This window comes from Planktothrix rubescens CCAP 1459/22 (genome assembly GCA_904830895.1).
In the GTDB taxonomy this organism is placed as follows: Bacteria; Cyanobacteriota; Cyanobacteriia; order Cyanobacteriales; family Microcoleaceae; genus Planktothrix; species Planktothrix agardhii.
Window position 1 is genome coordinate 3048843 of sequence record LR882958.1, and the last position, 115343, is coordinate 3164185.

Annotated in this window: 107 protein-coding genes, 1 tRNA gene and 5 pseudogenes (2 of these 113 cut by a window edge); 54 read left to right on the forward strand and 59 right to left on the reverse strand. The window is 38.9% G+C overall.

Features of this window, described 5'->3' with window-relative positions; translation table 11 throughout:
- Both crtB and NMG86_RS14295 read left to right on the forward strand, forming a co-directional pair.
- Positions 1–455: the end of a 15-cis-phytoene synthase CrtB gene (gene crtB, locus NMG86_RS14290; RefSeq protein WP_026797917.1), read on the forward strand. 472 nt of this gene lie to the left of the window's left edge; only the last 455 of its 927 coding nucleotides appear in the window; its start codon lies beyond the left edge, outside the window; it ends in the stop codon at positions 453–455.
- Positions 456–524: 69 nt separating this feature from the next.
- The gene (locus NMG86_RS14295) at positions 525–1700 is read left to right on the forward strand and encodes a homocysteine biosynthesis protein (RefSeq protein ID WP_026797918.1); all 1176 of its coding nucleotides are present in this window, start codon (positions 525–527) and stop codon (positions 1698–1700) included.
- A 156-nt stretch (positions 1701–1856) separates the two neighbouring features.
- On the opposite strand, the gene NMG86_RS14300 is transcribed toward NMG86_RS14295, so the two are convergent.
- Complete coding sequence (locus NMG86_RS14300) at positions 1857–4217, reverse strand: glycoside hydrolase family 31 protein (RefSeq protein ID WP_026797919.1); 2361 nt, start codon at positions 4215–4217, stop codon at positions 1857–1859.
- A gap of 370 nt (positions 4218–4587) precedes the next feature.
- Here NMG86_RS14300 and NMG86_RS14305 point away from each other — a divergent pair, with 370 nt between their 5' ends.
- Both NMG86_RS14305 and lnt read left to right on the forward strand, forming a co-directional pair.
- Positions 4588–5832, forward strand: a complete 1245-nt coding sequence (locus tag NMG86_RS14305; protein WP_026797920.1) for an MFS transporter — start codon at positions 4588–4590, stop codon at positions 5830–5832.
- Positions 5833–5853: 21 nt separating this feature from the next.
- Positions 5854–7476 (forward strand): apolipoprotein N-acyltransferase, encoded by a 1623-nt coding sequence (lnt, locus tag NMG86_RS14310; RefSeq protein WP_043936970.1) that lies wholly within the window; start codon positions 5854–5856, stop codon positions 7474–7476.
- A gap of 207 nt (positions 7477–7683) precedes the next feature.
- Here the strand turns inward: lnt and NMG86_RS14315 are convergent, their stop codons facing one another.
- Positions 7684–10425 (reverse strand): two-partner secretion domain-containing protein, encoded by a 2742-nt coding sequence (locus tag NMG86_RS14315; protein WP_158442157.1) that lies wholly within the window; start codon positions 10423–10425, stop codon positions 7684–7686.
- A gap of 251 nt (positions 10426–10676) precedes the next feature.
- Entirely contained in the window at positions 10677–12152 is a 1476-nt protein-coding gene (locus NMG86_RS14320) for an ATP-binding protein (protein ID WP_051319473.1), read from the reverse strand.
- Positions 12153–12414: 262 nt separating this feature from the next.
- Between NMG86_RS14320 and NMG86_RS14325 the strand changes: the two genes are divergently transcribed.
- Together NMG86_RS14325 and NMG86_RS14330 are read left to right on the forward strand one after the other, a co-directional pair.
- Positions 12415–13275, forward strand: coding sequence for a GUN4 domain-containing protein (locus tag NMG86_RS14325; protein WP_026797921.1), 861 nt, complete (start codon positions 12415–12417; stop codon positions 13273–13275).
- Between the two features lie 250 nt (positions 13276–13525).
- On the forward strand, positions 13526–14122 hold the full coding sequence (locus tag NMG86_RS14330; RefSeq protein ID WP_237747617.1) for an REP-associated tyrosine transposase: 597 nt from the start codon (positions 13526–13528) through the stop codon (positions 14120–14122).
- 31 nt (positions 14123–14153) lie between these two features.
- Here NMG86_RS14330 and NMG86_RS14335 read toward each other — a convergent pair whose 3' ends face one another.
- The 3 genes from NMG86_RS14335 to gcvH all read right to left on the reverse strand — a co-directional run bounded on the left by NMG86_RS14335 (position 14154) and on the right by gcvH (position 16306).
- Positions 14154–15227, reverse strand: a complete 1074-nt coding sequence (locus NMG86_RS14335; protein WP_026786397.1) for a class I SAM-dependent methyltransferase — start codon at positions 15225–15227, stop codon at positions 14154–14156.
- A 107-nt stretch (positions 15228–15334) separates the two neighbouring features.
- Complete coding sequence (locus NMG86_RS14340) at positions 15335–15868, reverse strand: sll1618 family protein (RefSeq protein ID WP_026786396.1); 534 nt, start codon at positions 15866–15868, stop codon at positions 15335–15337.
- A 60-nt stretch (positions 15869–15928) separates the two neighbouring features.
- Positions 15929–16306 carry a glycine cleavage system protein GcvH gene (gene gcvH / locus NMG86_RS14345; RefSeq protein WP_026786395.1) on the reverse strand — a complete coding sequence of 126 codons (378 nt, stop codon included), beginning with the start codon at positions 16304–16306 and terminating at the stop codon, positions 15929–15931.
- Positions 16307–16400: 94 nt separating this feature from the next.
- Here gcvH and NMG86_RS14350 point away from each other — a divergent pair, with 94 nt between their 5' ends.
- The 11 genes from NMG86_RS14350 to NMG86_RS14400 all read left to right on the forward strand — a co-directional run bounded on the left by NMG86_RS14350 (position 16401) and on the right by NMG86_RS14400 (position 27145).
- The gene (locus tag NMG86_RS14350) at positions 16401–16961 is read left to right on the forward strand and encodes an alpha/beta hydrolase (protein WP_052338734.1); all 561 of its coding nucleotides are present in this window, start codon (positions 16401–16403) and stop codon (positions 16959–16961) included.
- Between the two features lie 67 nt (positions 16962–17028).
- Positions 17029–18294, forward strand: coding sequence for an IS701 family transposase (locus NMG86_RS14355; protein WP_026796362.1), 1266 nt, complete (start codon positions 17029–17031; stop codon positions 18292–18294).
- A 31-nt stretch (positions 18295–18325) separates the two neighbouring features.
- The gene (locus NMG86_RS14360; RefSeq protein ID WP_158442159.1) at positions 18326–18589 is read left to right on the forward strand and encodes an alpha/beta hydrolase; all 264 of its coding nucleotides are present in this window, start codon (positions 18326–18328) and stop codon (positions 18587–18589) included.
- 215 nt (positions 18590–18804) lie between these two features.
- Positions 18805–19380 (forward strand): TerD family protein, encoded by a 576-nt coding sequence (locus NMG86_RS14365; RefSeq protein WP_026786393.1) that lies wholly within the window; start codon positions 18805–18807, stop codon positions 19378–19380.
- Positions 19381–19392: 12 nt separating this feature from the next.
- Positions 19393–19995, forward strand: coding sequence for a TerD family protein (locus tag NMG86_RS14370; protein ID WP_026786392.1), 603 nt, complete (start codon positions 19393–19395; stop codon positions 19993–19995).
- 478 nt (positions 19996–20473) lie between these two features.
- Complete coding sequence (locus NMG86_RS14375; protein ID WP_237747618.1) at positions 20474–20863, forward strand: matrixin family metalloprotease; 390 nt, start codon at positions 20474–20476, stop codon at positions 20861–20863.
- A 19-nt stretch (positions 20864–20882) separates the two neighbouring features.
- Entirely contained in the window at positions 20883–21134 is a 252-nt protein-coding gene (locus tag NMG86_RS14380; RefSeq protein WP_026797924.1) for an alpha/beta hydrolase, read from the forward strand.
- 383 nt (positions 21135–21517) lie between these two features.
- Entirely contained in the window at positions 21518–23353 is a 1836-nt protein-coding gene (locus NMG86_RS14385; protein ID WP_026797925.1) for an NAD(P)H-quinone oxidoreductase subunit F, read from the forward strand.
- Between the two features lie 70 nt (positions 23354–23423).
- Positions 23424–24128 (forward strand): carbonic anhydrase, encoded by a 705-nt coding sequence (locus tag NMG86_RS14390; RefSeq protein WP_026797926.1) that lies wholly within the window; start codon positions 23424–23426, stop codon positions 24126–24128.
- 117 nt (positions 24129–24245) lie between these two features.
- Positions 24246–25736 carry an NADH-quinone oxidoreductase subunit M gene (locus NMG86_RS14395; protein ID WP_026797927.1) on the forward strand — a complete coding sequence of 497 codons (1491 nt, stop codon included), beginning with the start codon at positions 24246–24248 and terminating at the stop codon, positions 25734–25736.
- Positions 25737–25852: 116 nt separating this feature from the next.
- Positions 25853–27145: a CO2 hydration protein gene (locus NMG86_RS14400; protein ID WP_026797928.1), complete on the forward strand. Its 1293-nt coding sequence runs from the start codon at positions 25853–25855 to the stop codon at positions 27143–27145.
- A 218-nt stretch (positions 27146–27363) separates the two neighbouring features.
- On the opposite strand, the gene NMG86_RS14405 is transcribed toward NMG86_RS14400, so the two are convergent.
- From NMG86_RS14405 to NMG86_RS14425, 5 genes are all read right to left on the reverse strand, one after another.
- Positions 27364–28542: a DNA cytosine methyltransferase gene (locus NMG86_RS14405; protein ID WP_026797929.1), complete on the reverse strand. Its 1179-nt coding sequence runs from the start codon at positions 28540–28542 to the stop codon at positions 27364–27366.
- Positions 28543–28656: 114 nt separating this feature from the next.
- Positions 28657–29058: a fasciclin domain-containing protein gene (locus tag NMG86_RS14410; protein WP_026786384.1), complete on the reverse strand. Its 402-nt coding sequence runs from the start codon at positions 29056–29058 to the stop codon at positions 28657–28659.
- Between the two features lie 64 nt (positions 29059–29122).
- On the reverse strand, positions 29123–30478 hold the full coding sequence (locus NMG86_RS14415; RefSeq protein ID WP_026797930.1) for an ELWxxDGT repeat protein: 1356 nt from the start codon (positions 30476–30478) through the stop codon (positions 29123–29125).
- A 24-nt stretch (positions 30479–30502) separates the two neighbouring features.
- The gene (locus tag NMG86_RS14420) at positions 30503–30784 is read right to left on the reverse strand and encodes a hypothetical protein (protein WP_026786382.1); all 282 of its coding nucleotides are present in this window, start codon (positions 30782–30784) and stop codon (positions 30503–30505) included.
- A gap of 287 nt (positions 30785–31071) precedes the next feature.
- Positions 31072–31434: a hypothetical protein gene (locus NMG86_RS14425; RefSeq protein WP_306439104.1), complete on the reverse strand. Its 363-nt coding sequence runs from the start codon at positions 31432–31434 to the stop codon at positions 31072–31074.
- A gap of 170 nt (positions 31435–31604) precedes the next feature.
- Between NMG86_RS14425 and NMG86_RS14430 the strand changes: the two genes are divergently transcribed.
- The 3 genes from NMG86_RS14430 to NMG86_RS14440 all read left to right on the forward strand — a co-directional run bounded on the left by NMG86_RS14430 (position 31605) and on the right by NMG86_RS14440 (position 33534).
- A complete protein-coding gene (locus tag NMG86_RS14430) occupies positions 31605–32396 on the forward strand; it encodes an MlaE family lipid ABC transporter permease subunit (protein ID WP_026786380.1) in 792 nt (263 codons plus the stop codon).
- A 101-nt stretch (positions 32397–32497) separates the two neighbouring features.
- Positions 32498–32893 carry a DUF3119 family protein gene (locus NMG86_RS14435; protein ID WP_026797931.1) on the forward strand — a complete coding sequence of 132 codons (396 nt, stop codon included), beginning with the start codon at positions 32498–32500 and terminating at the stop codon, positions 32891–32893.
- A 308-nt stretch (positions 32894–33201) separates the two neighbouring features.
- Positions 33202–33534 (forward strand): hypothetical protein, encoded by a 333-nt coding sequence (locus NMG86_RS14440; protein WP_141296350.1) that lies wholly within the window; start codon positions 33202–33204, stop codon positions 33532–33534.
- Positions 33535–33696: 162 nt separating this feature from the next.
- Here the strand turns inward: NMG86_RS14440 and NMG86_RS14445 are convergent, their stop codons facing one another.
- The 4 genes from NMG86_RS14445 to NMG86_RS14460 form a co-directional block, all read right to left on the reverse strand.
- Complete coding sequence (locus NMG86_RS14445) at positions 33697–34701, reverse strand: phosphoribulokinase (RefSeq protein WP_026794224.1); 1005 nt, start codon at positions 34699–34701, stop codon at positions 33697–33699.
- 409 nt (positions 34702–35110) lie between these two features.
- A complete protein-coding gene (locus NMG86_RS14450) occupies positions 35111–36883 on the reverse strand; it encodes an ABC transporter permease (RefSeq protein ID WP_026786373.1) in 1773 nt (590 codons plus the stop codon).
- A 40-nt stretch (positions 36884–36923) separates the two neighbouring features.
- Positions 36924–37874: an ABC transporter ATP-binding protein gene (locus NMG86_RS14455; RefSeq protein ID WP_026794225.1), complete on the reverse strand. Its 951-nt coding sequence runs from the start codon at positions 37872–37874 to the stop codon at positions 36924–36926.
- 142 nt (positions 37875–38016) lie between these two features.
- A complete protein-coding gene (locus NMG86_RS14460; protein WP_026797932.1) occupies positions 38017–38607 on the reverse strand; it encodes a thioredoxin family protein in 591 nt (196 codons plus the stop codon).
- 197 nt (positions 38608–38804) lie between these two features.
- Between NMG86_RS14460 and NMG86_RS14465 the strand changes: the two genes are divergently transcribed.
- Together NMG86_RS14465 and NMG86_RS14470 are read left to right on the forward strand one after the other, a co-directional pair.
- Positions 38805–39209: an NIL domain-containing protein gene (locus tag NMG86_RS14465; RefSeq protein WP_026786370.1), complete on the forward strand. Its 405-nt coding sequence runs from the start codon at positions 38805–38807 to the stop codon at positions 39207–39209.
- 44 nt (positions 39210–39253) lie between these two features.
- Positions 39254–39763 carry a hypothetical protein gene (locus NMG86_RS14470; RefSeq protein ID WP_052338735.1) on the forward strand — a complete coding sequence of 170 codons (510 nt, stop codon included), beginning with the start codon at positions 39254–39256 and terminating at the stop codon, positions 39761–39763.
- A 218-nt stretch (positions 39764–39981) separates the two neighbouring features.
- On the opposite strand, the gene NMG86_RS14475 is transcribed toward NMG86_RS14470, so the two are convergent.
- Positions 39982–40521, reverse strand: coding sequence for a GIY-YIG nuclease family protein (locus NMG86_RS14475; protein ID WP_026786369.1), 540 nt, complete (start codon positions 40519–40521; stop codon positions 39982–39984).
- Between the two features lie 186 nt (positions 40522–40707).
- Here NMG86_RS14475 and NMG86_RS14480 point away from each other — a divergent pair, with 186 nt between their 5' ends.
- Positions 40708–41370 carry a hypothetical protein gene (locus NMG86_RS14480; protein WP_026786368.1) on the forward strand — a complete coding sequence of 221 codons (663 nt, stop codon included), beginning with the start codon at positions 40708–40710 and terminating at the stop codon, positions 41368–41370.
- A gap of 67 nt (positions 41371–41437) precedes the next feature.
- Here the strand turns inward: NMG86_RS14480 and NMG86_RS14485 are convergent, their stop codons facing one another.
- From NMG86_RS14485 to NMG86_RS14505, 5 genes are all read right to left on the reverse strand, one after another.
- Positions 41438–42454: an aldo/keto reductase gene (locus NMG86_RS14485; RefSeq protein ID WP_026786367.1), complete on the reverse strand. Its 1017-nt coding sequence runs from the start codon at positions 42452–42454 to the stop codon at positions 41438–41440.
- A 251-nt stretch (positions 42455–42705) separates the two neighbouring features.
- Positions 42706–42778: transfer RNA gene (locus NMG86_RS14490), tRNA-Glu, on the reverse strand.
- 122 nt (positions 42779–42900) lie between these two features.
- Positions 42901–43947, reverse strand: coding sequence for a M42 family metallopeptidase (locus NMG86_RS14495; RefSeq protein ID WP_036831322.1), 1047 nt, complete (start codon positions 43945–43947; stop codon positions 42901–42903).
- Between the two features lie 28 nt (positions 43948–43975).
- A complete protein-coding gene (locus NMG86_RS14500; protein ID WP_026786365.1) occupies positions 43976–44170 on the reverse strand; it encodes a hypothetical protein in 195 nt (64 codons plus the stop codon).
- A gap of 135 nt (positions 44171–44305) precedes the next feature.
- A complete protein-coding gene (locus NMG86_RS14505) occupies positions 44306–44791 on the reverse strand; it encodes a hypothetical protein (protein ID WP_026786364.1) in 486 nt (161 codons plus the stop codon).
- 580 nt (positions 44792–45371) lie between these two features.
- Here NMG86_RS14505 and NMG86_RS14510 point away from each other — a divergent pair.
- Entirely contained in the window at positions 45372–46439 is a 1068-nt protein-coding gene (locus NMG86_RS14510; RefSeq protein ID WP_026786363.1) for a Gfo/Idh/MocA family protein, read from the forward strand.
- An 81-nt stretch (positions 46440–46520) separates the two neighbouring features.
- Here the strand turns inward: NMG86_RS14510 and speB are convergent, their stop codons facing one another.
- Entirely contained in the window at positions 46521–47423 is a 903-nt protein-coding gene (gene speB, locus NMG86_RS14515) for an agmatinase (RefSeq protein WP_043936961.1), read from the reverse strand.
- Between the two features lie 136 nt (positions 47424–47559).
- Here speB and NMG86_RS14520 point away from each other — a divergent pair, with 136 nt between their 5' ends.
- The 4 genes from NMG86_RS14520 to NMG86_RS14535 all read left to right on the forward strand — a co-directional run bounded on the left by NMG86_RS14520 (position 47560) and on the right by NMG86_RS14535 (position 51033).
- Positions 47560–48438, forward strand: coding sequence for an alpha/beta fold hydrolase (locus tag NMG86_RS14520; protein ID WP_026797933.1), 879 nt, complete (start codon positions 47560–47562; stop codon positions 48436–48438).
- A 75-nt stretch (positions 48439–48513) separates the two neighbouring features.
- Positions 48514–49416 carry a metallophosphoesterase family protein gene (locus NMG86_RS14525; protein WP_337587934.1) on the forward strand — a complete coding sequence of 301 codons (903 nt, stop codon included), beginning with the start codon at positions 48514–48516 and terminating at the stop codon, positions 49414–49416.
- 243 nt (positions 49417–49659) lie between these two features.
- Positions 49660–50526, forward strand: coding sequence for a DNA adenine methylase (locus tag NMG86_RS14530; RefSeq protein WP_026797935.1), 867 nt, complete (start codon positions 49660–49662; stop codon positions 50524–50526).
- 282 nt (positions 50527–50808) lie between these two features.
- Positions 50809–51033 carry a hypothetical protein gene (locus NMG86_RS14535; protein WP_026797936.1) on the forward strand — a complete coding sequence of 75 codons (225 nt, stop codon included), beginning with the start codon at positions 50809–50811 and terminating at the stop codon, positions 51031–51033.
- Here NMG86_RS14535 and nadB read toward each other — a convergent pair.
- The 7 genes and pseudogenes from nadB to NMG86_RS14570 all read right to left on the reverse strand — a co-directional run.
- Entirely contained in the window at positions 51030–52742 is a 1713-nt protein-coding gene (gene nadB / locus NMG86_RS14540; RefSeq protein WP_026797937.1) for an L-aspartate oxidase, read from the reverse strand. The two genes, NMG86_RS14535 and nadB, sit on opposite strands and share 4 nt — an antisense overlap.
- A 232-nt stretch (positions 52743–52974) precedes the next feature.
- A complete protein-coding gene (psbU, locus tag NMG86_RS14545; protein ID WP_373282717.1) occupies positions 52975–53430 on the reverse strand; it encodes a photosystem II complex extrinsic protein PsbU in 456 nt (151 codons plus the stop codon).
- Between the two features lie 584 nt (positions 53431–54014).
- Entirely contained in the window at positions 54015–56360 is a 2346-nt protein-coding gene (locus NMG86_RS14550; RefSeq protein WP_026786354.1) for a transglutaminase TgpA family protein, read from the reverse strand.
- A gap of 115 nt (positions 56361–56475) precedes the next feature.
- A complete protein-coding gene (locus NMG86_RS14555) occupies positions 56476–57510 on the reverse strand; it encodes a hypothetical protein (RefSeq protein WP_026797938.1) in 1035 nt (344 codons plus the stop codon).
- Positions 57503–58231: pseudogene (locus tag NMG86_RS14560) on the reverse strand (heterocyst differentiation protein HetZ); the annotation flags it as partial. The gene NMG86_RS14555 and the pseudogene NMG86_RS14560, both read right to left, overlap by 8 nt.
- A gap of 17 nt (positions 58232–58248) precedes the next feature.
- The gene (locus tag NMG86_RS14565) at positions 58249–59514 is read right to left on the reverse strand and encodes an IS701 family transposase (RefSeq protein ID WP_026796362.1); all 1266 of its coding nucleotides are present in this window, start codon (positions 59512–59514) and stop codon (positions 58249–58251) included.
- 78 nt (positions 59515–59592) lie between these two features.
- Positions 59593–60027, reverse strand: a pseudogene (locus tag NMG86_RS14570) (heterocyst differentiation protein HetZ); the annotation flags it as partial.
- 249 nt (positions 60028–60276) lie between these two features.
- On the opposite strand from NMG86_RS14570, the gene NMG86_RS14575 reads away from it, so the two are divergent.
- Positions 60277–60765, forward strand: coding sequence for a hypothetical protein (locus NMG86_RS14575; protein WP_026786351.1), 489 nt, complete (start codon positions 60277–60279; stop codon positions 60763–60765).
- 137 nt (positions 60766–60902) lie between these two features.
- On the opposite strand, the gene NMG86_RS14580 is transcribed toward NMG86_RS14575, so the two are convergent.
- Positions 60903–62828: a PP2C family protein-serine/threonine phosphatase gene (locus NMG86_RS14580; RefSeq protein WP_026797940.1), complete on the reverse strand. Its 1926-nt coding sequence runs from the start codon at positions 62826–62828 to the stop codon at positions 60903–60905.
- Positions 62829–62995: 167 nt separating this feature from the next.
- Here NMG86_RS14580 and NMG86_RS14585 point away from each other — a divergent pair, with 167 nt between their 5' ends.
- Positions 62996–63673 (forward strand): SDR family oxidoreductase, encoded by a 678-nt coding sequence (locus NMG86_RS14585; protein ID WP_026797941.1) that lies wholly within the window; start codon positions 62996–62998, stop codon positions 63671–63673.
- Between the two features lie 14 nt (positions 63674–63687).
- On the opposite strand, the gene NMG86_RS14590 is transcribed toward NMG86_RS14585, so the two are convergent.
- From NMG86_RS14590 to NMG86_RS14600, 3 genes are read right to left on the reverse strand one after another with little or no spacing between them, the layout of a single operon-like run.
- Positions 63688–63936 carry a hypothetical protein gene (locus tag NMG86_RS14590; RefSeq protein ID WP_026786347.1) on the reverse strand — a complete coding sequence of 83 codons (249 nt, stop codon included), beginning with the start codon at positions 63934–63936 and terminating at the stop codon, positions 63688–63690.
- A 48-nt stretch (positions 63937–63984) separates the two neighbouring features.
- Positions 63985–64620: a hypothetical protein gene (locus NMG86_RS14595; protein ID WP_051340025.1), complete on the reverse strand. Its 636-nt coding sequence runs from the start codon at positions 64618–64620 to the stop codon at positions 63985–63987.
- Positions 64607–64855 (reverse strand): TIGR02450 family Trp-rich protein, encoded by a 249-nt coding sequence (locus NMG86_RS14600; RefSeq protein ID WP_026786346.1) that lies wholly within the window; start codon positions 64853–64855, stop codon positions 64607–64609. The genes NMG86_RS14595 and NMG86_RS14600 overlap by 14 nt, the downstream gene beginning before the upstream one ends.
- Positions 64856–65432: 577 nt before the next feature.
- Here NMG86_RS14600 and petE point away from each other — a divergent pair.
- On the forward strand, positions 65433–65846 hold the full coding sequence (gene petE, locus NMG86_RS14605) for a plastocyanin (RefSeq protein ID WP_026786345.1): 414 nt from the start codon (positions 65433–65435) through the stop codon (positions 65844–65846).
- Between the two features lie 339 nt (positions 65847–66185).
- Here the strand turns inward: petE and psbV are convergent, their stop codons facing one another.
- The 7 genes from psbV to NMG86_RS14640 form a co-directional block, all read right to left on the reverse strand.
- Positions 66186–66677 carry a photosystem II cytochrome c-550 gene (gene psbV / locus NMG86_RS14610; protein WP_026786344.1) on the reverse strand — a complete coding sequence of 164 codons (492 nt, stop codon included), beginning with the start codon at positions 66675–66677 and terminating at the stop codon, positions 66186–66188.
- 207 nt (positions 66678–66884) lie between these two features.
- Positions 66885–67073, reverse strand: coding sequence for a hypothetical protein (locus NMG86_RS14615; protein WP_026786343.1), 189 nt, complete (start codon positions 67071–67073; stop codon positions 66885–66887).
- A 110-nt stretch (positions 67074–67183) separates the two neighbouring features.
- Entirely contained in the window at positions 67184–68146 is a 963-nt protein-coding gene (accD, locus tag NMG86_RS14620) for an acetyl-CoA carboxylase, carboxyltransferase subunit beta (protein WP_026786342.1), read from the reverse strand.
- 136 nt (positions 68147–68282) lie between these two features.
- Positions 68283–68528 carry a hypothetical protein gene (locus NMG86_RS14625; RefSeq protein ID WP_036831334.1) on the reverse strand — a complete coding sequence of 82 codons (246 nt, stop codon included), beginning with the start codon at positions 68526–68528 and terminating at the stop codon, positions 68283–68285.
- On the reverse strand, positions 68529–69614 hold the full coding sequence (locus NMG86_RS14630; protein ID WP_036842790.1) for an RNA-guided endonuclease InsQ/TnpB family protein: 1086 nt from the start codon (positions 69612–69614) through the stop codon (positions 68529–68531).
- 110 nt (positions 69615–69724) lie between these two features.
- Positions 69725–70528 carry a prepilin peptidase gene (locus NMG86_RS14635; RefSeq protein WP_026786340.1) on the reverse strand — a complete coding sequence of 268 codons (804 nt, stop codon included), beginning with the start codon at positions 70526–70528 and terminating at the stop codon, positions 69725–69727.
- A 28-nt stretch (positions 70529–70556) separates the two neighbouring features.
- Positions 70557–70820: a hypothetical protein gene (locus tag NMG86_RS14640; protein WP_026786339.1), complete on the reverse strand. Its 264-nt coding sequence runs from the start codon at positions 70818–70820 to the stop codon at positions 70557–70559.
- 98 nt (positions 70821–70918) lie between these two features.
- On the opposite strand from NMG86_RS14640, the gene NMG86_RS14645 reads away from it, so the two are divergent.
- A complete protein-coding gene (locus NMG86_RS14645; RefSeq protein ID WP_026786338.1) occupies positions 70919–71710 on the forward strand; it encodes an HAD family hydrolase in 792 nt (263 codons plus the stop codon).
- A 205-nt stretch (positions 71711–71915) separates the two neighbouring features.
- On the opposite strand, the gene NMG86_RS14650 is transcribed toward NMG86_RS14645, so the two are convergent.
- The gene (locus NMG86_RS14650; RefSeq protein ID WP_026797942.1) at positions 71916–73547 is read right to left on the reverse strand and encodes a SpoIID/LytB domain-containing protein; all 1632 of its coding nucleotides are present in this window, start codon (positions 73545–73547) and stop codon (positions 71916–71918) included.
- A gap of 156 nt (positions 73548–73703) precedes the next feature.
- Between NMG86_RS14650 and NMG86_RS14655 the strand changes: the two genes are divergently transcribed.
- The 4 genes from NMG86_RS14655 (at position 73704) to NMG86_RS14670 (ending at position 76392) form a co-directional block, all read left to right on the forward strand.
- Entirely contained in the window at positions 73704–75152 is a 1449-nt protein-coding gene (locus NMG86_RS14655; RefSeq protein ID WP_052338736.1) for a hypothetical protein, read from the forward strand.
- A 114-nt stretch (positions 75153–75266) separates the two neighbouring features.
- Positions 75267–75599: a type II toxin-antitoxin system PrlF family antitoxin gene (locus NMG86_RS14660; RefSeq protein ID WP_026786336.1), complete on the forward strand. Its 333-nt coding sequence runs from the start codon at positions 75267–75269 to the stop codon at positions 75597–75599.
- A gap of 2 nt (positions 75600–75601) precedes the next feature.
- Positions 75602–76099, forward strand: coding sequence for a type II toxin-antitoxin system YhaV family toxin (locus NMG86_RS14665; protein ID WP_026786335.1), 498 nt, complete (start codon positions 75602–75604; stop codon positions 76097–76099).
- 65 nt (positions 76100–76164) lie between these two features.
- Positions 76165–76392, forward strand: coding sequence for a hypothetical protein (locus NMG86_RS14670; protein ID WP_026786334.1), 228 nt, complete (start codon positions 76165–76167; stop codon positions 76390–76392).
- Between the two features lie 97 nt (positions 76393–76489).
- Here the strand turns inward: NMG86_RS14670 and NMG86_RS14675 are convergent, their stop codons facing one another.
- On the reverse strand, positions 76490–77074 hold the full coding sequence (locus NMG86_RS14675; RefSeq protein WP_026786333.1) for a MamS/MamX family magnetosome protein: 585 nt from the start codon (positions 77072–77074) through the stop codon (positions 76490–76492).
- 284 nt (positions 77075–77358) lie between these two features.
- Entirely contained in the window at positions 77359–77658 is a 300-nt protein-coding gene (locus tag NMG86_RS14680; RefSeq protein ID WP_043939172.1) for a response regulator, read from the reverse strand.
- 60 nt (positions 77659–77718) lie between these two features.
- On the opposite strand from NMG86_RS14680, the gene NMG86_RS14685 reads away from it, so the two are divergent.
- The 3 genes from NMG86_RS14685 (at position 77719) to NMG86_RS14695 (ending at position 80114) form a co-directional block, all read left to right on the forward strand.
- Positions 77719–78621 (forward strand): vitamin K epoxide reductase family protein, encoded by a 903-nt coding sequence (locus NMG86_RS14685; protein ID WP_026797943.1) that lies wholly within the window; start codon positions 77719–77721, stop codon positions 78619–78621.
- A 99-nt stretch (positions 78622–78720) separates the two neighbouring features.
- On the forward strand, positions 78721–78894 hold the full coding sequence (locus tag NMG86_RS14690; RefSeq protein ID WP_158442160.1) for a hypothetical protein: 174 nt from the start codon (positions 78721–78723) through the stop codon (positions 78892–78894).
- Positions 78891–80114, forward strand: a complete 1224-nt coding sequence (locus tag NMG86_RS14695) for an FAD-dependent oxidoreductase (RefSeq protein ID WP_199918651.1) — start codon at positions 78891–78893, stop codon at positions 80112–80114. Before NMG86_RS14690 ends, NMG86_RS14695 begins: the two co-directional genes overlap by 4 nt.
- A 41-nt stretch (positions 80115–80155) precedes the next feature.
- On the opposite strand, the gene NMG86_RS14700 is transcribed toward NMG86_RS14695, so the two are convergent.
- On the reverse strand, positions 80156–80488 hold the full coding sequence (locus NMG86_RS14700; protein WP_026797945.1) for a helix-turn-helix domain-containing transcriptional regulator: 333 nt from the start codon (positions 80486–80488) through the stop codon (positions 80156–80158).
- Positions 80475–80807, reverse strand: a complete 333-nt coding sequence (locus NMG86_RS14705) for a type II toxin-antitoxin system RelE/ParE family toxin (RefSeq protein ID WP_026786327.1) — start codon at positions 80805–80807, stop codon at positions 80475–80477. Before NMG86_RS14705 ends, NMG86_RS14700 begins: the two co-directional genes overlap by 14 nt.
- Positions 80808–80931: 124 nt before the next feature.
- Between NMG86_RS14705 and NMG86_RS14710 the strand changes: the two genes are divergently transcribed.
- On the forward strand, positions 80932–81795 hold the full coding sequence (locus NMG86_RS14710; RefSeq protein WP_052338737.1) for a DNA-methyltransferase: 864 nt from the start codon (positions 80932–80934) through the stop codon (positions 81793–81795).
- On the opposite strand, the gene NMG86_RS14715 is transcribed toward NMG86_RS14710, so the two are convergent.
- A complete protein-coding gene (locus NMG86_RS14715; protein WP_026797946.1) occupies positions 81792–82817 on the reverse strand; it encodes an ABC transporter permease in 1026 nt (341 codons plus the stop codon). The two genes, NMG86_RS14710 and NMG86_RS14715, sit on opposite strands and share 4 nt — an antisense overlap.
- Before the next feature lie 243 nt (positions 82818–83060).
- On the opposite strand from NMG86_RS14715, the pseudogene NMG86_RS14720 reads away from it, so the two are divergent.
- From NMG86_RS14720 to NMG86_RS14730, 3 genes and pseudogenes are all read left to right on the forward strand, one after another.
- Positions 83061–83372 (forward strand): annotated as a pseudogene (locus tag NMG86_RS14720) (transposase family protein); the annotation flags it as partial.
- Between the two features lie 70 nt (positions 83373–83442).
- Positions 83443–84501, forward strand: a complete 1059-nt coding sequence (locus NMG86_RS14725) for an IS630 family transposase (protein ID WP_042152127.1) — start codon at positions 83443–83445, stop codon at positions 84499–84501.
- Between the two features lie 19 nt (positions 84502–84520).
- Positions 84521–85154 (forward strand): annotated as a pseudogene (locus NMG86_RS14730) (ISAs1 family transposase); the annotation flags it as partial.
- Between the two features lie 216 nt (positions 85155–85370).
- Here the strand turns inward: NMG86_RS14730 and NMG86_RS14735 are convergent.
- The 3 genes from NMG86_RS14735 to NMG86_RS14745 are packed head-to-tail and all read right to left on the reverse strand — an operon-like array spanning position 85371 to position 88032.
- Positions 85371–86279 (reverse strand): CHAT domain-containing protein, encoded by a 909-nt coding sequence (locus NMG86_RS14735; RefSeq protein ID WP_081694484.1) that lies wholly within the window; start codon positions 86277–86279, stop codon positions 85371–85373.
- A complete protein-coding gene (locus tag NMG86_RS14740; protein ID WP_026786323.1) occupies positions 86273–86545 on the reverse strand; it encodes a hypothetical protein in 273 nt (90 codons plus the stop codon). Before NMG86_RS14740 ends, NMG86_RS14735 begins: the two co-directional genes overlap by 7 nt.
- 20 nt (positions 86546–86565) lie before the next feature.
- Positions 86566–88032 (reverse strand): RNA polymerase sigma factor, encoded by a 1467-nt coding sequence (locus NMG86_RS14745; protein WP_052338738.1) that lies wholly within the window; start codon positions 88030–88032, stop codon positions 86566–86568.
- Positions 88033–88211: 179 nt separating this feature from the next.
- On the opposite strand from NMG86_RS14745, the gene NMG86_RS14750 reads away from it, so the two are divergent.
- Entirely contained in the window at positions 88212–89720 is a 1509-nt protein-coding gene (locus tag NMG86_RS14750) for a UbiD family decarboxylase (RefSeq protein WP_026786322.1), read from the forward strand.
- Positions 89721–90081: 361 nt separating this feature from the next.
- Here NMG86_RS14750 and NMG86_RS14755 read toward each other — a convergent pair whose 3' ends face one another.
- A complete protein-coding gene (locus NMG86_RS14755; RefSeq protein WP_052338739.1) occupies positions 90082–99885 on the reverse strand; it encodes an FkbM family methyltransferase in 9804 nt (3267 codons plus the stop codon).
- A 249-nt stretch (positions 99886–100134) separates the two neighbouring features.
- Between NMG86_RS14755 and ftsH3 the strand changes: the two genes are divergently transcribed.
- Positions 100135–101973, forward strand: a complete 1839-nt coding sequence (ftsH3, locus tag NMG86_RS14760; RefSeq protein ID WP_026794256.1) for an ATP-dependent zinc metalloprotease FtsH3 — start codon at positions 100135–100137, stop codon at positions 101971–101973.
- 211 nt (positions 101974–102184) lie between these two features.
- Here the strand turns inward: ftsH3 and NMG86_RS14765 are convergent, their stop codons facing one another.
- Entirely contained in the window at positions 102185–102790 is a 606-nt protein-coding gene (locus tag NMG86_RS14765) for a CPP1-like family protein (protein ID WP_026797948.1), read from the reverse strand.
- A gap of 73 nt (positions 102791–102863) precedes the next feature.
- Complete coding sequence (gene pgeF / locus NMG86_RS14770) at positions 102864–103634, reverse strand: peptidoglycan editing factor PgeF (RefSeq protein ID WP_026797949.1); 771 nt, start codon at positions 103632–103634, stop codon at positions 102864–102866.
- A gap of 20 nt (positions 103635–103654) precedes the next feature.
- Here pgeF and NMG86_RS14775 point away from each other — a divergent pair, with 20 nt between their 5' ends.
- Complete coding sequence (locus NMG86_RS14775) at positions 103655–104551, forward strand: biotin--[acetyl-CoA-carboxylase] ligase (protein ID WP_233428048.1); 897 nt, start codon at positions 103655–103657, stop codon at positions 104549–104551.
- A gap of 36 nt (positions 104552–104587) precedes the next feature.
- Entirely contained in the window at positions 104588–106174 is a 1587-nt protein-coding gene (locus tag NMG86_RS14780; protein ID WP_026797951.1) for a M23 family metallopeptidase, read from the forward strand.
- 163 nt (positions 106175–106337) lie between these two features.
- On the opposite strand, the gene NMG86_RS14785 is transcribed toward NMG86_RS14780, so the two are convergent.
- Positions 106338–107705, reverse strand: a complete 1368-nt coding sequence (locus tag NMG86_RS14785) for a helix-turn-helix domain-containing protein (protein WP_026797952.1) — start codon at positions 107703–107705, stop codon at positions 106338–106340.
- A 424-nt stretch (positions 107706–108129) separates the two neighbouring features.
- Between NMG86_RS14785 and NMG86_RS14790 the strand changes: the two genes are divergently transcribed.
- From NMG86_RS14790 to NMG86_RS14800, 3 genes are all read left to right on the forward strand, one after another.
- Positions 108130–109680 (forward strand): M23 family metallopeptidase, encoded by a 1551-nt coding sequence (locus NMG86_RS14790; protein ID WP_026797953.1) that lies wholly within the window; start codon positions 108130–108132, stop codon positions 109678–109680.
- A 111-nt stretch (positions 109681–109791) separates the two neighbouring features.
- Positions 109792–110568, forward strand: a complete 777-nt coding sequence (locus NMG86_RS14795; protein WP_052338740.1) for a calcium-binding protein — start codon at positions 109792–109794, stop codon at positions 110566–110568.
- A gap of 25 nt (positions 110569–110593) precedes the next feature.
- Entirely contained in the window at positions 110594–110725 is a 132-nt protein-coding gene (locus NMG86_RS14800) for a hypothetical protein (RefSeq protein WP_272944387.1), read from the forward strand.
- Here NMG86_RS14800 and NMG86_RS14805 read toward each other — a convergent pair.
- Positions 110722–111063 (reverse strand): annotated as a pseudogene (locus tag NMG86_RS14805) (DUF7689 domain-containing protein); the annotation flags it as partial. The gene NMG86_RS14800 and the pseudogene NMG86_RS14805 overlap by 4 nt on opposite strands.
- A gap of 533 nt (positions 111064–111596) precedes the next feature.
- Positions 111597–112085 (reverse strand): hypothetical protein, encoded by a 489-nt coding sequence (locus tag NMG86_RS14810; protein WP_026797954.1) that lies wholly within the window; start codon positions 112083–112085, stop codon positions 111597–111599.
- Positions 112086–112294: 209 nt separating this feature from the next.
- Between NMG86_RS14810 and NMG86_RS14815 the strand changes: the two genes are divergently transcribed.
- Together NMG86_RS14815 and NMG86_RS14820 are read left to right on the forward strand one after the other, a co-directional pair.
- On the forward strand, positions 112295–112510 hold the full coding sequence (locus tag NMG86_RS14815) for a hypothetical protein (RefSeq protein WP_036832737.1): 216 nt from the start codon (positions 112295–112297) through the stop codon (positions 112508–112510).
- Positions 112511–112513: 3 nt separating this feature from the next.
- Entirely contained in the window at positions 112514–112801 is a 288-nt protein-coding gene (locus tag NMG86_RS14820; RefSeq protein WP_026797955.1) for a type II toxin-antitoxin system RelE/ParE family toxin, read from the forward strand.
- A gap of 151 nt (positions 112802–112952) precedes the next feature.
- Here the strand turns inward: NMG86_RS14820 and NMG86_RS14825 are convergent, their stop codons facing one another.
- Positions 112953–113153, reverse strand: coding sequence for a type II toxin-antitoxin system VapB family antitoxin (locus NMG86_RS14825; protein ID WP_026797956.1), 201 nt, complete (start codon positions 113151–113153; stop codon positions 112953–112955).
- 248 nt (positions 113154–113401) lie between these two features.
- On the opposite strand from NMG86_RS14825, the gene NMG86_RS14830 reads away from it, so the two are divergent.
- Entirely contained in the window at positions 113402–113605 is a 204-nt protein-coding gene (locus tag NMG86_RS14830) for a type II toxin-antitoxin system HicB family antitoxin (RefSeq protein ID WP_026786311.1), read from the forward strand.
- Positions 113602–113811 carry a type II toxin-antitoxin system HicA family toxin gene (locus NMG86_RS14835; RefSeq protein ID WP_026786310.1) on the forward strand — a complete coding sequence of 70 codons (210 nt, stop codon included), beginning with the start codon at positions 113602–113604 and terminating at the stop codon, positions 113809–113811. Before NMG86_RS14830 ends, NMG86_RS14835 begins: the two co-directional genes overlap by 4 nt.
- A gap of 172 nt (positions 113812–113983) precedes the next feature.
- Here the strand turns inward: NMG86_RS14835 and NMG86_RS14840 are convergent, their stop codons facing one another.
- The 3 genes in view from NMG86_RS14840 to ltrA are tightly spaced (at most 5 nt apart) and all read right to left on the reverse strand, a layout consistent with a single transcriptional unit that may run on beyond the window.
- Complete coding sequence (locus NMG86_RS14840; protein ID WP_026786309.1) at positions 113984–114247, reverse strand: DUF4926 domain-containing protein; 264 nt, start codon at positions 114245–114247, stop codon at positions 113984–113986.
- The gene (locus NMG86_RS14845) at positions 114244–114636 is read right to left on the reverse strand and encodes a DUF6883 domain-containing protein (protein ID WP_237747619.1); all 393 of its coding nucleotides are present in this window, start codon (positions 114634–114636) and stop codon (positions 114244–114246) included. The genes NMG86_RS14840 and NMG86_RS14845 overlap by 4 nt, the downstream gene beginning before the upstream one ends.
- A gap of 5 nt (positions 114637–114641) precedes the next feature.
- Positions 114642–115343 carry the 3' end of a group II intron reverse transcriptase/maturase gene (ltrA, locus tag NMG86_RS14850; RefSeq protein ID WP_499103712.1) on the reverse strand. Its footprint extends 1035 nt past the window's final position, so only the last 702 of its 1737 coding nucleotides appear in the window; its start codon lies off the right edge, out of view — the gene reads right to left on this strand; it ends in the stop codon at positions 114642–114644.

Below are 115343 nucleotides of genomic sequence, written 5' to 3' on the forward strand. Positions count from 1 at the left end.
CTCCTATTGTTACCCCTTGGAATCCTAACCCAGAAATTATAATTCCTGATCAAGAGGCGATCGCTTTAGGAATTGCCAATCAACTCACCAATATTCTGCGGGATGTGGGGGAAGATGCGCGACGGGGCCGAATTTATTTACCCCTAGATGATTTAGCTTTATTTAACTATACAGAAGCGGATTTATTCCAGGGGATTGTGGATGAGCGTTGGCGAGGATTAATGCGCTTTGAAATTCAGAGGGCGCGGAAATTCTATGTTGAAGCGGAAAGAGGAATTAGTGTTTTAAATCAGGATATTCGCGGGCCTGTTTGGACGGCGTTAATTTTATATCGACAAATTTTAGATGCGATTGAACGCAATCACTATGATGTATTTAGTAAACGGGCTTATGTTCCTAAAGTTCGTAAAATGATTTCATTACCGATTGCCTTATTGCGATCTAAAGTGCTGTAGGAGTTTTAGATCTGGTTAATTTGGGGCTAAATTTATCCTGGTTAATTGGTCTTATCCAAAAGATTTAAAATGAAAACTATTTCTGAAATTAATGATAAAATCATTCAAAATCGTGCCGTTGTTTGGACAGTAGAAGAACTCAAAGCCCGAGTTACCCCCGACAATATTGCCCAAATTGCTGAACAGGTGGATGTGATTACGACCGGAACTTTTGAACCGATGGAAGGTTCGGGTGCTGTGATTAACTTAGGTCATACCGATCCCCCGATTAATATTAGAACCTGTTGGTTAGATGGGGTTCTGGCCTATAGTGGCTTTGGGGCGGTAGATTTATATTTGGGTGCGGCACAAATGATCGAAGACGCGGACGAAACCCGAGAACGCGGTGGAGGTCACGTTATTGAAGATTTAATTGCCGGAAAACCGATTCATCTGAAAGCCTCCGGCGTGGTTTCTGACTGTTATCCTCGGAACTCCTTTGAAACCACCATCACCCGAGATACGATTAACCAATTTTATTTATTTAATCCTCGCAATCTCTATCAAAATTTTATTGTTGGGGTAAATGGAGGCGAGCACCCTCTATATACTTATCTTGGCCCCCTACAACCCTATTTAGGCAATGCGGTTTATTCTAATCCTGGCGCCTTAAACCCTTTGCTAAATGATCCTGATTTACAACTGATTGGCATTGGGACTAAAATTTTTATCGGAGGAGGAATTGGCTATATTACTTGGGAAGGAACCCAACATTTTCCCCTGCAAAAACGGTTAGAAAATCGTACTCCCATCGGCCCGGCAGCGACCTTAGCATTAATTGGAGATGCGAAACAAATGAGTCCCTATTGGGTACGGGGTTGTTATTTCAAAAATTACGGCTCCTCATTAATGTTAGGAGTAGGAATTCCGTTACCAGTTTTGAATCAAGATGTAATTGCTCGTTGTGCCGTTTCCGATCAAGATATTGTGGCGCCTGTAATTGATTTTGCAATTCCTCGGCGAGTCCGTCCTACCTTTGGTTTAGTAAATTATGGTCAACTAAAAAAAGGTAAAATTTCTATAGAAGGCAAAACCATCAAAACCGCCCCCCTAGCAAGTATTTCCCGTTCTCGTGAAGTTGCACAAGAGTTAAAAAAATGGATTGAATCTGGTAGTTTTACCCTAACAGAACCCGTTGCTTCTATTTCTCAAGATCGATCTTTCCTTCCACAAAACATTTGGGGTTCTCAAATTAGTTTAGATTGATGCTCTCATAAGTAGTTGCACAAAATAAATTACCTAGTTGAGAGAGGGAACAGCCCCCCCAAACCCCCCGTGCACGGGGGGCTTGGGGGGGAGGGAACAGGGTAGAGGATGTGTAATTAATTTTGTTTAGGTACTTATGAAATATAGTTATTAACGCTAAGGATTCTGATCCTTAATAAAACTAAACCTTAATATTTTCCCCCGACCGTCATCTTGAAAACGCTGTTCTCCCACTCCCACCACATCAATAATAATCTCACGGTCAGGGGGAGTCCATTGTCCTTGACGGGGTTCAATTTCAATAATTAATTCTTGATTTTCTTGATAAACTTGATATTTTGTTGTTGAATAAATTCCCTGAATATACTCAAAAGAACTACCATCATCTTCATATAAAATTCCCTCTCCAGTCCCAGGAAATACCTTAAAAGTTAAACAATCAATCGGTTTTTCATCCACATATTGCATCACAGGTTGTAAAGGAATAATAGAACCCGCTTTCACATACAAAGGCATCCGTTCTAAAGGAGCATCTGCTAAAATATATTGTGATCCAGAATAGGGTTTTTCTGTCCACCAATCATACCAGATTCCGGCGGGTAAATACACCGCCCGACATTCTATCCCTGGACGATAAATTGGGGCGGCTAAAATCGCAGAACCCAATAAAACTTGATCGGATAAAGTATAGGTTTTGGTATCATTAGGATAGTGATAAAATAGGGGACGAAGAATTGGGTTTCCTGTTTGTGTCGCTTCCCAAAATAAGCTATAAAGATAGGGTAAAAGACGATAGCGTAATTCTAAATATTCTCGACAAATGCGTTCAACTCGTTCTCCAAATACCCATGGTTCATGTTGGGAAGTCGATAAAGCGGAATGACCTCGCATCAACGGATATAATATTCCCAATTGCATCCAACGGGCGAATAATTCCGGTGTAGCATTGCCCGCAAAACCGCCAATATCAGAACCTACAAATGCTACCCCCGATAACCCCATATTACATAACATTGGGAGAGACATTTCTAAATGTTCCCAAATCGAATGGTTATCCCCCATCCACACCGATGACCAGCGTTGAATACCCGCATAACCCGACCGAGTTAAGACAAAAGATCGCTGTTTTGGTCGCAATTTTAACAGCCCTTGGGCACTGGATTTTGCCATCATTAACCCATATAAATTATGGGCTTCGGCGTGGGTTGTTTTTTCTTCTGTTGGCCCCTGTAAACTATCTAAAGGAAAGGTAATTTTAGTTCCTTTATCCCCCAAAGGACGGTCATCAATGGCGGGTTCATTCATATCATTCCAAATGCCCGCAATACCAATATTTGTTAAGGTTTGATGGCATTCTCCCCACCATTTTTGGACTTGGGGATTTAAAAAATCGGGAAAAACAGCTTTATCTGGCCAAACATAACCATGAAATAGTTCTCCGTTGGGTTTTCTAATAAAATAATTCTGTTTTAATCCTTGATCAAAAATAGTATAATTTGCTTCGGGTTCATATTTAACTCCTGGGTCAATAATGGTCACGGTTTTAAAGCCATTTTCAGATAAATATTGAATCAAATTCTCTGGATTTGGAAACCGTTTTTCACTCCAGGTAAATACTCGATATCCCTGCATATAATCAATATCTAAATGAATCACATCACAGGGAAGTTTGCGGGTTCTAAATTGTTTTGTTAGTTCTTTAACAACGGTTTCTGACTCATAACTCCAACGACATTGATGATAACCTAAAGCCCAACGGGGAGGTAAGGGCATCCGTCCGGTTAGTTGGGTATAAGTATTAAGAATTTGTTCCGGTTTGGGGCCATAAATAATATAATAATCTAATTCTGGGGCTTGGGTTTCCATCTGCAAAATCCCTGGTTTTTTCACCCCAATATCGAAGCGACTCCAATGGGTACTATTTAAAAAAATGCCATAACTTAATTCCGGCCGTAAAGCCATAAATACGGGAATTGCTTGATACATGGCATCGGTTAAGGCATCATAATCTAAAGAATCAACTGTCCAATTAGTTTTTATTTCTCCCGTTTTATCTAAAAACCCGGTACGTTCTCCAAAGCCATAAAAATGTTCTTCCGGTTCAATTTTTTTCTCAACTACTGTTAACCCTTGTTGCCATCTAAACCCTAATTCTGTATCGGTGGCAAAGGGTTGATTTTGCAGATCATAACATTCAATTCGGCAAGGATAATGTTGAACGGATATTCTAATTTTTTCGGTAATAATTTCTGTGGTTTGTTCGGTTTGGTGAGTTTGAAAAGGAGTGGGTTGCCATGCACTATCATCTAAATTAATCGCCCAAGATCGACGGGGAAGAAAATTACCAGAAGGGGAATAACGAATTCTAATTAAATTATTGGCTAATATACTAATTTTAACATAGACATTTCCGCAGTTAAAGAGAAAATAGCGATCGCCTATTTCTACACTTTGCACCGCTTCAATTTTTGACCAATTTGGTTCTAGGGCGTGTAACTGTCCGAAATATTGAGGCATAGAAACAGGGTTTTTATTTTAATTCTATATTATCACATAAACTGAAAATATTGATTTTTGGATTTTGAAGAAACCACAAAGACACAAAGACACGAAGAAAGATGAGTAAGTTCAGTTTTGAGGTATAATAAACGAAGTTTTAAAAATAGAGTTTATTGTTTTTTATGATCTCTCTAAAATTGAAAATAATGTGCTATAATTAACAGCAATGTTTTTTTGTTTCCCCCGTTATCTTGATCTCATTTCTGAATTTTTTACATTTTATTCTTTTGGAGCAAACTTTAGAACAATTAACTGAATTGGATAATGGTTTGGCGGCTATCTGGTTTAATCAACAAATTGTTAATATTAATATTAAGGAATAGGTATTTTGAACGCTTTTCGCAGGTTTGAACCCAAATGTCAACGCAGTTTGCTGGCTTTATTTATTGCAGGTTTATGTTTCTGGACAAGTATCACCACACTATTACCAACCCTACCATTATATATTGAATCTCTTGGCGGAACGACACAACAAATTGGCTGGGTAATGGGGGCTTTTGCCTTGGGTTTATTGCCGTCTCGATTTTGGTTTGGCCCCCTAGCCGATCGCAAAAGTCGCAAATTAGTCTTATTAATCGGAACAATAGTGGGGACGATGGCTCCTTTGGGATATCTGTTTGCTGAGTCGATTCCATCACTACTGAGTTTACGAGCCTTTCATGGGATCAGTGTGGCGGCATTTACCATCGGTTACAGTGCCTTAGTTGCCGATATAGCACCCGTTGAACGTCGGGGAGAAGTGATTGGATATATGAGTTTAGTGGCTCCGATTGGGATGGCAATTGGCCCGGCGGTGGGGGGGGAAATGCAAGCGATGGTGGGGTATGACCCGATCTTTTTGTCCAGTAGTGGGTTTGCGTTTTTAGCATTTTTAGGAATTTGCCAAGTTTGGGAACCCCAACACAATAAACCGACAACAAAAGCCGATTCCACTTCTCTCTTAGAAAAGGGGTTATGGTTTTTCAAAACCTTATGGAGTCCCCCCCTACGAATTCCAGCATTTGTGCTATTAATGGTGGGTTTAATTTTTGGAACATTAGTCACATTTTTACCTTTGGCGGTGAAAGAATCTGGGTTAAATTTTAATGCCGGATTATTTTATAGTACCGCCGCGATCGCTAGTTTTTTAGTCCGTATTCCTACGGGTCGAGCTTCTGACCGTTATGGTCGAGGTTTGTTTATTACTGGGGGATTAATCTGTTATTTTTTAGCGATGTTACTCCTCTCCCAAACTATGCACAGTAATATTATTTTATTGGCTGCATTACTCGAAGGAATGGGGGCCGGGGTTGTGCTTCCGATGATGATTACTTTAATTACTGATCGATGTTTACCTGAACAACGGGGTCAATTTTTCTCCTTATGTTTAACTGGATTTGATCTGGGAATTGCCCTGGCTGGCCCTATTTTTGGCATCTTTGCCGAACAGTTGGGTTATTCAGTTATGTTTGCTTTAGATGCGGGTTTAGCTTTAATTGCTTTAATTAGTTTTGCTACCTTTTCTAATAAAACTATTCGCCTTTCTCTCAAGTTTGCTTTCGGTCAATCTAAAGATATCTATAGTTTAAATTAATCCCGAATTTTGTCATTATTTATGAACAAACGAGAACTAATTCAGCCTTTATTATTAACAGGAATAGCAGGGGTTTTAATGGGGGTAGCTGCCGAACCTTGGGGACTTTGGGGATTAGCTTGGGTGGCCTTAGTTCCTTTATGGGTTAATGTTTTATCGAATTTTACCCCCCCTAACCCCCCCTTGTTAAGTGGGGGAAGTTTTGCGAGATTTAAAATTACTTTAATATTAGCTTTAGTTTGGGGAATCGGCTATTACGGAACCGCCTTATTTTGGATTACGGGAATTCATCCGATGACTTGGTTAGGAGTTCCCTGGTTAGCGAGTTTAGCGATTACTATATTTTGTTGGAGTTTTCTCACCCTTTGGGGGACTGCTTTAGTAATAATTTGGACGGGATTATTTGTAATTTTATCGGCTCAATTGGCTCAAAGATTCTCTAAGATTTACCTAGGATTAAGCCGAGTTTTAATTGCCACAATTTTATGGTGTGGGTTAGAATTTTTATGGAGTTCGACTGCTTTATGGTGGTCTTCTTTGTCCTACACCCAAAGTTTTGGAAATCTGATTATTTTACACTTAGGTCAAATTTCTGGCCCGACAACTATTACCGCCACTTTATTAATTGTAAATGGGTTAATTGCAGAAGGATTAATCTTAAATCGAGATCAAAGTTATTCTCAGACTCAAGATCAAAACTCCTATTTATTATTAATTTTAGCGGTATTATTTTTGATTTTTGCCCATGGATTGGGATTGATTTTATATAGCATTCCTTTACAAAAAAATCCAGACCAGGCGTTAAAAGTGGGAATTATTCAAGGAAATATTGCCAATGAAGTTAAATTAAATTATTCAGGATTTTTACAAGCCCTAAATGGCTATACAACCGGATATATTACTTTAGCTAATCAAGGAGTAGATTTTGTAGTGACTCCAGAAACGGCCCTACCTTTTTTCTGGACTGACTCGAATCAGAGACAAAATAGTTCTTTTTATCAAGCGGTTTTAAAGCAAAAAGTTCCGGCTATTGTGGGAAGTTTTGCCTTGAAAGAAAATGGATATACTAATAGTTTATTTTCCATGGATGGGGAAGGAAATATTATCGGTCAATATGATAAAGCTAATTTAGTTCCTTTAGGGGAATTTATCCCCTTTAGTGAAATTTTAGGCAAATTTATTAGCAGATTATCGCCCTTAGAAGCCACATTAATTCATGGTAAACCCAATCAACAATTCCAGACTGCTTTCGGTCAAGCTACGGTGGGAATTTGTTATGATTCAGCCTTTGCAGAACATTTCAGACGCCAAACTGCCCAGGGGGGAGAATTTCTGATTACGGCTTCTAATGATGCTTACTATTCCTATACAATTTTAGCTCAACATCATGCCTTAGATGTGATGCGAGCCATTGAAAATCATCGTTGGACAATACGGGCTACAAATACAGGATATTCGGGCTTTATTGACCCCCATGGGAGGACTCAGTGGATTTCAAATCAGAATATATATCAACTCTATGCTGATACAATCTATCGTGATCAGACCCAAACCCTTTATGTCCGTTGGGGGGATTGGCTAATGCCTGTATTATTAATTGCAGGGGCAACCCTATTTTTATTTAAGATTGACCGTTATGGTTAACTATTAATTTAAGTAGTTGCACAAAATAAATTACCTAGTTGAGAGAGGGAACACCGGATCTGGGAACAGCCCCCCAAACCCCCCGTGCACGGGGGGCTAGGGGGGGAGGGAACAGGGTAGAGGATGTGTAATTAATTTTGTTTAGGTACTTATTAATTAAAAAATAAACCACTGTTCCCCATTACCCATTACCCATTACCCATTACCCTAACATTGAGGAGGTAACACACCCGCAGGTTGTGGCTTACCATGAGGAGGATTAGTAACTAATTCAATTACTCCATCAGCCCGAACTATCCATCCTTGGGCCTCCTGAATGTTTCGCCGTAGAGACGTACCATGGCGCGTCTCCACAGGGGATTTTGGGGTTACGAGGGATGCTGTCGTGGGTTCAACCAGATTAATCCAATTAATCACCGTCGGTTCAGAACCCAAAGCATCATTGGGACTCGCGGGTAAACCCCCCCGTCCGGTAATCACAAATTGATTTTGTTGATTTCCCGAACATCGAGTCGCAATTAAGGTGGTGGGGTCAACTAAATTACTAGGTAATTCCACTAACCCGGCACTCGGGTCAACTTCTGGACTACTAATTTCCACCGCCCCACTGAATGCGGCCCCTAACTCACTGGTGGCGGTAATATCACTTTGGGGAGTCTGAAATTCTCGAAACTGGGTTCCAAACACCCCTTGAGCATTAATAATCACCTGTCCTCCTTTCCCGGCTTGAGCATTAGCGGTAATATCACTATTTTCCAAAGCCACTAAATTAGAAGTTCCCAGGGTAATATTTCCCCCATCGGCGTTGCTGGCATTCGTGGTAATTTGGCTATCCCGTCGCAGTTCCACCCTTCGCGCCTGTAACCGAATATTTCCCCCGGTTCCAGCGACGGTGGCCGCACTAATGGTTCCTTCATTATCTAATAAAACCCTATCTGCCTGGATTTCTAAGTTACCCGCGGCACCTTCATTGGTTCCCCGCACCCCAATTTCTGCCCCATTTCGCACCGTTAACCGTCCAGTATTAATCCGCAAATCCCCCGCACTACCCGCCCCACTGGTATTCGACTCAATCGAACTGGGAACAATACCATCGCCAATGGTTCCAAAGGAAACGGATTCTACGGATTTATCAATATTGGTGGCAAACCCCACAACATCAATGGATTCCGAGGCATTTAAGGTTAAATTTCCGGCCGCCCCTTCCCCTCCGGTAGCCGCCGAAATTTGGGCTCCCCCCTGCACCACCAACCGTTGAGTATTAACAGTTAAATCCCCGGCGGGTGCAGTACCTTTTTCTCCCTGAACGGTCAACAGGGAAGATGAAGTGAGTAACCCACTCAAAAACCGCCCATCCTCCGACACTCCCCGCAGTTGTACCGATTCCGCATTCACGGTTAAATTACCTCCTTTCCCAGCCCCCGCAGCCGAAGCGGATACCTGCGCCCCTTCCGCAACGGTCAGTTCACGGCTGTTAATCGTGATATCTCCCGCGCCTCCAGTTCCCAGGGTGGCGGTAAATAATCCCCCCGGGGAAGTCACGCCCGATTTTACCCCCCGCAGTTCTACGGTATCGGCATTCACCGTAATATTTCCCCCTTGGCCTTCCCCGGAACGCCCAGGACTGGTGATGATATAGCCATCTTGGAGGACACGCAATTGGGGGGTAAAAATATTGATATCTCCGGCGTTTCCGGTACTAATGGTTCCGGTGACCACCATGGAACCATTATTAATATCAACGGATTTCGAGGCTAATAGGGTAATATTTCCCCCTGACCCACTGCCCACGGTGGGGGTTAAAATAGTCGCCCCATTCAGAATCTGGATTTGGGGGGTTTCTAGGGTGACGTTTCCCGATGCTCCTTGACCCGCACTGACGCTAAAAATACCATCATAAAGATTAGTGGGACTAAAGGTTTCTGATAATAATTGTTCGATGAAGGATAGGGGCTCAGTTCCAAATAAATCAATTGAATTGTTCGCCTTAATATTAATATCTCCGGCGTTTCCTGTGCCAATGGTTGAGGAGGAGATAAAGGCACGATTATCTAATTGAAATTGTTCGGCTTGAATTTGAATACCAGCCCCATTGAGTGCATCTAAGGTATTAGCAAGAATCCGAGAGCTATCGGTTAGGGAAACCGTTCCTCCTTGGATGGTAATTAATCCCCCTCCGGCTCCACTGGTATCAATTTGACTTTGACGTAATAATTGAATCGAGCCGAATTGAATGTTAGGAGTATTGAATTGTTCTGGCTGGGGTTGTAAAGACCAAGTACCATTTTTTAGGGCTGCTAATTCAATTCTACCATTAAAAGCGGTCAGATAACCTTGATTTAAAATCACATCTCCCCCGATTAAACTAATATTTTGACCGGGTTGTACTTGTAATCCTGTTATTGCACTTTTGCCATCAACTCCTATGCCTAAACCCTGGGATTGATTTGTAATAGCACCCGGTTGATTTCCCAGTTGTAACCCGATGGGAACGTTAACGGTTAATAGGGGCGGTGCTTGGGGATTAGTTGCACTAAATTCACCACCATGATTAAAAATAATACTGTTAGCGGTACTAGCGGTAAAAGACCCTCGAATATTGAGTTGCGCGTTAGGGCTAAATAATATTCCATTGGGATTAATTAAGAATAAATTAGCCGTGCCATTGGCTTGAATTAAACCTTGGAGGTTAGATATATTATTGCCAGTAACCCGACTAATAATATTTTTAATATCCACGGAGTTATTGAAAAAGGCTGCCACACCTTCGGGAACTGAAAAGTCTTTAAAACTATGGAATAAGTTAATCCCATTTTGGGTTCCGCCTTCGATTTTAATTATACTACCATTGGGGGTAATAATAGTATTTTGAAGCAGGGTTTGATCGGGTATGATTTGAGCGATCGCTTTTGATATATTCCAACTATTAATCAGAGGAAATGCCAACAAAATCAATGTTATTTTTAAAAGAGATTTGTGGTTTTCAAGTAAATATAGCAATCTTAAATGATTTGCGATCAGAATATAGAACCCCACCCTAGCCCTCCCATTACTAAGGGGAGGGTTGGGAGGGGTCGAGATAGATGGAAATATTACAACTGATTTAGGATTGCTATAGTCAGAAGTTAAAACTTTCATGTCTAATTCCTTGAATGTAATGAAGGTTTAAAAACTACAGTCGATGCAAAATAGATGATTAATTAATTTCCCTGATTTAAAATAGAAACTTGTTTTTTATACCCCTGTTTTTGGGTCGGCATTTCCTGAGTAATGGGAATTTCAATCATAAATTCTGTTCCTTTCCCTGGGGTAGAAATACATTGTAAACTACCTTGATGTTTTTCAACCACAATATTTTTACTGATAGATAAACCAATCCCTGTACCCTTACCTACAGGCTTTGTAGTAAAAAATGGTTCAAATAGATGGGCTAAAATTTCCTCAGTCATTCCCCCGGCATTATCACTAATTTTAATTGTAACATTATGATCATTAATAATATCAGTTTTAATCAAAATCTGACCAGGATTAACCTGCAATTGTTCAATATTTTTTTGTTGATTATTTTCTTCAATTGCATCAATAGCATTGGCTAAAATATTCATAAAAACTTGATTAATTTCTCCCCCGTAACATTCAACTAAAGGTAAAGAGGAACTATATTCTTTGATTACATGAATTGCCGGATGATCCTGTTTTCGTTTTAACCGATTTTGTAAAATCATTAAGGTGCCATCAATTCCTTCATGAAGATTAATTGCTTTCATTTGAGAACCATCCTGACGGGTAAAATTGCGTAAACTTAGCACAATTTCTCGAATCCTTTCTGCACCCACCTGCATTGATTCTAACATCTTCGGCAAATCTTCTAAAATAAAGTCTAATTCTACCGCTTCTACCTCCTGTTGAATCACCGGATGGGGATTAGAATAATACTGTTGATAGAGTTCAAAAATCTTTAAAAGATTATCAGTGTATTCTTGAACATAAGCTAGATTTCCATAAATAAAATTAACCGGATTATTAATTTCATGGGCAATTCCAGCTAACATTTGTCCGAGAATTGACATTTTTTCGTTATTGACTAATTGAGTTTGAATAATCTTAATTTTATTGAAACACTGTTCTAAAGCAATTTTATTATTTTCTGATTCTGTAATAGATTTTTGTAATTCTTTTTGATTGGATTCAACCTTTATTTCTAATTGATAATTGATATTTTTAAGTTGTAAATTTTCCCGTCTCTCTGTTTTTAATTCTTGTTTTAATTGATTCAAATTTTGCCGAACTTCTTTCCGATATTCAGCTAACTTCCAATAGTTGTTTAATTTCAGTAAAAACTCCTCTGTATCTAAACAAGTAAACAAATAATCCATAACCCCCAAACTCAACCAAGTCTTGATGGTAGCTTGTTTTTCGGTCGTAATTAAAATAATCGGAATATTTAGACCTGAACTCTGCAATTGTTGACACAACATAAATTCATTCTCACCCAGCATGGAAACCGCAATGAAAATCAAATCAACTAGGGAGGATTTTTCCATAAAAACAGCAACTTCATCTGAATTTATCCACAATAAATTAACCTGTTTTTGATCAAATAAATTTCGGACAATTTGTAGGTCAATTGAATGGTTATCAACAATTAAGATATTAGTTGATTCGGACTCACTCATCACTTATTCTCCCTCAATAAATAGGTAAAATTCACTATTGATTACCTTTGAAAAATTGTTTAAAAATGGGATTGGATAACTGATCTCTATAAAAGAGATATGACTGATTATTTCTTTCTCCTGGCTTACCTCCAGACTCCCTGAAGATAAACCCGATATTCAAATCATACAATATTGTTAGGAAAAGACAGGAAACCAGTGGATAAAGTTTGGTGGGTGAGGTAATGTTAACATACGACAAACCCCCTAATCTCTATTTTCCATGCGCTTTCAATGCCCAGTCTGTGACTTTGACTATCAAAAACCGATTCCAGAAACCTGTGTAGTCTGTGGATGGGATTTACAAATCCATCTATCTATACCAGAAAATTTAAAACAGGATCAAAAATCTTTAGACTGGGCAAAACAAACTTGGAAACGTCTCCAAACCGTCGATATTTCTAAACATAAAACTATTTCTAAATCAAAAAAAAGATTGACCGTTGCCGACCTTTTACCTCGGTTAGAATCCTTGGAAAATCAACTACAACAAGCTACCTTAGAAAGACAAAATTTAGAGAATTTGTTGACAGAGATATTACATTATTTAGAAACCATTAACCCTGAATTATTAGTCAATATAAATCCGCCATCTTATCCAGATTTTCCCCAATCAGAAGTTAGCATAGACTACAGTTCACTCAGCGAATTATTAGCCAATGGAGATTGGAAAACCGCCGATGAATATACCTGGGAATTGATTTTATATATTGTCGAAAGAGAAGCCGAAAAATGGTTAAGACCAGAAGATATTGAACAGTTTCCCTGTACGGATTTAAACACCATTAACTGGCTATGGGAATATTATAGTCAGGGATTATTTAGTTTAACAAGTCAATGGCAAATTTTCTATGATTTAGAAGGAGATTATCCAAAATTTTGTGATCAAGTTGGTTGGCGTCGGGAAGAAAGTTGGCTTTATTATGAAGAACTAAATTTTACCCTAAATGCACCGCTAGGACATTTACCTATTATTTGTTGGCGAAAACGAGCCTGTTATGGTGTAGGGAATGCAGCCCCAAACGAAAATTTATCCTTAATCTTTTCTCGCCTCTCCACCTGTAGTAAGCCCTTCAGGGCTTAATCCCCCAAAACTTATAAATATAGGAGAAAGCCCTGAAGGGCTTACTACTTTTATGATGTCAGGTGTTAAAATAATAGTAGTAAGCCCTTCAGGGCTTAATCCCCTTAAACCTAAAAATATAAGAGAAAGCCCTAAAGGGCTTACTACTTTTATGATGTCAGGTGTTAAAATAATAGTAGTAAGCCCTTTAGGGCTTAATCTTCTCAAACTTATAAATATAGGAGAAAGCCCTGAAGGGCTTACTACTTTTATGATGTATGAATATCGTAAACTTACACCTGAGCAACGCAAAGAACTGGTTAAACAACGGTTAGCTAAAGGATTTCCGCCGCACTCACCTCCCCATCCTATTCAGATTGAAGCTTTTTATTTATTAACCGTTGCTTGTTATGAACATCAACCCTATATTTCAACGCCGCATCGTCGTCAAGAATTATTAAATTTGATTTTTGAACAATTTATTAATGCGGGTTTTGATATCCGGGCTTGGATTATTCTTCCTAATCATTATCATTTGTTGGTTTATGTTGATAAATTTCCAGAATTAAGCCGTTTATTTAATATTATTCATAGGCGAACTTCTCGCTACTGGAATTTAGAAGACCAAGTTACAAAACGCAAGATTTGGTATAGTTTTTCAGACCGGATGATTCGCAATGATAACCATTATTATCAAACTTTAAATTATCTCCATTTTAATCCGGTTAAACATGATTATGTTCCATCTCCTTATGATTGGGAAGAAAGTAGTGTTCATTGGTATATTGAACATTATGGTCGTGAATGGTTACGCGATGCTTGGGTGCAATATCCGGTTAAGGATTATGGGAAGGATTGGGATGATTAATTAATTAATAAAGAAAGCCCTGAAGGGCTTACTACGGTTTTTTTAAGATTAATATATCCTGGTAGTTAGTGGCGGGAGTTCGTCCGCACCATAACCCATAATATTTGGCGGAAACTGTAAAACCTAATGCTTCAATCCACTGTGTTACTGATACTTCTCGATGACCCATATCACTTTCGGGAATTTCTAAATTTGAGAAAAATGAGTCTTCAAATTCATGGATTAAATTTTGAGAACTTTTTCCGGCTTTAATTAGAGCTTCTGATTCTTCATTTAACAAAAAGAATGTACATAAACACCGTCCTCCTGGTTTGAGAACTCGATAAACTTCTTTGAGATAATTTTGAACCGCATTGGCATATAAATGGGTAAATACGGAAGTTAAGAAAACAAAATCAAATTGTTCATCGGAATAGGGAAAATCATAATTTTCTACCTGAATTGTTCCTTCTGTATTATAGCGTTTATTATAAATATTCGCCCATTGAAAGTTAAAATTAGGTCGATGTTCATGAATAACAGATTGATTCCAGTTAATCCATTTTTCAACAATATCAAACCCTTCGTAACGGGCGGTATCATCTAAATAATAGGCGAGGGAATAGGCCATGCGACCCACGCCACATCCGGCATCTAAAATAGATTCGTGGGGTTTTAATTGGGCTTTATTCACAAAATGACCCAGAAAATCACAGGCGACAAATTTAAAACTTCCTCCCACTCCTACCCGATCTTCTTTATCGGGAACCGGAAGACTAGATTCTAATAAATTGAATAAAATTTCTCCTTCCTCTCCCTTGAATAAAGGAATTAATTGTACTAAAGTATTAAATTGATTCGGTGCAATCACTTCTATGGGAATATAAATTAAAAATCGAGCTTGGTTGGCGTTAGGTAAGGTAGGAAATAGTTTATAAACATCGGGACTAGGCAGGTTTTTTTCGATTTTGAATTGGGTGATTTCTTGACCCCCAATAATTAGTTTAAACCCTTCTATGGGTTCACCTTGAATTGAAGTTACCCATCCTTTTAAACGGACTTGATCCGCTTCTAGGGTAACATCTCCTAAACAGCCGAGGGTTTTGAGGGAGGGATGAGAATTCATAAGATGATTTTTGGTAACTTTAATTGAATGAAAAATTATTCTCCCCTCTCCGAAAGTAAGGAGAGGTAGAGTTTAATTACTATTCCTTGTTTTTGGATTTAGAATGACTATAATAAGCGTTCTAAAATCTTGACTATAGCCGCCAGTTGTTCTGAATCATATTTCCAACGTTCTAGGAAATCTTGATAGCTTCCTGCTCCGGTTTGAACACTGTTGAATAGTTGTTGAAGCCGCGATCGCAAAAGGGAAAAATTCAACTGTTGAATTAAATTAGAAGAACGTTGAACAACCCGTTGTGAACTTTCCTGCATTTCTAGGTTATTATGTCGATGATGATAGATAACCATTGTTGCAGACATCGCCACATTTTTAACCAGTAAGTCTGACACAATTTCCGGCGAAGTTTCTAAGGCTTGAATCAGAGAAACAATGGGCTGATCAAAACAAGAACGAGCATCGGTTAAATAAGTCACAAAAAAGCCCCTAGCCCCATTATGAGTTTTAACTAACTCCGTGATCACCCGTGTAATTTCAGCCTCCAATAACGAGTTTTCTTCTAGTGTATTTAACAACAGTTCAGTAATTTCTATCCCTTGCTCAAAGGTAACATTTTCTGGAACTGATATAGATAAATCGGTCATAGATATTTTTTAATCAAGACTTTGAACAGACCTAAAACCCAAAACCCTCTGTTAAACGCCTTAAACTAAGGCTTGATATTGTTCTGCGGATAAGCTATCATCTAAATCACTAGAATCAGTGATTTTAACTTTGATTAACCATCCATCTCCATAGGGATCATCTGATAGAATTTCAGGGGAATCTTCAAGGGTAGTATTACATTCAATCACTATACCGCCTATCGGTGAAATCAATTCTTCCACGGCTTTCACAGACTCAACTGTTCCAAACTTTTCTCCCTTCTCAATTTCATCCTCTACATTTGGTAATTCCACAAAGACAATATCTCCAAGTTGACTCACAGCAAACTCAGTTATCCCAATGGTGGCGATTTCACCATCAAGTCTGACGTATTCGTGGCTATCTAAATATCTCAGGTCTTCAGGATAGGATGTCATGCTGATTCCTCAAAGTGTATTGACTAGATTAATTGTTCACCAAATCTATTAAACTACAAAATTAGAATAAAAACAGCTTTACCTTGTAAATAACATGATCAACCGCCAGACTTTGATCAAACGCTTTATTATTGGTGACTTTTCCCTAAAACGCATGATCCGTTTTCTGATAATTTTGTATGTAGCTGTTGGGGTTTGGGCATATTTCTATTCAGAACGCTTAATTTTTATCCCTCAACCTTCTAGCTATCAACTGACTCCAGAATTCCTAACCCTGAAAACAGAGCAGGGTGTAAATATCACAGCCTTATATTTACCAAATCCTAAAGCTAAATATACTATTCTTTATAGTCATGGCAATGCGGAAGATTTAGGAGATATTCGCGTTGTATTAGAATTACTTCGTCAGATGGGATTTGCGGTTTTTTCCTATGATTATCCCGGTTATGGCATGAGTCAAGGAGAACCCTCAGAACTAGGTACTTATCAAGCCATTGATACTGCTTATGATTATCTCACACAACAGTTAAAAATTCCTCCGAATCAGATTATTGTTTATGGTCGTTCAGTCGGTGGGGGGCCATCGGTTGATTTGGCATCTCGTAAACCTGTGGCGGGTTTGGTTCTTGAGAGTGCATTTGTTAGTGGGACTTAAACAAAAATAAGGGAAGAAATAGATGATAATGATTATGTAGCAAGCACATAACATTCAAGAATAACGAATGAAAGAGACAACCCCGGCAGCGATGCCCCCCTGCTTTGACCGATGGTGTCAAAGATTTGACGATATATTTGGTCATCTTGCCCAAAAACGGGAATTTAGGAACTATTTAGGGGGATTATTGGGAGAAAGTGAGCGAAAAAACCTGTCGCAAATGGCGAATAACTCCGTAGGAGTAGCTTACCACCGATTACACCACTTTTTAACCGAAGCTCCCTGGTTAGCAATGAAACTGAATCAGCGTCGCCTGGAGGTGATGAATCAGTGTAAGCAAACCCAGATTAGTCGGGGATTTGCCCTAATTATTGATGATTCAGGACATCGAAAAAGCGGGAACTTTACTGATGGAGTGGGACGACAATACATCGGAGAAATCGGAAAAACCGACAATGGAATCGTAGCAGTAACGAGCCATCTATACGATGGCAAAAAAAGCCTACCATTAGATATAGAATTATATCAAAAAGCCGAGTCATTACCGTCAGGAAAAGCTGACCCGGAATTTAAAAAGAAACCGGAAATAGCATTAGAATTAATAGAAAGGAGCTTAGAGAGAGGATATCAACCGGGAATTGTGCTAACAGATGCCGGGTATGGAAATAACACAAATTTTTTACAAGAGTTAGAGAAAAAAAGATTAAAATATATAGGGGGAGTCGCCAAGAATCGAAAGGTAATCCTCAAAAAGGGGGAAGATAAAACAGAGGAAACTCGATTAGATAATTTAGCCAAATCGTTGCCCCAAGGAGCTTTTAGTGAAATTCAACTCCAACTAGAAAAACCCAGAACTGTGTGGGTAGCAACAAAAGAAATTGAATTATCAAAGTATGCAGGGAAGAAAGTAATAGCCATCGTCATGAATGCTGCCACTTTCGACCAAGCCAGTGATATTGATTATTTAATGACTAATGTTGAGGCATCAAAAGCCACAGGAGAATGGATAGTAACGACCTATTCACAAAGAAATTGGATAGAAGTTTTTTACAGGGAAGCTAAGGGTTGGTTGGGGCTGAAAGAATATCAAGTCCGAGATAAAAGAAGTCTAATCAGACATTGGATTTTGGTATTTTGTGCCTATACTTTTATTCTCTGGCATAGTTTAACTGGAGGGTTAAGACGTCGATGGGCTAACAAACCTTTAAACACATTTGCTGATGCCCTTGAAGCCTTCCGCACAGCGATTTCCTTTCGATTTGTGGAGTGGCTCCAGAATAATAGGGATGTATTTGCAGCCTACAAAGCAAGTTTAGGCTTGATTTGGGCTTGATTTTTGTTTAAGTCCCATTAGCACCTTTCGGGTGAAAATAGACTTGCCTTTATATCCTTTTGATAAGTTTCCCAATCTCAGCAAAATTCCTTTGATTAAAGCTCCGGTTTTAGTGATTCATGGAACAGTTGATCAAGTGATTCCTTTTAGTCATGGACAACGATTATTTGCCGCCGTAAATACTCCTAAATTGTCCTTTTGGGTGGAAGGGGCTGATCATAATGATGTTAGTGAAGTTGCGGGCGATCGCTATGAACAAATATTAAAAGAATTTATCCAAATCCTGAAAAATTAAATCTTATTGATCCACAGTGGTATTTTTTTTGCGGACTATAGCACCTCTAACTACTACTATCAAAAGATTTTTACTTTTATAATTACTCTGTAAGAGTCCCATCAGGCGCTGAGTTTTTTGTATTTTAAACGATCTTGACTTATACAGCCTAGGGCATCTATAATTCCGTATATAGTCTTATTTATAACTAATCTAATACAGAGGAAAACTGAATCATGGGAGTTTCACTTACCAAAGGGCAGCGCGTATCTCTCGACAAGATCGCACCGGGATTATCCGAGGTATTCGTAGGACTAGGATGGGACGTTAAAGTTACAGACACAGGTTCCGACTTTGACCTAGACTCATCCTTGTTTTTGCTGGGTGCCAATGAAAAACTGATTTCAGATAATCACTTTATTTTTTACAACAATCTCACCAGTCCCGACCCTGATCAATCGGTTCAGCATACCGGAGATAACCTTACGGGTGTGGGTGAAGGTGATGATGAAGTTATCAAAATCAACCTCAAAAAAATCCCTGCTGACATCCAAAAAATTATTGTGACTGTGACGATCCACGAAGCACAACAACGGCATCAGAACTTTGGACAAGTGCAAAATGCTTTTGTGCGGATCGTAAATGCCGAGACAAAACAAGAAGTTGTCCGTTATGACCTGGTTGAAGACTATTCAATTGAGACTGCGTTAATTATGGCTGAACTCTACCGTAAAGACGGAGAGTGGCGTCTGAATGCAGTGGGAGCAGGTTATCAAGGCGGTTTACAAACATTACTTGATCGCTATAGCTAAAAGGCAAAACCAATGGGAATTAATTTACAAAAAGGGCAACGGATCTCGCTTTCTAAAGAAGCACCAGGACTCAAAAAACTGATTTGCGGACTAGGCTGGGATGTGGTCAAAAAAACGGGTGGTGGTTTATTTGGTGCTTTCACCAATAGTCCAGACTACGATCTTGATGCCTCCATAATCTGTTTAGATGCTGATGGCAAAGTCAATGATATAGCTAATGTCGTTTACTTTGGCAATCTCAACCACCGTTCAGGAGCAATTACCCATCTAGGCGATAATCTCACGGGTGCAGGAGAGGGAGATGATGAACAAATCATTGTGGATTTATCTCTAATACCATCACAGATTACAAAACTGATTTTCACGGTTAATATCTACGATTGTATAGCTCGCAAACAAGATTTCGGACAGGTAAAAAATGCCTTTGTGCGCTTAGTTAATATGTCCAACAATCAAGAACTGGCTCGGTATAACCTATCGGGATCTGAGTACAAAGGTATGACCGGAATGCTCATGGCTGAATTATACAAGCACAACGATGATTGGAAATTGGCTGCAATTGGCAACGGTGTTAGTGTGAACGGTTTAGTGGAAATTGTTAAATCCTATGGCTAACTATTCGCTGAGTGCCAAAAGAAAATCAACTGAATGTTAATCTAATCAGCATCCGTCTCTCTGACGGATGTTGATGCAGCGAAATATCCTATATTTTTCGGCAAGGACATTAGCTGAAATTAGCTCAAAAAAATTTATGATCATAAAAAATCCCCATTCTAAGTAAATGTCTCTGTATGATCGCCTGGATCTAACCAAACACAATCGCCAGCTTAAACTGCCCCTTTCCCAGCGTATTGACCTGACTAGGCCATCTAAACCCCGATGTCCAGGGTGTCGATCTCGGATTCAGCCTCAGTGGGAGTTTTGCCCTTCTTGCGGGCGAACTCTCACAAACCCAGATCACGAGTTTCGTCGTTGCATTTGGATAGATGTGTCGGGAATGGATGTCGCACCGGAAAATAGGGATGGGATCACTACTCTTTTTATAGATGCCTTTTCAAAACTCTATGGTGCTTTGAGAAGTGTCAACGTATTTTTGACTTCAGATCTCCCCGACCCTAAAGAGTGGGGAGAAGATTTTACTCACGTCTATATATTTGCTGACAACCAACCTGTTAACTATCTAGGAGTGGCTAGTTTTCTGTCAGGAATGGTTACAGACCGTGCAATTATCCGCATTGACCAAGTATTTTATGCTTCTTACGATGCTAACCTTAGTGTTAATCACTTGTCTAACTTAATTGCCAATACTATTGCCCATGAAATCGGACATACACTAGGACTGGATCATTCTACATTGCCCACAGACGTTATGCACGATGGATTGAATCATACCATTCATAATTTAATGCCTCCCTCATTTCATGCAGAGCAAATTAACTTAATGAACGCTGCTATTCGCCGTTATAGAGCCAAGAATAAATGATTAATTTATTAATATATACTTGCCTTTATATCCTTTTGATAAGTTTCCCAATCTCAGCAAAATTCCTTTGATTAAAGCTCCGGTTTTAGTGATTCATGGAACAGTTGATCAAGTGATTCCTTTTAGTCATGGACAACGATTATTTGCCGCCGTAAATACTCCTAAATTGTCCTTTTGGGTGGAAGGGGCTGATCATAATGATGTTAGTGAAGTTGCGGGCGATCGCTATGAACAAATATTAAAAGAATTTATCCAAATTATTAAAAATTAAATCTTTCTCTATTGTAGATTTACTGGCTTGTTATCAAATAAATTTATATTACAATTGGAGTGATTTTTTAAAAGTTAGCTATGACATGAATTATATTCTTATTGGGTCAAAAAGTATCAAGTGTTAAAGAAAGGTGGGAGGAGGGACTTAAACATAAGTAAAATTTATAATATTTATCAGATACATCTGTTATGTTGATGTACCTCCAGATCTATTCATATACTAATGTCTATGGTATAGTTACATTCAACAGTAAAAAATCTATGTTGCTTTTTCAAGTCCCAGCGACTTCAAAAAACAATAAGGCTCTTGGGTTAAGGTTTTTCCCCCAAGGTAATTCTCCATCTTCATCTTTATTGCAAACTAATCAATAGGTCGCACCAATGACTGATTTTTTCCTAAAAACCATTGGGTTGATACCCTGCTACCCATTAATCGGAGCTTTGTTATCTACCCTCTGGTTTCCCTCCATTATTCGACGCACTGGCCCCCGTCCAGCCGGATATGTCAATATAATTACCACCTTATTCGCCTTTTTGCATGGGTTATTTGCCCTAACAGAAATTTGGGGTCAACCTCCTCAACAGTTAATCATTCCTTGGTTTAGTATCGTTAATCTCAACCTTGATATTCCCCTAGAAATCTCTGTTATCACTGTTGCAGCCACCTTAGTAATTACTGGGTTAAATCTCCTAGCCAAAATTTACGCCGTCGGTTACATGGAGATGGATTGGGGTTGGGCACGTTTTTATTCCTTATTAGCCCTATTTGAAGCCGGGTTATGTGGGTTAGTCCTGTGTAATTCCCTGTTCTACAGTTACATTATTCTGGAAATCCTCACATTAGGAACTTATTTATTGGTAGGATTATGGTTTAACCAACCCTTGGTTGTCACCGGGGCTAGAGATGCCTTTTTAACCAAACGGGTCGGAGACTTATTCCTATTAATGGGAGTAGTCGCCCTATTTCCTCTGGCCGGAACTTGGAATTTTACGGAGTTAGCCCAATGGTCAAAAACCGCCCAAATTGATCCCCAAGTTGCCACCTTATTAGGGTTAGCATTACTGGCGGGGCCACTAGGAAAATGTGCCCAATTTCCCCTGCATTTATGGTTAGATGAAGCCATGGAAGGCCCCCTTCCTAGTACGATTTTACGCAGTTCTGTTGTCGTTGCCTCTGGATCTTGGGTATTAGTCAAAATGCAGCCCGTTTTAGCCTTGTCTCCTTTAGTAATGTCAACCATGGTATTTATTGGGTTAGCAACCTCCGTGGGAGCCAGTTGTATTGCTATTGCTCAAATTGATATTAAACGCGCCCTTTCCTATTCCGTCAGTACCTATATGGGCATCACATTTATTGCCGTTGGAACTGGGCAAACTCAAGCGGCTCTTTCACTATTATTTACCTATGCTTTACCGATGGCATTATTAGTTATGACCACCGGGGGAATTATTAGTAATAATATCACCCAAGATTTAACCCAATATGGCGGTTTATGGTCACGCCGTCCGATATCGGGATTGTGTTTTTTAGTCGGAATTATCTCATTAGTTGCTGTTCCTCCATTCGGCGGTTTTTGGACGATATTAGAGTTAACACAAACCCTCTGGAACACTCAACCCGCCATTGCTCTTTGCCTGTTTTTAGTTAATGGTTTAACCGTCTTTAGTTTAACCCGTGAATTTGGGTTGATTTTTACCGGAAAACCCAAACAAATGACTACCCGTTCCCCGGAAGTGTTATGGGCGATGGTATTACCTATGACAATTTTAGCGGGATTTTGTCTACATATTCCTTTGTTATTAAAACAATGGAATTTATTACCTGAATGGGAAACTATTAATCTAACAGTTGCAGGTTTATTAATCACCTCGACGGTTTTAGGATGGGGACTCAGTGCTATGATTTATTGGAATAGTAATTGGCAAAAACCTGTTAAACTGCCATCTCAAGCAGTACAAGACTTCTTTGCTTACGATTTTTACACCGCAAAACTGTATCGAGTCACGATTATTTTTGTAGTCGGATTAATCTCTAATACAATGTATTGGATTGACCGCTATATCGTTGATGGATTTGTCAACCTAGTGGGAATAGCCACGATTTTTAGTGGACAAAGTTTGAAATACAACGTTTCTGGCCAAACCCAGTTTTATGCTTTGACAATTATCTTGGGAGTGACTTTACTTTTAGGATTTTTTACGCTGAATTTGTTTTAAAAGATTTCCCAATTTTCCTCTATAATCCATCCAAAGGATTAATTATCTATCAACTCAAGGTGAAAAAGTCATGGACAAAACTCAACAAAACTTAACCATCTCCCGTCGGAATTTATTAAAATTTGGTGCAGGAGTAGCGGGAACTGCGGCTTTAACTGCCGGGCTAGGAACAAAAGTAAGTTTGTTCAAACCTCAACCCGCCGTTGCCCAGAACAATATTACCCCCGAAGAAGCCTTAAAACAACTGTTAGAAGGAAACCAACGGTTTATCGAAAATAAACGAAAAAGTCCTAATCAAACCCTAACCAGAGTTCAAGAAGTGGCCCAAGGACAAGCCCCCTTTGCATCTATTCTCAGTTGTGCAGATTCCCGTGTGCCTGCGGAAATTATTTTTGACCGAGGTTTTGGAGATTTATTCGTAGTTAGAAATGCTGGAAATATTGCTACTCCAGAAGAAATTGGTAGTCTTGAATTTGGAACATTAGTGTTAGGGGCAAAAGTCCTTATGGTGATTGGGCATCAAAGTTGCGGGGCGGTCAAAGCCACTATTGCTGGCAATGCAGTTCCCGGTCAAATTGCCAGTATTTTAGATGCAATTAAACCGGCGATCAAGCCTAATCAAACTTTAGAAGAATCGACTATTGCTAATGTCAAATTAGGAATTAGTCGTTTACAGGCTTCTCCAGTTATTTCTCAATTAATTAAAGACGGGAAATTAAAAATAGCAGGAGGCTACTATAACTTAGAAACCGGAATGATAAAAGTTGTGGCTTAAAGCTACCTTCAGCAAGTTTATCAAACAAATCATCTAAAACTTTGATAAACTTGCTAATTTCTAAAAAATTGAGTCATTGGTTAACTTAAATATCCCTATTCTTCCCAACCTAAACTTATGTTGAGTGCTTTAATTATTATTCCAGTTTTGGCAGTTCTATTAATTGGACTCTTACCTAAACAATTGTCGGCTTCTCAAGTTCGTTCCATTGCTTTAGCAATCACAGGTGTGATTTTAATTTGGACAATAAAACTCAGCTTTGATTTTGATTTAACCAATCCTAATTTCCAATTGCAAGAATATTTAGCTTGGATTCCCCAATTAGGACTATCCTATAGTTTAGGAATAGATGGTTTATCCTTTCCCTTAATCGGTTTAAGCGGGGTTTTAACCTTTATTGTCATTGCCAGTAGTCACAAAAATTTGGAGCGTCCTCGCCTCTATTACGCCATGATTTTATTGGTAAATGCGGCAATTGCTGGAGCCTTTTTATCTCAAAACTTACTCCTGTTTGTTTTATTCTATGAATTAGAATTAATCCCCATTTATCTTTTAATTAGCATCTGGGGTAGCGAAAAACGTGCCTATGCAGGGATGAAATTTCTGATTTATACCGCCCTTTCTGGGATTCTAATTCTAGCCGGATTTTTAGGTATGGCGTGGTTAAGTGATGCCGGAAGTTTTGATTATTCTGCCATTCAAACTCAGAACTTTGAATTAACGACTCAGTTAATTTTACTCACGGTTTTACTATTAGGATTTGGGATCAAAATTCCCCTAGTTCCCCTGCATACTTGGTTACCCGATGCCTATGTCGAATCTTCTCCCCCCGTGACAATTTTATTAGGAGGAATTTTAGCAAAATTAGGAGCCTATGGTTTAATTCGTTTTGGTTTACAACTGTTTCCTGAAGCTTGGCATATTGTTAGTCCTACCCTAGCAACAATTGGGGTAATTAGTGTGTTATATGGAGCCTTAACCGCTATTGCTCAACAGGATATTAAACGCATGGTAGCCTATAGTTCTATCGGCCACATGGGTTATATTTTAGTGGCGGCTGCTGCTGCGAATGAATTAAGTTTAATTGGGGCAATTGCTCAAATGGTAGCCCACGGTTTAATCTTGGCTATTCTATTTCAATTAGTCGGAATTGTAGAAGAAAAAGTCGGAACCAGGGACTTAAATATTCTCAATGGTTTAATGAACCCAGTTCGCGGTTTACCCCTAACCAGTGCTTTATTAATTATGGCAGGAATGGCGAGTGCTGGCATCCCTGGTTTAGTGGGATTTGTCGCCGAGTTTCCCGTCTTTCAAGGCACATTTTCGGTCTTCCCAATTCACAGTTTATTGTGTATTATTGCCTCCGGTTTAACGGCTGTTTATTTCGTGATTCTCCTCAACCGAACTTGTTTTGGTAAACTGGATAATAAATTAGCTTATTATCCCAAAGTTACCTTCTCAGAACAAGCTCCCGCATTAATTTTAGCCGCATTTATTTTCATTCTGGGGATACAACCTACTTGGTTATTTCGATGGATGGAACCCACCGCCCAAGCCATGGTTATTGCCTTAAATCAATCGGTTCCTACCCAAGTCGCTATTAAATAATAAACCCGTAGGGGCGGGTTAAAATCAAGTTAAAATCAATCTTTCTGAACCCACTATCAACCCAACTAAACCCGCCCTATCCCAATTTTTAACAACAATTAAAACCAAAAAAAATCATGACAACAGCAACTTTATCTCAAACAAAATTACCTCCCTCAACCCATGAATTTTCCCAGATTATTCACCGCTTAGAAGCCGGGGGAGCAATGTTACCCGATACCCCAGAAAACTTAATGCAAATTATCGGGATTTATAAAGCCTATGCAGTACCCATGGATTTCTATTGGCGGGATTTACTTTATATTGCAGAACAGGTGTTTTTAAATCCTTTACCATTTTTAAAATACTTCATTCCTCAAGAATATTTAGACCTACATAATCATTATGCTGGCGATGATGCTGATTTAAGAATTTGGCGAGGAGAAGCAACAACACACCCGGAATTATTAGCCTTTATAGAAAAGGGTGAAACCACAAAAATGCCAAAACTATTGCATCATTTATGGCATGATCGGGTGAATATGGAATTTGCAGAAGCTTGTATGCAAGCAATGTTTTGGCATCGAGATATGGGAGGACAATTTGATCCATATTTAGATACCGATGAATATAAAACTAATGCCGATAAAGCTATTAAAGCCTATTTTAAGAAAAATCCAATGATGATGGGATTATATAAACTATTCCCTGATTTATTCTTAGAACAGGTTAAAATGATGTCCTATTATAGTAATTTAGGACTATTCTGGGAAGTGATGGCGCCTGTGTTTTTTGAAATGAGTGATTTGTATGATGAAGGCAAAATTACCAGTGTTCCTGAAGCGATGAATTTTCTTGTTAATGGAATTTTTGCCATTGCCGGACGACCTATTTATCATCATGTTTATATTGATGGGAAATGCTATGAAATTATCCCCAAATCTAAAGGGTTTATGTGGTTATATGAGGCAGCATTACCCTACGTTGAAGCGGTGTTTTATCGCACATCTCCCTTCCGAGGAACTAAATCCTATAATGCTCAAGCCCAGCAAGTTCCTAATGATCAAAATGACTTCCATTATGGGATTCTTTATGCTGATATTTTCCCCGTTGGGACTGCGGGAATTCCTCCCACATTATTAATGCAAGATATGTTACATTTCTTGCCTAATTATTTAGTCGAATATTACCAAAAACATTGTCGAGGTGAGGATGATATGTTGATTCAGTTGGCGAATAGTTTCCAACGGTCAATGTATTGTGTCACTTCTGCGGTAATTCAAGCGTTGCGGACAGCTTTACTATATCCTTTAGATGATAAAAATCCTAAACATTTGATGGCAAATCGTCAATTTTTTGAAGGTCAATTAGATCGATTTAAACGTCCTGAAGCACGATTAAGAGATATTCAAAGCTCTGATTATCGTTAAGTTGGGTGTAGGGTGTAGGATTAGTTGTTTAATGTTTATTACATTAAATTTTCTACACCCTCGATTCCTAAATGATGTATGGGGAATTTTTGAATAAACCACAAAGGCACTAAGCTGTTCAGCATCTAAATTGGTCATGCAGAAATCTTGAAGCTTATGCAGTGCGAGCGTCCTCGCTCGCTGGAATATACAGTTTAAATGCACAACAGCTTAAGACACTAAGAATAATTAAATAAAGTTAATTGTTGATATTTTTGAGGGAGAATTGCTATATTTTTTTTACCAATTCTCTGACAAATCCATTGAATACAAATAGGAACAACAGCATTTCCAAATAAAGCATATTGATCGTAAGTTTTAGCTGCTTGACACCAATTGTCAGGAAATCCCATTAAACGGGCATATTCTATTGGAGTTAGTCGTCTAAATTTATTACCAATTTGATATCTTTCATAATGTCTTGAGGTCGATGCAGTCAGGGTAGAAGCAACTCCATTAACACCAAAAATAGTATATCCTAACCTTGCACCTCCATCTTGGTTATATAAAATTTCTACGCCATTATAATAGCGGTTGACTGCTTGACTGTTTTTAATTCGTTCTAAAGTATCTGTGGTAAAATCAAATTGCGGTTCAACTTCTGATTCTAATTGAAGAATATTTTTTAATTTTACTGGTGGATAGAGATTAGGAAATGGGGGAATAGATTGACTATACATTTTATTTTGATAAGCAATTCCCCAAGGATGGTTTTTAATCTTTAAATCTAAAATAGGGGATAAGTATTTATCTATATTTTCTAAATCAAAATTCAAGTATTCTGTCTCATTTTGATTTAAAAAGATTAAATTATCTGCTAAATTTATCAGGTTTAAATCAGATTTACAACGAGTTCCAAAAATAAAAATCCGCTCACGATTTTGAGGAATACCAAAATTAATCGGACTAATAATTCGCCATTCAATTAAATAATTAAGAGATGCTAAAGCATTTAAAATTACTTTAAAATGGTGTCCCTGTTCCATCGTTAAAATACGTTTGACGTTCTCTAGTAAAAAATACTGTGGTTTTTTAGTATCTATAATTTCTATAATTCGTTCAAATAGGGTTCCGCGAACTTGATCTCGAATTCCTAATTTTTTACCTGCGGAACTAAAAGGTTGACAGGGAAATCCTGCGGTTAATAAATCATGGTCAGGAATATCCGATATATTGATATTTTGAATATCCCCTAATACGATTGAATTTTTACCAAAATTGCTTTGATAAACTTGACAACACAATTCATTGATATCATTAGCCCAAATAGTTTGAATTTGACTAGCTTCTAACCCTAAATGAAAACCACCAATTCCAGCAAACAATTCAACCGCCGTCTGTTTTTTAAACCGACTCAAATTTTATTCTCCTTGATTAATAATTAGTAATCTTGATAGAGATTTTTTGATTAATTTAATACCCATGTTTTGGGCGAGGAGACCTCGCCCCTACGGGTTATTTTTCCTAATCAATTAACCCATTAAAATCACGGTATCAATGACATGAATAATGCCGTTATCCGCTTCAATATCTGGTGCAAGTACCGTGGCATTTTTGACTTCAAAACCATCGGAACAGTTAATAGGAATTGGTGAACCTTCCAAAGAAGTAACAGAACCTAATTTTTCTAAATCGGCTTTTGCTAGTTTACCCGAAACTACATGAAATTTTAGGATTCTGGCTAACTGCGGTGGATTTTGAACTAAGGTTTGTACTGTTCCAGGGGGAAGTTTTGCAAACGCTTCGTCATTGGGTGCAAACACAGTAAAAGGGCCAGGACTTTTTAATGCTTCCACTAAACCTGCGGCTTGAACAGCGGCTACCAGGGTTGTAAATGAACCCGCACTTACAGCAATATCAACAATATCTGCCATTGAACAAATTTAACCTAATTAAAAAAGAGTTCCTCCAAAAATGGTAAACGAATTTTGAACAAAATTAGAAACCATTGCTAGAATTAGAAAAATTTGGCAATTGATAAGTGCTGTTGACTTCAGACATTAACTTGAGATTACTCATGGCTAAACTCTTAACATCACTTCCTAATTGGGTCGGGGTTAATTTCCATAATTCATTGCCATGTATGCCATCATCAGCGAGTAAATAAAGTGTATTATTCACATCAACGGGAATGGAAGGATTAGAACTTCCTTTTCCTGGGTTAATATCTGCTACCATCATTGTACCTGTTTCTGTACCATTACTCATCCATAATTCTGTACCATAAGTTGGATCAGTTAATTGAAAATAAAGGATGTTATTGATGGATTGTAATTTTTCGTTGTTAATAGGGAAACTGGTATTAGGAAAATCTTTGACTAATGTTGTCCCGATTTCTGTACCATCAGTTTTCCACAACTGAGCCGTTGATATCTTGGTATTATCGTCGTATTTTGATATTTGAAAATACAAGTTATTGTCAATAGTTTCCCAGTCCTCAATTGATAAATCTCCCACATCTTTGATTAAACTAATATTGCCATTATTTCCATCTATTTTCCATAACTGATTGTTGGATATCTTGGTAAGAGAGTCATAATCATTCCGAAAAAAATACAAGGTATTGTTGACTGTTGTTAAGTAATCTGGAGAATAATTTCCTAAGTCTTGAACTAAGGTTGTTCCGGCATTTGTGCCATCACTTTTCCATAATTCATAGGTTGTTTTATTGTTATTTTCTGAGGGGGAGACGGATACTGAAAAGTAAAAAGTATTGTTGACTTCTCCCCAAAATTTATTAATATCTCTGATGTTGCCAAAATCTTTAACGACAGTTGTTCCCGTATTAGTTCCATCACTTTGCCAGAGTTGATAATTTACGGGAACCTCTGGCGAATATTGACTATTCACTTCAAAGTATAAGGTATTATTGATAATGGCTGTGTTATTTTCAGAAGTATCACAAAATATTGAATCACCAAAGTCTTTAACCAAGGTTATTCCTGCTTCTGTACCATCGGTTTTCCACAACTGAAACGCAGAGGGAAGGTTAATGGTAGCAAGATCTATATGCAAAACGTTCTTGTCGTTATTAACATCTAAATACAAAACGTTGTTAATTTCTCTGAAATTAGATATAGTATGGCCGAAATCTTTAACTAAGGTTGTTCCCGCTTCTGTACCATCTGTTTTCCATAACTGATTCTCATCATAGGAGGAGCCTACTGTAGTAAAATAAAGGCTGTTCTCAATGGGAGTAAAATTCCTGATATTCCAGTAACTTCCCAAGTCTTTAACTAACTGAACTCCTGTATCTGTACCATCGGTTTTCCACAACTGCAAGCTTGAGGTCATTGTGCTAGGATCTAGATTGATGACTTAAAAATATAGGGTGTTATTATCTACTTTCAAGGCTGAAGAACGGTAATAAGATGAACCTTGATCTTTAACTAAATTTGTACCTGCTTCCGTACCATCACTTTTCCACAACTGTTCCTTGACTGAAGGAAAATAAGATTTAGTTTGATAGGGTTGAAAATAGAGGGTGTTGTTGAAATTTTTTAAGTTAGATGCAGAAAGGTCAAACTCTCCAGGAAAAATATCTTTAACGAGTTCGGCTTTCCAAGGAGAAATAATGGTTAAATCTTGAACCGTTGACATACAATTATGCTCCTTTTTACAGTTCTAAGTTATTTTGTGAAAGGGTTGGGTAAAAATATGACTTCCTAGGAGTCTTTCCAAGCAGATGAACCTGTTTATATTACTATTGAGTATATATACTTAACAAGTATAACTTTCTCAAAATGGGATTGTTCTTTTCTTAATCATTTCTTCAATAAATTATTGAGATATATATTTATTTATCAACTATTATTAATATACGAATTGAATCCGTATATTAATCTTTCCAGCCTAGTTTTATAATCAAATATTAATAATTGTAAATTTTAATTGCTACGGAAGTTTTGACAGCAAGCATAGGTATCAAATAACCCACCCACTAAACTAAAGGTTAGAGCAATAACCAAACAACCTTGCAAGGGATGTCCATCGCCAAAGGTGGCAAGAAATTTGAGCATTTGGTGACAGCCTAACGTCCCTAAATTTTGTATAATAGGGAGGTGACTCATCAGGACAAAAGTGATTAATCCCACGGCAATCAATAAGAGCGGGGCGATGAAACTAAAGGTAATTGCTAGTAACAAAGAACGAAGGAAATGGGGCAAAATACTCATAAATTTGTCCAAAGGAGATCGGCTATCTTCAGCTTGTTTGCGAGTGCCGTTGACTTCAGTTAGATTGGAGATCATGGAAAATCTAGCCTATCAACTTCTAAGATAGGAGCGATCGCTGATTTTAATCGAATCTGTGAGAAATCTTAAATATAAAGTAAAAAAAATTAAGATTTAGGCTTCATAAATCTTGTTGAAGATTTGTATATTTCTAGTTATCGGTTGAACTTTATACAGTTGTTATTCCCTTGAGCAATTCTAAAACTCGTTCCAGCTTTGGACTTTGGCTACAGCGATTTATTGCCGCCCTATTATTGGCGGGTCAAGTGGTGGTGCATTTACTCCAGGGAAAAATTCACCGTCGTAACACTTTGGAACAAATGGTAATAGTTGGCCCGGAATCCTTGATGATTGCTCTGCTCACGGCTAGTTTTGTGGGGATGGTGTTCACGATTCAAGTAGCACGGGAATTTGTTGCTTTGGGTGCGGTGAATATTGTCGGGGGAGTTCTGGCCCTGTCCCTGGCCAGGGAACTTAGTCCGGTATTAACAGCCGTAATTGTCGCTGGGCGGGTATGTTCGGCTTTTGCGGCGGAAATCGGCACGATGCGGGTCACGGAACAAATTGATGCCCTTTATATGTTAAAAACTGACCCGGTGGATTATTTAGTAATTCCCAGGGTAATTGCTTGTTGTTCGATGTTACCAATTTTAACCGTAATTTGTTTAGTTACGGGATTAGCTGGGGGTCTATTAATTTCTACTACTATGTACAATATTTCTTCAACGGTCTTTTTAGATTCAGTACGGAATTTTCTACAAGTTTGGGATGTTTGTAGTGGGTTAGTTAAAGGCTTAGTTTTTGGGGCGACCATTGCCATTATTGGAACCAGTTGGGGATTAACTACCACCGGAGGAGCAAAAGGTGTGGGTCAGTCCACGACAACGGCCGTTGTCACCGCCCTATTATCTATTTTTATCATTGATTTCTTCCTATCTTGGATTATGTTTCAAGGGATGGGAAGCTCGGTCAAGGGTTGATAAATTTTTAGGATATTTTCCTGATAATAACCGTACTATTCACAAAAATGATGATAATTTTGGTAAAATTGATTGAACTGCTTTTGACTCAAAAATAACAAATGACCACAACACCCACAACCCAAACTTCTAATATCGTTGAGTTACCTCCGAATTATATAATTCCGATGGTGCTGCTCATTAGTGCTTTTCCCCTATTTTTAATTCAAAGATGGGTGAGTTTAGGAGTCGCTATTTTTGCCCTATTTTTGTTAGTGCAAACCGCCCTCATTCGTCTACAATTTACCCCCACGGATTTAGACGTTTATCGGTCAGGTAAACTGCTGCGTCGATTTCCTTACCAAGACTGGATAAACTGGGAAATTTTCTGGACTCCTGTACCAATTTTATTCTATTTTAGGGAAGTTAAAAGCATTCACTTTTTGCCGATTATTTTTGATGCTAAATTGTTGGAAACCTGTTTAAAACAACATTGTGGAAATTTAAAACAGAATTAACAATTAGCCCTCTTCTGTCACTCTCCGAGATGTCAATCCCTAGAATCTTTATTAGTCAGTCAATACAAGCTATCCTATTACAAAAACTAGGTTGTTGTATTTGTTGTTAGAAAGAAATAGCAGCGATCGCTTCCTATGCAAACGCTCCATAATCCAGAAATGGCAAATAGGCAATCTTGCTAGGGGAAGAAAGTCTGAATCTGATCGGGTTTGACTAACGGAGGAACTTATGATTGGCATTTTTGAGCAATTTTTGATACTCTAGGATTAAAATATCTTTGTCAATCTTAGTCAGGATAATGATTGCTATGAAATCTCAACAGATGATTACCTTTTTTTCTGAAATTGTCACCCAAAAACCCGAACTATTTTCGGCGGAAGTTTTAAATGATTTAACCCGATTAGAAGCGGTTTTGGATAACTCAGAGACAGAATCGAATTCTGATCGAATTGAATCTATATCGGAAGCTATTATTGAGTTTTGTGATGTCAACCCTCAAATTAATTCTAAATTGACAGAAATGGGATCTGAACCTGAACTCAATGCGGCTCAAAACTTGGAAGAAAATCAAATTCAAACCTTAAGTAATTCCGTTAAAAAAGTTTTAGATTTACATTTTTTAAACCGCTCTAATGTTTAAATGTATAGCAGTTATATGTAGGGATAATTCATGAATTACCCCTATATATAATTTATTCATGAGGTGCGCTTAAGCGCAACAACGGGCAAAAACATAAAAAATAACGCGAGATTAGCCGATCCCGCGTTACCTGAGTTTAATTGAACAGCTAACCGCTAAAAATTAGACCGCAGCGGCAACTTTTTCGTTAGCACCAACTAAGCGCTCGTAGGTCGCCCGCATTTTCAGACCAACTAACACCTGGAATAATCCGCTACCATTATTGGAACCGGGATACTCTTGGCGTTCGCGGAGGAGGTGGGTCATCTCTCCATAATATTTCGTAGACAGGTTGCTTAAGTGTCCTTCGACGTAGATCATTTCATCGAGGTTATCGAATTGACCATCAACTTCGAGGATAGACACTTCATTTCCGTAGTAATTATCGGGGCCGTAATACATTTTTAGACCCGGATAGGAACAGGTGAGTTTACGTCCGCAAGGTATCCAGTAAATCGTTGATCCTTGATCAAATAAGTAGGAGGGTTCGAGTCCTTCCACACCTTCTTTCTGTACCAAACGCACCCGCAGAACTTTGTGTTCCTTGTCTTCAGCAATCAAGTTAGTGGGTAGAATTTGAACCACCACATCCGCATATTGCTTTTGGGGATCAATATAGGCTTCAAAATCAGGACGACGAGCATTAATTGCCGCCAAAACATCTTCATAACGATGTCCCCGTTCCGCCATATCGCGCTGAATTTTCCACGAAATTTTAACTTCGTCGCTGATATCCAGATAAACACTAAAATCAAGCAGCGATCGCACTCTTTCGTCATATAACGGGTGCAATCCTTCAATCACAATAATATGATTGGGCTCGATTCGTTCGGGGGGATCTAACTCGCCAGTTTCATGATTATAAATGGGTTTATCAATGGATATACCGTTTTTAAGAGCGTTAACTTGCTGATACATTAAATCGAAATTATTAGCTCTAGGATCAAGAGCAGTAATTCCAGTTTCTTTGCGTTGCTTACGATCTAAACAATGGTAATCATCTAAACAGATAACCGTCACAAAATCTTTTCCAAAGATGTCTGTTATCCGACGTAAAAATGTTGATTTTCCGCACCCAGAATCTCCAGCAACACCAATTAAAACCACGCGATCCGGCTTATTTCCCATCTTCCTCTACCCTAAAAGAAACTGTTGACAACTTAAGATCATTGAATTTAAAGCATTAAAACCTTGACCAATGCCAGCACCGTTGAGTCTTCACCTGATCCGAAGGTGGAGTAAACCTCAACTTTGTCGTAGTGAACGGACTCCCAACTGACAAAAGGCCTGGCACTTAGGCAAGCTAAGTATTTAATACTAACTTTTGTTTCTAATTTTACCAGAAGGGGATCATCCCTACAAGCATTAATTATAATATATGGCAATCCTATTTGAGTTTTATCCAAAATTCAGGGAACACCGGAAAAGGCAACGGGCAAAAGGCAACGGGCAAAAGGCCGACGGGCGACACCGCAACAAAAGATAATCAACGGCGTATTACAGATTCGGGGAAGGTGGGGATTATATCCAATATTCATCAAGTTATTCCTTTTTCATTCCTGACTAGAGCTTTCAGTTCTGATTCTCCAGCTTTTTTCAACAATCGAGTCAGTTGCAAATTGCACAGGATAATCATTAATCCTTGACCGACAAAGCTGATGAGAATTGAGGATAACGGGACTGAAGAAATCGAGAAAAATGAGAAAACAGACCAGACAAAGGGCGAATAATATTCAGATTTGTAGGAAAACATCACAAAAATAAATAATAGGGGGACAATCAGCACCCCTAATACGCTACTTGTTGCCCATAAAGTTCGTTTCGGGGTTTTCATCATTGCCATTAATTGAGCGATACTGGCACATAACAGCATGAAACTACAATGTAAGGCGATGGCTAACAACATTTCGCCTTTTTCCGTGGGTTTAGCTACGAGGAAAATTGTAATTATCCAAATTGTAGAAGCAATCAAAAGATTAATCAAAATTGCCACGGTTGCAGGACTTTTTTCACCCCAAATTAAATCCTTTCCTAAATCCATCCACCAATGTTTTTTCCGTTCCCGTCGATATCGCACCCAATCCTGTAGGGTTTGTCGTTGAGGAGATAGGGCTGATATTAAACCCAAAATCAAGAAAATATTACCAATGAAAATACCCACATAATAACTATTGTTTGTTTCAAATTTAGACAGGATAAACCCTAAACTCATAAGAGTAAAATTTAGAGTTAATAAGTAACTCTGTTTTTTACTTAAACTGGGAAGATTGGGATGGTGATAGTTCCGTTTTAAGGCTTGCCAAATCCAATAGGTTAAAAACCCATAATTAAGTAAGGCTAATGCTAAGAGGGAAACTCCATTGGTTCCCACATTTAATCCAAACCATTGTAATTGACTAATATTGGCATGATTGAAGGGATAATTTAAGTAATGATCTCCGGTTTGGTCAATTAAATAGCGAAGTAGACAGGTGGGAGAGAATATATTCAGCCAATCGTAACCATCGGAGGTAATAGGTTTACTATTAGCTGTTAATAGAAAAATTAAAGTGATTCCACTACCCAGCCAAGATTGTAACCCATGTAACCAGGTGCTAGTTGTTACTCCAATTAACAAAGCAAAACTATAAAAAAAGGCACAACTGGCTAGGGTTAAACCATAGAAACTAAAAATTTCTAGGAGGGAAATATGAGCAGAAATTCCCGCCCATAAATGCAAGGGAATTGTGAGGAAAACTCCCAGATATAATAAAATCGGTACACCTAATAATTTACCGATTAAAATACTCTGAGCCGATTGAGGACTTAATCGAATAAAATTCAGGGTTCCTCGTCGTTCTTCGGTGGCTAAATCATTAATGAGCATATAGGTTCCCACAACAATTAAGCTGAAAACCGCTAAAACACTGATCCAAATAAAAATATTCGCCCAGTAGTCCGTAAACCAACGATTAAAATCAATTAAATCTTGGGGACAATAGGAATTTTTGAGTTTTTCAAGGGTTTTCAGTTGTTGTTCTAAAACAGAACGGTCTCCTGTAAAATAAAAGTCATTAAGTTGATCTTGAATCTTCCAATATTGTTGCTCATATTTATAATACAATTGGTTTTTAGAAGTGCAGTATCCGCTAGAAATAGTGATCTTTTCCATCCCAGGAAATTTATCAAAGGTGCTAAAAAATAGAATCACTTGGCTAAGAATAGAAATTCCAATTGCTATCAGAATATTGCGAACTTGAAACCGACCTTTAAATTCTCGAACCAGTTGGGGATTCCACTCTTTAAATTGAGGTAAAGACAGACGGCTCATAACTCTTTATTCCTATATAAAATTGAACTGTTTATGGTTTTTAAGAGGCTTGTTTGTGTCCGAGTTTTAAGAAAATAGATTCTAAATTTTCTTGAACTCGATTAAATTCACTTAAGGGAACTTCGGCAGAAATTAGCGATCGCAATAATATTGCTGCATCTTTTTCTGTTCCTGAAAATTGAACTTTTACCTGTTGTTTTCCGTGTAAAATTTCCCAACTTTCTACCCCAGGATGATGTTTTAATTCCCCAATCAGTATCTCCATTTTACCCAAAGTCGAAATCAAAAGATGCTGCACACTCAAACGTTTATACAAGTCCTGTATTGATGAACTTTCGACTAAATAGCCCAATTCCATAATCCCAATATAGCTACAAAAATCCTCCAAGTCACTTAATACATGGGAAGAAATTACAATCGTCATTCCCGCTTCATGTAAACTTTTAATAATTTCTCGAAACTGCATTCTGGCAATCGGATCTAAACCAGATACTGGTTCATCAAGAAAGAGTAATAAAGGTTCATGAATAATGGTGCGTCCTAAACTCAATCGTTGTTTCATTCCCCTGGAAAGGGTGGAAATTAAACGATTGCGTTTTTGGGTTAACTGCACAATTTCCAAGACTTCATAAATTCGTTGATTCCGTCGAGGTTCCCGCAGATAATATAACCGAGCAAAGTAATCTAAATAATCCCAAACGGTTAAATCATCATAAAGGGGAAAATCATCGGGTAAATATCCTAAACGTTGTTTGATTTTAGGATTGGTATGATCCTGTGATACGAATTCTCCATTAATATAAATTTCCCCTTTTGTGGGTTCTTCTATGGTTGCTAACATCCGCAATAATGTAGTTTTTCCGGCTCCATTGGGCCCAATTAATCCATAGACTTCTCCCATGGGAATTTGTAAATCTAAATCATTAACCGCCAGATGGCGCTCAAATCTTTTTGTCAGTCCACGGGTTTCAATTGCCAGTTCTTTCGCCATAGGAATATAGGAAGAATTGAGTTTGAAGTTTTAACTTAGATTCCCTCTACAATCTACTTTAACCGATTTACGGAAATAATAAGGTATCCGTAGAGACGTGCCAGGGCGCGTCTCTCTACTCCAAATTTTTATCGAAAATAAATTATTGAACTTGAGCACCATGGGAACGAGGATCACTGCTACTAGATTGATCAATATTTAAGGGAGAATTAAAAGCCGAAACTTGACCGATGGCTTGGGTATAGGGAAGGGGATTTTCTGCGATTAAAGACTCTAAATTAGCTTCTAAAATCGGGCGAGGAATTTCGCCGATGGTTTGGGCAATTGTTTCGGCTTTTTGATTCAAATAAACGAAATGAGGAATGCCATCAACTCTATATTTTAGCAGTTCTGGCAACCATTTACTATTATCGACATTCAACATCACAAAATTGAGTTTTTCCGAATATTTATGTTTAATTTCGCTTAATTCTGGGGCCATGGTTTGACAACTGGTACACCAATTTGCATAAAATTCCATTAAGGTTGGTTTGCCATTATTCAAGGCAATATCTAGGGGAATTGATTCTTCCACGAGTTGAGGGAGGGAGGTGGAAGTGGCTTCGCTACGAATTGCTAAGAAAACCGAGAGACTCAGAATCATAGCTGCGATAATAATTAAAAAGTTTCTGATCCGTTTGGCTAAATCAGAAGGTTCGGTTGATGGGGTTGAATGTAATGGGTTTTCGTTCATATTGATATTGTCAAAGATGATAATTATTATTGATGATTTTAGTTTAACAAAATTTTGAACCAAATTGATTAACGTTCTTGTGAAAATTGTTGTAAAATAGAAATGTCAATGAAATATAAAAGGAATAAAAGTCTGTGGTGCGATACTAACCCATTCTGAAATGGACTCTGGGACAAAAATAATTTAGGATTAATCACATGAAAAAACGAGTGACTTTGACGTTTCCCAAACGTTCTATTCAAATACCGATTACCTATAGATTGGCTAAGGATTTTAATGTAGCTGCTAATATTATTCGTGCTCAAGTTGCTCCGAATCAAGTCGGAAAATTAGTAGTAGAATTATCAGGAGATATTGATGAACTAGAGGCGGCTATTGAGTGGATGCAAACTCAAAATATTGGAGTTTCTTTAGTCGGACGGGAGATTATCATTGATGAGCAAAGTTGTGTGGATTGTGGACTCTGTACTGGAGTTTGTCCGACGGATGCCTTGACCCTGAATCCAGAAACCTTTTATTTGACGTTTACTCGCTCACGGTGTATTGTTTGTGAACAATGTATTCCAGCCTGTCCCCTTCAGGCAATTTCTACTAATCTTTGAAGGGAAATCTCATCTAAAAATTTATTTTTTATCCTAATCTTTCAATGAAATCACAACAACAAATTACAATTATTACTTGGTTTTCCTTTGGATTACTTTTCGTAACTTGTCTACATTTTGGTTGGTTTTTATTTGAGTCGAGTTGGTATTCTTTAGTTTCTGGTCTATTTTTAATGTTAATTTGGTCAATTGATTTATTCTTTACCCTGCCATTGAATAAATTAAATTCGTTTGTTTTAAAGAAAATCAGAACGGATTTAGGCACATTTTTAATGATTGTGTTTATCTCTATTCTGGGTGTATTTATGCTGACCTGGATTAAGGTTTCTATTAATATTTTATTAATGGTTTCAGCGACAGCTTTAGCTCGGTTAGAGTTACAAACTGCCCGTTTTAAAGATTGGCACTCTTTTATTATTTTATCTATATTATCTACCCTGGGTTTAATATTAGGATGGGGATTAAATCACTATTTTTCCTTCGGACATTTAGAATCGCAGTTTTGTTTACCCTTTCATTTAGGATGTATTGATATTCCTTATCGTGATGGGTAATGGGGATCACTGATTTAAGAGGATTTCACGGATTTCACTGATTTTAATCTGTGTTAATCTGCGTAATCTGCTTAAATCAGTGATAGGTAATGGGAAAAATATAAGTTTGATCTGTAAACTCTTTAACTGATAACTGATGACTGGTACTGGCGGGTTCATCGAGATTTAGATAATAAACAAAGATCTAAAAGAACCCATCCCTACAACCGATAAATTAATTATTTTAAATCTAATAATCCACTGGTTTTTAATTTGGGATTAAAGCGAATTTCCTCTTGTAATCCTCGGGCTTTTAGTTCGGCAAAAATTTGTTCTTCTACACGACGGGCGATTTGTTTTAACAGTTTTTCTTGACCGATTTCATCGGTTTTTTGATACTGATCTTGTTCTTCTGGAGTCATGAAAGGTTTAACTTGAATCGGATCATTCCAGATAGATTCATCTTCCCCATTACCGGGAGGAATTGAACCATTTTCATCAATCCAAGCCTGTTTAATCCCTTCTAAAATAGTGCGACTCGGCCGATCAATAGTTTGTAACTTCAACCAATAACAGCCTTGATTTTGACGAATAAAATGTTGTTTTAAACTTAAATATATATCCCTAGAATAGCCTACATATTTTAAATTTTTATCTGAATTAAAAATAGCATAAACTCCGATTTTACCTTGGATTGATTCGGGAATTTTGCCATTTTCATCCAGATAGGGAATATAGTCCAAACTATTAAGGGAAGGAATTTCGGTTGGAGTAGTCATTGATCCAAAAAATGCTTTCTCCCTGATTTTAAAGGTATTGGTGTCGATTTCTGAAAATTGGATACTAAAGTTTTATTAAGCCAAGCTCCATATTAAGGTTTCGGTCAGAATTTTTGCACCAGTTTAAGGATTATTGTGGAATTTGAGTTAGCATAACTCTAAGATTGTAGTAAGTCAGCCACGACCATGCAGAATAGTGAAGAAGAATTATTAAAACCGTCGCCCCATCCTGTCGATGGGTGGAAGTTAGCCGAGTATGTTTCTATTGCGGGGACAGCAGTGGGAACACTCGTTGCTGCATGGTATCAGCCGATTATATTTGCTGGGACTCCCCTAACTTTGGCCTTAATTTTAAATGTGGTAAATCGCCAACGGTTTGAACAGGATATGCGTCAAGATCTGGATGCGGCGATTACGGATGTTAGGACAGTGGTAGAATTGCTCCATCAACAAATTCAACTGCTACCCTCGGAGTCGAACGAACTTGATCCAATTACGGATGTCCTGACGGAGTTACAACGGGTGACTCAAGGGTTAGAAAAAAATGCCCTGCGACAAGATGATTGGGAAGTTATGAATGTCCGCTTTCAGTTAATCCAAGAAACAATTGATGAATTGAAAACATCAATGGAGACATCAGGACTTAATTTTGAAAAAAACGATCAAGAATCTTTAAACGCAACTTTAGAAGCATTTGTAAATCAGTCAATTACGGATTCAGCAACCATGCAAATACAAATCGATCAGCTTTCTGAACAGGTTAATGTCTTACAAACGGAACAGCAAACCCTAATTAAACCTTATATTAAACGCTTAGTTAATGCGGTTAAGGAGTTAAAAAATCGTTAAATTTTAATCCTATCCCCCCTTTTTTATGGGGCGTAGGGGGGATTAGTGGGGGAAAATATCAAGGGATTTATCTATATTCGTCACCGCAATCACCAATTATTTGCATCAGATCTTGGGATTGAAAAAGAACGGAATTAATATTTTGATAATCTTCGGAGTCGAGACTAAATTCAAAGACTTTAGCATTATCTTTGATATGGTCGGAAAGCCCTAATCTTGTCCCCACCATGGCTCCAGCAACGGTGGGTTGTTCTAGGATATAACGAACTGCAATATTAGGAATTGTTACTTGATGTTTTTGGGCGATCGCATTTAAAGTTTTTAAGAGAGTTTGAAATAAATTCCATCCTCCCCAAGCATTGATCATATTTTTATATTTTTTCAAGCTAACGGTTTCTAAATTAAAGCCATTTGGTTCAGGTTTTCCCAGATATTTTTCCGATAAAAAACCACCACAAAGAACACCATAGGGAAGTAACTTAATATTATGACCTTGACAAAATTCGGTCATTTGAGCTAAAGGACGGCGATCAACTAAAGAAAACTGCACTTGATTGGATACAATTTTAATCCCATTTTCAACAATAATTTTTAAGTGTTGAGTATCAAAATTGGTTAATGCTAAATGTTTGATTTTACCTTCGGTTTGTAGTTGCGCCAGATAATTTAAAGCATCTAAATAACTTTGATCTCGATAATCCCACCAATGAAATTGTAGTAAATCGAGACAATCAACTCCCATGCGTTGGCGAGAAATATCAATATTTTTTTCCACCAGGGCTTTTGTCATTTTACCCGGACGGGGAACCCATTTGGTAAAGGCTTGTACCTGAGATAAAGCCTCCTGTCCACGGGTGGAAATTAATTGTCGCCTAAATTCCCCAATAAAATCCTCCGCCGGGCCATAATGATCAGCTAGATCCCAAGTGGTATATCCTGCGTCTAGGTATTTAAACATACTTTCGAGCGCAACGGTGGGATTAATCCGACCATGGGCACCAGAGACTTGCCACATTCCGTTTAAAATGCGACAAATATTTAAGTCTTCTGTGAATTGAAAACGACTAGAATCGGTAAGTTTCATAGGTGATTTCGTTACTTATTTATCAATTTTACTCAGTATTGTCGCTCTCCTGATCGCAACTTTAGTGGGTTTAATAACTTCTCGTTGGATTTTGATTCCTTTGACCCGTTTAAAAGAGGCTGCGATCGCTTTTTCCCAGGGAAATAATGTTACAGCAGTCGCCAGATCTATTGTTTGATCGATTATTTAATCAAAGCCAAAAAATAAAACCTGAGACTAATAAATAATCCCAAGCTCTATTTTATATTTAGTACCCCCAAGGGAATTCGAATCCCTGTCGCCTCCGTGAAAGGGAGGTGTCCTAGGCCTCTAGACGATGGGGGCTTAGGGTGTTTTGCGGTTAACTTTTTCTCGGTTGAGTTTTGGTCACTCGCCTTTCACCTTTATTAATGTAGCCTATATTTTTATCGGTGTCAACCCTTTGAGCAAAATTCGTTTGATCTTTTTTAAATTTGGCTGAAATCCTTTTCACAGAAGGCTTGTAGAACTTTAATACAATTAGCGATCGCTCCCAAATGGGCCAGTTCATAGCCATGGGTGTTCTGAGTCGGGAAACCCAAGCAAGCCGCCCGGGCTACATGGCCAAATTTCATGGCAATAGAAGCGTCACTTCCAAAGCCACTAAGAATTGTCAATTGTAACGGGACTCCGGCGGTGGTCGCCGCCTGTCGTAATTGGCTGTTTAAACCCTCATCGTAAACACCATAGCTATCCTGGGACAACAACACCGGTTTTTCATCCCCTGCAATCGGATATTCCGGGGCGAGGGGGCAAATTTCCAAGGCAATTAACGCCTCTAAGGTTTGTCTTTGGGTAAAATATAGGGCCCCAATTGCTCCCACTTCTTCCTTTGCCGAAGCCACTAAATATATATCAATGGGCGGGTGTTTGACGGTTTCTGCTAAGGCTAATAAAATCGCCAGAGACGCTTTATTATCGAGGGTATAACTAGCAATATAATCTTTAATTCGGATGGGTTTTTTTCGATGTTTTCCTACAACTACCCTGGTTCCTGGGCGAATTCCTGCGGTTGCTAATTCTTCCGTTGTGCATTTGGTTTCAATCCAAGTATCTTCCCATTTCAAGGCTTTTTCTTCCTGGTAAACTTTTTGAGGAGATTCATGGGAAATATGACGAGAACCAAAGCTCAAAATACCGCTAAGAGTTTGATGATCTCCTAATAAATCAACCACTCCTTCCCCATAAACCCAAGGAAATGACCCGCCTAATTTTCTAACCGAAACCCGTCCCTTTTCTTCAATGGTTTTGACGATCATGCCAATTTCATCTTTATGGGCGGTAATGGCGATAGCTCTTTCTGAAGTTTTACCAGGAATTTTGGCAATAATATTATCCGCCTGATCTCGCCAAACCTCTACCCCAAGTTGAGAAAATCGTTCTAACAACCATTGATTTATTTCCGATTCTACCCCACTGGGAGAATGTTGCAAAACCAAGTTTTCAATTGTATTAAATAAAGTCTGATAATCCATTTTGTCTGTCCTTAATTCAATTATCCCATCAAGAATTATTAGGATTAGGTTTTAATAATAATGCTACAATTAAAGCTGGGGTTCCGCCAATTAATCCAATGATTAACCATCGGGGATAACTGCGTCCTTTTTCTCGAGCCACAAAAGCTGCGATCGTACCGATAACACCATGAAGAATTGCCAAAATTAAAATCACAGAAGGGTCATTTAAGGAATCAAACATTTTACGCTAAGATAGAAATTATAGCCGAGAACAAATAAATAAAATAAATCGGATTTCCGCTATTGAACTCATGAATTAAAACATAAGCATTGGTTCAGAAACCCGATTTTTATGAAAAATGATTCAATTGGAAGTTTAATCCAAAAATCCCATCAAAGTCATGGGATCATCAATATCATTGCTGGCAATGGGACGGTTCATGATCATTGAGGTAATTTGTAAATGACTGACTTCAATGGGGCGATTAGCTAAGGCTCCCACCGTATCTTCTAAATGAATAAAGGCTACATTACTAGCACTATTCGCTTTAAAAATAGGACGTCTTGGTGATAGCATTCCTGAAATTTCAAGATGGCTATGTTCAATTGGGCGATTCATAAATGTCGTCATCGCACCGACTTGAATTTGGGTGGATGCAGTATTGGCTTCAGAGCCTTTTTTTGCAGGTTTGTCCACAATATCTAATTTCGTTTCTTGGTTCATATCTGTAGTTGGTTTGTTTTCAACAAGATCTACTTTAATCTGATCAGCTTCAGTTTTATTATCTTGATTTGAGTTTGCTGTTCCACCGGTTCGCTTTCGGGTACTCCCCCTTTTGGGTGTAGATGAGCTAACTGTCATGATGAATACCTAGTTTTTTTACAGGGTGAATTCATGATTTACACTTAACCTTGTTATTAATTTCATCGCTGAAATTTCCCTAACCTTTGACTCAATTAAGGACGGGTTAGGTATTAATTTTGGATTAAAGCTAAACCAATTATAAAATAAATGGGATCTTTAGTAAATGCCATTTTGAGAAAAATATCTTTTTGTAACAATAAGTAAAGACAATCTTGGGAGCAGGGGGAAAAGGGGGAAAAGGGGGAACAGAGTGAACAGAGTGAACAGAGGGAACAGAGGGAACAGAGGGAACAGAGGGAACAGAGGGAACAGAGGGAGGTAAACTCTTGCTATTACCTATTACTCATTACCTATTGCCCATTACCCATTACCTATTAATCAAAAATACCGAAAACGGGGCGTTATTGGGGTCACAGGGAGTGTGTCCTTCCTGGCTAAAACCCAACTGCCAACCTCTAATTAAAATTTCTTTACAAAATCCAAGGCTGTGATAGTATCTGGATGGATTTACACTACTGATGGACAGCCAATGGGCTGAATTTCCGTGGTGGAGGAGAGTAGAGGAGTGCAAAATAGGATGTCCCTTGGATATTCAAATGCTATGACTGGAAGGAATTACCTTGACCCGATTCAAGTTGGTGTGATCGGTGTGGGTAATATGGGGCAGCATCATACCCGGGTTTTGAGTATGCTCAAGGACGTGGAACTCGTGGGAGTTTCCGATCTCAGTGTTGAACGGGGAATTGATACGGCGAGTAAGTATCGAGTGAGGTTTTTTGAAGATTATCGAGACCTTTTGCCCCTAGTAGATGCTGTCTGTATCGCAGTTCCAACTCGGTTACACTATCCGGTGGGGATGGCCTGTTTACAAGCCGGGGTTCATGTATTAATTGAAAAACCTATTGCTGCGAGTATTGGTGAGGCAGAATTGTTAGTCAACGCCGCCGCAGATTATCAGCGAATTTTACAAGTCGGTCATATTGAACGGTTTAATCCCGCTTTTCAAGAATTTAGTAAAGTTTTAAAAACGGAGGAAGTTTTAGCATTAGAAGCCCGTCGCATGAGTCCCTATTCTAACCGAGCCAATGATGTTTCGGTGGTCTTGGATTTAATGATTCATGATATTGATTTAATGTTAGATCTAGTGGCGGCTCCTGTTGTTAAATTAACCGCCAGTGGTAGCCGAGCTTCCGACTCTGGCTATTTAGATTATGTGACCGCTACCCTCGGTTTTGCTAATGGTGTGATCGCAAATTTAATTAGCAGTAAAGTCACCCATCGCAAATTGCGTTCTATTGTTGCCCATTGCAAAAATTCTTTAACCGAAGCCGATTTTCTCAATAATGAAATTTTAATTCATCGGCAAACCACGGCTAATTATGTTACGGATTATGGTCAAGTTCTCTATCGTCAAGATGGGTTAATTCAAAAAGTTCATACCAGTAATATTGAACCCCTACACGCTGAATTGGAACATTTTGTCAGTTGTGTTCGGGGTGGAAATCAACCCTCCGTGGGTGGAGAACAAGCCTTAAAAGCCTTGCGTCTAGCCAGTTTAATTGAACAAATGGCATTAGATGGTAAAGCTTGGGATTTGGTGGAAACCGACTATCTTTTTGATTCATCGACGGTTTCCATCGGTTAGGGGAAGGAAAAAAAGCGAGGTTTGGGGCTGAAGTTCACCCGATGCGGCTCCCCTCAACCCTCAACAGTTGATCCCTAATTTTTAATCCTTAATCCATTTCTTTGCTACAGTTTGATAGCCAATTAATTTATAGGTTAATTTAGCAACGGTAAATTCAGAAACCACTGAACCAACCACGGGAGCTAATTCCATGACATCACACCCAATTACATCTTTAGATTGAAATAAACGGCGTAAAAATCTTAGGGTAGAATACCAATTTAATCCCCCCGGTTCGGGAGTTCCCACCCCAGGAATTAAACTCGGATCAATGCCATCAACATCAATGGTTAAAAAGACTTTTTCTGTGGGAATACTGGCGATCGCTTGTTCAATCCAATCCAGATTAAAAGCCATTTCTCTAGCCCGAAAAACCGTTAAATTTTTCTCTTTAATTAAATCAGCTTCCTCTTGACAAATGGCTCTAATTCCCACTTGAACTGTCGGTAATCCCATATTCACAATTCGACGCATAACACAGGCATGACTATGAATTGTATCCTGATATTCATGTCTTAAATCCCCATGGGCATCAATTTGAACCACGGTAAAGGATTCTTGATATACTTGACGATATCCCTGTACCACTCCTTCGGTAATACTGTGTTCTCCCCCAATGGAAATCACAAATTTTTTCTGTTCAATTAAAGACTGGAGGGTTTCTTGAGTCACCCGCAACATTTCTGCGTCTGAAACTGTCTTTCCATGGCGAGTATCTGCAATCGGAGCATGGGTAAAAATCCCCGCATCAAAACAGATTTCTCGGTCTAGTTCTTCATCATAACATTCTAACTGATGGGAAGCCTCCAGTAAAGCATCGGGGCCGTTCTCGCACCCTTTTCTATAGCTAGTTGTGGCTTCATAGGGAATCGGTAAAATCACAACTTTAGCGGTTTCATATTCCGGGACAATTTCAGAACCCAGAAAGTCTATAGTAGCAGTCATTTTAATTCGGAAATTAACACCTCTTAATTTTGACACAAGAGGAAACATTTTTGTCAAAAGATAGAATGATTTATTGCTATAATTATAACAGTTAAAAAATAAATCCCTATTACCCATTACCCATTACCCATTACCCATGTTAACTACTTCATCTGTACCGCAAACTTGGATTTGGAAAGGATACCCGATTTGTTATGTCCGAGAGGGTGATCATGGCCCGGCAGTGGTTTTAATTCATGGGTTTGGGGCATCTTGGGGTCATTGGCGAAAAAATATCCCTGAATTAGCAAAACATTGTCGAGTCTTTGCTATAGATTTAATTGGGTTTGGGGGGTCAGCGAAACCGAAACCGAGTCCAGAAATGGGTTATACTTTTGAAACTTGGGGAGAACAAATTGCTGATTTTTGTCGAGAAATTGTTCAGGATAAAGTTTTTTTAGTGGGAAATTCCATTGGTTGTATTGCAGTAATGCAGGCGGCTATTGATAATCCTGATATTGTTCAAGAAGTTGCGTTATTAAACTGTTCTTTAAGATTATTACACGATCGCAAAAGATCCGAACTTCCTTGGTATCGAAATTATGGCTCTAGTTTTGTTCAAGAGTTATTAAAATATTCCTGGTTTAATCAATTATTTTTTAACCTTTTGGCAACTCCTAAAACCGTTAGAAAAGTATTATTACAAGCCTACAAACGGGATGAAGCTGTTACAGATGAATTGGTAGAAATGTTATTAAAACCTGCCCAAGATCAAGGAGCAGTTGAGGTTTTTGCCGCATTTACGCGCTATTCCCAAGGGCCATTACCGGAGGATTTATTGCCAAGATTACCTTGTCCAGCCATAATATTATGGGGAACCGATGATCCTTGGGAACCGATAGAAATTGCTGAACAATTCAAACAATATTCAACGGTTAAACAGTTTATTAGATTAGAAGGAGTCGGTCATTGTCCCCAAGATGAAGCCCCAGAATTAGTCAATCCTATTTTATTAAAGCGGATTGCTCTATACTAAGAAGTATGTCTATAATGCGTTAATTCACTCTTAACTATGTCCCTAAAAAGACGTCAATTTCTATTGTTAGCGAGCTTGAGTACTGCTGGTTTTATCGGATTAGGAGCTACTCGAAAAATCCTGAGCCTTCCTGAGATTCCTAAACAACAAATTTCCCAGGAAAACGGTGCAATGCCGCAAGGCGACGACTACGAAATCGCATCTATACCTGAAGATAAACCCCTATTTCGTTTTGTCACTATTGGAGATGTAGGAACGGGAGAAACAGGACAATATGAAGTCGCAAATGCTATGGTTCGCTATCATCAAAATCATCCTTTTAAAGTAGTTACTTTACTCGGAGATAATATTTATACTAATGGTGAAATTGAAAAAATCAAGGATGTATTTGAAAAACCCTATCAATCTTTACTGGAACAAAGCGTTAAATTTTATGCCTGTTTAGGAAACCATGATATCAGAACAGAAAATGGTAATCGACAAGTGACTTATCCTTTATTTAATATGCAGGGTCGTTACTATACATTCAAATATGATCCTGTACAATTTTTTGTTTTAGATGCAAATGATAATGCCGATTGGGATAAACAAATACCTTGGTTAGAAGACCAACTTCAACGGAATCAAACTCCTTGGAAAATTGTTTATAGTCATTTTCCCATGTATTCTTCTGGGTTATATGGTGTGAACAAAATATTGATTAATCGCTTAACTCCTTTATTTAAAAAATATGGGGTTCAACTCTATATGAATGGTCATGAACATAATTATGAACGTACCCAACCTATTCATGGTATAACTTATTTAGTTAATGGTAATGGAGGGGCGAATATACGTCCTGTAGGAAGTTCGGAGTGGACAGCAAAAGCCGCCTCAACCCATGGATTTACTGCGATTGAGGTTTATGCAGATCGGATGATAATTCAGGCAATTGATACGAATGATCAAGTATTTGATCAAGGAATTATTCGTTTATAAACCAATAGTAAACTGGGAAGATATAACCTAAATTCCCTATAAATTGAGTTAAGGAAGATGCCCCAAAATCCTCTAAAATAATTATGAATGTTCTTTGATTGGCTTCTAAACTATAGACTTTAATTACCCTATCTATTTTATAGAATACATCCATATTTTTATTTTAAATCAAAATATTGACTAAAATTTCAATTCAAGTTAAAATGAAATATGTTAATAAAATTTTGAGGAATTACTGACCATGTGAATGCAAAAAAAAATCCTCTGGTTAAACCATTTTTAAAATGGGCAGGAGGGAAACGGCAATTATTACCTGAAATTCTCAAATATCTTCCTAAAAATATCGGTAAAACTACATATTTTGAACCATTTTTGGGGGGAGGAGCACTCTTATTTGAGTTACAGCCGAAACAAGCAATTGTTAATGATAGTAACAGGGAATTAATTAATTGTTATCGAGTGATTAAAGATAATGTTGAAGAACTCATTGAGGTTTTAAAAGTTCACAAAGCGAAAAATTCCAAAGAATACTTTGATTATCTTCGTGAAAGAGATCGTTTAAAACAGTATAATAAATTTTCTGATATTCAAAAAGCTGCTAGAATTATTTATTTAAACAAAACTTGTTACAATGGATTATTTAGAGTTAATTCTAAAGGACAGTTTAATGTTCCCTTTGGTAGTTATAAAAATCCCAATATATTAGACGAAGCTGTATTAAGAGGAGTTAATGATTATTTAAACCAAAAATCAGTAACTTTTTTAAATATTGATTTTGCCGAAGCTGTCAAAGAGGCAAACAAAGGCGATTTTATCTATTTTGATCCTCCTTATGATCCTGTTTCTAATACCGCTTCTTTCACCGGATATGATATTAATGGCTTTAATCAAAATGAACAAAGACGTTTAAAACAAGTGGTTGATGAATTAACAGAAAAAGAATGTTATGTAATGTTGAGTAATTCAGCAACAGATTTTATTTTAGATTTGTATAAAGATTATCAAAAAACAACAAAAATCGTTTCTGCAACCCGCAGTATTAACTCTAATGCTCTTAAACGAGGTAAAATCAATGAGATTTTAGTATTAAACTATGTTCCCCAACATTAAAATACATGAATAACAAAAAAACAGCGACTAAAATCAATCAAGAACGAGAAAGAAAGTTGGTTAATGGCTGAGTTTGATCATTCAGTGAATTTAGAAAACATAACAATTATTACTCATAGACTGCAAGCCGTCGGGAGAATCGGGGAAATTGTCAAGAATTTTTCCTGAGAACTCAGTGTAATTACGGAATATAATTGATATACTTGAACTACAAAGGCAGTTTTCTTATCGTTGGCTGCCCTGGTTGAAGAATATGATGTTTAATTAGGGGGTAAAACGATTATGGTTTCTAGCTTGACATTACAAAAAACAATCGCATGGGTAAGCTGTTTGCCCCTAAGTGTGGCTCTAGTTTTCACCTTATGGGTAAAGTTAGAGGCAGCTACCCAGGTCAATTTTGCTCAGTTGTATAAACATCTGGACACCTCGTCGCAGTTAATCTGTGAATATGTTCCTCCCGATACGGGAAAACCCCCAGCAGGAGACGGTTCAGGTTCTCGAACCTAATCTAAGACAGGCGAAGATTTCCAGATTTGGTTTGCTTGAATTAAGGTATGTACTTTCCAGCTTGGGTCTGATTGCGGGTATTCCTGCCGATAATGACCTCCACGACTTTCGAGACGGAACGCTGCACTCTTCAAAATCAACTCCCCAATACTCAGTAAGTTATGGGTTTCCCCCCACTGTTTTAGGTCGCTGTGGGCGATTTCTTGTGTTTCCAGTTCAGCCAAAGAATTTGGATGTAGAGTCGATAAAAATTGGCTGATGGGTAAGGCTAAAAATTCTTCAGACCATGCTTTCACCTGGATTAATCCCTCCTGCAAATGATCGGACTGGCGACAGATCCCGGCACTACGCCAGAGAACATCGGGCAAATTAGATCTAATTGTTTTAATCGTAGCATATTGTTCTTCCCAATGGGAGGCTGGTGACACCCTCTGGGATACGGGAACAGACCCCCCCAGGCCAGATTCAGTTTCAGCAAAATTGAGATTTTCAATTAATGCCATTTGAGCACCGAATACTAAACATTCTAGCAAAGAATTACTCGCTAAACGGTTCGCCCCGTGAACTCCCGTACTCGCAGTTTCACCTACGGCATAAAGTCCAGGGATAGAGGTTTGACTTTGGGTATTGGTAACAATACCCCCCATCCAATAATGGGCGGCGGGGGTGACAGGAATGGGTTCATGGAGAATATCAACCCCCCATTGTTGACAGACCTGAATAATATTCGGAAACCGATGCTGGATTTTCTCAGTTGGAATTGACCGTAAATCTAACCAAACCCGTTCACTATTGGCTCCTGGGATTTGCCGTAATTTTTGTAAATGGCTAAAAATTGCCCGACTCACAATATCTCTGGGGGCTAATTCTCCCCGCTCGTCATAATCAAATACAAATCTGTGACCCTGGGAATCAATCAGGTGGGCTCCTTCCCCCCGTACCGCCTCACTAATTAAAAATCGAGGAGCCCCGGGTTGGGTTAGGGCCGTGGGGTGAAATTGGAAAAACTCTAAATCTCGGAGTAACGATCCCGCTCTCCAAGCCATCGCCACCCCATCACCCGTACTAACGGCGGGGTTAGTGGTATGAGCAAAGACTTGACCTCCTCCCCCCGTTGCCAAGACAACCGCCTTGGCCTTCACCCAATAAATCCGACTATCATGAATTAAGCTCACCCCCTGACACCGTTGACCCGAAGCATCCATCCATAAATCCAGGGCAAAGGCGGGGGAAATAATTTTAATATTCGGTCTTTCTAAAACTCGTTCTGTTAAGGTTGTGATCACTGCACGTCCGGTTGTATCGGCGGCGTGTAGGACGCGGTGACGGGAGTGGGCGGCTTCTAAGGTCAAAGCTAACTGGCTTTGATGGCGGTCAAAAGCTACTCCTAATTCGACTAAACGGTGAATACATTCAGGGGCGTGATTGACCAGAAACTCCACCGCCGACCGTTCACATAAACCCGCCCCAGCTTTTAAGGTATCTTCTAAATGCAGACTGGGAGAGTCATCGGTTGAAATCGCTGCTGCAATGCCTCCTTGGGCCCAATCACTAGCTGATAGGGGTAAAATATCCTTACTGACTAAGCCGATGCTCAAATGTTTGGGTAAACAAAGGGCGGTATATAATCCGGCTGCCCCGGTTCCCACCACCAATACATCAAAGGTTAAGGGAAACTCAGACGGGAGGGAAAGATCAATGGAGGTCATGGGTCAGTGCCAGAATGAAGGATTCGTTTCAAGTCCAGACGGATTTCGACATATTAAACTAACTTTAAGGATTATGTTGACTTTTTAGGTCTGTTAGCATAATCCTAACATTCTGACCTAAGAATCAAAGGATGCAAGCCCCTAAATTCATTCATGAGGTAGGGACGAGCCAATCGCCTAACGGCATCGTTTCGCACTTGGCACGTCTCTACAATGAATTTCACCAAATGGCCTAGTCGTAAGCCCCAACATTTAACCGTTGGTCGCCTTCAATAAATACAGATTCTGGAGGCGTTACGGTAAAGTTATCTAAATTCTTTTGCAGAATTTCTTTTTGTTTTTCTGTCAAACCAGAAATTTTCAATACATCTTCGACGGAATTATAGGGAGCACTCTTAATGATCACTGACCCTAATTTCGGAAACATTCCTTTATATTGACGAAAATCTCGCAGATCGCTATTATTTAAGTCCAATTTATTGCGAACGGTGGCCATTTTCTCGTCAACCCGATTTTTCCGAGGGGCTTCCGTTGCTAAGAGCGGAGCAACAATCCCATACTGCATCACATTGACGTTTGCAGCTAAAACATTTTGATCTCCAGTCCATGCGAAGCAACCGACTATCAAAACTAACAAAGCCAACAGGCGACTTAATCGTTTCATCAACGCTTTTCTCCCAACTGACATAAACAGCATTTACAAGAATTTGATATTTTCAGGCTTAGTAGCAGACTGTATTTTACCATCTTACGAACTTCTACTGGAGTCCCATAGTTCAATGGAAAAACTGGCTGCTCCCCTAGCCAAAAACCCCAGATTTGGAAGTCATTTCAAATCACAGTTAAGTTTATGCTGTTGTCAACCTTTTCCGATTTTATGTAAATTTTCTTAAAATTTGTTAACAGTTGCGGAGGTGAAAATTAAAATTCAGCCGTCCATCTCTACAAAATAGCTAGGCATAAGTTTAAGTTATCCTTAACTGGTTATAGTTTTGAATTTTAAAATTAAAATCATTTTTTTGGCTAATTTTGTCAAGAGGTTATTGAATTCCATTCGCAACTATTGACGAAATTACGGGGTTTGGTGCTATAATACAAAAAAAATAGTCTGGGGAAGTTTGGCTTATTCAAAAAATAAGGATTAAAAACCTTAATCCTTCGTGTAATCCTAATGTTACAACTCTGGTTAGTTTCCGATCTATTGTACAAATCTTTTCGGGGCTAGGTTGAGAACCTCAGAGTCGAGCTTGACAAAAAAACATTTTTTGTGTATTAAATCCATTTTCGCTGTTTCAAGCGTTTCCAATGGGATGATTTTAAGTTAATTAATAATTGTCGCATTTGTTTGAGGTTAACCGACTTTCCGCCATAGCGCCAACCCACATAGGCCTGAGAGATTTCATCAATCACTTCAAATTCTGAAATTGAATGATATTGATCTAACCAAGAGGCATATTCTAAAGGGGTTTGGGTGGGAGATTTGGGATATCCTTTACTAGCTAAAACCTGCAAAAGTTGTTGATAGAGACTTTCTTCTGGGGGTAATTTAGCTAACCAGCGACGATAGCGCCAACCTCGCCATAAATCCCAACTTAACCAGCCGAAAAATGCCATAATTGTTGTGACGATTAAGCCGCTAAAAATCCCCAACCATCCTTGAGTAAACAGATTAAAAAACCAGCTAATTACTTGGAATATTCCTAAAATTAAACGGCCTAAAATCGCTTGTAATCCATTCGCCAATGGAGAAGGTAGCCAACCAGCCACCCAATTCCAAAAGGCTTTTAAGGCACTAAAGGTTTGATCTTCTTCCACCGAAGGCGGAATTAAATCCATCCCAGGAATAGGGTTAAAACCAAACCAACCATATTCGGGGAAATATACCTCCGTCATCGCAAAAGCATCGGTATTTTTAACCACATATAATCCCGTAAACGGATTAAATTCTCCTGGGTTAAACCCCGCTACCAGACGCGCCGGAATTCCAATTGAACGTAACATCATGGTTAAAACCGTGGAAAAATGATCGGGGTAGCCCCCGGTAATTTTTTCTCCGGGGGGACTATCTTGATAACCAAAAAGAAACGCTTCTACTAGATCTTCATTTTCCCTTAAAAACGGCGGTTCTTCCTGTAATTTATAGTTAGGGTTTTGTTTGAGATACTGGGCTAAATATAAGGCTTTTTCATAATTGGAATCTAAGGGTTTTTTGTTTTGGGCGACTTGATGCACACTGGCTAGAATTTCTTCCGTCTTTTTCCTGACTTGCTCTTTAATTTGATCTGGAACTTGTAAATAGTATTTTTTGATATTTGGAGGATAGTTTTTAGAAGCGGCTTGTAATTGTACCCTGTCGCGCAGGGGAACTTGAGAAACCACTGTATAGGTCATGCCCTCTCGTAATTCTAAAGGCGATCGCAAATTGCCATCGGGATCAATCGCAATTTCCTCCGTCGGGAAATAGAGTTCATTCGGTTTATTCATCGCCGGAATTAAACTAGGAAGCTGTTGAAGTACGGTATAACTTTGAATCACTTCTTGAGTCTTGGCATTAGTGATTGGCGGAAATAGATTGAATTGATATGACCAACGGGGACGTCTTAAAGTGATCGCTCTATTATTTCGAGAAATTTCCCATCCCTCTCCAGTATAACGATCAAAAGCTACAACCCGCCAAAATCCCCGGGCTTGCGATCGCACCCTTAATACTTCTTGTGGCTTTAAATTGCCGCGTAAATTCTGATTAATTTTGGTATTGAATCCATAATAGAAGGTATCATTAAGAGTTCCTGCCCCCGTTTCCTGATTTAATCCGGTGCCACCTGCACCCGAATTATTATTATTATTATTTCCCGAAGACACATAACCCGGATTGAGAATGCGTTGTCCATTAAATTGTCCGGGGGGCATATCAATTGGAGAACTGACCGGAAAAGTTCTTAACTGATAGCTAGGAAACCGAGGAAGAACGGTAAAAATAGTTAATCCCAAAGCAACAACTACTAAAAAAATAATTCCTAAAGATTTAAAATTTATTCCACTTCCGGGTTGCTGGGGTGTTTTTTTAGAGTTAAATTGAATCTCCCCCAGCCCTAAACGAGAGCGATAATCTAAAATTAATGTTGGTAAAGCTAAAGCCAAAAATACTAACACCACAGGCCCAAAAGCCAAGGTTTGACTGAGAGTTCCCGCTACTCCCATTAAAATTAATCCAATCACCATCGAATAGCCTAAATCCTTACGCCGGGGTAAATCAAAACTGTGTAAAACCTGTAATTCTATTAATAATCTCGCTAAGGCTAACCGCGTATCATTCATTTCGCCAAACAGTCGCCCAAAAAATGCAGCCAGGGCAATTAACATCCCAATAGCAATACAAAATTTAACAGGCACATTGCGATGGTAACGACGAAACCAACTCCAAGTTGCTCCGACAATGCTAACCGGAATTGCCCATAAATTCAGGGGTTCTTCAATAGCGACGTCCGTGGCAATAATCCCGGCAATCACTAATAACTGCACCAATATCCGCAGCCAAAGGGAATCTTCAGGAATTGGCTTTGGTATGGCTTCAATCCGTCGCCATAATTGACTAATCAAAGGGATTGAATTTGTCATCGTTTCGATTTGAAGATTAGGGGGGTTAAATGCTCCACCCTACTCTAACTTAATCTGACCTAAACTTCAATCTGTTGTTGTTGTTCCCCATTCGTAATTCGTAATTCGTAATTCCCTATTCCCTATTCCCTATGATTGCAAAACAGAGGGGATTTTGCTCCTCACTATCTAATAAAACATGAAGTCGATAAATCTGGTTCGGTTCAGGGTTAGTCAATTCCAGGGTTAAACATCCGGGGGAATTGCGTTTTGCGGTTACTGATCTGTCATTTCCTAATAGTTGTAAGCGTCCGCCATCGGGAAATTCACCCCGGATTTTCAAACTTGTACCAGACTCAGTTTCAACATAGTCAACATCAACGGTAAATAGCCCTAAAGTTGTTAACCATTCCTGATGAACCGTCGATTGATTCAAACGACAATTGAGGGTTAAAGTATTCAGAAGTTCTTGAGCAGCTAATAATAATAACACCATTTGTTGTTCAGGAGTCGCTGTTTCATAACAGGGTTGGGACTCCCTTAAATCTAAAGATCCCCGTAAAGAACCTCGAATCACTAAACCTGCTAATTCATTCAAGGGTTGGGACTCGTTAGGAAATAAAGTTTCCACGGCCTGAACTAATTTTGCTCCTTCTCGTAGGCCAGATTGTAGTAGAGTAAACACTGGAGCCAGTAACTGAGCAAAAACCTGATCGGGTAGGGGCATCGACCATCTCAATTGTTGTCGATGAGCCATCCATAAATGAGTAGCGGGAACCTGTTCTTCTCTAAATACGTCAGGGTACTCATTCAGCAAGTCAGTGCCGATCGGTTCCCACGGAAACAGGGGTGGGTTCATCTCAATTCTGGCTTTAAGTTTTTCTCTTAAAACGGTCTCAAATCGGTTTTTCACAATTTCTATCTCTCCTATAGCTGAATATTGATTTTCCGGGCGGAAAAGCTGCTCCTCAAAATCGAGGGGATCTAATTCATCCCACTCTAGGTTTTCCACCTCACAACTCTGATCAAGCTGTGTATGGGGGTTTAATTCCTCCTCAGCCGAATCAGAGGTAGGGACGGGAGTATCCCGCCCATACAAGTCTTTTTGTAACAACCCGTCAAAGAATCGGCGTTCAAACGCTTGCTCGTCTTGGTTTGTTTCGTTATTCATCACTAGATGCCCCTGCTCCGGATACCGAATGATTCCTGATTTCCCAAGCCAATTCTAACAACTTAAACCAACGTTTTTGAATTTGAGTGGTTTTACAATTTAAAACCTTAGCAATTTCTACCTCGGATAATCCCTCCTGTTTTAAACTTAATAAACGCTGTTCATTCGCCCCGATTTGATTTAGGAATTCTTGCCATTGATGGGGTAATAACCCTAAATCCCGTTCTAAATCTGCTTCTAACCATTGGTGAACTAATTCCCAACGGTGTCCTAAAGCAAATCGCAGTAGATGGTACTTAAATCGTTGCTGCAAATAATCACGCTGACGAGGTGTTAATCCGAGAATTTCCTCTATTTCACGGGTCGGTAAATCCTGTAACCGCAAGGCAAAATAGTCGGCACAATCGGGTTGTTTGTTTTCTTCTAAATAAGCAATTAGTTCCTCTACGACGGTTTGACGCAAAGAGTCGGACTCTGATTCGTTGGACTCGATGACCATAGCAGCCCGAACTTGTCCGAGGAAGGAATCATGATTGTTAGTATCTGATTCACTCCCTCCGCCCTGGGCGGCTAATTCTAAATCGACAAAACTTTCTTTAGGCTGTTGTTGAGAGAAGGTTTGCGCTCTTAAAATAATCAATTGTTGACTCCGACCTCTAGCTAAAGGAATTCGCCGTTTACCGTAGCGTTCCGTAAATGCCATATATTCCGCTAGTTCTAATGGGACTTAAACAAAAATCAAGCCCAAATCAAGCCTAAACTTGCTTTGTAGGCTGCAAATACATCCCTATTATTCTGGAGCCACTCCACAAATCGAAAGGAAATCGCTGTGCGGAAGGCTTCAAGGGCATCAGCAAATGTGTTTAAAGGTTTGTTAGCCCATCGACGTCTTAACCCTCCAGTTAAACTATGCCAGAGAATAAAAGTATAGGCACAAAATACCAAAATCCAATGTCTGATTAGACTTCTTTTATCTCGGACTTGATATTCTTTCAGCCCCAACCAACCCTTAGCTTCCCTGTAAAAAACTTCTATCCAATTTCTTTGTGAATAGGTCGTTACTATCCATTCTCCTGTGGCTTTTGATGCCTCAACATTAGTCATTAAATAATCAATATCACTGGCTTGGTCGAAAGTGGCAGCATTCATGACGATGGCTATTACTTTCTTCCCTGCATACTTTGATAATTCAATTTCTTTTGTTGCTACCCACACAGTTCTGGGTTTTTCTAGTTGGAGTTGAATTTCACTAAAAGCTCCTTGGGGCAACGATTTGGCTAAATTATCTAATCGAGTTTCCTCTGTTTTATCTTCCCCCTTTTTGAGGATTACCTTTCGATTCTTGGCGACTCCCCCTATATATTTTAATCTTTTTTTCTCTAACTCTTGTAAAAAATTTGTGTTATTTCCATACCCGGCATCTGTTAGCACAATTCCCGGTTGATATCCTCTCTCTAAGCTCCTTTCTATTAATTCTAATGCTATTTCCGGTTTCTTTTTAAATTCCGGGTCAGCTTTTCCTGACGGTAATGACTCGGCTTTTTGATATAATTCTATATCTAATGGTAGGCTTTTTTTGCCATCGTATAGATGGCTCGTTACTGCTACGATTCCATTGTCGGTTTTTCCGATTTCTCCGATGTATTGTCGTCCCACTCCATCAGTAAAGTTCCCGCTTTTTCGATGTCCTGAATCATCAATAATTAGGGCAAATCCCCGACTAATCTGGGTTTGCTTACACTGATTCATCACCTCCAGGCGACGCTGATTCAGTTTCATTGCTAACCAGGGAGCTTCGGTTAAAAAGTGGTGTAATCGGTGGTAAGCTACTCCTACGGAGTTATTCGCCATTTGCGACAGGTTTTTTCGCTCACTTTCTCCCAATAATCCCCCTAAATAGTTCCTAAATTCCCGTTTTTGGGCAAGATGACCAAATATATCGTCAAATCTTTGACACCATCGGTCAAAGCAGGGGGGCATCGCTGCCGGGGTTGTCTCTTTCATTCGTTATTCTTGAATGTTATGTGCTTGCTACATAATCATTATCATCTATTTCTTCCCTTATTTTTGTTTAAGTCCCACTAACAAGGTTCGAGGACGGTAAGTTGCCGCTAACTTTGCTTCTTTGCGAAAGGCATTGAGGGTTTCTAAATAAAAGGCTTGTAAAAAATCCCTGATTAATTCCAATCGAGCTTGATAACTGGACTGGACTTGAGGAGGAGTAATATATCGATATACAATCGCGCTCAAGGTACTATGTAATTCTAAAGACCCTTGTTTCGACCCTAGCTGATAATATTGAATACATTGCTGTAAACGATGTTGTGCTAGTGTCATGGCCCAGGTTTCTACATCCCCGGAATCTTGAATCCGTTTGCTTTCTGTACAAATGCGGGTAGCTTCTTCGTTAATTCGTTCGGCTACATCCCGACAGTTTTGTTCAGATGCACGGGTGGATAGACTCAGTTCTCTCAATAGCTTTTGGAAAATGGTTTCGGTTTGGCAGATTTCCCCCATGATGTCTAATTACTACAATGACCCTAACACAATGATTCTGTGAGTTGGCTTGGATTTCCGGATCGTTTTAATCAGTTATCAGTCATCAGTTAACAGTTAGCAGTCAGCAGTCAGCAGTTAGCAGTTAACAGTTGTAGGGGCGGGTTCTTTTAGATCTTTCTTAATCACGGCGCATCTTGATGAACCCGCCCGTACCAGTCATTAGTTAACAGTCTATTAATATTCTTGATCTTTATTTTTTTAAACATAATGAATTTAGACCTACAAATTCAGTCTTTAATTGATCATGCGCCTCAAGATGGAACAACTCCTCAAATTGTGGAAGCGATCGCTCCGGCCTTAAAATTATTAGCAGAACAATTAGAACATCCCGAATATTATATTTTGCAAACTTTAGACCAAAGTTGGGTGATTCAACCGTTTATCAATGTAGATCAACCGCAGATAAAAAAGAGAGTAATTTATGCTTTTTCTACCGTAGAAGATGCTTTAAGTTATACTAATCCTGATGCAGATTCTCAAGTTTTGGCGATTCCTTTACCCGTGACTCATATTTTATTTCAAATGGTTGTTTTAGAAATGCCGGATAGTTTATGCTTTTTTGAAACGCCTAATAATTTTCAGTCTGCTACGGAAATTAAACGCAGTGAAATCCAAGAGTTAATTCAGGTTTATTTACAGGACTATCAACAACGGCGTCAGTCAAAATCCCGTAAAATTCCGCCGAATATTGCTTAAGAAGGGAACACCGGAACAGGTAATAGGTAATAGGTAATAGGTAATAGGGTATTTCAATCCCTAATAGATAAACTGTTTATACCCAAAATTTCCCCTTCTATTTCAAACAGCTATAGGTTGTCGGAAATTGAACCCCATCAGCGCGTCTGAGTTGGTTGACCCGAAGGAATAGATTTGATTTGAGTTTGACGAACTTGCCACCATATTGCAAAACCCCCAGCAATAAATATCGCAAATAAACTCAAAATAAAAAATACCTCTTTCCACTTAGACATTGACTTAGAGGGGGGCTGAACCTCTTGCTCAGGAATCGATTCATCATATAATAAAACCTTAGAGGCTTCCGTTGGTTCAGACTCCAAAGATTCAGTTTTTGTGGCTAGAGGTGTAGTTTCTACTAATACTAATTTTTGCGGAGATACCCCACAATAAATCATCACAACCGAGATATTATCCTGACCATTCTTATCATTAGCAATGTCAATCCATCCCTGCACCGCCGACTCTAAAGATTGTTCTCCATTTAACACCGAAGCAGAAAAATTTTGCCAACATTGTTCCACCCGTTGATTATCACTTAATCCGTCGGAACATAATAATAATAATCCATCTTCTTCAATAATAAATCGTTGTACAGTTGGCCGTAAAAACTCCGCTTCTCGGGTTCCTAATGCTTGGGTTAAAGCTCCCGAACCCGACCTTTGAACAGCATCCCAATATAAACTCCGACCATGACAAACCTCCCGATTTGCCACATCATCATCGACGGTTAATTGTTGGCAGGAATTTTGAGTAATCCAATAGGCGCGACTATCGCCCACATTCACCAAATATAATTCATGGCAATTGGTTAACTCAATACCTTCGGGAGTTTTTACCTTTTGAGGTAACTGTAAAGCCATGACTAAAGTTGTTCCCATCCGTTGTCTAAATTCTCGCCCTTGTTCATTATTTTGGGCAGCAATAACATTATTAACAACTCGGGTAATTTCTTGCAGTTGTTCCATAATTAATTCCGGTGGGGCTAACTCCTCCTGCTGGGAAATTTCCGCCATAAAACTATAAATCAAAGGCTTTAAAGACTGTACCGCCAATTGACTCGCCACCTCACCGCCATCATGACCCCCCACCCCATCACAAACAATACTTAAATGGGGAATTAATTTATCATTTGGATAAAGATGAAAATTTCGGACATCGTGCAGACCCGGATAATAACTATCCTCGTTCTCCGAACGTCTGACCCCCACATCCGTTAATCCCGTTACCGCTAAATGTAAGGGGAGTTGGGCCGCCTGTTCCATTAATAATTGATTCAGTTGACTCGCCACCTCTTTTAAGCAGTCCTCCTGACGACGCATCAATTGATGAATGGTTTGTAAACGGTACTGTATAGTCGGATGGGCCGTTTCTATTAAAGCAACCCAAGATTCGGCTAAATCTCGTTGGGTGGGTTGTAGTGCGCCCTGATGCAGTTCTCGCAACCGCACCCGCCAACCGTCTACCCGCAGGTTCTCCTTGACAAATAAACTATAGGCCGCTCCCTGTTCGGTTAAAGGTGTCCACAGTTGTAGTATTTGCCATAACCAATAGACCTGACGCACGGCGGAGGTTTTCGGCCAGACTTCCACCAAGGTCGGGAATAGTTGACCCCGACTATCGACGGGAATATTATCCAATAGTAGGGTTTCCGTCGCTTCTGGGGGAATCCCCAAGGGATAGACCCCAAACACCCCAGGAATATGCAAATGATGAGGAGAGAGATATAAATAGGATAATATCGACTCGGAGAGAATATCGGGCAAAATCGGTGGGGCACCGGGTTTAGTATCTAACCAAACTTGGGGGAAGGTGACATAATAGCGATTTCCCACTAACTGACAGGGTTGAATTTGTCCCGCCCCTGAACCAGTAGCCCATAAATATCTATAGGTTAGGGGAGTTTGGCAAGTCTGACAAATTTGATGTCCCAAGGAGTTACGCGGTTGGGGACAGGCGGGGTTGGTGCAATGAATTGGCGGCGGCGCCGAGGTGCTAATTTGGAATAATTTTTCTAAGGACACGGCTAGGACTGTTAATAGGGACTTAATTTTAGAAAGGTTAATTATAAAAGGGGATATTTAAAATTCACCAGTGTTAAACGGTGAGAGTGTCAACAAAGTTTTCGGTTCACACAAGCATCTAGTACAGTAATACATAGAAAGTAGTAATTATTGAAACCTTAACATTAATGAACACAGAATCTTATATTTTTGTTGCGGGTGCAAGTCGCGGTGTGGGACGAGAAGTGGTCAAATCCCTCCGCAACCAACAGATAAACGTCAAAGCCCTATTAAGAACACCGGATACTCGCCCCGAATTAGAAGCCTTGGGGGTGCGGGTGGTGATGGGGAATGCCTTGGATATAACCGCCGTTGAACAGGCGATATTAGGCCCAGAAACAATTTCGGCGGTGATTAGTACCATTGGCGGTTTACCCAAGGATGGAGAGCGGGCGGACTATTTAGGGAATCAACATTTAATTGACGCGGCGGTGAAAGCGGGCGTCGGGAAGTTTATTCTGGTATCTTCGATTGGGAGTGGCAAAAGTGTGGTGGCTTTACCTCCCCAAGCGTTTGAAACCTTAAAATCGGTTTTAGTGGAAAAGGAAAAAGCAGAACAGCATTTAATTAATAGTGGACTGAATTACACGATTATTCGTCCGGGGGGACTGAAATCTGAACCCGCCACCGGAAACGGCGTATTAACAGAAAATTATCGGGTAGCGGGAAATATTCATCGGGCTGATGTGGCTCAATTGCTCTGTGATTGTTTATGTTCAGAGGTAGCTAATCATAAGATTCTTTCAGCTATTGACCGGAATATGACCTACGGACAATCGGATTTTGAAATTTTGAATTTGAGTTAAATTTACCAGTTTTTCTAATCTAAATTAACCTGGATTCTCGTTTCATCCCAACTATTTTCTACTTGCCAATTTGGATCTTGATTATTTTCTAAATTGGCATTAATATTTTGGGCAACTTGATTGAGTTTATCTTGGGATAAACCTTCTGAATTAGAAGTTTTTGCTTGCTGTTCATCGACACCAATACTAACAATTTCTAAACCCTCTCCAGACTTAGGAGATGGCTCGGAATTGGAGGGATTTTTAGCGTCGGATTTAGACATTTTAACTCTTTTATAAATAAGGATATAACTCTATTATAACCTGAATTTTCAAAAAGGCAAATCATCTTCCAAATCTTGATTATTGTCTAAAGGTTGTACTTGAGGCATAATCATTTTTTCAGCTTGTTTAATTCTTTCAAATAAAGAAGAACGAGATTGTTGGCGTTTTTGAATTAATTTGTTAATATTGTATTTGACCTTTAATTCTTCTCGTTGCTCTGGGGATAATGGCTCATAATCCGGTAAAAAATCCGCCGCCGTCACAATAGGAACCCTAGGGCCTAGTTTCTCCACCGGAATTTGGGGAAGACGGGCTAAAAAATAGTCTTTTCTGTTTCTAATTTGTTCAGACTTATTATTGATTTCGGTAATAATCCCGATAATTTGACTCAAATGATGGTTAGATAAAGCCCTCTGAATATCAATACTTTCTAAGGAAATTTCCAAGGTTTCTATTTGTTTTAAAATATCGGCAGGAATATGATCCAAATTCGGCGGATTAACCGTTGTTTTTAAGGTGATTAAAGCCTGATTTAATTGAGTTTCAATCTCGTTGATAACCTCACGGTGATGGTCTTGAGAAACCGGGTTTTGTAATAGGTCTTGCAGGTTTTGAGTGGCTTGTTGCACAAGCTCAAGGGTCGCCTGAAGTTGGGGGGAATTTGTAGATTTAAAGTGATTCAAGGTCTTCTAATTCCTGGGTAGACTGCCATCCGGGTTGCCATAAAGCCCGGTCTTGAAGTTGTTGGGCATTTAACCAAAATCTCACCTGGGGGTCACAGGATGCCACCATTTCGGCAAATACCCATTTGCCTTGATTTTTGCGGTTTGCGACTTGGAAATGCCTCCAGCCCCAGGTTTTTTGATGAGATGTCCATTTAGAACCTAAAAGATAGGGGAATTTTTGCTTTTTTGCCATGCTTAAGATTTGGGCCCTGGACGATAACAGTAATTGTTAACGATTTTGATACTCCCCAGGGCTGAAGCCACTGGGATTCTTGAATGAATCCGAAAACTCTCAAAGGCGCTATCAAATCACCTCTACACGCTCAAAACAACTACCCTTATAAAAGATATTGCAATTGCGCTTACTTTTAAATTGTGTTTGTTTTCATAGACCATCACAACGCCAGATAGGTACGCTTCACACTCTGCCATTACTTGTCAGTTATACAGGCTTACTACTCCTCAAGGAGTGTGGTGGCTCACTGTGCCGGGATTTCTCCGATACTAGAGTGTTTCAACACGCAGATGGTTGTTTTACTTACGATCTATTCTAACTCAACTTTTCAATCAGTTAGATCAGGAAATATTGAAGGCGGTTGAAACCGCAGCCACTTTCCTCCCCATGTCTAAAGCCAGGGGCTTCTCGCTCGTTTTTTGGTGACAGATTTTTTGCCCGATTGCCAGGGCTGTTTTTTAATACGACAGGTTGTCATAGTTTATGGTAGGATGTTTTTCAACGCTTAGAAGATCACATTTTTTAGAGGCAAGTTATGAATCAGATGGTTTCAGTGTCCAAGCGGGTCGCCCTAGTTTTGTCTGTGGCCTTTTTAATGATTAGCACCTTTGTTTTTGGTGTGGGTCAAGCCTCCGCAGAAACCTTTACTGTTAAAATGGGTGCTGATTCGGGGATGTTAAAATTTGATCCGAGTAAAGTAGAAGTCAAACCGGGTGATGTTGTTAAATTTGTAAATAACAAACTCCCTCCCCATAATGCAGTTTTTGATAAAGCCAAATCTCCTGATGCGGCTGTGGCGGTCAAACTTTCCCATAAAGCATTACTTCAAAAACTGGGTGAGTCCTTTGAAGTTGCCTTCACCGACGATATGCCTGCTGGTGTTTATTCCTACTATTGTGAACCTCACCGTGGCGCGGGTATGAACGCTGAAATTGTTCTGAAAAAATAATGAGAGTCTAGTTACTTTACTTGTTGAATTAATAATTAATTTTGGGTGGTTTTTTGTTGGTAATTAAACTAACAAGAGACTGCCCAAATATTTTATATATAGCAGGGAATAGGGAACAGGGAACAGGGAACAGGGAACAGGGAATAGGGAGGAAAACAACAGTTGAAGTTTTTTTTAGACGCGATGCTATAGTTACAGTCTTTTAAAACTTTAGACTTTAGATTTTAAATTTAAGATAATTTTGTTTGAGTTTCCCCACATTGAGTAAAGACAGCTAAAACCTTAAAATCATCCCTAACCTAAAACCTAAAGTCTAAAATTGTCAATTGTTAACCGATGTTAGCGCAGGTATTTACCACCACCCCATTGTTCAGGACGAACTTTGGGTTCTAATAATAGATATCCAGCCAGATTATATAAATCATCTTCCGTCAGATTTCGCATGGCGACGAAAATATCTGAACTCTTGGTGCTGGGGTGGGTTTCGGAAATTTCTTCTAACCCATCATAGGTTGTGGGATTTTTGATAAAGTCGATCAGGGCGACAATATTATCGCGGGAGGGGGATGCTCCTGCCAAGGTTGGAGGACTGAGGTTAATATCAGGGTTGGTTTTGGTCATCCCTAAAGCGTGACAGGAGGCGCAAGCCTTATTAAATAATTTTTTGCCCTTTTTCAGTTCTTTTTCACTCAGAACAACGGTTTGGCCCTGGTCATTTAGGGGTAAAGTCCGAAGTTCTTTGGTCAGGTCTAATGCATTGGCATTAGTGACAAACAGTTGAAAGGTGAAAAATACAGTGGCTATTGCCAGCCAAAAGTATCTTTTTAGCATGGTTCTCCTTATGACTAAGTTAGTGATTAAAAGCTAAATCCAGTCTTGGCTTGATCCGCGAGCAGAAGTTAGTTAAGTTTGGGTTCAGGTTATTGAATGTCCCCGATCCCGGTGATTAGCTGATCGGCATTTGTCAATCGTCTATTGTTATTTACCACCTTAACCCTCTGCGAAATATAATTTCACAGAGGGTTAAGGTGGATTGAACTATTGGGACTCTGGGGACTGACGTTGGGCTGTGATTTTAGACATCAAAGCCTTAGCATCCTCCAGGGCTAAACGGGTTTGAGAATGTTGATAGGCAATTCCCAATTGGTCACACAGTTGGAGTACAGTCTCAACGGGGAGATTGTAGTCCTCTGCTATTTCTGTGATGGACAGGTCGGCAAAACCCATAAGTCTGTTTAAACAATAGGTCTTGATCAAAAATTATAGGAACCTTTGGTATTTTGTGAAAACCAACAATTTGATCGCGATCGCCACTAAACATCGATCAACAGTTCCCGCTAGACTGACTTAGACGCTGAGACACCCTGAGATAAATCTATGGGTGTATCACCCGAAGTTAGGGGGATAACTTCAGCAGTATGGGATAAGGGCCCGGAGGTTTGGGGAAGACGATGGAGGCGAATCAATTGGGCTAGGGTTTTTTTGAGTTGGGTACGGGGAACAATGGCATCCACAAACCCATAATTCAATAGGTATTCTGAGGTTTGGAAATCATCGGGTAACTTCTCTCTCAGGGTTTGTTCAATTACCCGTCTTCCAGCAAAACCAATAGTCGCTTTTGGCTCGGCTAAAATCATATCCCCTAACATGGCAAAACTGGCCGTCACCCCTCCGGTGGTGGGATGGGTGAGGACGGGAATATACAGCAGTCGGGATTTGCGGTGGCGATGCAAGGCGGCGGAGATTTTCGCCATCTGCATCAGACTTAACATTCCCTCCTGCATCCTCGCGCCCCCGGAGGCACAAATAATCACCACGGGATAGCCTTCATTAGTGCCATGTTCAATCAGGCGGGTGAGTTTTTCCCCGACCACTGAACCCATGCTACCGCCCATAAACCGGAAGTCCATGACTCCCAGGGCCACGGGTTCACCTTCGAGTAAGCCGATTCCGGTTTGTACCGCATCGGATAATCCGGTTTTTTCCCGGGTTTCTCGGAGTCGATCACTATAGGATTTGCGATCGCGAAATTTCAGGGGATCAACCGCATACATTTCGGCATCTAAAGCCATCCAGGTATTAGGATCAATCAATTGCCCAATTCGCTCGTCGCTATTGACCATGAAATGATGACCGCATTCCAAACAAACCTTATTATTGGCTTGTAGGTCTTTGGCATAAGTTAAAGCATTGCACTTTTCGCACTTAACCCATAGCCCATCAGCAATTTCTCGTTCCTGCGGTTCGGGAGTGTTGGGTAATAATTTACGCCGATTTGCGAACCAATCAAATAGAGACATTAAAAATTGTTTTGACTTTTGCTATTTCTAATTTTAAGACTGTGAGGCCTTGGGAAATTGGGGGATTCCCGTTAGCCCCATTAGTTAAATTCAAAATCTACACCATAATAGAACGATATATAGCAAGTCTTAACGTTTAATCTACAGATTCTAATTCTTCATCAATGGGGCTTAATAGGAGCAACGCCTCCCAGCGATGAGCTAAGGGGACTTGTAGCCCTACCGGACTGCCCATCCCCAGGGAAGAACTGACTCCTAAGTCAATTACCCGGGTGGGAATATCCTGGGCTTCTAAGACTTGCTGCATAAATTCGGCTTCCCATCGCAGAGCCGTTGTATGAATGTTGACATCCGCCCCGCCGTAAACGGACGGGGATTCCATCTATTTCAACAAATCAAAAACATCTCGATCATGAGATTCGCCACAATTTAAACAAATCCAATCTCTCACAGACAAATCTAATTTACCAATTTTGAATCCACAACAAGAGCAAGTCTTAGATGTAGGTTCCCATCGGTCTATGATTCGGAAATCTCTACCATACTTTTCTGATTTAGCTTCTAGGAAAGTTCTAAAACTTCTCCACCCTAAATCAGAGATAGCTCTTGATAATTTCCGGTTTTTAACCATTCCTGAAACATTTAAGTCCTCCAAGACTATTGTTTGGTTTTCACGAACAATCTGGGTAGACAATTTATGCAAGAAATCGGTGCGGGTATCAGAAACTTTAGCATGAAGTTTAGCTAATCTTTTTCTGGCTTTTTCATAACGTTCAGACCCTTTGGTTTTCCGAGACAATTGCTTAGAAAATTTACGAAGCTCCTTAATTCGCTGTTTTATCGGCTTAGGAGCTTTTATTTTTTGCCCATTACTTAATGTGGCAAAGGTTGTTATTCCCAAATCAATGCCAACTGAGTTTTCAGATTGTGGCAAGATTTCGGATTGAATTTCTACTACAAAACTCAGGAAGTATCGGTCAGCACTGTCTTTGACAATCGTGACAGAACTGGGTTCAGAGGGTAGTTGTCTTGACCAAATTACATCAATCTTACCTATTTTAGCGAGATAAACTTTCTCTCCTTTGAAGGAAAATCCGGTTTTTGTAAATCTAGCAGACTGTTGTGATTTTCGTTTCTTGAATTTTGGAGGTTTAACCCGTTGACCTTTCCTAGTTCCTTTACAGGAATTAAAGAAATTTTGATAGGCTTGTTCTAGGTTGTTTAAGGATTGTTGCAAGGGAATTACTGAAACTTCTGACAACCATTCTCTTTCTTCTAGCTTTTTAGCTTGGGTGATGAATTGTTTCTGAAGTTCAGCATTTTTGGGCTTCTTTTTACCTCCTTTGTACTCGGAAATACAAAAAGCCAGTGCATCGTTCCATACTACCCGCACACAACCAAATAATTTGGCTAATGCCAATTTTTGGGAAGGTGTTGGATAGCATCTATAGCGATACCTGGCTTTCATACTTTTGTTGATTACAGCTTGTTTTATCATACATCAAGTTAGAATAAAAAGCCGTCGTGGAACGACGGGGCTTTAAACCCAAAATTTCCGGTAATCCAAGACATGGTATTTCAATTGACAAGGGGAAAAAATAAGCCTAGATAGGTGGAGAGGATTTGATGCCCCCAGAGGGCAGTAATAGCTGCACCCAGGGCTAGAAAGGGGCCGAAGGGGATGGGTTGACGGCGACTGATTAAACCGATTGCGATCGCTCCTCCTCCCACCACAGCCCCGAATAAGCAAGCTATAAATCCGCCTACGAGTAAATATTTCCACCCTAGCCAAGCCCCCATCATCGCCGCGAGTTTACTATCTCCGGCTCCCATGGCCGTTTGTCCCATGACCAGAGTTCCCACAAAGGATATGATGTCAAATAACCATAATCCCAGCACCGCCCCAATTATCCCCATCATTAACCCGTAACTGGGGGATGGGGACTGGCTGAGTTGAAACCCTAAACCCAAGACTAACCCCGACTGGGTGAGAACATTGGGGAGGGTATAGGTATCTAAATCAATTAGGGATAGGGCAATTAACCAACTGAATAATACCCAATAACCTAATATCTGGGGGAGGGTAGGAAAACTGAAAAATATGACTAAAAATAATAGTCCTGTAGTCGTTTCTACGATGGGATAGCGGCTGGAAATTGGTGCATGGCAATGTTTACAACGTCCCTGTAGCCACAGCCAACCAAAGACGGGAATATTTTCTGAGGGACTCAACTGGGTTAAACAGTGGGGACAGCGAGAGGGGGGGTGTAGTATGGATAAACCCGCCGGAATTCGATAAATCACGACGTTGAGAAAACTGCCTATTGATGCTCCCAGGGCAAACACAATTAAACAGGCAGGTAAACTCAGTATAATATTCATGCTTGATCTCGATTTCTGACTTGGGCTGTTAAAACAAATCGGCTTCAATCTGTTCAAAAGGGATAAAATATTCCCCAGGGAGCAAAATCGGTTGACCGGAAAATAATAGGCAACTACGATAATTGCTAGGATTGATGGCAACTCCCAACGGCCGCCGCATTCGTTGGGCGTGGACTTCTACATAGGCATGATATATCTGTTTAGCTACCCTAATTAAGTCGGCATTAAGCTCATGGGATGGGGTTTGAGGGTTAGCCAGAAATTCAGTTTGGAGTTGTAAGGCTTGTACCATAGTAGACCCTCAATTACAAATTTTAGAGGCAAAAAACGGTGTTAATTTAATATTAGGTTGAGTTAATTCCTAAATTGTCAATTTCAAATTAAAGTTTTATGATAAACGATAAACCAACTTTACTGGCGCTAGATTTTGATGGGGTTCTTTGTGACGGACTTCTGGAATATTTTCAAACCGCATGGCGAACCTATTGTCAACTTTGGTCGGTTCCGACCAGCGTTTCGCCGGAAGCATTGGCTCTTTTATTTTATCGAACTCGCCCGGTGATTGAAATTGGTTGGGAAATGCCTGTTTTAATTCGGGCTTTGGTTTTGGGAATTTCTGAAAGTGAAATTTTACAGAATTGGTCGGGAATTGCTCACAATATCGTAACGGAAGAACAATTACAGGCGGAAATAATTGGCCCCCATTTGGATAGGGTTCGGGATGAATGGATTGATACGGATTTATCTGGGTGGTTGGGATTACATCGGTTTTATCCAGGTGTGATTGAACGAATTAAACCTTTAATTGAAGATGGTTTTCCTGTTTATATTATTACCACGAAAGAGGAAAGATTTGTGCGATCGCTCCTCCAAGAACAAGGAGTTACTATTCCAGAGAATCAACTTTTTGGCAAAGGCTATAAACGCCCTAAATATGAAATTTTACGGGAATTATTAGCAAGTATTAAACCGACTCCGAATATTTGGTTTATTGAAGATCGCTTACAAACGTTATTATCGGTGCAACAACAACTGGATTTAAACAAGGTGCAATTATTCTTAGCAAATTGGGGTTATAATCTTCAAAAAGAACGGGATTTAGCTTCGGAATCTTCAGCTATTCATTTATTATCTTTGCCTCAATTTAGCCAGAACTTTTCTGAATGGTTGACTGTTGAATAGCTTCATCAAGAAATGATATCAAAAATTCAAAGTTCAACCCTATCTCCCAATGTTGAACTCTGAATTTTTGTTAAGTACCTAAACAAAATTAATTACACATCCTCCACCCTGTTCCCTCCCCCCCTAGCCCCCCGTGCACGGGGGGTTTGGGGGGGCTGTTCCGGTGTTCCCTCTCTCAACTAGGTAATTTATTTTGTGTAACTACTTAATTCCCAGACAGCATTGATGGATTTAAAGGTTGGAGTTGGGTTCCTGGGAAGTAAAAGTTTAAAATTTGTTCGCTTGACCATCCTAATTTAGCCAGATGATAAGATCCTGTCTGACTCATTCCTACTCCATGTCCGAAACCACCTCCAACAAAAACATAACCTTTAAGGGTTTTATTGGGATTGTAAACCGGATCAATATAAAATAAAGTGCTAATCGGGGGTAAAAATGCACTTTGAATTTCATCTTTAGCAATTTCTAACATCCCTTGATCTGTCGTTACTATCATTTTCAATACTCGGCCAGTTGGCGATCTCTTTACAATCTCAACCTTTTGAACTGTCTTCAAATTAGCTTGAGGCAAATTGCGCCGTTTTAAGTAAGATCGCAATTGTTCTGCAATCGCTTCTAAGGTAGCTTCTCCTCGCCAACGAAAATCAAGTTCTCCGGTTTCATTAAATCCGGTTTTCAGATTGATAAACTTTCTAAAATTAGGTTCAGAAGCTAAATTTTGTTGAGATAAATCCCAAATTTTATTCGGAGCGTCAATTACTCCTTGTAAATAGGGCCGGGGTTCTCCATTCCAAATATCATTATAATTTGCCGTGACTCCCCCACTGCTGGAAAAATACACCGCCTCCGTCAAGTTATTATTATGGGTTAAAGCTAAACCTTTAGTCACCTCAATAGCTTGATCTGTAGTCGAATAAACTTCCGTTAGTCCTCGATAAACTTGACAGTCAGTATTAGCACAAAGATGATAATTGTCCGCTTCAAACCGTTGCAGGTTTCGCAAGGCGTAGGTTCGCGCTAGAACCGCCTGGGCTTCGATGGAGGCTGCCGGGGGCCAAGCACCAATTTCATGTGGCACGACGCCCCGCAAATAGGTCTCTAATGGCACATTATTAACGAGGGTATAAGTCCCGTAGGCATCGGGTTGCAATCGCAAACTTCCCCCATAAACCAAAGGTTCGGGATCATTGGGTTTTTGACTAACTTGAATCACATTCTGGGGACTGGTGATCTGCAATTCATTGCGGTTGTAGCGATATCCGGCCGCCGTCCAATAGGGGGTACGTTTTTGGGTGAGAACTTGGGTTTTCAGGCGCGGCAGTTTATGGCCTTGGGCTTGTAAACTATCAATTAACCACCGCCGCAATAGGGGGGTATTGTAAACGCTGCGTTTGGCCCAAACTTGCCAGCGATCGGGTTGGGCCAGTTCCACTTCTAAACCGAGCGATCGCCATTTTTGAGCGTCTTCTTCAGCATTTTCATAGCTGCGGTGGGTACTTAAAACCACTCTTTCTTCGACTTCCGGTTCCGGGAGGGGTTCAAATCCCATTTTCAGGAGCACACTCTCAGTCTGGAGTTGTTTGTTCCCTTGGGGCGTCTGAAATTGCAGGGTTAAGTAATCTCCCGGTTGGGCTTTGAGAATAAGTTGATCGGTGGGTTTTTGCCCAAAGTGTTGAACCACCCCTATTTTGAGGGGGATGTTCATGTCTTTGGGTTCCCGTTCTTGGGCGACGGTTAGCTTGGGAGAAAAAACGAGTAAAGAAAAGAAAATTAAGCTGGAAACGGTAAATTTTGCTGACTGAGTGCTTGTCCGAGATAAAAGTTTTGAAGTTCTCATTGATGTTGGGAAAATTAAAACAATCTGGTATTGAGTCTTGAGTCGTTCAAGTTGATGTCTATGTTACTGGTATTTTTATCCTTAGTTCCAAGTTAAGTATTAAGGTGTGGGTATGGTAAAATAACTATAGAAGATGGATTCAAAACCTAAAAAATTATGTCAACTCAATTTCAGTCTAGCATTTTTCTTCCTGAAAGATTCGATATTCTCGAACGACGTACTAAAAAAGATAATCTCAAGAATATTGTTGTTGCCGTTCAAGACTCATTGAATTATATCAATGATATTTATAGTGACATGGAATCTGCTGGTAGAGGTGCTTTTCTTGTATTTCGTGGTGAATCTGGTTCAGGAAAGTCTACATTTCTACATACCCTCTATTTATTCAAAGAAGGAGTAGTAACAGAATCAATTGATCAGAATGAGTCAGTTTCCGATAGACTTAAAAAATTAAGTTCAACACAGGAAAATCTGCGAGTTTTAGTGATCGAAGGTAGAGAAGCTTTAACAGATTTTTCTGAAGAATTGCTGGAAAAAGATTTGCACACAATCAATAGTTTTATGCGTTCATATCAGGGCGAGAAAACGTTGATCGTTTGGCCCTGTAATTCAGACGAGCTTGAACACAGATTAATTACCCTAGCAAAGCGTATAGGAGGAGAATCTTTACTTGGAATTAGCCAAAAAGGTTATCAATTTAGTGGGCCACCAAAGTCTAATTATTTATCAATTGCAAATCGAACAATCGAAACTTTGAACGAAGGGGCTTCCTTAACAGATTTAGGTCTTTCAGAGAAACAAGCTACTGAATTAATACCTCAAGCAAATACTATTGGTGCCTATATAAGTTTGCTACGTCAAGAACTACGCAACAATCAAAATACTGTAACATCTTTACTAGATAAAGAACAATGTCATGTATGGACTGTTGTTATTGCAGGCAACGATCCTAAGAAAGATATTGAAGCATTAACAAGAGGTTCTTCGTTTACCGCTGATACCAGCCATTTGATGAGTTCAACAGAAGCAAACATTGTTGAAAAAATAAAAAAAGATCCTGAGAAGGTAGGTCTATTGGGAACTGTTTTAGATGCGAAGATATTACACTTACCTGTTCTGACAGCATTGGCAATCACTAAACAATATGCTAACCCAGAACTACGTTCAGCTATGAGAAATAATAATATGTCTATTAATCTTGACCATAAAATGTTGGAACGTTTAAATAATAGTCAATTGGTGCATGCGTTAAAATCTGCGGGGCGACAAATCGGTCGTCCAGGTAAATCTATCGGCACAAACAGCGTAAACTCTTTTGAAAAACTAGCTTCAATTGCAAGACAACAAGATGGCTTACTGAATAGAACTATTGGTGAAGCTCTTCAGAAGAGTGGTTTGATTGATTCTTATCAAACAGAAAATGAGTTTATTGGTAATGGTTTAACTTTCAAAAGCGACATAACTTGTCAGACTAATCAAGGTTCAATCAGATTAGAAATTATGTGGCGTAAAAAGACTAGCCAAGCTGAGATAGCTAATTATGTATTAACAAAACTTTATAATTATGGTTGCGCTATTGGTTTTCTTCAACCAGACAAATCTTAAAAGGGCTATTGAGGTGGCATAGGAAACTTCAAACTCAATCATGTCAATCTTGACAAGACAATGTAATTGCATTACCTTAGAAATACAGTTTAATCCATCGGTTTAGAGGTCGCTATGACTGTAAAACCCGCCCCATGCTCAGAATCTACTCTCACAGATCGTTATCAGACTACAATTCCTGAGCCGATTCGCAAAGCTCTGGGCTTGAATAAACGTGATAAAATTTGCTACACCCTCCAGTCTGACGGTCAAGTCGTCATTTCTCGTACTGACACAACAGAAAATGATCCAATACTTGGAGAATTTCTGAATTTTCTAGCACAAGATATTAAAAACAATCCTCAGCACTTAGAAACACTTAGCTCTGATTTAGTCAACCGTGTTCAGTCGTTGGTTTCTGATGTTGATCTGGATCTGGATGCACCACTTTTGGATGAGGATGAGTAAGTGTGTTTGTCAATCAACCGCTTGTCATTAATGGGTGGAATCTATTTGCTCATCCTCTATTTCTTAACCAGTTTGAAGAACTTCTGACCCAGGTTGAACAGTTGCGCCAGAAGTCTCCTCAAGACTACAAAAAGAAAAATGCTACAAAGCGTCTAGCTGCGATCGCAAAGTTAGCATTTGATACTATTCCTCAAGATCCAACCCGTAGCGAGTATCGTCAAGGGAGTACCCTTGGAGATGATTACAAACACTGGTTTAGAGCAAAATTTTTTCAACAATATCGGTTGTTCTTTCGATATCATCAAGAAAGCAAAATAATTGTCTACGCTTGGGTTAACGATGAAAACTCTAAACGAGCTTACGATAGTAATACAGACGCTTATCGAGTTTTTAAGAAAATGCTTGACAGTGGCTATCCTCCTGATAATTGGGGTGATTTACTCAAAGAGGCAACTAGCGAAACGAATCGTTTGGAGAAAGCAGCTAACATAGAGATTTAGTAAGGTGGAAATATAAAGGCAAATATGGATTAAAAATCTGATGCTGAACCTCTTTAGAAATATTAATGCCATTATCAGCGATCGCAATTTCCAACCAATGGTTTAAAGCGGTGGTAGCTCTCAGAAAGAAATTGATTTCTTTTGGAAAATTATTCATTGCTAACCCTGATTTACCTGAACGTTTGGCAACAGATGCTGCTTTTAATACTCCTGATTTTGCAACGTTTTACGGCAAAGGAGATCAGAATTTAGAGAAAGGTTACACCGATTATCTATTTTTAACGGCGAGTTAGCAAGGGGAATTATAAGACCAATTCTGTTAAAATCCGGTTATCCTTGACCCTTCAAGAGCAAAGACACCGGATTAAATCAATATTCAGGAATTAACGATTAATTACTAGGGGTTTGTTGCTGCCATCCCATCCATCGAGGATAACCATTTTCATCCCGTAATTGTAAGGTTTGATTTCCTTTTTTAATCTCTCCGACAATTAAATTGGGTTGTCCTCCCCAGTCAATTCGTGTTCCCGTAACTTCTACGGTATCATTGGGTTGAATTTGAAAGTTTTGTTGTTCTAAATACCACACAGGGCCAATATGAAGTCCTAGGGTTTCTGTATTTGTTTTAATCTGTAAATACATACCGTGAGGCATTTGATTTCCTCGATTTCCCGGTTGTATTTCTAATATTGTTCCTTGAACTGTTTCTACATGACTCGGATCATACATCATCCGAGAATATTGCCCTTTTCCTCTTGGAGAATTTCCCCGCCAACCCTGACCCATCATGGGATGATTTTGCCCCATGAGTTCGTGACAGGGGGGATCAAAATCATTGTCATTGGTAGGGGTTGGTTGGGGAGAATTTGAGTTAGGTTTTGCCAACAAAGGCGGGGAATAATTAAGGGAAATAAAAGCAATCCCTGTAGCAATTACAGCACCTTTAACTAGAGTTTTAGATAAATTAATCTTCATGGTTCAGTCCTCCTGGTGAATTAACCAGTTTTGCTGATAGATATATGATAAAGTATCCTGCAAGTGGAGAGTCTAGTTAAGTTGATAAAACTTTATAAAAAATAGCAAATCTTCATTAAATTAAGAATAGATTAGTTTGTTCTTTTACCTTGAGAATAGGGCAGAAAAATTGTATAGCAATCCTAAATGATTTGTGATAAAAATCTGTAGGGGGTTTTGTCTCTAAACCCTCTTTGCGCCTGGGTTTGGAGATCAAACCCCTACGATAAAATATTACAACCTATTTAATCATCCACTCCAGCATCTAACCCCATAATTTTATCGGCTTCGGTATCTTTTGCTGTTAAAATTAGAATAGGAATCAAACTGCCTTGGTGTCGTAGCTTTTGGCAGAGTTCAATTCTCGATAAGCCTGGTAATAACCAATCAAAAATAACCAAAGTGTACTGTGTCCATTGATTTTCCAAATAATCCCAAGATTCTATACCATCCCGAACCCAATCTACAATATAGGCTTTTTGGGTTAATATTCGTTTAATGGCTTCCCCTAAATCTGGTTCATTTTCCACCAACAAAATTCTCATGGTTTAAAATCCCTAAAAGGATATAAAATTTTTTCCAGTATAACCTACAAAAATATTGCTATGATTCGCCGACGTTCAACTCCTTGGATTCATCAAAAATCGAGATTTATCATTGCTAGTGTAGCTGCTTTTGGTGCAGTAATTGCCGCCTATTTAACCTTTGTTAAACTGACAGGAGGAAGTGCGGCTTGTCCGACAACAGGTTGCGATCAAGTTCTGGAAAGTCCCTATGCCATTGTTTTTGGTTTACCCCTGCCTTTGTTTGGGTTAGTGGCTTATATTATCATGGCAGGGATGGCAGTTTCCCCTTGGTTAATTAATACAGAAACTCAAAAAAGTTTAAGAACCAAAACAGAAGATTGGACATGGATATTGATGTTTGCTCAAGCATCTGCCATGATGATTTTCAGCTTTTATCTGATGTATATAATGGCATTTGTCATTAAAGCCTTGTGTATTTATTGTACTGCTTCTGCCATTTGTTCTATCAGTTTATTCCTTTTAGTTTTATTAGGTAAAGATTGGGAAGATCGAGGTCAACTATTTTTTATTGCGGTAGTAGTAGCAATGATCACATTAATTGGAACCTTAGCGGTATATGCTCCAATTAATAGCCCTCGCGCTGAAGAAAGTCAGTTTAACATTACCACAATATCCGACCCGGCGAATATTGAACTGGCTGAATATTTAACCCAGTCTGGGGCAAAAATGTATGGGGCTTTTTGGTGTGGTCACTGTCATGATCAAAAGCAATTATTTGGTCAACAAGCAGTAGATAAAATGCCTTATATTGAGTGTGACAAAGAAGGTAAAAATCCTCAACTTGATTTGTGTAAAGCCAAGAATATTGAAAGTTATCCCACCTGGGAAATTAAGGGTAAAATGTATACAGGAATTCAGAGTTTAGAAAAGTTATCAGAGGTTTCAGGATATAAAGGATCTCGGGCTTTTGGGACTCGTTAATATCAATTAAAATCTACAAACTTCGTTGTTGCACTTTAGTGCTAATTCCTATGGGGATGCGCTAAAGCGCAACAACGGAATCTAATTGGGTTAGAATTTATGCAGTTTTTACCAAATTTCAACAGATCTCGTCGCAATTTCATACAATTGAGTGCTTTAGTTGCTGCTTCTTTTCCCCTTTGGTCAAGTTGTCAAAATAACTCTCAAGCTATTTCAGAAAATGTTATTATATTGGTGCGGGAATTGCGGGAATTGCAGCGGCGAAAACCTTGAAATCTCAAGGATTTCAAGTTACTATTTTAGAAGCCCGCGATCGCATTGGGGGTAGAATTTATACAGATAAAACATTAGGTTTTCCCGTCGATTTAGGCGCGTCATGGATTCATGGAATTCAAAATAATCCGATTGGAAAACTAGCCCATGACTTTAATATTGCTATTAAACAAACCAATTATTATCATGTAGATTTATATACGAATAATCAAAATAAAATTCAAGATTCTGAATTAGAACAAGCTGAATCTCTGTATGAAAAAATTATAGCCCGGGCTAAATCTTGGAGTGAAAATCAAGAACAAGATGTCTCAGTTTATCAAGCTGTTAACCGCTTTTTTAAACTCGATAACTTATCACCCCGTCAAGCTAAATTAGTCAATTGGTTATTAACTTCAGAAATTTTAATTGAGACAGGAGCAGACTTAGAAAAACTTTCAATTTGGGAATTGGATGAAGATGAAGCTTTTGGCGGAGAGGATTATCTTTTTCCTAATGGTTATGAGCAAATTATTCAAAACTTAGCCCAAGGACTAGAGATTAAACTTCAACATCCCGTTACTGAAATTCAATATAATAATCAACAAGTTACTGTAAAAACTCCTCAAGGTAATTTTCAGGGAAGTGCGGTATTAATCACCGTACCATTAGGCGTATTAAAAGCCAATAAAGTTAACTTTATCCCAGAATTACCCCAGGATAAAAAAACGGCAATTCAGAAATTAAACATGGGAGTTTTAAATAAAGTTGTAGTTAAATTCCCTAAAGTTTTTTGGGAAAAAAATTATGAATTTCTAGGATATTTGCCTAAAAGTAGCCCCAACTTTACAGTATTTCTGAATTTTAATTATTATAACTCATCTCCGATGTTAATGGCTTTAACCGGAGGGAGTTTTGCCCGCAGTTTAGAAACCATGACTCAACAACAATTAACCGATAAAATCATGGCAATTTTGCGAGAAATGTATGGTAATTCTATTCCTAACCCCCAAGAAATATTAGTCACTCGTTGGAGTTCTGACCCCTATACATTGGGTTCCTATTCCTATATTCCACAGGGAACAACGGCAAAAGAACGAGATAGTTTAGCCTCTCCAGTTAATAATATGCTATTTTTCGCTGGAGAAGCCACCTCTCGTCAATACCCAGCAACCGTTCATGGAGCCTATTTATCAGGATTAAGAGAAGCACAACGAATTCAAAAAATTTTTATGAATTGATATTTCTAAACCCGCCAAGACTTTTTCAAAATCAATTATTCTTAATCTCCTTCTATTTCTGGTTCTTTCACCTGAATTGAGATTTTAAACCCTAAAATATTAAGTAATTCAACAAAAGTATAAATTTCTGTACAACCGCTTACTGTTAAGCAGTCATAAATTTTTTCTTGCTTTTTAATCAGTTCTTCGGATAAAAGATGCTGACTAGAAAAAGCTCTCATGATATCTTCAATTGTGGCGAGTAGTAGTTTTGGTTCAGGATTTTCTTCTTCTAAAACAACTTCTAAATAAACTGCTGCTTCTTGAGGATCTTTGAGAGATTCTATAAAAGCATCTTTCCAGCTATCACTAATGGGAGTTTTAACGTCTTGCATAGTAGTTTCTCCAGTATTCTTTGGCTTTTTCAATATCTTGTTGTTGAGTGCTTTTATCTCCACCACATAAAAGGAGTATTAGGGTTAACCCAACTTGTCCAAAATAGATCCGATAACCAGGGCCATAATTGATTTTAAATTCATAAACGCCCTCACCTAATGAACGATAGTCTCCCCAATTTCCTAAATGAATTCGTCTTAACTTAGTTTGAATTTTCAATCTAGCTTTTCGATCCCGCAGAGAGTCTAACCATTCTGCAAACGGAACTTTACCTTCTGGTGTAACATAACGTTGAATTTCCCTAGGTTGACTTTCCATAATGATCATTATAGCGATCGCTCATCCCCAATTTTATCAAAACAATCCATTTTTGAGGCAAATTTTGGGATAGTTAACAATAGGGATGGGTTATATTAGGATAATGATCAAAAATTTAAGCTCGATGACTATTACTGAATTTATTAATAAAATAGTCCAAGGAGACTGTATCGAAGTGATGAAAAACTTCGAGAATGACTGTATTGATATGGTGTTAACTTCTCCCCCCTATGATAACCTCAGAAAATACAGAGGTTTTGTATTTCCCTTTGAAGATATTGCTAGAGAATTATACCGTGTGATTAAACCAGGTGGGGTTATGGTTTGGGTGGTTGCTGATGCCACCATTGACGGAAGTGAAACTGGAACTAGCTTTAAACAGGCGATATTTTTTAAAGAAATTGGTTTTAATCTTCATGATACGATGATTTTTAAAAAAAGAAATCCCATCCCTCAAATTTATCGACGGAGATATAGTAATGAATTTGAATATATGTTTGTTTTAAGTAAAGGTCAGGTTGCTACCCATAACGCCTTAATGATAGACTGTTTACACGCCGGATTAGAACTGAATGGCACAACCTATAAAAATTATTCAAAAGATCATCAAAAACGTTCAAAAATGGCAAAACCTGTAAAGAATCAAAAAATTAAAGGGAATATTTGGGAATATGTTGTAGGAAAAAATCTCGAAGATCAAGAAGCAAAAAATCACCCTGCACCCTTTCCCTGTGAATTAGCGAGGGATCATATTTATTCTTGGTCAAATGCTGGGGATTTGATTCTTGATCCGATGTGTGGAAGTGGGACAACTTGCAAAGTTGCTCAACAAATGGGGAGAAATTTTATCGGAATTGATATTAGTCCAGAATATTGTGAAATTGCGAGGAATCGGATTGAAAAAGTGGATGGATTCCAGTTGCAACTGCCCCTAGATACCAGCGCACTTAATCAGGATTCTATTCCCCCATCACCTCAACTATCTTAATATCTAATTCGCGGATCGATACAGGCATTCAACACATCAATTAGAATACTAGCAGCAACAACAATAGCCGCGAAAAAGACAACAATTCCCTGCACCGTTGGATAATCTCGGAAACTAATGGCTTCATATAAACGATTAGCTAATCCCGGCCAAGAAAAGGTAACTTCCGTTAAAATTGCCCCCCCTAATAACGCTGCAAAAGTTAAACCTAAAACCGTAATTACCGGAATCATCGCATTTTTTAAAGCGTGGGCTAAAACAATTCTTAATTCGGGAATTCCTCTGGCCCTAGCCGCTTCTACATAATCGGCTTTTAAAGTTTGTTTGAGGTTAACTCGCACAATGCGTTCAAAAATACCACTTAACAATAAACCCAAAGTTAAAGAAGGTAAACAGAGGTAATAAAGTGCGACTCCCAACTGCATTAAGTTTCCCGTAAATAAACTATCCAAGGTATACAAACCACTCCAACCTTCAGGAGTAGGAATTGTCACCGGAAATCGAGTTCCCAGGGGAAACCAACCCAACTGCACCGCAAAAATTAATTGCAACAACATCCCCGCCCAAAAAGGAGGAATTGCATAGGTAATAATTCCGAATAAACGGCCCCCCGTGTCCAAAATCGTATCGGGATGGGACGCGGCTACGGCCCCAACGGTAATTCCCACCGCCAAAGCCACCATCATGCTAAATAAAGCCAGTTCAACCGTTGCGGGAAAGTGATTTTGAATAATTTGCCAAACCGTTTCCCCGCGACTGGTGAGGGATGTGCCTAAATCCAGATGTAGGAGTTTTCCCATATACTCAAAATATTGTTGCAATATGGAACCTTTTAACCCCAATTGCGATCGCAAAGCCTCCTTTGCGGCTTCTGGCGCCCTGGGGCCAAGAATCGCATCCACCGGATCACCCGGCGTGGCGCGTAACAGCAAAAAAACCACGGTGGTAATTGTCCACAGCATTAAGGGGGCTAACAGTAAACGACTAAAAACGTAATATTGTAAAGCTTTAGAACGAGACATAATCGACTAAAAATCACTTTAGACTTATATTAAAGCCTCTGGATCAATAAACTTACAATTCACCCCAAATAAAAAATAATTACCCTGTTAAAAGGACGCGATCGCACTTTCTTCATCAAAGCCCCCCTTTTTTAAGGGGGGTTGGGGGCAGGGCTGTTTCAAAGTCAGGTGAAAAAGAGTAAAGAAAGAGCGATCGCCACCTGATAAAATGGAGAGCGATCACCATTTTTTTCTAAAATAAAGATGCTAACAAGTTTAATAGAAAATTTAAAAGAAGTCAAGGATTTCCGAAAAAATCAGGGAAAAAGGTATAGTTTATGGGAAGTGCTATTAGTAGTAGTTTTAGGGGTGATGTCAGGGCATCAAGGATATCGAGAGATGGAATATTTTGTCAAAGCCAACGAAGTTATCCTGAAAAGAACATTCAATATCTATAGCCAAGGAATGCCATCTTATTCAACAATAAGGAGGGTGATGAGAGGAGTAGACGAGAAGGATTTAAGCAAAATAGTAAAAGAATGGTCAAGAGAGAATTCTCCTAAATTAAAGGGAATATAGCAGTCCTAAATCATTATCAAGAGCATGATATAATGATATACACTACTTGATTATGACAATAAAAATTATGAATGACTTACAACAGGCAGAAAAAGAGCGGAACAAAGAAATAGCTGAATTAGAAATTTTAATTGAGAGTAATCTTTCGGCAAGAGAACTAAAACGAGCAATAGCTGTCAGGATGGCACTCACCGGTAAAATTTACCGTGAAATCAGCCAAATTTTAGGTGTAAGCGAATTTTTTGTTGGGCATTGGAAAAAAGTTTTTAAAGTCAAAGGAATCGCTGGATTAAAACTAGGATATAAAGGCTCAAAAGGGTATTTAAGTATTCAAGAAAAAACAGAAGTAATTGAGTGGTTAAAGAATAAAAAGTATTGGGATTTAGATGAATTAGTTACTTATGTGGATCAAGAATTTGGGGTAATATATAAATCGAAACAAAGCTACTATAAACTTTTTGACCAGGCAAATATTAGTTGGAAGAAGTCTCAAAAGGTGAATCCAAAATTTAACGAAGAGCAAGTAAAAAAAAAGAGAGAAGAAATTAATGAGATGTTATCAAAACAAAAGGCTGGCATAGAATCGGGGGAAGTAATAGTATTTTTTTTAGATGAATGTCATCTACTTCATGGAGATGTTAATGGCTACGTTTGGGGTCAATCAAATCTAAGAATTGAAGTTCCAATTACCAATGAAAAAGAGCGACAAACTTATTTTGGAGCACTGAATTATCAAAGCAAAAGATTCCATGTTAAAAGTTACCCATCTGGGGATGGAAAATCAACAATTGAATTTATAAAATACTTACAAAACCAATATAAAAACAAGAGAATTATCTTAATTTGGGATGGAGCGAGCTATCATAGATTTGGAGAATTTAGAGAATTTTTATCAGAAATAAATGGTGATAAAGAACCTGATGATTTTTTAATTACTTGTATTTTATTTGCTCCTAATGCTCCGCAACAAAATCCGGTTGAAGATATTTGGTTACAAGCGAAAAACTTTTTGAGGAAGTATTGGTATTTATGCAGGTCGTTTAAGATTATCAAATTTTTGTTCGAGTTTTTTACTAAGGAACATAAATTTGATTTTCCCAAAATTCATCAGTATACTTATATATAGAAAATCATTTAGGATTGCTATAGAGGGATTAGCAATAGATGGAAAAAGTTTAAGAAGTACGGTAAAAGACCCAGGCAATCAGCAGCAAAACATGGTAATAATGGTATCTCTATTTAGTCAAGAAACCGGATTAGTATTAGCGACGGAAAAGTTCGAGAGTAAAACCGGTTCAGAACAAGCTGTAGCCCAAGGGATAATAGAAGAATGTGGTCTAAAAGGAAAGTTAATAACTGCGGATGCGTTACATTGTAATGTCACCACAGTCCGAAAGATTATCGAGAGTGAAAACGATTATTTAATCGCGGTTAAAAAGAATCAAATCAAACTGTATAATTCAGGTAGAAAGGTGGGGATACAGAGGAAAAAAGCCTTATAGAGAAACGGTTTATTATATAAGTAGTATCTGGGAAAAGGCGGATTTTTTTTCCAAAAAAATTAAAGGGCATTGGGGGATTGAGAATCAAGTTCATTGGGTAAAAGATGTGTTATTTAAAGAGGATAGTATGAAAATTCATCAAGTACAAGCCGCGACTAATTGGGCACTGCTCAACACCCTAGGATTGAATATTTTCAGAGGTTTAGGATTTTTGTCAATAACAGAGGGAAGAAGGTGGTTAGGAAATCATTGGGAGAAATTAGTGGCTATCTCTTAATCCGAAAGTTAAAACTGAAACAATAGAGCAATTAATTTAGGAAAAATAGATAAAAATCGGGAATGTAAGTCTTACTCCGTAGGGAATAAGAATATTTATGCTGTTTAAATGATATTTCCTATAATTAATATTAATATAGCAATTATATGAAATATTAATTATTCGGAAAATAGCTATCATGTTTGAGAATTATGACCCAAAAGTAGGCTATAATTTTCAAACATGAAACAGCCCTGGGGGTTGGGGGGGGGTTTTTTGACCCTCATGTTTTAAGATAGAAGTAGCTGGTAAATCAGAAATTGTCCCGTTAATCACCATTAAAGATTGACTTCCTAAACGTTGTTTAAGCTCCGAGGGAGGCATTGGCACAATTTGAACTAACGCTTGCAATTGCTCTAAAATATTCGCCTGTTCTAAAGGAGATAAATCAAGATTTTGTTCAAATATTTCTCGTAATTTTGCTAAATCTTCTAAACTGGTTTTACCATCAGTTATTGTTGAAGATAAACCCCGCAAATCATCCCAAATTAAAGGCATTTCTGAGGGATTTTGGAAAATAATTGGCAGCCAACTGGCACAGGGATATTGATCTTCTTTAGCGTGGAGTTTTTCTCTAGCTTCGCGCACGGCTGTATATAAAGTTTTTCCCTTAGAAAATGCTAGGAGAAAATACTTTAAAAATTCCGTAGCAATAGTATCAGGGACGGGTTCTCGCATCACAATAATTTGAGGAATTTGTAAATCCGCTAAATCCCGCGCTAACCCCAACCCATCACAGGAGTTAAAAATGGCTAATTTCAGCCCTCGATCAACAGCAAATCGGAGAGAATATTTTAAATCAGAAATAGTTAAATAATCCGTCGGATTAATATGAATAATCCCTGATTCTTCCTCGGTTAAACTATGTCCGGCAAAAAACAGAATATCCCAGCCAATTTCATCCCGGAGGTGAACATCAACGTCTAAACGTTGGGGTTGATCTAAAACTGTCACATCCGCACCGATAATCTGTTGTAAAATAGCTCGATCTTTCTGAACATTAATATTTTGATTATTTCCTAAAATCGCTAAAATTCTAACTCGCGTTCTGGGTAGGTTTAAATTAACAGATTCCGCTCTTAATATTCCGTTTCCAAGGTTTGTAAGGTTTCCTGATAGGTTTGAGTAAAGTTTTGATGAATTTTGGTTTTATCAGCTTCCGGGGGAACCTGCACCCGCACAATAAACACGCCATCGCCTTTATTTTCAATTCTTTGGATAGTTAATTCGGTTTCAGAGTTCTCAACTTGAACTTTTTTAAAGGAATAAATAAACGCCCGCCAATCAACTCCTTCACGGAAGATTAAATCATCAGATCCTCTTAAATTAGCATATTCTAGGTTAGCATTCATTAAGTTTGCTTCCTTTAAATTCAGACCAAGCCTTGTAACGCAATTGATACAATTTGATTCTCTGCGGTATCCTCCAATACAATATCTTTTTTATCATTTAAAATTATCACTTTTAAATCTTTAGGGAGAGGCGAATTATCTGTGGAATAAACTTCTAATAAAATTCGCACTTCTTCCTTAACTCTGGAAATCAAGTTTATGGTTAAAACTAAGGTTGTTTCCTGAATATTAATCGACTTAACTTTTCTCACACCTAAAGCAGAATGGTGCGGTTGTAACTGTCGCAAAGTTGCTACAGCATTCCAAAGAATGTCATCATCTTCGGTGATTTGGATTTGTTCAACTAAGGTTTCAATCTGGGTTATTTCTGCTTCACCTCCTGGGAAATCAGGGTTTGATTTACCTCTCCATCCTTCTAACGCGGGAGTTGCAGAAAATATTCCAAAAACCTCCTCAAAAGTTTGCCATCCTGTCTGAAAAATTCCCTCAAACCATTGATTTAAGGGTATAGATTGTGTTGTTACTTTTGCCTTGAGTTGTTCTAATAATAAGGTTTCATCTAAGTTTAATACCGCTTTTACATAGAGATGATAAGCAGCCACCGGAACTTCTAATATAGTTTTCCAGGCTAATTCCTGTTGATGAAATTCGGGGTTATTTATAGTTCCTTTGTTCAAACCCAAAGCCAAAATTTCTTCTAAACTAGAAGATTTTTCAATAAATCCTTGTTCAAAGTCTCCCACATCTAACAAAATGTCATATATTTTCCGAGATAATCGTTTTCCTACAGGTTTTAATAAATTACAAGTTAGCATCGGAATTACATTGCAAGTTTCCGCAATTACATCCTGTTCTAAACCGGAAATTGTTGTTGGAATTAAGAGATTAGTTGAACTAAGATAGTCAGTTTTTACAGACAGTAACATCACCGAAATAACTTGCCATTCCGGTGTTTCGTCGATTTCCAATTCCGGTTCCGTGACAATTATTACATAGCGAGGCGGTGTATTCCCATTGAAAAAATCAAAAATAGCAGGGGAATAAAAATGCTGTTTTTTGGGATTTTCTTGGTCTACAGAAATAATTGCTTTTTGAATCTGAGCGTTTGTATCGGTTGTTTCTAAATCTTCTCCGATATCAGGAACATGATTAATAATCTCTGGAATTTTATTTTTTAAAAATTTACTTTCTGTTTTAATTTTACGCAGTAAATCTATAATACAATTCGAGGCGACCCTAGAACACCAATGATTAAATTGTTCTAGGTCTCCTTGGGTGAATCTACCTCTTAAAGCTTCTATTAACACTTTTTCAAATGCTGTTTGAGCCGCATCTTCCCAGTTGTGGGACTGTCCTGAAAATTTTTTCCTGGCTATGATTTGACAGAGTTGATAATATTTAGGATCTTTCAAAAGTTCTCGACAAGCATCCCTATCTCCTTGAAGATAACGCTTGAGCAATGCTTCTGGCGGTTCTGATAATGGCATAGCAAAACCTGGTTAGGTGAAAAGTGGATGATTTTAAAAAGGATATATTCCCCTCAAGTTAGTTATAGCATTGATTTTAAAAAAATAATTATATCTACCTATATAATTTTGGCATGGAGTCGCATTAATTGTTAAAAACTGTCATAATATAAAAATAGACGTAAAAATTCTTAAACACAATGGCGAGAGATTTAAGGGGCTTTTTAAAACTGTTAGAAGAACGAGGACAATTAAGAAGGATTAAAACTTTAGTTGATCCTGACTTAGAAATTGCCGAAATTTCTAACCGAATGTTGCAAGCAGGTGGCCCTGGATTATTGTTTGAAAATGTCAAAGGTTCACCATATCCGGTGGCTGTGAATTTATTGGGGACAGAACAACGGGTCTGTTGGTCAATGAACATGGAAAAACCCCAAGAGTTAGAGGAATTGGGGAAAAAATTAGGAATGTTACAACAACCTAAACCCCCGAAAAAAATATCCCAAGCGATTGATTTTGGTAAGGTTTTATTTGATGTAGTTAAAGCTAAACCTGGGCGTAACTTTTTCCCTCCTTGTCAACAGATTATCATTGAAGGAGATGATGTTGATTTAAACCAAATTCCGATGATTCGTCCCTATCCTAAAGATGCGGGGAAAATTATTACTTTGGGATTAGTAATTACTAAAGATTGTGAAACTGGAACCCCAAATGTCGGAGTTTATCGGTTACAATTGCAATCTAAAAATACTATGACCGTGCATTGGTTATCAGTAAGAGGAGGGGCTAGACATTTACGCAAGGCGGCGGAGAAGGGAAAAAAATTAGAAATTGCGATCGCTTTAGGAGTAGATCCGTTAATTATTATGGCGGCGGCGACTCCCATTCCTGTTGATTTATCGGAATGGTTATTTGCGGGATTATATGGGGGTTCTGGCGTACAATTAGCTAAGTGTAAAACAGTCGATTTAGAAGTTCCGGCGGACTCGGAATTTGTATTAGAAGGAACTATTACCCCTGGAGAAATATTACCCGATGGGCCCTTTGGTGATCACATGGGATATTATGGGGGTGTGGAAGATTCTCCCCTAGTTAGATTTAACTGTATTACCCATCGTCAAGATCCAATTTATTTAACGACTTTTAGCGGTCGTCCTCCCAAAGAAGAAGCAATGATGGCGATCGCATTAAACCGGATTTATACCCCGATTTTAAGACAGCAAGTATCGGAAATTGTAGACTTTTTCCTACCCATGGAAGCCTTGAGTTATAAAGCCGCAATTATCTCCATTGATAAGGCTTATCCGGGTCAAGCAAGGCGGGCAGCTTTAGCGTTTTGGAGTGCCTTACCTCAGTTTACTTATACCAAATTTGTGATAGTTGTGGATAAGAGTATTAATATTAGAGATCCGCGACAAGTGGTATGGGCAATTAGTTCAAAAGTTGACCCTTCCAGGGATGTTTTTATTCTTCCAGATACGCCTTTTGATACCTTAGATTTTGCTAGTCAAAAAATCGGATTAGGGGGAAGAATGGGGATAGATGCAACTACAAAAATACCTCCTGAAACCAATCACGAATGGGGAGAACCTTTAGAGTCAGATATTGATACAGCCGAAATGGTGACAAAACGTTGGGCAGAATATGGATTAAATGATCTGAATTTAACCGAAGTAGACCCAAATTTATTTGGTTACGATATCAGATAAAAATGTAGCCACCGTTGTTGCGCCGTTGTTGCGCCGTTGTTGCGCTTCAGCGCACCTCTTATCAGGCTAAAGCCTAAAAACGGGGTCTGTTTAAGTAGCCGTTGTTGCGCTTCAGCGCACCTCTTATCAGGCTAAAGCCTAAAAACGGGGTCTGTTTAAGTAGGTGTTCATAATTATTCGCATTTATAGAAAAATTGTTGTTGATGCTTCAGGTTTTATAAGAAATGCGCTGAAGCGCAACAACGGTGCAACAACATTATGACCATTTTTAGAAGAAATGCGCTGAAGTGCAACAACGGTGCAACAACGGTGCAACAACGGCGCAACAACGGTGCAACAACGGCGTAACAACATTATTGGTTTATTGATGGGTTAACTGTTCATAATCTGAACGAAACCATTGCGGTAAACGAGAAAGATCCTGAATTTGTAATTGTTCAGGGCGACAATATAATAACACCGCCAATAGAGGTTTAATGGTGTCTATTTCATTTAATCCTTGATTCATTTGAGAGGCTAAGGTTTTAATGAATTGCTGTTCTGTAGATGTTAAATTTTCTTGAGAAAACCCACTATATAATAGGGTTCGATAGACTTGACCCACTGAACTTTGATAAACAGATTCTAATTGTATGGTTTCCAAACCCAACCAAAAATCAGCAAATTGTCGGCGAATTTGACGTAAATCCTCAACAATAGCAGCATTAGCCGGATCAATTTTATATAAATTAACACATCCAACTAACCGATTTTTGAATAATTCTGCATCGGTTAACGGTAGATTTTTTGTAACAATTAAAGGCTGTACTTTTTCCACAACTAACGGATTTTCAAATACCCGTTGATATTCTTTTAATAACCATTCAGGTAAACGAGTTTTTGCATTAGCAACTACCATTTTTCCAGGGGGATAATATAACATTAATACCATTAAATGATTTAAAGAATCAGACTGTTTAAGTCCAATCGCCTGTTGAGTAATTTGGTTAACAAATTGTTCTTCTTCTACGGTTAATAGTTCCCGTTGAATCCCTCGATTTAAGAGAATTTGATATCCTTTTCCTAAATCTGTTGTATACATTCTTTCTAACTGTTCGGGTAGAATTTTTAACCAATGTTCCACCATTATTTTCCGAATAGAACGCAACTGATTAATAATTACTTGATTATTGGGTTCTAATTCATAATGATTGATATGAGTCACCAAATCCGATAAATACTGTTGGATTGCTTCTCGACTATTGAGTTGAATAGATGGCGAGTTGGGTTGGTTTTGTTGCCAAGTTTGGAATAACTGTTGGAAAATTATACCCATTTTATTTGAGTAGGTTCGACTATCCAAAAATTCAGGATTCTGCTGCATTTTTTGTTGAATTTCTTGGCGCTTTTGTTGTCTAAGTTGAGGATTATTAGCAAGGTTTGTGGCTAGATTAATATAGGATTCTTCACCATTGGCAATTAAGTCATTAATAGAGAGCGATCGCAACAAAGAAGCCGCCATTAATGAACGGAATGAACCAATATCTCGGACGACAAAAACCTCTCCCGCTTGGGATGTTGTCGGGGAAAAATTAGGAATAATATCCCCATCTCGGACAACAGGAACTAAACCCACTTCTAAGGGATCAACTAAAGAATTTACCCCAGAAAAAGGATAGGAGTCTAAATAAATATCCGCTAACTTCAGATATTCTTTAATATCGCTGCGACTCCCTTGGGGTTTAATCATAATTAAACGACTCGGATCAACACCATATTTAGTTAAAACTTCTTTAAACTTATTAATCCAGGGAAGCGCTCTATATTGAGATGCCCAATTGGGGTTAAATGGATATAAAACCAACACCGAATTAGGAACTTTTGCTAATAGTTTAGCCCAAGTTTCTCGAAGTTCAGGAATAATTTTATAGAAATTAGCACCGGAGATAAAAACAACCGCCTGTTCAGAAATTCCTAAACCAGAACGAGTTGGAGTAACTTGCGGTGGTTCCGGGGGAGTTGCATAATAACTAAAACAGTGCGCCGTCCCTTCTAAAAGAATTAATTTTTCCCGATATTGGGCTTGGGGATTCTGTTTTATTTCTGTTAAAGTTCCTGAAATATAGTAATCCATATTCCGCATTCCTGTAGTTACACAGGATGATGTTGATGTGATTTGAATCCGGGCTAACCGATGTAATCCTAAGAGCGTTATCCCGTGATTAACGGCCGTTACATTGGTTCCAATTAACAAAATATCTAAATCATCATTACGGATTAATTGCACCTGTTCTGAGATGTTTTTAGGCAGTTTTACAAAGCGTTCTGCTCGACTTTGGCAATACTTTTCTAGGGGATGATTATTCGATTGTAGAGTATATAAAATCACCTCAAATTGAGTTGAATCTAAATACTCAAAAACAGGTAAAGTTGAGTAAGTTTCGGTTTGGGGTAGAAAATGGTTACTGAGAATTCCTAAGCGGATTTTCTGACGATTTGGACGTTGGGGAAATTGATAATCTAAAGAATAACCTAAATGAGTTAGGGCAAATTCCATAATTTCCGCCCGTTTAATATAAATATTTTTGAGATTAGCTGTATTAAAATATAAAGGAATAAAGTTAGCTATTTGGGTGAATTTCCAGGCTAATTCTTGCCAAATTGAAAACTCAGGATGACTGGTAAACCGCTCATGAATATAGGTAATCCAATTTTCCAAATAACGATAATATAGTTCAGCTTCTCCTAATTCTTGGAAAAACTGAGGGACTGCTAACATAAACTCGAAATAGTCGGGTAAAAACCATTTAGGAATAGGGGCTTGAATATACCAATTAGGGGATAATTGATAGGGATAGCTATACAAGATAATTGCCAATAAATATTGTATGCTTTTCGGTTGATTGAGTCCCTGTTTTAGATAAGCATACCAATCTTGAACTTGAGCTTTTTCTAGGGGTGTTAATGCTTCATTTTTTATACCACTATTGAGTATAATTTTATGGGCTTGACCAATTTCTCCTCCATAGGCTTTTTCTAAATTCTCTGATTCTAAACCTAACCAATATTGAGCCACAATTTGCCGAATTTGACGCAGGGAATTTAGGATAAAATCTGGGTTATTGGTGGTTTTGTATTCTTCGGTTAAACGGGAAACTTCCGCCAAAATTTGAGCCGGAGTTAAAGTTTTAATTTGAGCTTTGGGTTGTTGTTGAGGACTAAATAACCCAATAATTGCCTGTTTAATTGTATCAGATTGACTACATTTTAATGCTTCTTGAATTTGAGCAATCACCGCATTAGCATCGCCCTGAGTTAACAGTTGTTGAGCGGTATTAATAGCATACAAACCATAATGTTCTCTGGCTTTATTTGATAAAATAACCGCTTGATTTTCGGGTAAATAGGATTGAGAGAGTTCAATGGATTTTAAAGTATCAGAAATATTGGCTCCCATTGAAATTAACCGAGAACTTTCTGAAGTTGAATGTAAACGATAACAGGCTAAAGGTTGGGGTTCATAAGCAACAGGATAATAGGTAGAAATTCGTTTCCACATTTCCCAATCGGCGGCGGAACCTGCATTTTCAGAAAATCCTCCTAATGTTTCATAAACACTGCGTTTAACCACCATAGCAGCAAATTGAATACGCTGCATCACAGCAATGCGTTCTAACCAGTTAGAAATAATCCCATTTGTTTCCTGTTCTAAAGCAGAAAGTGAGCGTTGTTTTCCCTGTTCATCAATATAATAATGGCGACAAAATCCAGCCCCGGCGGTGGGTTCTTTTTCTAATAATTGTCGCATCTGATGATAAAATCCAGGTAGGACTAAATCATCCTGATGTAGAAGATGAATCCATTGTCCCGTCGCCCGTTTAATACAATCATTCCAGTTAGGAATTAACCCTAAATTTTGCGGTTGTCGATAGAATTGAACTCGATTTTTACCGAAGGTTTTAACTAGAGCTTCAAATTTTAGATTAGTTGAACAATCATCAACAACAATAATCTCCATTTCGTCAGAACTCGGTGCTTGAGTCAGAACACTATTTAATACCTGTTCTATATATTTTTCACCGTTATAACTGGGAATAATTACTGACCAAAAGGGTCGAGGTTGAGCGGAAAAAACCGAAGCAATTCGAGGTGCATTAACTTGACTAAGTTTAGATAAATTAATATACATTTGAGCAGGATCAATTTTTTCCATTCCCTCCCCTTTAATTTGAATTTGCTCATCACAAGTTTCTATGATTTCTGGTGATAATGTTTTCATAAATTGAAATCGGGTGGCTGGGTCAGAAAATCGATTCCAAATTCTTAATAAATTAGTTTGTACTGTTTGTTGATAGGTTCCCAATTCAACTACAGAGTTTAATAATTCCGTGATTAATTTAATATAAAACGGTAGATGAAACTGTGATAAAACTTGATTCGCTAAATCACAGGATAAATTATTGACTAAAATTTGATAGTTTTGATCAGTTAGTTGAATTTGAGAATGATTCAAAAATTGAGCTAATTTTTCCCGTGAGGAGGTATATCTTTTAAAGATTAATATTTCTTCTTCCCGACTTAAATCTTGTTGATGACTTAAGGAATTTTCTGATAAATTCAAAGTCCCTAAGATTTCGGGAATAAAATGGAATTCTCCCCCATTAGCAATTCTAATATAAAAATCCTGATCTCCTCGAACTTTTAAAGTTTGATCAAATAATCCGTAATTATTATGTAGAGATTTTCGCCACATTGGTTGAGAACCTACTTGGGCTGAAAATAATAATTTTAAACGACAAAATTCCGGCCATTTCCAGTGAGGTTTGCCATTTAATTGCTCTAAATTAACAGTTTCTCCTGGTGATACCGCTTGCTGATCTGCGTGTACTAATATGACTTCTGAATGTTCATCTAAATAGTTAGATAATCGTTCTAAAGCATTTAATTTGAGACGATCATCGGTATTTTGATTAGTGATATATTCACCCCGCGCGATCGCAATTCCTCTATTCCACGCTTGATAAATTGGTTCCCTTGCTTCAGTTTTAATATAAATAATCGAGTCAGGATATTGCTTTTTAAACTCTAAAATAATATCTCTTTCATTTTCCTGGGAACCGGAATCAACAACAATAATCTCTAATTTTCCTTGTTGAAATAAAGTTTGATTAACTAAATTTTCTAACCTTCCCGACATCATTGATGCCGAATTATAGGTGGAAACAATCGCAGAAACTTTGATTTGAGGTTGAGTTAATGACTGTTGTTTTAAGGCTAAAACTTGATGATCTTTCAACACAATTACAGGAGGAGATAGCTGTTCTGAAGTATATTTCCCTTGCTGAATTAATTGTATTTCCTCTTGAACAATTTGCTTCACTTCTTGATAATATTGCTCTCGATAAATTTTAGAACGTTGAGTATCATAAGTACGAAATCCGCCAATTAAACTTCTCAATAAATACAAAGGAGCATAACGAGAAAAGCGTAACCACAGTTCAAAATCCCCCGCTAAATTGAGATTTGTTTGTAATTTTGATCCGGCTTTTTCCCAAAGCGATCGCGTCCAAAATGTACTTTCTTGTTGAATCCAAGTATGTTGTAATTGTTGATTTTGTATAACTTCCTGTTTTTCTAATAATAATTTTCTTGTCCATTTTGGAATAGGAAATTGGCGTGGAATGTGTTGACCTTGACGATCCCATTCCGTCGGAATTCCCATTACCCATTCCACCTGTTTATTGTGCCCAAATGTCGCCGCCAGTTTATAAAAAGCATCGGGATGATATTTGTCATCGGAATTTAACCATCCCATAATTTCACCCGTTGTTTTTTTAAATCCTGCATTCACCGCCACATAATGACCGCCATCCGCTTGACTTTGCCAATATGTTAAATACTTATCATATTTTTTAATAATTTCAACTGAATTATCCGTACTTCCCCCATCCATAATAATGTATTCTAAGTTAGGATAATTTTGACTCAAAATCGAATCAATACACTCCTCTAAAAATTCCCCTTGATTTAAAGAAGGGGTAACAATAGAAATTTTAGGTAAAGATGAAGAAATAATCACTTGAGGAGATACAGATCTAAAATTTATTGCTGATTTTTGCCAGAGAATATTATAGGAAATCGGTTGACCAAATTCTTGATAGGATGTTTTTGTAGTGGGTTGCCAAAATTGACGATAGGCGGTTTCTGACATTCCATATAAATCAGGATCAAGTTTAATTTGATCAAAATCAATCATAGAATTTAAGGTTTTTTGGGTCTTAAATAAATAGGGCAAAAATTGATTTGTCCAAACTTCTGCGGGTCTAACCACCACATCAAAACAATGTAAGGAAAAACCGTTGGGTTTTAAAATTCGATCAATATCTTGGGTAATTTTATCAAAAGTTGTTTGATTTTCAGAAATATGTTCTAGGGTAGAAATACTAAAAACACAATCAAAATATTGATCAGGAAGTTCAGAGTTAAAGTTGCCAATATAGTCTAAAACAATACGGGAGTTAGCATAATTTTGAATTTGATTCGGGCCATTTCCTACCCCTTCAAATTTATCTAAATTCCAGCATTCATAGTCCTGTTTTAATGCTTCTAAAACCCGAGAATTTCCCCCACCAATTTCTAATAGTTTTGAACCTTTGGGTAAATTTTGGGTAATAAAGTTATAGACTAATAAATCTTGATAAATTTTTAGATCACAAGCATCTGGATTAATATTGCTATAGGCTTTAAACCGTTGAAATTGATTAAAATGACTGCGTTTGGAATAGGTAAAATCTTGAAAATTAAGCTGTTTTTTTTCTGGTTTTAAGTTTTGCATAGTTTTGATTAAAGTATTTTGGATAATTGCAGCCATTTTTGACCAAGAATATTGAGAAGATTGTTGTAAACCTGCTTTAATTAAAGGTTGACTAATTTCGGATTTTTGAATTTCTTCTAATGCTTGCAGCATTTCTAAAACCCGATCTTCATTAACATAATAAGCTGCTGTTTTGGCAATTTCTGGAATTGAACCTTTTCGACAGGTAATTACCGGACAACCGCAAGCCATCGCCTCTATAATTGGCATTCCAAACCCTTCATATTTAGAGGGATAAACTAATGCAGTTGCGCCGGAATACGCTTGTTTCAATTCTTGATCACTCAGTTGCAATAAATGAATTCTAAACTGTTGAATATAGGGATAAAATTCTGCTTCTAAAGTTGGTTCTCCTCCGACACAAACAATTTCAAAATCCCGATTATTTTTGAGTTGAGTTAGGGCTTTAAAAAACAATAAAGTATTTTTATATCCTCCCGCACCCAAACGTTGACCGACTAAAATAAAATAGGGTTTATTGATGCTATGCTTAAATTTAAACTGTTGAATTTCTCCTGGAGTTGCGGGGGAAAAAACAGCCGGAACACCACAATGGGCGACGGTAATTTGATTTTTATTAATATTAGGGAAAAAGTTAACTAAATCTTGGGCTGTGTTTTCAGAAATCGTAATATAGGCGGATGCGTGTTTAATTCCATGATGTTTTTCTTGCCACATGGGAATAGTTAAATCCAGTCCCAACTGTTCTGGAATCATATCATATCCCATAAAAACCGAAGGTGTTGTTAGGGGAGTGGTATAATAGGTTGAAATGAACAGATCGGCATTTTCTTGATCACATATTTTTTGTAATAATTGCCGATCTTCCTCAATTTTATCATAGTTATATTCGGGAATTCGATAATATTTAATCCCAGGAATTTTGGGCGTAGTCCCTTCCCGGTCTAAGACAATAATTTGTTCAGCAAAATCCTGGGTAGACCAAGTTTCTAGTAAGGATTTCCAAACCCTAGCAATTCCGGTGTTACAAATTTGGAAAAATACACCATCAATAATAATTTTACAAGTTCGGGACTTTTGGTGTTGAGTTGGAGTCCAAAGGGGATTAATTTTTAATCCTTCTGAACGGTCAACCAGAGTTTCATCTTTTACCCAATCAAAATATTGTTTTAAAGCCACAGGAAATTGTTGCTGTTGCTGCAAATTCAACCATTTAACCATCAAATTCTGATAACCATAATATTGTTCTTTAATTTTGATTTGTTCGGGGGTCACATAAGCAAAGTGTTGAAACACTAAACCGTTTTTTTCTGTTTCTTGATGCCAAAAAGGATTCAGAGTTGCGATATCTTGCCACTGACCATTGGTTAAGGGTTGAACTAAAAGCGGGGGTTCGTGACTTAACCATTGCATTCCAGGTTTAAACCGCCAAGTTCTTAACCATTCTTGCTGAGGATTTTCGGCATAACAATTACGACTACTAATGACCAGATTTTCCCCAACAAAATACCAACACCAATACCAAGCAGCCGTTTTATCTGGATTTTCTAAAAACATTTGGCGGGTGGTACAAATTTGTTCAACCTTCCACAGTTCATCAACATCAATTTGCCAGAGTAAACAGTCTTCGTGAATATTAACCAAAGGGGCATTTACCATTTCCCGTTTGCCATTCCAGAATTGTCTTTCTGGTTTTCTATAAATAGTAATCTGATCAGGATATTGTTGTTTGAGTTGATCTAAGTACGCTGTTGTACCATCTTTACTGCGCCCGAAATCATGTAAATCATCCGTAATTTTTCCGCCAAATTGTAAACTCCAGGCTGTATCCTGTTTTAAATCCGCAACTCCTTCAATAATATGCCAATGCCATTTAAAATTTAACTGCTTTAAAACATCAATATGATATTGGATAAAAGGTTCACCATTCAGAACAATGGTAAAAAAGTGAATCGGTAATGAAGGAAAAGCAATGTAGTTTTCATAGAAAGAACTTGAATCTTCAGATAATTCCCCAATTCCCCCATCTTCTGAAATTTGATGGCATTCATAATTATGGGATTTTAAAAATTCAAAAACTTCTCCAGATTTACGATTCAGTCCTTCTAACATTTTTTGAGAAATTTCAAACTGAATCCAGTTAATTTTTCTTTGTTCTAATAGTTTTTTTGCCCCTTTTAAAACATCAATTTCTGCTCCTTCTACATCAACTTTTAAGTAATCAATTTTCTGAATATTATGGCTTTCACAAAAAGAATCTAGTGTAATCGCTACAACTTTCTCTGTTTGTACAATAGGAACATAATCCTTGTGAGTTTTGGGATTAATCATTTGGGGTACGCCCAAACTATTCCAGGCTGCATATTCTTCAGGAAACTCATGTAAATCAACTGTTGTGTTATCACAATAAACAGCATTTTTCAATACAAAAACATTGCTACAGCCATAATTTTCAATGCGCTGCTTAAGTTTTAAAAATGTGCTAGATGTCGGTTCAAAAGCATATACTTTTCCCTGATCTTCGACTAATTGGCTAAATAAAATTGAATAGTTCCCAATATTAGCTCCCACATCAAAAATCACCATATTGGGACGAACTAATCTCTTGACTAAGGATTGCTCTAATAGTTCTTCCTTAAAATTAAAATCATTTTTTGTTTGTTTATTAAATATCGCATAGCCATTTCTTAGATCCATATTTTGGGCAATAAGTTGATAATTTTTGTCTTGCCGTAATCGCTGATAATTATAATGATTTTTATAACTATTGATATCATCTAGTAAAATATATTTTGCCCCATAAACATCTTCTAGCTCTGATTTTCCGGTAAATTCAGAACCATCAATTAACACCACATCAAAGTTTTTAATATTATTTTCAGTTTTAATTTTTTGAATTCCAGAGTGGGTTACTCCCGAATAGTTTAAATAGTTAATATCTTGTTGCAACCATCCCAAAACCTGCTCAAGAGGATATTGATTCAGGGCGGTGTTATGGGATGTATAAAAATCTATAACGTCTTGGGGTTGGGGAAATTGGTCAAGGGAAACGGATGAAACGTTATAACATTTGACAAAAGAATCGGTAGTATATTTATTTTGCAGTTCAATAAATCTAGGTTTAGAAATTTCCATACAAAATAACGTCGGATGCTCAGGATTATCCCTTAACCCTCTGACAAATGCTTCCGTACTTCCCCCACCCGATGATGAACCAATTTCTAAAACGGTTTGAATCTTCTCCTCACGGGAAATTTTTTGAATCCAGGTGTAAAATTCATCATGCTTGATTTCCGCCGGGATAATTTGGTTCAGTTCAGAGTTGAGAAGATATTCGTTTTTATCGCTCATAATTCAGATTGTGTCCCCACTTATTAAAAAGATTTGCTGCATAAATCTGAAGACTGAAACAGCCCCTAGGAAATTAATTGAGCCATTTCTCCCCAATTCTCCCTGCCGATTTTGAGTCCAGTCCCCATCCCGTGATCATCAAATCTCTAGCTTTACCACCAGTCTTGATGAAAAATACGTTAAGATTAGTAACAATACCATAACAATGAGTCCTGTAGACTCGCCGCAACAGTAGGAGGATAGACCTCGGTGAATAAACGCTGGAGAAATGCGGGGTTATACGCCCTGCTTGCCATTGTAGTCTTAGCATTAGCAACTGCTTTTTTTGATAAACAGCCCCAAACCCGGGAAAGCTGGAAGTATAGTACCTTTATTCAAGAAGTCAAGAGTAATAAAGTTGAACGGGTCAGTCTCAGTTCCGATCGCTCCAGAGCCCTAGTCACGGCCCAGGATGGGAATAAAGTCATTGTTAACCTTCCCAACGATCCGGCCCTGATCGATATTCTGACCGAAAATAACGTTGATATTTCTGTTTTACCCCAAAACGATGAAAGCTTCTGGTTCAAAGCCCTGAGCAGTCTGTTTTTCCCCGTTTTACTCTTAGTGGGGTTATTTTTCTTACTCCGTCGCGCTCAGAATGGCCCGGGTAGCCAAGCTATGAACTTTGGCAAGTCCAAAGCTAGAGTCCAGATGGAACCCCAAACCCAAGTCACCTTCGGAGATGTGGCGGGTATCGAGCAAGCTAAACTCGAACTTAGCGAAGTCGTGGACTTCCTGAAAAATTCCGATCGGTTTACGGCCGTGGGTGCAAAAATTCCTAAAGGTGTCTTATTAGTTGGCCCCCCAGGAACCGGAAAAACCCTATTAGCCAAAGCCGTAGCCGGAGAAGCGGGTGTTCCCTTCTTCAGTATTTCCGGTTCGGAATTTGTAGAAATGTTCGTCGGTGTGGGTGCGTCCCGGGTGCGTGACCTGTTTGAACAGGCGAAAACCAATGCTCCCTGTATCGTATTTATTGATGAAATTGACGCCGTAGGTCGTCAACGGGGTGCAGGTTTAGGCGGTGGTAACGATGAGCGCGAACAAACCCTAAACCAGTTATTAACCGAAATGGACGGGTTTGAAGGCAATAACGGAATTATTATTATTGCCGCGACTAACCGCCCCGACGTCCTCGACTCCGCCTTAATGCGTCCGGGTCGCTTCGACCGCCAAGTTGTGGTTGACCGTCCCGACTATAACGGCCGAGCAGAAATTCTGCGAGTTCATGCCCGGGGCAAAACCTTGGCTAAAGATGTGGACTTGGATAAAATTGCCCGTCGTACCCCTGGGTTTACCGGGGCGGACTTATCCAACCTGTTAAACGAAGCCGCTATTTTAGCCGCCCGTCGTAACCTGACCGAAATTTCAATGGATGAAGTCAATGATGCCATTGACCGGGTGTTAGCTGGCCCTGAGAAGAAAGATCGGGTGATGAGCGAAAAACGCAAAACCCTAGTCGCTTATCACGAAGCCGGACACGCCTTAGTAGGGGCCTTAATGCCCGACTATGACCCTGTACAGAAAATTAGTATTATTCCTCGCGGTCGGGCCGGGGGGTTAACCTGGTTTATGCCCAGTGAAGAACGTATGGACTCCGGTTTGTTCAGCCGCTCCTATCTGGAAAATCAAATGGCCGTGGCTTTGGGTGGCCGGGTAGCTGAAGAAATTATCTTCGGGGAAGAAGAAGTCACCACCGGAGCGTCCAATGACTTACAACAGGTGACTCGGGTGGCCCGTCAAATGATTACCCGTTATGGGATGAGCGATCGCCTTGGCCCCGTGGCTTTAGGTCGTCAACAGGGGAATGTGTTTCTGGGACGGGATATTATGTCGGAACGGGATTTTTCCGAAGAAACCGCCTCAACTATTGATGCCGAGGTTCGTATACTGGTGGATGCCGCCTATAAACGGGCAAAACAAGTATTAGTAGAAAACCGCCATGTTTTAAATCAATTAGCCAATGTTTTAATTGATAAAGAAACGGTGGATGCTGATGAATTGCAAGAACTGTTAGCCAATAATGAAGTCAAAATGGCGTCAGTTGTTTAATTCAAATCCTAAAAATTAAATCAGTTTAAATAAAAATAGGGCTATTTCTGGGAACAGAAATATAGCCCTATTTTTATACCAGTTGCCCCTAACAGTTAGGAAAAAGACTGCTAAAGTCTTTTTTTCCCTATTCCCTCCCCCCCTAGCCCCCCGTGTACGGGGGGTTTGGGGGGGCTGTTCCCTAATTCTGGTAACTTCAAACCCTGGGGAATTAACGCAGAAAGCAAGCCACAAGCCACAAAACAATAAAAGTAATAAAAGCAATAAATCGTTCTACCGCGATCGCTCCTGCTAGTGAACTCAATAAACTTCCTAATATTAACCCCCCAATTAAACCCGCAACGGTCAGTAAAACCGCTCGACCAAACTTATTTTCCTTCCGGTTGAGGAAATAAAGACAAGATCCCACACCCAAGGCTAAAGTTAGTTGTAATAATGAGGTAGCAAAACCCGAATAAAGGCTCAAACCTGCCAAGGTGACATATACCCCAGAAGGCCATAATAACTCAGCACGACTGGGAGTATCCAACAGTTGGCTTAACCAATTGGGTTTTGAATTCGCCACAGGTTGAACACCAGAGGGCGGAGTTGGGGCCACTCGTTCGGGAAAACGAATTCGCTCCGGGACTTTAATTTTGCCCTCTTGTCGCATTTTCAACCGATCCATCAAAATGGCATCATAAGCCGCTTCAATAGATTGCAGCAGCTTAACTTCGCCAATATATTGCTGTTTTAGGCGATCTCGAGCTTCCTGAATTTCATCAAAGGAGGCATCAAGGGTAACCCCAAGCTGTTCGTAGGGACTTTGCTCGCTCATCAGACTTTTTCTTATACCGTTTATTAATTGTAAGCTTAACTCAATCTCGATCCAAACCGTTGATCTATTAACTCTACTGACTCACAATCCCTGACCATTGAACCCGTTTCAATTGTTCCCGACGATAGGAGAAAAAAGCCTCCGGGTCTTGATAGGTACAATGGGGAGCGATCGCCACTTGTTCAGGTGTAATCCCTAACTGTTCTAGTTGTAAACTATTAAACCGTCGCACATCTAAACGGACTTTATCCGGGTCAGGATCGGTCATTAGGGGGGAATTAGGGAGTTGATAGACTGGTTCTAATCCCCCTATATCACAAACCAAACTTTGGGCTAACTGGGTCGCCACATCCAAGGAAACTTGATAGACCTGTCCCGAAATCGCTGGCCCTAATCCGATCCGTAAATCCTCTAATTGACTACCCTGGGCTTGAAAATGAGCGATCGCCTCTGGAACAATCTTAGCGGCCGTCCCCCGCCAGCCCGCATGAACCGCAGCCACCTTTCCGGTTTGAGCATCCGCAATTAACACCGGAACACAATCCGCCGTAGCTACCCAAACCGCTTCCGAGGAATTTTCCGCAAATAAACCATCCGCTTCCATCAAAGGAATTTCCTGTGATCCTAAATTATCCAAGGGGTCAACAGTTCCCGTTTTTAACACTACATTCCCATGCACCTGCTTAACTCGATACACTGGAACCGCAGGTTGTAAAACAGCCACTAAGTCCGAAGGAGTTCGAGGACTAAAAGAACGGGTAAAAAAGCCATGTTGCCAATCTTTAAGCAAACTACAGGTTAAATAGGGTAATCCATTCCAGGTTTGCCAATGCCAAGTGTGCATAAAATTATGATTAGGAACAGTTGCGACTACAAACACCCCTAATTTTAACCGATTCTTCTTTGTGTCTTTGTGTCTTTGTGCCTTTGTGTTTTATTCCCATTCCCTTAAATAACTTGCTGAATTTATCCCGTTTGGAATCTGCCTTACAAACCCTGATGGAGACGCGCCGTGGTACTTCTCTACCAACTATTTATTATTTTGATAGCTTAATTTCTACTAATCAAACCGCCTGGGAACTGTTAGAACAGGGTGAACCTTCGGGAACTGTTGTTATCGCCGGAGAACAAACCGCCGGACGGGGACAATGGGGCCGACAATGGCAGTCGAGTCAGGGGGGGCTATTTTTATCAAAAATTGTCGATATCAACCTTCGGGTGACTCAACAAGCCCATTTGAGCATCAGTTCAGCTTGGGGTATCGCCACAATTTTGCGCGATCGCTCCTGTCCCGTACAATTGAAATGGCCGAATGATTTAATTTTAAATCAGCGCAAACTCGGCGGAATTCTCACCGAAACCAAAATTTCGGGACAGCTTATTACTCAGGCGGTGATCGGAGTTGGCTTAAACTGGGAAAATCCCGTTCCTGAAATTGGGATTAATTTACAAACCTTTTTTGCCCATTCTCCCACACCGCCGACGATTCAATCCCTAGAATTCCTCGCCGCCCTAGTCTTACAGGGATTAGACCTAGGGATTCAACACTTATCAGATACTAAGGTTAAGAAAATGTTAACGGGCTATAATCAACTCTTAACCTGTATGGGGAAACCGATCCAGATTGGGGATCAAATGGGTGAAATTATCGGAATTTCGGAACAAGGGAACCTGCGAGTTGGTCTTTATCCTAAAACCGAAATCGGTTTTTCTCAAGAAATTGACCAACAGCCCGGTACAATAAATATCGGCTACAGTTAGTTCAACAGTTAGATCATTATTGGTTGTGTGAGGAAGATGACGGAACAGAAAAAATATCCAACATCCAATACCCGCCAAGGACGTTGGTACTTGGGTTCAAGAAGTTACGCCCTTTTGGGTTTAGGTTGTCTTACGGGTTTAGTCCTATTCAGTAGCCGTGTAATTGCTACGGATGAATTTTCTATACCCGTGGAAGCGGAACCTGTGGAAGCGTCTGTTCCCAGCGCTCCTGAAGCGACTACAGGATACAGTGATAACTTGACTGTTCCGAATACTGAACCAGAACCCACCTATAGCGAACCCGCAACTGTTCCAGACTACTCTACACCTGATCCGAGTTATTCTGAACCCGCCCCTAATCCTGAACCAGAATATTATTCCGAACCCTACAGCCCAGAAATTCCTAATATTGTCCCTCCACCTGAACAAGAGATTGTTTTTCCAGAAACACCCCCCGCAGAGGAGTCTCCAGCTAATGCTTATATAGATCCAACGGATTATCAAATTGGGGCCACGGACGGCTATGAAGCTCCCTCTACAGTGGTATTCTCCGAACGTTCAACTGGATGCGAAGCGGCTTTAGAATTAGGACAATCCGCCGGAGATTTATGCGTCCCGGCTTATCCCTCATCAATTTATCAGGCGGAAAATAATCAAGTTCCCTATACTGGAAATACTCCCTACATTGGCAATAATAATTTAGGCTCTATTCCCAACCCCTTACTAGACGGGGGAAATACCGCCTATGGTCAGCCCAATTCCTCCTACACTAATGGTTTTGTTGCCAACTCCGAGGCTAATATTGGGGGCGGTTACGAGGCCAACTATACTTATAATCAGCAACCTCAATCCGTTGATTATGGTTCTGGTGGGTCATACTCTGGGGAAGTAGCCGTTACCGGGTTTAGCCCGATTCAAGTTGGCCCAATGGTGGTCAGCAGTATGAGTAATTCCGGTTTGACCTATTATAATCGCACCCAACGTCCGGCGGCGGTGCGGGGAAATGGCAATAGCAGCGCGCTTTTTCCCCTAACTATTCCCTCCCCAATTACTTCTTTATTTGGTTGGCGTGAACACCCGGTTTTGGGTTATGGCCGTTTTCACACCGGGATTGATTTAGGGGCTGATGAAGGGACACCCGTTGTGGCTTCCTATTCCGGTCAAGTGTCCGTCGCCGATTGGTTAGGGGGCTACGGGATGGCGGTGGTACTAAATCACTCGGAAAAATCCCAGGAAACCCTCTATGGTCACTTATCGGAATTGTTTGTTAAACCCGGAGAGCAGGTTAAACAGGGGGAAGTGATTGGACGGGTCGGAAGTACGGGGATATCCACCGGGCCCCATTTACACTTTGAGTTACGGAAGTTAACCAGTCAAGGCTGGGTAGCTATTGACCCCCGCAATGATATTGAAGTGGCGCTGGCTCAACTATTAAATACCATGAAGGTGGCGCAGGTTCCTTCCTCAGAATTTATTGCCAAATTAGCGGCAAAAACCACCGATGTTGAAACCGGAATTCCTAAATTACCCCCGTTACCGCCGGGTGTGGATGTGATGATTCCTAATTTAGAACCTCCGACCCTGAATTTTGGATTTGCAGAGAATCTTAAAAGTCCTGGATAATTCACCATAAATTTCTATTTTTTGACAGTTCAATATCTTCCCCCGTAGGTGCGGGTTCGAGTGAGGGGTTATTGGTTGGGTGGGGGCGGGTTTATTAAGGTTGTTGGTGAGTGGCAAAATTCATCGGTGAACCCGCCCCTACATATAGAAACAGGATTTCTGGTTATTGACAATTCAAAATAAGATATTGTTGAATAATGGGAGAAATCTTAAAGTAGGTTTGCTGTTGCTGTTCTTCTGTTTCTATTAAACAACGCCGTTCTAAAGATTGTATAGCTTTAAATACATCCATTGCAGGTAATTTAGATATTTCTATTAATTCCGCAATTCCTAGCGGTTGCTTTTCTTGACTTAGAGTTATGATTACGGTTTTTTCAATCTTTGACAACTGATCTAAATGCTGTGTTAAGATTTCGGTTAATTCCTCTCCTAGATATAGATTATCATATTTGAGAAATTCTGCAACCTTTCCTCTAAAAATATCTTGAATCATCGTTGCAACAATTTTTAACCATAAGGGATTTCCTTGATAAGTCTCAATTAACAAATGCCATTGTTCCTCATCTTTTAATCGTTTTTCGCGTAAAATTTCCGTTGCTGCTGAACCCAAACCGGGTAACTTTAAACAGCGAATGGGTGCATTATCATCAGTTAAGGTAACAATATCCTGGGGAAGTTCCCAACTATTGAGAATTAAACAACTTTGATGGGAGGTTTCAGCGATTAATTTAAACAATAGGCTATAATTTTTAAAGTCAGGATGATATTGTCCAGCTAGGGTTCCTTGATTGAGTAAGGTTTGCACATCATCCAGAATAATCAGACAGCGTTTAGTTCTCAGATATTCGATTAATAAAGATAATTGTTCTTCTAAACTAACAGGTAAATCTGTTAAGGATTGATTAGAGAAAAATAATAATAAATTTTTTAGGGTAATCTCTAAACTGGGGGAAGTATAAAAACTTCGCCATATAATTGCTTCAAATTCCGGTTGTAGGGTTTGAATTAAATAACGAGTTAGGGTAGTTTTACCAATACCACTTAATCCAATAATAGAAACTAGGCGACAATTTTCTTGAATTATCCAATTTTGTAGGGTTTTTAATTCGTGAATGCGATCATATATTTTCTTAAGATCCGGTGCTGTTCCTAAGTCAATTTGTTGTTGTTTTGGGGGAGATTGCGATCGCTCTGTTGGTATGATTGATGATGAGTTATTATTGCATATATTAACATGGCTAAGATTTACAGACTCATTATATAAAAAATAAGCTGATTGTGAGCGTTCCAAACTCGATATAATATTCGATTTCCTAATATTTTCACCTAAAATCCCTGAAAACATTTTCCATAATTGTGAGGCTAAATTTCTCACATAAGCCTCAGTGAGATAACATTCTTCTGCGATTTCAGAATATTTTTGGCCATCCCATACACCGCGCAATACCGCTTTTTGCAGATCATCCAGATGTTTTTCTGTCTCCGAAAAAACCACGTTGTCTGCTAACTTTAAGAATTCTTCTATGTCCATAACTCCACAACATATCAGTATTTTCACTAGGATATCAGACTTTTTGTGATTTCACCTGACATTTCTCAAAATATTATGACAATTTATGACGAAAACGATTTTAATTATCTGCTTAAAAGTGATATTTTATTACTTTACAAAAACAGGTTTTTTGTGCATACTATTCTTTAAATCAGTTCGTTTAGTCAGTTACTTATATTTATCAAAATTATCTCACTTTTATCTAAATTCAGGGAAGATATATGTCTAATCCACTTTCGCAAGATCCTAGTCAGAATTTGCTCCCATCTACCAGTTTTTCTGCTTTGAATTGGAACCTCCAAGAACCTAATCCAGCAGTTATTTTACAATCTGACTTATTAATCGGTCATATTAATCAAAACCCAAATATTACAGCACTCACGCCGAACCCTCTGATAGTTTATTGCTGGCTCAAATTCAAGGATCAATTGCAACTATTGACCCTAATATAACGTTACCGAATGACAATTCTTTCGATGGGTTGACGGGTGAAGCAATGGATATTGTCAAGGAACAATTAACCCAGTTTGCCAAGGTTCCTAATTTTGTCGAAAAGATGAATTTAGCCTTTGGAGAAAGTTGGGATAATCAAGCTGCAAATGTTCTAACCCAAGATTGGTTAAACGGTGATTTTAGTTTAATTCCGCCAGTTAAATTTGTCTCGTCTGCCGAAATTGGTGGGGCGAATGGGGCTTTTGCAGGGGCGACAGATACGATTTATTTATCGAGAGAATTATTGGCTGGGAATAGCGCAAATCCGGCGGCGGTGGCCGATGTGTTGTTGGAAGAAATCGGGCATTCTATTGATGCGCGGTTGAATATTACGGATGCACCCGGAGATGAGGGCGCGATTTTTGGGGCGGTTGTGCAGGGGAAGGAGTTGAGTGAGGGTGAGCTTCAGGGGTTGAGGGGTGAGGACGATCGGGCGACTGTTGTGTTAGGTGGGCAAACAATTTCGATTGAAAAGGCTGCTTTTGATTGGCAAAATAACTGGGGTGTCCAATCTTGGAATCGGAATGGAAATTCAAAAAGTTGGGAACCTGTATTATGGTCTGGCTATAATGCCCTAGGTTTTGGTTCTAACACCCGCAGCGATGGCAAAAAAGGTTTTGCAAAGGATTGGGGAAATGGGAGTCCTGCGAACGGAGTAAATCAGGATGACTTCTACTTGAGATTTTGGACACAAGCTGATTTTCAGCAAGGTCAAACTTACAACTTCAATGTAAAAGCCGATGATAAGTATGCTTTATTCGCTTACCCTGTAGGTGCAAATAACGAAAACCAGGCAGAACCGATCGGTGGCAATCAGTTGAAGGGAGATGCCTTTGAAGGTAAGACTATTCAATTTACACCGAAAAATAATGGTAAGTATTGGGTCAGGGCAGACTACCGTGAAATAGCTAACACTGCCTATTTCGATCTCTCTTGGGATAAAGTTTCTTCTGAACCACCTCTTTTTTCTAATCCATCAGGTTCTAACCCATTAAAAGGATTCCTGCATCCAACGAAAGGCAATCAACAAGGTAGTAGTCAAACTCATAAAGCTCCACAACAGTTTGCTGACGACATAGGGGTTGATATCGGGACAAATGTTTACGCAATGCGTTCGGGAACGGTGCTAGAAGTCAAGAAAGATGTGGCAGATTTACCTCCCAATCAGAAAGGTCTTGAGGCTAATCAGTTTAATACCAATTATGTTTTGATTAAACTTGATGACAATGATGGTGTTGATGATAATTACCGCGCAATTTATTTACATTTGCAACAAAACTCAGTGGTAGTAAACCCCGGCGATCATGTCGATCCAGGACAGTTAATTGCGCGAAGTGGTCATAACGGTTGGAGTAATGAACCTCATTTGCACGTTGATATTAGTCGTCCAAATGGTAGCTTATGGTATCAAAGACAGACTGTACCCTATGTATGGGATGAGCCATACGCATACAACAAGTGAATGCTTTAATGCCTAAACAGAGGAGCGATCGCCCTTATTTTCCCAAAGTACGATCTCCTTTCCCATCAGCCTTATACAATTCTCTACAATTCAAATTGGAAAACGTCAAACATGGCATTACAACCTAACGTACTAAACGGAATCTCTCGCTTGATCGGCGATAACACCTCTGAATTTATCACCCTCTCCCCTGGACAACTAACAAATTTTCCAGGTGGTGTGTTGGCTCTTGGTGGTAACGATACAGTTGTAGGCTCCTCCGACAGCGAACTAATTTTCGGGAATGAAGGTCAAGATAATATTTCCGCCGATGCAGGTAACGATACCCTATTTGGGGGAAAAGATAACGATCAGTTAGATGGAGGAACTGACAACGATTCCATCCTTGGTCATCTCAGTGACGATATGCTCAGAGGCGGAGACGGGAACGACACTTTATTAGGTGGCAAAGGCAACGATCAACTATTTGGCGACGCAGGAAATGATTTTCTCTCAGGTGACAGGGATATTGACACCCTTACTGGCGGACAGGGAAGTGATACATTTGCCTTGTCAACAGGTAGCGGTTTAGACATCATCACCGACTTTGAAAATACGATTGATTATATTCAAGTACCAGCCGATGTGAGTATTAGTGACATCTTGATTCAAGCCGCAGGTGCTAATACCCTACTTGTTCTGAAAAGTACAGGTGAACAATTAGTCCAACTGAATAATATTCAGGCTTCTAATATCACAATAGCTAACCTTTTATTACCTAATCAATCAGGACTAACAGAGATGCCCGAAGGGCCAGGAGGAATTCCTCAGTCGGTTGATCCTCTTAACCCTATGCCCGGAATTCCCCCTGAAATTTTGTCTTTTGTTTCTCCCATCCTCATAATTTAAAATTTACTGGTGTTTCTCCTTTTTTATGAGGGGCGATCAGTTTTTATTTAGAAGATGCGATCATGCTTTTTTTTCTAAAGTGCGATCGTTCTTTTTTTCCCAAATAACCAAAATGGCGATCGCTCTTTATTTAGAAGATGCGATCGCCCTTCCCTAATTTATCGCACGTTTGAGAATTTGAGCGACAACTCCGTACCTATCCCCCGTCAATCCATCCAATTCGTGTTCAATATCTTCCAACCAGCCTAACTTACTCGTCCACTTACTATTAGCTAATTGTCTAGCTGCATGAGTTGGAATACCGCTTGAGTCAACATATATCGCTATTTTCTGATATCCAACTTCTAATCCCTCGCCCTGACAAATTTCATATCCCAGTGTTTGATAAGCCTGAATATAGGCTGCTATCGTCTCCTCTTGTGGCACACCTTCTGGCCAATAAAATTGCTCTCCAGGTATCGGTTGCCACCAACGATCATTTTCCGCCGCCGCCCATGCAAAGCAGTTATCAGAAAAATGGGTTTAAAACCTCGTCCTTCTAGGACGACTTTTTATTAAGATAAATAACAAAACTACCGAATTACTGTGGTTTTCTGTTAGCATATTAATGGTTGTGAAAAGACCCGCCCGAATCAAAGATACTCCGAAATAAATAACAAGGTTGAAAGTCCTGTGGGGTTGAGATTAGAAACTGGGGAAGCGGATGTAAGGCAATGGGAAATCCAACCTTGAACGCATTAATTAACAAATTAAACAAAAAGTTTAACTTAGTGAACGAGGTTAAACTTAAGTCGCGGGAGGGCATTCCGAGACTTAAAACGGACGTGGAGATAGTGTAAGACTGCTTTTAAAGTAGCAACAGTCTGCGAAGCGTCAACCCCATTCAGCGACCATCCTAAAAAGGTGGCGTGGTGAGGAATCCCCGTCCGTTTACGGCGGGGAGGATGTCAAATTCTTGAGATTTGGGGCTGGTAACTTGATAATCCGTGCGGGATAAATTTAGCCACTTAAGTTCAAGTTCTGGTCTTCTATACATTATCTTCGATCGCGTAACCTTGAATTTTACCCCACTCTATCCAAGCTGATGCCATCTGTTTTACCCGCCCCCTTTGTTCTGGTTTAATCGGATTTTCACCGGTAATTGCACTCAACGCTGATAACCAGTAAAGCGGATTATTTTTCAGTTCTAATAGCAAAAGCGGCACTATTTTAGTTCCCATATTAATAATTTCCTGATAGGCCGGATGCTCAGATATTTGGGCAGTTGAAGACAGTCCAGAAACCTCTTTCTCCCAATCGGAGGCTAGTACATAAAATTTCTCAACTACCTCTGTGGAAATTTCAGCATTGTTGTTAAGGCTATTTTTAGCAGTATTTGGTGAAGAAAATTCTCCCCGTGCGAGGAAGTTTTCTATGCCTATTAAAACTAATTCTTCTATCGACAGATTCAGTTCGTTGGCGACTTGTTGTAACTTGAGAAGGCGCTCATCTGAAATAGCGATCGAGATCGTGTTCATCTGGATTACAAACTAGCATGATGCCTTGAGTGTAGCAAAAAAAATTACTTACTTTTTATTGCGATCACCCTTTTTTTCCGAAAGTGCGATCGGTTTTTATTGAGAAGAGGCGATCGCCCTTTTGATTTTTGATCGGGCGATCATTTTCAGAACATCAAAAATATTTTGCTATAATCAATTTAACTTTGATAAAACGACGAAATATTAATATGAACATCACTTTTAAACAAAATTTGATTAATACATTTGATAATTTAACTTCAGAAGAACGAGATCAACTGATTGAGTTTCTGCAAAAACGCCGGCTAGAGTTACAAGAACAAGAAATACTAAAATCTGTCAAGCTGACACGAGAAGCCAAGAAAAATGGCACAGCTTTTTGTGGCACTGCGGAAGAAGCAATTGCAAATCTTTTGGCAGACTAATTTATGAAAATAGTCTATGAAAATAGTTTTAAAAGGTCATTTAAAAGATTAGTAAAGAAGAATCCCCAACTGCAAGAAAAAGTCATTTCAGTAATAACTTTATTATCTGAAGACCCTTTTATCCCATCCCTAAAAACCCATAAATTAAAGGGAAATCTGGATGGTTTGTGGTCTTGCTCTGTTGCCTATGATTGTAGAATTATTTTTGATCTGGAAACAATAGACGAGTCAACAGGAGAGGGGATTTTAAACTTATATTATATTGGTAGTCATGATGAGGCTTATAGTTGATTTGATTTTGATTTTTGAAAGTGCGATCGCCTCATATCAAGCTTTTACCCGTTAAAAACTTATAGTAATAGGACTTTAACGATCGCGATCGCCTCATTTGTTGTGTTACGCCGCAATGCCAACGACCAAACGGAACTATCAACAAGAACATTTATGTTGTTTGTCGCTGTTGCTTGTAGTTATAATCTTCATCGTAGTCAATAGTACCAAACAATTCCAATATTTTTAGTTGTTTGCGACGTTGAATATACTCGCGTAAAGCTGCTTCAATTAATGTAGTAGGTGTTGGATGGTTACTCAAATCAAGAGCTTCTTGAAGAAGAGTTTTGTCAATTTCGAGCGTAGTTACCATGTATTTTCCTCCTGCAAGTAGGGTATGACACAATTGCCACCAGACAATACTGTAATTCTAGTGTAGCACTGAAATTCCATCAATAGTGCGATCGCCCTTATTTTCCCAAATAACAAAAGGTGCGATCACGTCTCTCCCAATCACCAAAAGCGCTATACGGCCTAAAAACTCAAGGACTCACCAATAACATTAGCCAAACTTTAATTGATATTTGCTATCATATCCTTAACAAATAACCCAAGAAATGTATGAAAATTAGAGCAATCATCCATCCCGCCGAAGAAGGTGGCTATTGGGCAGAAGTTCCCGCTCTTCCTGGGTGCATTACCGAAGGAGACACCATCGAAGAAGTGATGATTAATTTAAAAGATGCTATTGAGGGTTGGCTCGAAGTTGCTAATAGTCGTGAAGCCATTGCTTCCACAGATAAAATTGTGGAGATTGCGGTATGAAATCTATTTCGGGCAAACAACTTTGTAAAATAGTAGAGCAGAAAGGTTGGGTTTTGAAAAGAATTACAGGCAGTCATCATATCTATGAAAACCCAGAATTAGAACAAATTTTGTCAATTCCAATTCACCGCAATCAAGATTTGAAAGTGGGAACCTTGAGAGCCTTAATGAAAATAGCCCAGCTATCTGAGGAAGATTTACTCTGATTGTTAATTCAAGTTTTCGCAGTAATTTGAGGGATATCGTCAAGCCGATGCTTGTCAAGAGTCATAGCTACCTTTCTCCCATACCCCAAATCACCAAAAGCGCGATCGCCTTTTTTTCTAAAGAGCCAAAAGCACGATCTTTTTTTATCTAACTTATACTTTTCTTACATTTCTAAGCAACTGCGAGTTCATATTGCAGAACTAAAATTTCATCTGCTTTCAAAATAGCCATAGCATATTCAATCCCTTGACTATCAGCAAACTCCACTAAATACTGACATTCTTTTCCCGTATTATACACTTCAACAATAGTTCCCACAAGTCCTACTGGTAAACTAGAAACAGATTCGTATTCCGGTTCCACTAGCGTTAACCGTGTATTTGAAACAGGCTTGAGAATAGCAACAGAATCCAAAAGTTTAAGGTGTTTTGTCATAGTTTAAGGAAAGCTGAAATCAAACGAGGATTAGAATTAGTTAAAGTAATTTCCCAAATTGTCCTAAGCTCAATCCCTGCTGTATTGGGTACAGTCCAATCAACTTTAAACTGTTGCCCAAAATCAGTAATATCTTGTTGGATAACTTCACCTTCAATGGCGGCTTTTTGAATAAGTTCTCGCAAAACCTCTGCATTGTTAGTCGTGATTCCCAAAACCGACGCAAAGACTCTGGCTTTGTGTTTGCCACTCGAATGCTCTTGATTTAAGCAGTAGCCGACCAGCTTTTGCAGAGAAATTTCAGCCTGATTGCCATTATTAGGGGTCGAGGGGGGCTTTACAACCCCCGACTCCCATTCAGAACCGTGCTTGCGACTTTCACCGCACACGGCTCCTAGTCTAGTTGACTGTTATCATCAGAGCATCCATCTCCTTTTGAGTTATAAGACCCATCAGTTGATGTTTTAATATCGTGACAATGGCGATGTAATAATTGCAGGTTTTTATAATCATTCTTTCCACCTTTCGATGTAGGGATGATATGGTCGATTTCTGCAATATCTTCTGGGGTAAAATACTGCCCACAGAGGTTACATTTGCCTTTTTGCTTTTTGAGCAAAGTTGCTACTCGTTTAGGTACATCAAAAGATGTTCCTTTTCTTGTACTCCAATATGTCCAGTTTCCGTCATAAGGTGATGCTTCAGGTCTTACAGTGACGTGGCGGGTGATTGGTGTTTCTGCATGGGTTAGTAGTTTATAACCATCTTTGGTTTCAAAATTCCATGCTTTGCTATCGTTTTTCCTGAAATAGTTCTTCAGTTTCCCGTAGTTTGCCTTTCCGCATCTGCTGACTGTCCATGCTCTTAATCTCTGCCATGTCATATAATCTAAAGAGGAGTATGTTTCTTTGGAAACTACTTTGGAGTGATAATTACACCATCCTCTTATGACAGGGTTTAAGCGTTTGATTAGTGCGTATTGGGGTGCAGTTTTGTGGGTTTTAATCACTTCTTTCACTTTGTCCGCGTGAGCTTTAATTGCCTTCTTACTAGGTTTTATTAGAGTTTTAAATCCTAATCGCTTAGAGCTTCCTCC

What these genes read in the sequence shown, in the direction of transcription:
- NMG86_RS14755 (WP_052338739.1), bottom strand. Translation starts at nt 99,885, where the DNA reads ATGAGCGATAAAAACGAATATCTTCTCAACTCTGAACTGAACCAAATT.
- NMG86_RS14795 (WP_052338740.1), top strand. Translation starts at nt 109,792, where the DNA reads ATGGCATTACAACCTAACGTACTAAACGGAATCTCTCGCTTGATCGGC.
- NMG86_RS14750 (WP_026786322.1), top strand. Translation starts at nt 88,212, where the DNA reads ATGGCGAGAGATTTAAGGGGCTTTTTAAAACTGTTAGAAGAACGAGGA.
- NMG86_RS14425 (WP_306439104.1), bottom strand. Translation starts at nt 31,434, where the DNA reads ATGATCTCCAATCTAACTGAAGTCAACGGCACTCGCAAACAAGCTGAA.
- NMG86_RS14520 (WP_026797933.1), top strand. Translation starts at nt 47,560, where the DNA reads ATGTTAACTACTTCATCTGTACCGCAAACTTGGATTTGGAAAGGATAC.
- NMG86_RS14685 (WP_026797943.1), top strand. Translation starts at nt 77,719, where the DNA reads ATGATTCGCCGACGTTCAACTCCTTGGATTCATCAAAAATCGAGATTT.
- NMG86_RS14410 (WP_026786384.1), bottom strand. Translation starts at nt 29,058, where the DNA reads ATGGCAGATATTGTTGATATTGCTGTAAGTGCGGGTTCATTTACAACC.
- NMG86_RS14510 (WP_026786363.1), top strand. Translation starts at nt 45,372, where the DNA reads ATGTCCCTTGGATATTCAAATGCTATGACTGGAAGGAATTACCTTGAC.
- psbU (WP_373282717.1), bottom strand. Translation starts at nt 53,430, where the DNA reads ATGTCAGTTGGGAGAAAAGCGTTGATGAAACGATTAAGTCGCCTGTTG.
- NMG86_RS14705 (WP_026786327.1), bottom strand. Translation starts at nt 80,807, where the DNA reads ATGGAAAGTCAACCTAGGGAAATTCAACGTTATGTTACACCAGAAGGT.
- psbV (WP_026786344.1), bottom strand. Translation starts at nt 66,677, where the DNA reads ATGCTAAAAAGATACTTTTGGCTGGCAATAGCCACTGTATTTTTCACC.
- NMG86_RS14420 (WP_026786382.1), bottom strand. Translation starts at nt 30,784, where the DNA reads ATGTCAACGGTTCAAGATTTAACCATTATTTCTCCTTGGAAAGCCGAA.
- NMG86_RS14725 (WP_042152127.1), top strand. Translation starts at nt 83,443, where the DNA reads ATGAATGACTTACAACAGGCAGAAAAAGAGCGGAACAAAGAAATAGCT.
- NMG86_RS14365 (WP_026786393.1), top strand. Translation starts at nt 18,805, where the DNA reads ATGGGAGTTTCACTTACCAAAGGGCAGCGCGTATCTCTCGACAAGATC.
- NMG86_RS14300 (WP_026797919.1), bottom strand. Translation starts at nt 4,217, where the DNA reads ATGCCTCAATATTTCGGACAGTTACACGCCCTAGAACCAAATTGGTCA.
- NMG86_RS14455 (WP_026794225.1), bottom strand. Translation starts at nt 37,874, where the DNA reads ATGGCGAAAGAACTGGCAATTGAAACCCGTGGACTGACAAAAAGATTT.
- NMG86_RS14745 (WP_052338738.1), bottom strand. Translation starts at nt 88,032, where the DNA reads ATGCCATTATCAGAACCGCCAGAAGCATTGCTCAAGCGTTATCTTCAA.
- NMG86_RS14415 (WP_026797930.1), bottom strand. Translation starts at nt 30,478, where the DNA reads ATGACCTCAAGCTTGCAGTTGTGGAAAACCGATGGTACAGATACAGGA.
- NMG86_RS14555 (WP_026797938.1), bottom strand. Translation starts at nt 57,510, where the DNA reads ATGAATAACGAAACAAACCAAGACGAGCAAGCGTTTGAACGCCGATTC.
- NMG86_RS14450 (WP_026786373.1), bottom strand. Translation starts at nt 36,883, where the DNA reads ATGAGCCGTCTGTCTTTACCTCAATTTAAAGAGTGGAATCCCCAACTG.
- NMG86_RS14590 (WP_026786347.1), bottom strand. Translation starts at nt 63,936, where the DNA reads ATGTCTAAATCCGACGCTAAAAATCCCTCCAATTCCGAGCCATCTCCT.
- NMG86_RS14820 (WP_026797955.1), top strand. Translation starts at nt 112,514, where the DNA reads ATGAAAATAGTCTATGAAAATAGTTTTAAAAGGTCATTTAAAAGATTA.
- NMG86_RS14480 (WP_026786368.1), top strand. Translation starts at nt 40,708, where the DNA reads ATGCAGAATAGTGAAGAAGAATTATTAAAACCGTCGCCCCATCCTGTC.
- NMG86_RS14355 (WP_026796362.1), top strand. Translation starts at nt 17,029, where the DNA reads ATGAAAGAGACAACCCCGGCAGCGATGCCCCCCTGCTTTGACCGATGG.
- NMG86_RS14435 (WP_026797931.1), top strand. Translation starts at nt 32,498, where the DNA reads ATGACCACAACACCCACAACCCAAACTTCTAATATCGTTGAGTTACCT.
- NMG86_RS14680 (WP_043939172.1), bottom strand. Translation starts at nt 77,658, where the DNA reads ATGAGAATTTTGTTGGTGGAAAATGAACCAGATTTAGGGGAAGCCATT.
- petE (WP_026786345.1), top strand. Translation starts at nt 65,433, where the DNA reads ATGAATCAGATGGTTTCAGTGTCCAAGCGGGTCGCCCTAGTTTTGTCT.
- NMG86_RS14785 (WP_026797952.1), bottom strand. Translation starts at nt 107,705, where the DNA reads ATGGACATAGAAGAATTCTTAAAGTTAGCAGACAACGTGGTTTTTTCG.
- NMG86_RS14835 (WP_026786310.1), top strand. Translation starts at nt 113,602, where the DNA reads ATGAAATCTATTTCGGGCAAACAACTTTGTAAAATAGTAGAGCAGAAA.
- NMG86_RS14840 (WP_026786309.1), bottom strand. Translation starts at nt 114,247, where the DNA reads ATGACAAAACACCTTAAACTTTTGGATTCTGTTGCTATTCTCAAGCCT.
- accD (WP_026786342.1), bottom strand. Translation starts at nt 68,146, where the DNA reads ATGTCTCTATTTGATTGGTTCGCAAATCGGCGTAAATTATTACCCAAC.
- NMG86_RS14370 (WP_026786392.1), top strand. Translation starts at nt 19,393, where the DNA reads ATGGGAATTAATTTACAAAAAGGGCAACGGATCTCGCTTTCTAAAGAA.
- NMG86_RS14535 (WP_026797936.1), top strand. Translation starts at nt 50,809, where the DNA reads ATGGTTTCTAGCTTGACATTACAAAAAACAATCGCATGGGTAAGCTGT.
- NMG86_RS14470 (WP_052338735.1), top strand. Translation starts at nt 39,254, where the DNA reads ATGAAATCACAACAACAAATTACAATTATTACTTGGTTTTCCTTTGGA.
- pgeF (WP_026797949.1), bottom strand. Translation starts at nt 103,634, where the DNA reads ATGCACACTTGGCATTGGCAAACCTGGAATGGATTACCCTATTTAACC.
- NMG86_RS14485 (WP_026786367.1), bottom strand. Translation starts at nt 42,454, where the DNA reads ATGAAACTTACCGATTCTAGTCGTTTTCAATTCACAGAAGACTTAAAT.
- NMG86_RS14635 (WP_026786340.1), bottom strand. Translation starts at nt 70,528, where the DNA reads ATGAATATTATACTGAGTTTACCTGCCTGTTTAATTGTGTTTGCCCTG.
- NMG86_RS14670 (WP_026786334.1), top strand. Translation starts at nt 76,165, where the DNA reads ATGCCATTATCAGCGATCGCAATTTCCAACCAATGGTTTAAAGCGGTG.
- NMG86_RS14630 (WP_036842790.1), bottom strand. Translation starts at nt 69,614, where the DNA reads ATGAAAGCCAGGTATCGCTATAGATGCTATCCAACACCTTCCCAAAAA.
- NMG86_RS14600 (WP_026786346.1), bottom strand. Translation starts at nt 64,855, where the DNA reads ATGGCAAAAAAGCAAAAATTCCCCTATCTTTTAGGTTCTAAATGGACA.
- NMG86_RS14505 (WP_026786364.1), bottom strand. Translation starts at nt 44,791, where the DNA reads ATGACAGTTAGCTCATCTACACCCAAAAGGGGGAGTACCCGAAAGCGA.
- gcvH (WP_026786395.1), bottom strand. Translation starts at nt 16,306, where the DNA reads ATGACATCCTATCCTGAAGACCTGAGATATTTAGATAGCCACGAATAC.
- speB (WP_043936961.1), bottom strand. Translation starts at nt 47,423, where the DNA reads ATGACTGCTACTATAGACTTTCTGGGTTCTGAAATTGTCCCGGAATAT.
- NMG86_RS14575 (WP_026786351.1), top strand. Translation starts at nt 60,277, where the DNA reads ATGAATTTAGACCTACAAATTCAGTCTTTAATTGATCATGCGCCTCAA.
- NMG86_RS14675 (WP_026786333.1), bottom strand. Translation starts at nt 77,074, where the DNA reads ATGAAGATTAATTTATCTAAAACTCTAGTTAAAGGTGCTGTAATTGCT.
- NMG86_RS14330 (WP_237747617.1), top strand. Translation starts at nt 13,526, where the DNA reads ATGATGTATGAATATCGTAAACTTACACCTGAGCAACGCAAAGAACTG.
- NMG86_RS14660 (WP_026786336.1), top strand. Translation starts at nt 75,267, where the DNA reads ATGACTGTAAAACCCGCCCCATGCTCAGAATCTACTCTCACAGATCGT.
- NMG86_RS14395 (WP_026797927.1), top strand. Translation starts at nt 24,246, where the DNA reads ATGTTGAGTGCTTTAATTATTATTCCAGTTTTGGCAGTTCTATTAATT.
- NMG86_RS14615 (WP_026786343.1), bottom strand. Translation starts at nt 67,073, where the DNA reads ATGGGTTTTGCCGACCTGTCCATCACAGAAATAGCAGAGGACTACAAT.
- lnt (WP_043936970.1), top strand. Translation starts at nt 5,854, where the DNA reads ATGAACAAACGAGAACTAATTCAGCCTTTATTATTAACAGGAATAGCA.
- NMG86_RS14390 (WP_026797926.1), top strand. Translation starts at nt 23,424, where the DNA reads ATGGACAAAACTCAACAAAACTTAACCATCTCCCGTCGGAATTTATTA.
- NMG86_RS14830 (WP_026786311.1), top strand. Translation starts at nt 113,402, where the DNA reads ATGAAAATTAGAGCAATCATCCATCCCGCCGAAGAAGGTGGCTATTGG.
- NMG86_RS14765 (WP_026797948.1), bottom strand. Translation starts at nt 102,790, where the DNA reads ATGAGCGAGCAAAGTCCCTACGAACAGCTTGGGGTTACCCTTGATGCC.
- NMG86_RS14335 (WP_026786397.1), bottom strand. Translation starts at nt 15,227, where the DNA reads ATGAATTCTCATCCCTCCCTCAAAACCCTCGGCTGTTTAGGAGATGTT.
- NMG86_RS14650 (WP_026797942.1), bottom strand. Translation starts at nt 73,547, where the DNA reads ATGAGAACTTCAAAACTTTTATCTCGGACAAGCACTCAGTCAGCAAAA.
- NMG86_RS14495 (WP_036831322.1), bottom strand. Translation starts at nt 43,947, where the DNA reads ATGGATTATCAGACTTTATTTAATACAATTGAAAACTTGGTTTTGCAA.
- NMG86_RS14465 (WP_026786370.1), top strand. Translation starts at nt 38,805, where the DNA reads ATGAAAAAACGAGTGACTTTGACGTTTCCCAAACGTTCTATTCAAATA.
- NMG86_RS14810 (WP_026797954.1), bottom strand. Translation starts at nt 112,085, where the DNA reads ATGAACACGATCTCGATCGCTATTTCAGATGAGCGCCTTCTCAAGTTA.
- NMG86_RS14800 (WP_272944387.1), top strand. Translation starts at nt 110,594, where the DNA reads ATGAGGGGCGATCAGTTTTTATTTAGAAGATGCGATCATGCTTTTTTT.
- NMG86_RS14625 (WP_036831334.1), bottom strand. Translation starts at nt 68,528, where the DNA reads ATGGAATCCCCGTCCGTTTACGGCGGGGCGGATGTCAACATTCATACA.
- nadB (WP_026797937.1), bottom strand. Translation starts at nt 52,742, where the DNA reads ATGACCTCCATTGATCTTTCCCTCCCGTCTGAGTTTCCCTTAACCTTT.
- NMG86_RS14655 (WP_052338736.1), top strand. Translation starts at nt 73,704, where the DNA reads ATGTCAACTCAATTTCAGTCTAGCATTTTTCTTCCTGAAAGATTCGAT.
- NMG86_RS14645 (WP_026786338.1), top strand. Translation starts at nt 70,919, where the DNA reads ATGATAAACGATAAACCAACTTTACTGGCGCTAGATTTTGATGGGGTT.
- NMG86_RS14350 (WP_052338734.1), top strand. Translation starts at nt 16,401, where the DNA reads ATGATCAACCGCCAGACTTTGATCAAACGCTTTATTATTGGTGACTTT.
- NMG86_RS14500 (WP_026786365.1), bottom strand. Translation starts at nt 44,170, where the DNA reads ATGTTTGATTCCTTAAATGACCCTTCTGTGATTTTAATTTTGGCAATT.
- NMG86_RS14565 (WP_026796362.1), bottom strand. Translation starts at nt 59,514, where the DNA reads ATGAAAGAGACAACCCCGGCAGCGATGCCCCCCTGCTTTGACCGATGG.
- NMG86_RS14440 (WP_141296350.1), top strand. Translation starts at nt 33,202, where the DNA reads ATGAAATCTCAACAGATGATTACCTTTTTTTCTGAAATTGTCACCCAA.
- NMG86_RS14325 (WP_026797921.1), top strand. Translation starts at nt 12,415, where the DNA reads ATGCGCTTTCAATGCCCAGTCTGTGACTTTGACTATCAAAAACCGATT.
- NMG86_RS14445 (WP_026794224.1), bottom strand. Translation starts at nt 34,701, where the DNA reads ATGGGAAATAAGCCGGATCGCGTGGTTTTAATTGGTGTTGCTGGAGAT.
- NMG86_RS14690 (WP_158442160.1), top strand. Translation starts at nt 78,721, where the DNA reads ATGCAGTTTTTACCAAATTTCAACAGATCTCGTCGCAATTTCATACAA.
- NMG86_RS14385 (WP_026797925.1), top strand. Translation starts at nt 21,518, where the DNA reads ATGACTGATTTTTTCCTAAAAACCATTGGGTTGATACCCTGCTACCCA.
- NMG86_RS14400 (WP_026797928.1), top strand. Translation starts at nt 25,853, where the DNA reads ATGACAACAGCAACTTTATCTCAAACAAAATTACCTCCCTCAACCCAT.
- NMG86_RS14815 (WP_036832737.1), top strand. Translation starts at nt 112,295, where the DNA reads ATGAACATCACTTTTAAACAAAATTTGATTAATACATTTGATAATTTA.
- NMG86_RS14320 (WP_051319473.1), bottom strand. Translation starts at nt 12,152, where the DNA reads ATGAGTGAGTCCGAATCAACTAATATCTTAATTGTTGATAACCATTCA.
- NMG86_RS14475 (WP_026786369.1), bottom strand. Translation starts at nt 40,521, where the DNA reads ATGACTACTCCAACCGAAATTCCTTCCCTTAATAGTTTGGACTATATT.
- NMG86_RS14710 (WP_052338737.1), top strand. Translation starts at nt 80,932, where the DNA reads ATGACTATTACTGAATTTATTAATAAAATAGTCCAAGGAGACTGTATC.
- NMG86_RS14715 (WP_026797946.1), bottom strand. Translation starts at nt 82,817, where the DNA reads ATGTCTCGTTCTAAAGCTTTACAATATTACGTTTTTAGTCGTTTACTG.
- NMG86_RS14700 (WP_026797945.1), bottom strand. Translation starts at nt 80,488, where the DNA reads ATGCAAGACGTTAAAACTCCCATTAGTGATAGCTGGAAAGATGCTTTT.
- NMG86_RS14585 (WP_026797941.1), top strand. Translation starts at nt 62,996, where the DNA reads ATGAACACAGAATCTTATATTTTTGTTGCGGGTGCAAGTCGCGGTGTG.
- NMG86_RS14640 (WP_026786339.1), bottom strand. Translation starts at nt 70,820, where the DNA reads ATGGTACAAGCCTTACAACTCCAAACTGAATTTCTGGCTAACCCTCAA.
- NMG86_RS14740 (WP_026786323.1), bottom strand. Translation starts at nt 86,545, where the DNA reads ATGAATGCTAACCTAGAATATGCTAATTTAAGAGGATCTGATGATTTA.
- NMG86_RS14825 (WP_026797956.1), bottom strand. Translation starts at nt 113,153, where the DNA reads ATGGTAACTACGCTCGAAATTGACAAAACTCTTCTTCAAGAAGCTCTT.
- NMG86_RS14340 (WP_026786396.1), bottom strand. Translation starts at nt 15,868, where the DNA reads ATGACCGATTTATCTATATCAGTTCCAGAAAATGTTACCTTTGAGCAA.
- NMG86_RS14550 (WP_026786354.1), bottom strand. Translation starts at nt 56,360, where the DNA reads ATGACAAATTCAATCCCTTTGATTAGTCAATTATGGCGACGGATTGAA.
- NMG86_RS14780 (WP_026797951.1), top strand. Translation starts at nt 104,588, where the DNA reads ATGACGGAACAGAAAAAATATCCAACATCCAATACCCGCCAAGGACGT.
- NMG86_RS14460 (WP_026797932.1), bottom strand. Translation starts at nt 38,607, where the DNA reads ATGAACGAAAACCCATTACATTCAACCCCATCAACCGAACCTTCTGAT.
- NMG86_RS14295 (WP_026797918.1), top strand. Translation starts at nt 525, where the DNA reads ATGAAAACTATTTCTGAAATTAATGATAAAATCATTCAAAATCGTGCC.